114 protein-coding genes, 2 tRNA genes, 2 pseudogenes and 1 riboswitch (2 of these 119 running past the window's edge) are annotated in these 115343 nt (G+C 52.1%); of the genes and pseudogenes, 23 read left to right on the top strand and 95 right to left on the bottom strand.

The window, feature by feature from the left end:
• Nucleotides 1-202, bottom strand: partial view of a zinc-binding dehydrogenase gene (locus AC0YNV_RS02440; protein ID WP_475765526.1) — the start only. It extends 731 nt beyond the left edge of the window; the window shows 202 of its 933 coding nt (coding positions 1-202); its start codon is at nucleotides 200-202; its stop codon lies beyond the left edge, outside the window.
• A 108-nt stretch (nucleotides 203-310) separates the two neighbouring features.
• On the opposite strand from AC0YNV_RS02440, the gene AC0YNV_RS02435 reads away from it, so the two are divergent.
• Together AC0YNV_RS02435 and AC0YNV_RS02430 are read left to right on the top strand one after the other, a co-directional pair.
• Nucleotides 311-673, top strand: a complete 363-nt coding sequence (locus AC0YNV_RS02435) for a MerR family transcriptional regulator (RefSeq protein WP_475765524.1) — start codon at nucleotides 311-313, stop codon at nucleotides 671-673.
• A gap of 90 nt (nucleotides 674-763) precedes the next feature.
• Entirely contained in the window at nucleotides 764-1381 is a 618-nt protein-coding gene (locus AC0YNV_RS02430) for a TVP38/TMEM64 family protein (RefSeq protein ID WP_475765522.1), read from the top strand.
• Nucleotides 1382-1556: 175 nt separating this feature from the next.
• Here AC0YNV_RS02430 and AC0YNV_RS02425 read toward each other — a convergent pair whose 3' ends face one another.
• Nucleotides 1557-2597: a Gfo/Idh/MocA family protein gene (locus tag AC0YNV_RS02425; protein WP_475765520.1), complete on the bottom strand. Its 1041-nt coding sequence runs from the start codon at nucleotides 2595-2597 to the stop codon at nucleotides 1557-1559.
• A gap of 17 nt (nucleotides 2598-2614) precedes the next feature.
• Nucleotides 2615-3466: a sugar phosphate isomerase/epimerase family protein gene (locus AC0YNV_RS02420; protein WP_475767265.1), complete on the bottom strand. Its 852-nt coding sequence runs from the start codon at nucleotides 3464-3466 to the stop codon at nucleotides 2615-2617.
• Between the two features lie 134 nt (nucleotides 3467-3600).
• On the opposite strand from AC0YNV_RS02420, the gene AC0YNV_RS02415 reads away from it, so the two are divergent.
• On the top strand, nucleotides 3601-4503 hold the full coding sequence (locus AC0YNV_RS02415) for a helix-turn-helix transcriptional regulator (RefSeq protein ID WP_475765519.1): 903 nt from the start codon (nucleotides 3601-3603) through the stop codon (nucleotides 4501-4503).
• A 681-nt stretch (nucleotides 4504-5184) separates the two neighbouring features.
• Here the strand turns inward: AC0YNV_RS02415 and AC0YNV_RS02410 are convergent.
• Complete coding sequence (locus tag AC0YNV_RS02410) at nucleotides 5185-7584, bottom strand: glycoside hydrolase family 95 protein (RefSeq protein WP_475765517.1); 2400 nt, start codon at nucleotides 7582-7584, stop codon at nucleotides 5185-5187.
• A gap of 255 nt (nucleotides 7585-7839) precedes the next feature.
• Between AC0YNV_RS02410 and AC0YNV_RS02405 the strand changes: the two genes are divergently transcribed.
• From AC0YNV_RS02405 to AC0YNV_RS02395, 3 genes are all read left to right on the top strand, one after another.
• Entirely contained in the window at nucleotides 7840-9651 is a 1812-nt protein-coding gene (locus AC0YNV_RS02405) for a DEAD/DEAH box helicase (RefSeq protein ID WP_475765515.1), read from the top strand.
• Entirely contained in the window at nucleotides 9648-10598 is a 951-nt protein-coding gene (locus tag AC0YNV_RS02400; protein ID WP_475765513.1) for a YqhG family protein, read from the top strand. Before AC0YNV_RS02405 ends, AC0YNV_RS02400 begins: the two co-directional genes overlap by 4 nt.
• A 169-nt stretch (nucleotides 10599-10767) precedes the next feature.
• Nucleotides 10768-11664 carry a hypothetical protein gene (locus tag AC0YNV_RS02395; RefSeq protein ID WP_475765511.1) on the top strand — a complete coding sequence of 299 codons (897 nt, stop codon included), beginning with the start codon at nucleotides 10768-10770 and terminating at the stop codon, nucleotides 11662-11664.
• 21 nt (nucleotides 11665-11685) lie between these two features.
• Here the strand turns inward: AC0YNV_RS02395 and AC0YNV_RS02390 are convergent, their stop codons facing one another.
• Nucleotides 11686-11874 carry a YqzE family protein gene (locus tag AC0YNV_RS02390; RefSeq protein ID WP_210039538.1) on the bottom strand — a complete coding sequence of 63 codons (189 nt, stop codon included), beginning with the start codon at nucleotides 11872-11874 and terminating at the stop codon, nucleotides 11686-11688.
• 155 nt (nucleotides 11875-12029) lie between these two features.
• Here AC0YNV_RS02390 and AC0YNV_RS02385 point away from each other — a divergent pair, with 155 nt between their 5' ends.
• Entirely contained in the window at nucleotides 12030-12791 is a 762-nt protein-coding gene (locus tag AC0YNV_RS02385; RefSeq protein ID WP_475765509.1) for an N-acetylmuramoyl-L-alanine amidase family protein, read from the top strand.
• Here AC0YNV_RS02385 and AC0YNV_RS02380 read toward each other — a convergent pair.
• From AC0YNV_RS02380 to AC0YNV_RS02370, 3 genes are all read right to left on the bottom strand, one after another.
• Nucleotides 12759-13586 carry a divergent polysaccharide deacetylase family protein gene (locus AC0YNV_RS02380; protein WP_475765507.1) on the bottom strand — a complete coding sequence of 276 codons (828 nt, stop codon included), beginning with the start codon at nucleotides 13584-13586 and terminating at the stop codon, nucleotides 12759-12761. The genes AC0YNV_RS02385 and AC0YNV_RS02380 overlap by 33 nt on opposite strands.
• Nucleotides 13587-13722: 136 nt before the next feature.
• On the bottom strand, nucleotides 13723-15357 hold the full coding sequence (locus AC0YNV_RS02375; RefSeq protein ID WP_475765505.1) for an MDR family MFS transporter: 1635 nt from the start codon (nucleotides 15355-15357) through the stop codon (nucleotides 13723-13725).
• A gap of 28 nt (nucleotides 15358-15385) precedes the next feature.
• Nucleotides 15386-15745 (bottom strand): MarR family winged helix-turn-helix transcriptional regulator, encoded by a 360-nt coding sequence (locus tag AC0YNV_RS02370; protein ID WP_475765504.1) that lies wholly within the window; start codon nucleotides 15743-15745, stop codon nucleotides 15386-15388.
• 339 nt (nucleotides 15746-16084) lie between these two features.
• Between AC0YNV_RS02370 and AC0YNV_RS02365 the strand changes: the two genes are divergently transcribed.
• The 3 genes from AC0YNV_RS02365 to AC0YNV_RS02355 are packed head-to-tail and all read left to right on the top strand — an operon-like array spanning nucleotide 16085 to nucleotide 19854.
• The gene (locus AC0YNV_RS02365; RefSeq protein WP_475767264.1) at nucleotides 16085-17032 is read left to right on the top strand and encodes a permease; all 948 of its coding nucleotides are present in this window, start codon (nucleotides 16085-16087) and stop codon (nucleotides 17030-17032) included.
• Nucleotides 17029-17916, top strand: coding sequence for a TIGR03943 family putative permease subunit (locus AC0YNV_RS02360; protein WP_475765502.1), 888 nt, complete (start codon nucleotides 17029-17031; stop codon nucleotides 17914-17916). Before AC0YNV_RS02365 ends, AC0YNV_RS02360 begins: the two co-directional genes overlap by 4 nt.
• Before the next feature lie 39 nt (nucleotides 17917-17955).
• Nucleotides 17956-19854: an LTA synthase family protein gene (locus tag AC0YNV_RS02355; RefSeq protein WP_475765501.1), complete on the top strand. Its 1899-nt coding sequence runs from the start codon at nucleotides 17956-17958 to the stop codon at nucleotides 19852-19854.
• Between the two features lie 190 nt (nucleotides 19855-20044).
• Here the strand turns inward: AC0YNV_RS02355 and AC0YNV_RS02350 are convergent, their stop codons facing one another.
• The 9 genes from AC0YNV_RS02350 to AC0YNV_RS02310 all read right to left on the bottom strand — a co-directional run bounded on the left by AC0YNV_RS02350 (nucleotide 20045) and on the right by AC0YNV_RS02310 (nucleotide 27013).
• A complete protein-coding gene (locus AC0YNV_RS02350; protein ID WP_475765500.1) occupies nucleotides 20045-20650 on the bottom strand; it encodes a pentapeptide repeat-containing protein in 606 nt (201 codons plus the stop codon).
• Nucleotides 20651-20672: 22 nt separating this feature from the next.
• Nucleotides 20673-21311: a pentapeptide repeat-containing protein gene (locus tag AC0YNV_RS02345; protein ID WP_475765498.1), complete on the bottom strand. Its 639-nt coding sequence runs from the start codon at nucleotides 21309-21311 to the stop codon at nucleotides 20673-20675.
• A 62-nt stretch (nucleotides 21312-21373) separates the two neighbouring features.
• Nucleotides 21374-21793, bottom strand: coding sequence for a MarR family winged helix-turn-helix transcriptional regulator (locus AC0YNV_RS02340; protein ID WP_475765497.1), 420 nt, complete (start codon nucleotides 21791-21793; stop codon nucleotides 21374-21376).
• A gap of 191 nt (nucleotides 21794-21984) precedes the next feature.
• On the bottom strand, nucleotides 21985-22710 hold the full coding sequence (locus AC0YNV_RS02335; RefSeq protein WP_475765495.1) for an N-acetylmuramoyl-L-alanine amidase family protein: 726 nt from the start codon (nucleotides 22708-22710) through the stop codon (nucleotides 21985-21987).
• A 501-nt stretch (nucleotides 22711-23211) separates the two neighbouring features.
• Nucleotides 23212-24360 (bottom strand): serine hydrolase domain-containing protein, encoded by a 1149-nt coding sequence (locus tag AC0YNV_RS02330; RefSeq protein WP_475765493.1) that lies wholly within the window; start codon nucleotides 24358-24360, stop codon nucleotides 23212-23214.
• A gap of 172 nt (nucleotides 24361-24532) precedes the next feature.
• The gene (locus AC0YNV_RS02325) at nucleotides 24533-24970 is read right to left on the bottom strand and encodes an RrF2 family transcriptional regulator (protein WP_475765491.1); all 438 of its coding nucleotides are present in this window, start codon (nucleotides 24968-24970) and stop codon (nucleotides 24533-24535) included.
• Nucleotides 24971-25213: 243 nt separating this feature from the next.
• Nucleotides 25214-25582 carry a DoxX family protein gene (locus AC0YNV_RS02320; RefSeq protein WP_475765490.1) on the bottom strand — a complete coding sequence of 123 codons (369 nt, stop codon included), beginning with the start codon at nucleotides 25580-25582 and terminating at the stop codon, nucleotides 25214-25216.
• Between the two features lie 306 nt (nucleotides 25583-25888).
• Nucleotides 25889-25975 (bottom strand) — tRNA-Leu (locus AC0YNV_RS02315).
• Between the two features lie 81 nt (nucleotides 25976-26056).
• The gene (locus AC0YNV_RS02310) at nucleotides 26057-27013 is read right to left on the bottom strand and encodes a glycosyltransferase family 4 protein (protein WP_475765489.1); all 957 of its coding nucleotides are present in this window, start codon (nucleotides 27011-27013) and stop codon (nucleotides 26057-26059) included.
• A 171-nt stretch (nucleotides 27014-27184) separates the two neighbouring features.
• On the opposite strand from AC0YNV_RS02310, the gene AC0YNV_RS02305 reads away from it, so the two are divergent.
• Nucleotides 27185-27583, top strand: coding sequence for a response regulator (locus AC0YNV_RS02305; RefSeq protein WP_475765487.1), 399 nt, complete (start codon nucleotides 27185-27187; stop codon nucleotides 27581-27583).
• Between the two features lie 133 nt (nucleotides 27584-27716).
• On the opposite strand, the gene AC0YNV_RS02300 is transcribed toward AC0YNV_RS02305, so the two are convergent.
• Nucleotides 27717-31055 (bottom strand): DUF5107 domain-containing protein, encoded by a 3339-nt coding sequence (locus AC0YNV_RS02300; protein WP_475765486.1) that lies wholly within the window; start codon nucleotides 31053-31055, stop codon nucleotides 27717-27719.
• Between the two features lie 171 nt (nucleotides 31056-31226).
• On the opposite strand from AC0YNV_RS02300, the gene AC0YNV_RS02295 reads away from it, so the two are divergent.
• Nucleotides 31227-31892: a GntR family transcriptional regulator gene (locus tag AC0YNV_RS02295; protein ID WP_475765484.1), complete on the top strand. Its 666-nt coding sequence runs from the start codon at nucleotides 31227-31229 to the stop codon at nucleotides 31890-31892.
• A gap of 21 nt (nucleotides 31893-31913) precedes the next feature.
• Nucleotides 31914-33605 carry a dihydroxy-acid dehydratase gene (gene ilvD, locus AC0YNV_RS02290; protein ID WP_475765483.1) on the top strand — a complete coding sequence of 564 codons (1692 nt, stop codon included), beginning with the start codon at nucleotides 31914-31916 and terminating at the stop codon, nucleotides 33603-33605.
• Between the two features lie 97 nt (nucleotides 33606-33702).
• On the opposite strand, the gene AC0YNV_RS02285 is transcribed toward ilvD, so the two are convergent.
• From AC0YNV_RS02285 to AC0YNV_RS02255, 7 genes are all read right to left on the bottom strand, one after another.
• Nucleotides 33703-34809, bottom strand: coding sequence for an ABC transporter permease (locus AC0YNV_RS02285; protein ID WP_475765481.1), 1107 nt, complete (start codon nucleotides 34807-34809; stop codon nucleotides 33703-33705).
• On the bottom strand, nucleotides 34809-36026 hold the full coding sequence (locus AC0YNV_RS02280) for an ABC transporter permease (protein ID WP_475765479.1): 1218 nt from the start codon (nucleotides 36024-36026) through the stop codon (nucleotides 34809-34811). Before AC0YNV_RS02280 ends, AC0YNV_RS02285 begins: the two co-directional genes overlap by 1 nt.
• A 114-nt stretch (nucleotides 36027-36140) precedes the next feature.
• Nucleotides 36141-37073: an ABC transporter ATP-binding protein gene (locus AC0YNV_RS02275; RefSeq protein ID WP_475765478.1), complete on the bottom strand. Its 933-nt coding sequence runs from the start codon at nucleotides 37071-37073 to the stop codon at nucleotides 36141-36143.
• A 159-nt stretch (nucleotides 37074-37232) separates the two neighbouring features.
• Complete coding sequence (locus tag AC0YNV_RS02270) at nucleotides 37233-37868, bottom strand: response regulator (protein ID WP_475765476.1); 636 nt, start codon at nucleotides 37866-37868, stop codon at nucleotides 37233-37235.
• Nucleotides 37865-39007: a sensor histidine kinase gene (locus AC0YNV_RS02265; protein ID WP_475765474.1), complete on the bottom strand. Its 1143-nt coding sequence runs from the start codon at nucleotides 39005-39007 to the stop codon at nucleotides 37865-37867. Before AC0YNV_RS02265 ends, AC0YNV_RS02270 begins: the two co-directional genes overlap by 4 nt.
• Before the next feature lie 34 nt (nucleotides 39008-39041).
• Complete coding sequence (locus tag AC0YNV_RS02260) at nucleotides 39042-39494, bottom strand: DUF1801 domain-containing protein (protein ID WP_475765472.1); 453 nt, start codon at nucleotides 39492-39494, stop codon at nucleotides 39042-39044.
• A gap of 80 nt (nucleotides 39495-39574) precedes the next feature.
• Nucleotides 39575-40267, bottom strand: coding sequence for an O-methyltransferase (locus AC0YNV_RS02255; protein WP_475765470.1), 693 nt, complete (start codon nucleotides 40265-40267; stop codon nucleotides 39575-39577).
• A 118-nt stretch (nucleotides 40268-40385) separates the two neighbouring features.
• On the opposite strand from AC0YNV_RS02255, the gene AC0YNV_RS02250 reads away from it, so the two are divergent.
• Complete coding sequence (locus AC0YNV_RS02250) at nucleotides 40386-41300, top strand: LysR family transcriptional regulator (protein WP_475765468.1); 915 nt, start codon at nucleotides 40386-40388, stop codon at nucleotides 41298-41300.
• Nucleotides 41301-41306: 6 nt separating this feature from the next.
• On the opposite strand, the pseudogene AC0YNV_RS02245 reads toward AC0YNV_RS02250, so the two are convergent.
• The 7 genes and pseudogenes from AC0YNV_RS02245 to AC0YNV_RS02215 form a co-directional block, all read right to left on the bottom strand.
• A pseudogene (locus AC0YNV_RS02245) lies at nucleotides 41307-42229 on the bottom strand (haloalkane dehalogenase).
• A gap of 203 nt (nucleotides 42230-42432) precedes the next feature.
• Nucleotides 42433-42519: transfer RNA gene (locus AC0YNV_RS02240), tRNA-Leu, on the bottom strand.
• Nucleotides 42520-42839: 320 nt separating this feature from the next.
• Nucleotides 42840-43157 (bottom strand): TFIIB-type zinc ribbon-containing protein, encoded by a 318-nt coding sequence (locus tag AC0YNV_RS02235; protein ID WP_475765467.1) that lies wholly within the window; start codon nucleotides 43155-43157, stop codon nucleotides 42840-42842.
• A 115-nt stretch (nucleotides 43158-43272) separates the two neighbouring features.
• A complete protein-coding gene (locus tag AC0YNV_RS02230; RefSeq protein WP_475765465.1) occupies nucleotides 43273-43707 on the bottom strand; it encodes a NucA/NucB deoxyribonuclease domain-containing protein in 435 nt (144 codons plus the stop codon).
• 81 nt (nucleotides 43708-43788) lie between these two features.
• On the bottom strand, nucleotides 43789-44007 hold the full coding sequence (locus AC0YNV_RS02225; RefSeq protein WP_210039566.1) for a hypothetical protein: 219 nt from the start codon (nucleotides 44005-44007) through the stop codon (nucleotides 43789-43791).
• A 104-nt stretch (nucleotides 44008-44111) separates the two neighbouring features.
• On the bottom strand, nucleotides 44112-44432 hold the full coding sequence (locus AC0YNV_RS02220) for a hypothetical protein (RefSeq protein WP_475765462.1): 321 nt from the start codon (nucleotides 44430-44432) through the stop codon (nucleotides 44112-44114).
• A 92-nt stretch (nucleotides 44433-44524) separates the two neighbouring features.
• Entirely contained in the window at nucleotides 44525-45094 is a 570-nt protein-coding gene (locus AC0YNV_RS02215; protein ID WP_475765460.1) for a xanthine phosphoribosyltransferase, read from the bottom strand.
• A 191-nt stretch (nucleotides 45095-45285) separates the two neighbouring features.
• Here AC0YNV_RS02215 and AC0YNV_RS02210 point away from each other — a divergent pair, with 191 nt between their 5' ends.
• Nucleotides 45286-45990: a hypothetical protein gene (locus tag AC0YNV_RS02210; RefSeq protein WP_475765458.1), complete on the top strand. Its 705-nt coding sequence runs from the start codon at nucleotides 45286-45288 to the stop codon at nucleotides 45988-45990.
• Between the two features lie 100 nt (nucleotides 45991-46090).
• The gene (locus AC0YNV_RS02205; RefSeq protein WP_210039570.1) at nucleotides 46091-47131 is read left to right on the top strand and encodes a YkvI family membrane protein; all 1041 of its coding nucleotides are present in this window, start codon (nucleotides 46091-46093) and stop codon (nucleotides 47129-47131) included.
• A 16-nt stretch (nucleotides 47132-47147) separates the two neighbouring features.
• On the opposite strand, the gene AC0YNV_RS02200 is transcribed toward AC0YNV_RS02205, so the two are convergent.
• Genes AC0YNV_RS02200 through AC0YNV_RS02190 form a run of 3 tightly spaced genes read right to left on the bottom strand, consistent with a single transcriptional unit; the run spans nucleotide 47148 to nucleotide 53195 of the window.
• Entirely contained in the window at nucleotides 47148-50687 is a 3540-nt protein-coding gene (locus AC0YNV_RS02200) for an AAA family ATPase (RefSeq protein ID WP_475765456.1), read from the bottom strand.
• Entirely contained in the window at nucleotides 50684-52030 is a 1347-nt protein-coding gene (locus AC0YNV_RS02195; RefSeq protein ID WP_475765454.1) for a metallophosphoesterase family protein, read from the bottom strand. Before AC0YNV_RS02195 ends, AC0YNV_RS02200 begins: the two co-directional genes overlap by 4 nt.
• A gap of 22 nt (nucleotides 52031-52052) precedes the next feature.
• Entirely contained in the window at nucleotides 52053-53195 is a 1143-nt protein-coding gene (locus AC0YNV_RS02190; protein WP_210039573.1) for a glycosyltransferase family 4 protein, read from the bottom strand.
• A gap of 234 nt (nucleotides 53196-53429) precedes the next feature.
• Here AC0YNV_RS02190 and AC0YNV_RS02185 point away from each other — a divergent pair, with 234 nt between their 5' ends.
• Both AC0YNV_RS02185 and AC0YNV_RS02180 read left to right on the top strand, forming a co-directional pair.
• Entirely contained in the window at nucleotides 53430-54632 is a 1203-nt protein-coding gene (locus tag AC0YNV_RS02185; protein WP_475765452.1) for a GGDEF domain-containing protein, read from the top strand.
• A 235-nt stretch (nucleotides 54633-54867) separates the two neighbouring features.
• On the top strand, nucleotides 54868-56127 hold the full coding sequence (locus AC0YNV_RS02180) for a stalk domain-containing protein (protein WP_475765450.1): 1260 nt from the start codon (nucleotides 54868-54870) through the stop codon (nucleotides 56125-56127).
• A gap of 93 nt (nucleotides 56128-56220) precedes the next feature.
• Here the strand turns inward: AC0YNV_RS02180 and AC0YNV_RS02175 are convergent, their stop codons facing one another.
• The 21 genes and pseudogenes from AC0YNV_RS02175 to AC0YNV_RS02075 form a co-directional block, all read right to left on the bottom strand.
• Entirely contained in the window at nucleotides 56221-56784 is a 564-nt protein-coding gene (locus AC0YNV_RS02175) for an FtsW/RodA/SpoVE family cell cycle protein (RefSeq protein ID WP_475765449.1), read from the bottom strand.
• Complete coding sequence (locus AC0YNV_RS02170) at nucleotides 56733-57542, bottom strand: permease prefix domain 1-containing protein (RefSeq protein WP_475765447.1); 810 nt, start codon at nucleotides 57540-57542, stop codon at nucleotides 56733-56735. The genes AC0YNV_RS02175 and AC0YNV_RS02170 overlap by 52 nt, the downstream gene beginning before the upstream one ends.
• The gene (locus tag AC0YNV_RS02165; RefSeq protein WP_475765445.1) at nucleotides 57539-57871 is read right to left on the bottom strand and encodes a PadR family transcriptional regulator; all 333 of its coding nucleotides are present in this window, start codon (nucleotides 57869-57871) and stop codon (nucleotides 57539-57541) included. The genes AC0YNV_RS02170 and AC0YNV_RS02165 overlap by 4 nt, the downstream gene beginning before the upstream one ends.
• Before the next feature lie 129 nt (nucleotides 57872-58000).
• On the bottom strand, nucleotides 58001-58723 hold the full coding sequence (locus AC0YNV_RS02160; RefSeq protein WP_475765444.1) for a metallophosphoesterase family protein: 723 nt from the start codon (nucleotides 58721-58723) through the stop codon (nucleotides 58001-58003).
• Nucleotides 58724-58781: 58 nt separating this feature from the next.
• A complete protein-coding gene (locus AC0YNV_RS02155) occupies nucleotides 58782-59582 on the bottom strand; it encodes a PhzF family phenazine biosynthesis protein (protein WP_475765442.1) in 801 nt (266 codons plus the stop codon).
• Between the two features lie 103 nt (nucleotides 59583-59685).
• Nucleotides 59686-60159, bottom strand: a complete 474-nt coding sequence (locus AC0YNV_RS02150; RefSeq protein ID WP_210039580.1) for a GyrI-like domain-containing protein — start codon at nucleotides 60157-60159, stop codon at nucleotides 59686-59688.
• Between the two features lie 180 nt (nucleotides 60160-60339).
• Nucleotides 60340-60789, bottom strand: coding sequence for a GNAT family N-acetyltransferase (locus AC0YNV_RS02145; RefSeq protein ID WP_475767262.1), 450 nt, complete (start codon nucleotides 60787-60789; stop codon nucleotides 60340-60342).
• Nucleotides 60790-60882: 93 nt separating this feature from the next.
• Nucleotides 60883-61527, bottom strand: a pseudogene (locus tag AC0YNV_RS02140) (HAD family hydrolase); the annotation flags it as partial.
• 17 nt (nucleotides 61528-61544) lie between these two features.
• Nucleotides 61545-61847 (bottom strand): antibiotic biosynthesis monooxygenase family protein, encoded by a 303-nt coding sequence (locus tag AC0YNV_RS02135; protein WP_475765440.1) that lies wholly within the window; start codon nucleotides 61845-61847, stop codon nucleotides 61545-61547.
• Nucleotides 61848-61889: 42 nt separating this feature from the next.
• Nucleotides 61890-62654, bottom strand: coding sequence for a class I SAM-dependent methyltransferase (locus tag AC0YNV_RS02130; protein WP_475765438.1), 765 nt, complete (start codon nucleotides 62652-62654; stop codon nucleotides 61890-61892).
• 25 nt (nucleotides 62655-62679) lie between these two features.
• Complete coding sequence (locus tag AC0YNV_RS02125; protein WP_475765436.1) at nucleotides 62680-62925, bottom strand: DUF2164 domain-containing protein; 246 nt, start codon at nucleotides 62923-62925, stop codon at nucleotides 62680-62682.
• Between the two features lie 56 nt (nucleotides 62926-62981).
• The gene (locus tag AC0YNV_RS02120) at nucleotides 62982-63785 is read right to left on the bottom strand and encodes a GNAT family N-acetyltransferase (protein ID WP_475765435.1); all 804 of its coding nucleotides are present in this window, start codon (nucleotides 63783-63785) and stop codon (nucleotides 62982-62984) included.
• The gene (locus tag AC0YNV_RS02115; RefSeq protein WP_475765433.1) at nucleotides 63739-64329 is read right to left on the bottom strand and encodes an NUDIX domain-containing protein; all 591 of its coding nucleotides are present in this window, start codon (nucleotides 64327-64329) and stop codon (nucleotides 63739-63741) included. The genes AC0YNV_RS02120 and AC0YNV_RS02115 overlap by 47 nt, the downstream gene beginning before the upstream one ends.
• A 12-nt stretch (nucleotides 64330-64341) precedes the next feature.
• Nucleotides 64342-65124 (bottom strand): phosphoribosylformimino-5-aminoimidazole carboxamide ribotide isomerase, encoded by a 783-nt coding sequence (gene hisA, locus AC0YNV_RS02110; protein ID WP_475765431.1) that lies wholly within the window; start codon nucleotides 65122-65124, stop codon nucleotides 64342-64344.
• Between the two features lie 67 nt (nucleotides 65125-65191).
• Nucleotides 65192-66058 carry an HAD family hydrolase gene (locus AC0YNV_RS02105; RefSeq protein ID WP_475765430.1) on the bottom strand — a complete coding sequence of 289 codons (867 nt, stop codon included), beginning with the start codon at nucleotides 66056-66058 and terminating at the stop codon, nucleotides 65192-65194.
• Nucleotides 66031-66759 (bottom strand): HAD family hydrolase, encoded by a 729-nt coding sequence (locus AC0YNV_RS02100; protein ID WP_475765428.1) that lies wholly within the window; start codon nucleotides 66757-66759, stop codon nucleotides 66031-66033. Before AC0YNV_RS02100 ends, AC0YNV_RS02105 begins: the two co-directional genes overlap by 28 nt.
• A complete protein-coding gene (locus AC0YNV_RS02095) occupies nucleotides 66737-66937 on the bottom strand; it encodes a VanZ family protein (RefSeq protein WP_475767260.1) in 201 nt (66 codons plus the stop codon). The genes AC0YNV_RS02100 and AC0YNV_RS02095 overlap by 23 nt, the downstream gene beginning before the upstream one ends.
• A complete protein-coding gene (locus AC0YNV_RS02090; RefSeq protein WP_475767354.1) occupies nucleotides 66849-67184 on the bottom strand; it encodes a hypothetical protein in 336 nt (111 codons plus the stop codon). The genes AC0YNV_RS02095 and AC0YNV_RS02090 overlap by 89 nt, the downstream gene beginning before the upstream one ends.
• Before the next feature lie 158 nt (nucleotides 67185-67342).
• A complete protein-coding gene (locus tag AC0YNV_RS02085) occupies nucleotides 67343-68128 on the bottom strand; it encodes a GNAT family N-acetyltransferase (protein ID WP_475765426.1) in 786 nt (261 codons plus the stop codon).
• Nucleotides 68129-68226: 98 nt separating this feature from the next.
• Nucleotides 68227-70203 carry a dihydroorotate dehydrogenase gene (locus AC0YNV_RS02080; RefSeq protein ID WP_475765424.1) on the bottom strand — a complete coding sequence of 659 codons (1977 nt, stop codon included), beginning with the start codon at nucleotides 70201-70203 and terminating at the stop codon, nucleotides 68227-68229.
• Nucleotides 70204-70298: 95 nt separating this feature from the next.
• Nucleotides 70299-70781, bottom strand: a complete 483-nt coding sequence (locus tag AC0YNV_RS02075; protein ID WP_210039591.1) for a TcaA NTF2-like domain-containing protein — start codon at nucleotides 70779-70781, stop codon at nucleotides 70299-70301.
• Between the two features lie 316 nt (nucleotides 70782-71097).
• On the opposite strand from AC0YNV_RS02075, the gene AC0YNV_RS02070 reads away from it, so the two are divergent.
• Nucleotides 71098-73362 (top strand): stalk domain-containing protein, encoded by a 2265-nt coding sequence (locus tag AC0YNV_RS02070; protein WP_475765422.1) that lies wholly within the window; start codon nucleotides 71098-71100, stop codon nucleotides 73360-73362.
• A 144-nt stretch (nucleotides 73363-73506) separates the two neighbouring features.
• Here the strand turns inward: AC0YNV_RS02070 and AC0YNV_RS02065 are convergent, their stop codons facing one another.
• Entirely contained in the window at nucleotides 73507-74706 is a 1200-nt protein-coding gene (locus tag AC0YNV_RS02065) for a GTP-binding protein (RefSeq protein WP_475765420.1), read from the bottom strand.
• Between the two features lie 161 nt (nucleotides 74707-74867).
• Nucleotides 74868-75125, bottom strand: a complete 258-nt coding sequence (locus tag AC0YNV_RS02060) for an AbrB/MazE/SpoVT family DNA-binding domain-containing protein (RefSeq protein ID WP_210039594.1) — start codon at nucleotides 75123-75125, stop codon at nucleotides 74868-74870.
• Between the two features lie 307 nt (nucleotides 75126-75432).
• Here AC0YNV_RS02060 and AC0YNV_RS02055 point away from each other — a divergent pair, with 307 nt between their 5' ends.
• Nucleotides 75433-75681 carry a type B 50S ribosomal protein L31 gene (locus AC0YNV_RS02055; protein ID WP_210039595.1) on the top strand — a complete coding sequence of 83 codons (249 nt, stop codon included), beginning with the start codon at nucleotides 75433-75435 and terminating at the stop codon, nucleotides 75679-75681.
• 108 nt (nucleotides 75682-75789) lie between these two features.
• Here the strand turns inward: AC0YNV_RS02055 and AC0YNV_RS02050 are convergent, their stop codons facing one another.
• The 9 genes from AC0YNV_RS02050 to AC0YNV_RS02010 all read right to left on the bottom strand — a co-directional run bounded on the left by AC0YNV_RS02050 (nucleotide 75790) and on the right by AC0YNV_RS02010 (nucleotide 84167).
• Entirely contained in the window at nucleotides 75790-76329 is a 540-nt protein-coding gene (locus AC0YNV_RS02050; protein WP_475765417.1) for an NADPH-dependent FMN reductase, read from the bottom strand.
• A 17-nt stretch (nucleotides 76330-76346) separates the two neighbouring features.
• Nucleotides 76347-77915 (bottom strand): nitrilase-related carbon-nitrogen hydrolase, encoded by a 1569-nt coding sequence (locus AC0YNV_RS02045; RefSeq protein ID WP_475765415.1) that lies wholly within the window; start codon nucleotides 77913-77915, stop codon nucleotides 76347-76349.
• Nucleotides 77912-78871 (bottom strand): sll0787 family AIR synthase-like protein, encoded by a 960-nt coding sequence (locus tag AC0YNV_RS02040; protein WP_475765413.1) that lies wholly within the window; start codon nucleotides 78869-78871, stop codon nucleotides 77912-77914. The genes AC0YNV_RS02045 and AC0YNV_RS02040 overlap by 4 nt, the downstream gene beginning before the upstream one ends.
• Nucleotides 78846-80012, bottom strand: a complete 1167-nt coding sequence (locus AC0YNV_RS02035; RefSeq protein WP_475765411.1) for an MSMEG_0565 family glycosyltransferase — start codon at nucleotides 80010-80012, stop codon at nucleotides 78846-78848. Before AC0YNV_RS02035 ends, AC0YNV_RS02040 begins: the two co-directional genes overlap by 26 nt.
• A 32-nt stretch (nucleotides 80013-80044) precedes the next feature.
• Nucleotides 80045-80968, bottom strand: coding sequence for a methylenetetrahydrofolate reductase (locus tag AC0YNV_RS02030; RefSeq protein ID WP_475765409.1), 924 nt, complete (start codon nucleotides 80966-80968; stop codon nucleotides 80045-80047).
• Between the two features lie 41 nt (nucleotides 80969-81009).
• Nucleotides 81010-81522, bottom strand: coding sequence for an MSMEG_0572/Sll0783 family nitrogen starvation response protein (locus tag AC0YNV_RS02025; protein ID WP_210039600.1), 513 nt, complete (start codon nucleotides 81520-81522; stop codon nucleotides 81010-81012).
• A 51-nt stretch (nucleotides 81523-81573) separates the two neighbouring features.
• Nucleotides 81574-82530: an amidohydrolase family protein gene (locus AC0YNV_RS02020; protein ID WP_475765406.1), complete on the bottom strand. Its 957-nt coding sequence runs from the start codon at nucleotides 82528-82530 to the stop codon at nucleotides 81574-81576.
• Nucleotides 82481-82972 carry an MSMEG_0567/Sll0786 family nitrogen starvation N-acetyltransferase gene (locus AC0YNV_RS02015; RefSeq protein WP_475765404.1) on the bottom strand — a complete coding sequence of 164 codons (492 nt, stop codon included), beginning with the start codon at nucleotides 82970-82972 and terminating at the stop codon, nucleotides 82481-82483. Before AC0YNV_RS02015 ends, AC0YNV_RS02020 begins: the two co-directional genes overlap by 50 nt.
• Nucleotides 82973-83036: 64 nt before the next feature.
• A complete protein-coding gene (locus AC0YNV_RS02010) occupies nucleotides 83037-84167 on the bottom strand; it encodes an MSMEG_0568 family radical SAM protein (protein WP_475765402.1) in 1131 nt (376 codons plus the stop codon).
• A gap of 248 nt (nucleotides 84168-84415) precedes the next feature.
• Between AC0YNV_RS02010 and pdxR the strand changes: the two genes are divergently transcribed.
• Nucleotides 84416-85849: a MocR-like pyridoxine biosynthesis transcription factor PdxR gene (gene pdxR / locus AC0YNV_RS02005; RefSeq protein ID WP_475765400.1), complete on the top strand. Its 1434-nt coding sequence runs from the start codon at nucleotides 84416-84418 to the stop codon at nucleotides 85847-85849.
• A gap of 114 nt (nucleotides 85850-85963) precedes the next feature.
• Here the strand turns inward: pdxR and AC0YNV_RS02000 are convergent, their stop codons facing one another.
• From AC0YNV_RS02000 to AC0YNV_RS01865, 28 genes are all read right to left on the bottom strand, one after another.
• Nucleotides 85964-86425 carry an NUDIX hydrolase gene (locus AC0YNV_RS02000; RefSeq protein ID WP_475765398.1) on the bottom strand — a complete coding sequence of 154 codons (462 nt, stop codon included), beginning with the start codon at nucleotides 86423-86425 and terminating at the stop codon, nucleotides 85964-85966.
• Nucleotides 86426-86538: 113 nt separating this feature from the next.
• Nucleotides 86539-86964 carry a GNAT family N-acetyltransferase gene (locus AC0YNV_RS01995; protein ID WP_475765396.1) on the bottom strand — a complete coding sequence of 142 codons (426 nt, stop codon included), beginning with the start codon at nucleotides 86962-86964 and terminating at the stop codon, nucleotides 86539-86541.
• 167 nt (nucleotides 86965-87131) lie between these two features.
• The gene (locus tag AC0YNV_RS01990; RefSeq protein WP_475765394.1) at nucleotides 87132-88928 is read right to left on the bottom strand and encodes an asparaginase domain-containing protein; all 1797 of its coding nucleotides are present in this window, start codon (nucleotides 88926-88928) and stop codon (nucleotides 87132-87134) included.
• 20 nt (nucleotides 88929-88948) lie between these two features.
• Nucleotides 88949-90142 carry an asparaginase gene (locus AC0YNV_RS01985; protein ID WP_475765392.1) on the bottom strand — a complete coding sequence of 398 codons (1194 nt, stop codon included), beginning with the start codon at nucleotides 90140-90142 and terminating at the stop codon, nucleotides 88949-88951.
• Nucleotides 90143-90649: 507 nt separating this feature from the next.
• Nucleotides 90650-91213, bottom strand: a complete 564-nt coding sequence (locus tag AC0YNV_RS01980; RefSeq protein WP_475765391.1) for an NUDIX hydrolase — start codon at nucleotides 91211-91213, stop codon at nucleotides 90650-90652.
• A 147-nt stretch (nucleotides 91214-91360) separates the two neighbouring features.
• On the bottom strand, nucleotides 91361-92377 hold the full coding sequence (locus AC0YNV_RS01975; protein WP_475765389.1) for an ion channel: 1017 nt from the start codon (nucleotides 92375-92377) through the stop codon (nucleotides 91361-91363).
• 111 nt (nucleotides 92378-92488) lie between these two features.
• Complete coding sequence (locus tag AC0YNV_RS01970) at nucleotides 92489-92881, bottom strand: DUF350 domain-containing protein (protein WP_210039663.1); 393 nt, start codon at nucleotides 92879-92881, stop codon at nucleotides 92489-92491.
• The gene (locus AC0YNV_RS01965) at nucleotides 92881-93567 is read right to left on the bottom strand and encodes a signal peptide protein (protein WP_475765387.1); all 687 of its coding nucleotides are present in this window, start codon (nucleotides 93565-93567) and stop codon (nucleotides 92881-92883) included. Before AC0YNV_RS01965 ends, AC0YNV_RS01970 begins: the two co-directional genes overlap by 1 nt.
• Nucleotides 93564-94769, bottom strand: a complete 1206-nt coding sequence (locus AC0YNV_RS01960; RefSeq protein WP_475765386.1) for a glutathionylspermidine synthase family protein — start codon at nucleotides 94767-94769, stop codon at nucleotides 93564-93566. Before AC0YNV_RS01960 ends, AC0YNV_RS01965 begins: the two co-directional genes overlap by 4 nt.
• Nucleotides 94766-95479: a hypothetical protein gene (locus tag AC0YNV_RS01955; protein WP_475765384.1), complete on the bottom strand. Its 714-nt coding sequence runs from the start codon at nucleotides 95477-95479 to the stop codon at nucleotides 94766-94768. Before AC0YNV_RS01955 ends, AC0YNV_RS01960 begins: the two co-directional genes overlap by 4 nt.
• A gap of 28 nt (nucleotides 95480-95507) precedes the next feature.
• Nucleotides 95508-95723: a hypothetical protein gene (locus tag AC0YNV_RS01950; protein WP_210039610.1), complete on the bottom strand. Its 216-nt coding sequence runs from the start codon at nucleotides 95721-95723 to the stop codon at nucleotides 95508-95510.
• Nucleotides 95724-96070: 347 nt separating this feature from the next.
• Nucleotides 96071-96766, bottom strand: coding sequence for a cupin domain-containing protein (locus tag AC0YNV_RS01945; protein WP_475765382.1), 696 nt, complete (start codon nucleotides 96764-96766; stop codon nucleotides 96071-96073).
• Nucleotides 96767-96965: 199 nt separating this feature from the next.
• Nucleotides 96966-97982 carry a Delta(5) desaturase DesA gene (gene desA, locus AC0YNV_RS01940; protein WP_475765380.1) on the bottom strand — a complete coding sequence of 339 codons (1017 nt, stop codon included), beginning with the start codon at nucleotides 97980-97982 and terminating at the stop codon, nucleotides 96966-96968.
• Between the two features lie 304 nt (nucleotides 97983-98286).
• Nucleotides 98287-98925: a thiamine phosphate synthase gene (thiE, locus tag AC0YNV_RS01935; RefSeq protein WP_475767258.1), complete on the bottom strand. Its 639-nt coding sequence runs from the start codon at nucleotides 98923-98925 to the stop codon at nucleotides 98287-98289.
• Between the two features lie 4 nt (nucleotides 98926-98929).
• Nucleotides 98930-99745, bottom strand: coding sequence for a bifunctional hydroxymethylpyrimidine kinase/phosphomethylpyrimidine kinase (gene thiD / locus AC0YNV_RS01930; RefSeq protein ID WP_475765379.1), 816 nt, complete (start codon nucleotides 99743-99745; stop codon nucleotides 98930-98932).
• A gap of 326 nt (nucleotides 99746-100071) precedes the next feature.
• Complete coding sequence (locus AC0YNV_RS01925; protein WP_475765377.1) at nucleotides 100072-100839, bottom strand: SDR family oxidoreductase; 768 nt, start codon at nucleotides 100837-100839, stop codon at nucleotides 100072-100074.
• A gap of 21 nt (nucleotides 100840-100860) precedes the next feature.
• Nucleotides 100861-102366, bottom strand: coding sequence for an acyl-CoA reductase (locus tag AC0YNV_RS01920; RefSeq protein WP_475765374.1), 1506 nt, complete (start codon nucleotides 102364-102366; stop codon nucleotides 100861-100863).
• Nucleotides 102359-103498, bottom strand: a complete 1140-nt coding sequence (locus AC0YNV_RS01915) for a LuxE/PaaK family acyltransferase (protein WP_475765372.1) — start codon at nucleotides 103496-103498, stop codon at nucleotides 102359-102361. The genes AC0YNV_RS01920 and AC0YNV_RS01915 overlap by 8 nt, the downstream gene beginning before the upstream one ends.
• Entirely contained in the window at nucleotides 103495-104850 is a 1356-nt protein-coding gene (locus tag AC0YNV_RS01910) for a uracil-xanthine permease family protein (RefSeq protein ID WP_475765371.1), read from the bottom strand. The genes AC0YNV_RS01915 and AC0YNV_RS01910 overlap by 4 nt, the downstream gene beginning before the upstream one ends.
• Before the next feature lie 115 nt (nucleotides 104851-104965).
• Nucleotides 104966-105982 carry a thiazole biosynthesis adenylyltransferase ThiF gene (locus AC0YNV_RS01905; RefSeq protein WP_475765369.1) on the bottom strand — a complete coding sequence of 339 codons (1017 nt, stop codon included), beginning with the start codon at nucleotides 105980-105982 and terminating at the stop codon, nucleotides 104966-104968.
• Entirely contained in the window at nucleotides 105979-106746 is a 768-nt protein-coding gene (locus AC0YNV_RS01900) for a thiazole synthase (RefSeq protein WP_475765368.1), read from the bottom strand. Before AC0YNV_RS01900 ends, AC0YNV_RS01905 begins: the two co-directional genes overlap by 4 nt.
• Before the next feature lies 1 nt (nucleotide 106747).
• A complete protein-coding gene (thiS, locus tag AC0YNV_RS01895) occupies nucleotides 106748-106951 on the bottom strand; it encodes a sulfur carrier protein ThiS (RefSeq protein ID WP_210039620.1) in 204 nt (67 codons plus the stop codon).
• Nucleotides 106935-108089: a glycine oxidase ThiO gene (gene thiO, locus AC0YNV_RS01890; protein WP_475765366.1), complete on the bottom strand. Its 1155-nt coding sequence runs from the start codon at nucleotides 108087-108089 to the stop codon at nucleotides 106935-106937. The genes thiS and thiO overlap by 17 nt, the downstream gene beginning before the upstream one ends.
• The gene (locus AC0YNV_RS01885; RefSeq protein ID WP_475765365.1) at nucleotides 108073-108708 is read right to left on the bottom strand and encodes a thiamine phosphate synthase; all 636 of its coding nucleotides are present in this window, start codon (nucleotides 108706-108708) and stop codon (nucleotides 108073-108075) included. Before AC0YNV_RS01885 ends, thiO begins: the two co-directional genes overlap by 17 nt.
• A 117-nt stretch (nucleotides 108709-108825) precedes the next feature.
• Nucleotides 108826-108927, bottom strand: a riboswitch (TPP riboswitch).
• Nucleotides 108928-109073: 146 nt separating this feature from the next.
• Nucleotides 109074-110360: a hypothetical protein gene (locus tag AC0YNV_RS01880; protein WP_475765362.1), complete on the bottom strand. Its 1287-nt coding sequence runs from the start codon at nucleotides 110358-110360 to the stop codon at nucleotides 109074-109076.
• Nucleotides 110361-110394: 34 nt separating this feature from the next.
• On the bottom strand, nucleotides 110395-111231 hold the full coding sequence (locus AC0YNV_RS01875; RefSeq protein ID WP_475765360.1) for a carbohydrate ABC transporter permease: 837 nt from the start codon (nucleotides 111229-111231) through the stop codon (nucleotides 110395-110397).
• On the bottom strand, nucleotides 111228-112172 hold the full coding sequence (locus AC0YNV_RS01870; protein ID WP_379113023.1) for a carbohydrate ABC transporter permease: 945 nt from the start codon (nucleotides 112170-112172) through the stop codon (nucleotides 111228-111230). Before AC0YNV_RS01870 ends, AC0YNV_RS01875 begins: the two co-directional genes overlap by 4 nt.
• A 45-nt stretch (nucleotides 112173-112217) precedes the next feature.
• Nucleotides 112218-113540, bottom strand: a complete 1323-nt coding sequence (locus tag AC0YNV_RS01865) for an ABC transporter substrate-binding protein (protein ID WP_475765358.1) — start codon at nucleotides 113538-113540, stop codon at nucleotides 112218-112220.
• A gap of 265 nt (nucleotides 113541-113805) precedes the next feature.
• On the opposite strand from AC0YNV_RS01865, the gene AC0YNV_RS01860 reads away from it, so the two are divergent.
• Both AC0YNV_RS01860 and AC0YNV_RS01855 read left to right on the top strand, forming a co-directional pair.
• A complete protein-coding gene (locus tag AC0YNV_RS01860; protein ID WP_475765357.1) occupies nucleotides 113806-114534 on the top strand; it encodes a response regulator transcription factor in 729 nt (242 codons plus the stop codon).
• Between the two features lie 15 nt (nucleotides 114535-114549).
• On the top strand, nucleotides 114550-115343 hold the start of the coding sequence (locus tag AC0YNV_RS01855) for a histidine kinase (RefSeq protein WP_475765355.1). 1009 nt of this gene lie beyond the right edge of the window; only the first 794 of its 1803 coding nucleotides appear in the window; its start codon is at nucleotides 114550-114552; its stop codon lies off the right edge, out of view.

The raw sequence follows: 115343 nt of genomic DNA, 5'->3' as shown, positions 1-115343 counted from the left end.
GTTCGATTACTCCTGACAGATCCCACCCTGGCCGCCATCCCGCAGACGCTCTCGTTGAGGTGCGGACCTCGCCAAGATTGAGCGATACGGCAGAGACACGAACAAGTGCTTCAGATGAAGCAGGGCAGGGCGACTCCACATTGTCAATCTTGAGACGTCCTTCGATTGCAGGACAAACAACAATGGCTCGAATAGTACTCATTATGCATCTCCTTCTCTTCTTCTTGCATTTTGACATGGTGCTGCTGGACGAGTAGAGTATAAACTATAAAGTATAGTTGAAGGTCAATCCTTTTTTGGGGTGATTCTCATGAGAATTAATAAGTTGGCACAAAAAACAGGCTTAACGGCTCCCGCCATCCGATTTTATGAAAAGGAAGGTCTTCTGGATGCACGCCATGTACAGCGAGGAGAAAATAACTATCGTGAATACTGCCAGGAGGCAGTTGAGCATCTTCAGTTGATCAAAAAGGTTCAGACTGCAGGATTTACGATATCGGAGATAAAAGAAGTGATTCAAGCCGATGAGGCAAATGAGCTATCCCTATCAAGGAAGGTTGAGATTCTCCGTCAAAAAATGCAGGAGATTGAAAGAAAACAAAACGAATTGGAACAAATTCAAACGCATATCTCACGAATGCTGGCGAATAAGCTGGCGTTGATGGAAGCTTAGGAAAAAGCCGATTTGATAAGCTCCACAGATAGATATTGAGTTGTACGAAGATAAGATAAACTCAACGCTTCAACCCATAAGGAGATTGCAATGAAATTATGGCAGACCATACTGATCTATGCGGCCGCAATTATATGCCTGCTGATCTACAGGCAGGAAATAACCGATTGGATGATGTACAGCCGTCCATCTTATCTGACTATGTTTTTGCTCAGCCTGTGCTTTCTGCTGTTCCCCGTGCTGCCCTTCAAGATTATTATCGGCATGCTCGGCTTTATCTACGGACCGCTTATTGGCGCTGCGATCAGTTGGGCTGCGGCTTCCACCGCATCAGTCATTGTTTATCTGGTTGTGCGCATATATTTTCAGAAGAAGGGCAGAGCCTACCTGGCTAAATATAAAAGGCTTGAGAAATGGACGGTTTTGATGGAAAAGAATCCGTTTCTGGTCATCTTCCTGGCCAGAATAATTCCTGTATTTCCGCAAGCCATCGTCAATATCTATCCTGCTTTTCTGTCCATTAATCTCCTCACCTACACGGCCGCTTCCTCTTTAGGCAAAATACCGGCGATGCTGGTATTCTCATACCTCGGAAAAAATATATTCTCCGATCTCTCAAACGCATTCCTGGTCATTGGCATATACAGCGCTTTCCTGCTGCTGGTCTACCTCATATATCGTCTATGGCTGAAAAACAGACTGGTATAGCTTTCAATTGAGAGGATGTTAAAGCGCGGAAAATAGCAAAAAAGGCGTTGGAAGTTCAACGCCTTTTTGGAACACCAAGAACGTATGAATTTACATCTTTGCACTCCTTGTGGTACTAAAACCGAAGAAACCGGCCGCCTCCGATGGACGGTATTCAGCCGGTTTCTTCTTACTATTAAACCTGCGGTGACGGTTCGTTTTTGCTCCTCAGCGTTACCGCCTCTCCCCTGCGGTCGGCAGAGAGGATCTCGGCTTCAATGATTTCAAGCGAACCAAGCGTGCTCGCAGGCTCCGCGGTCGTGATCGGAGTATCGTTCATGACCGATTCCACAAAATAACGAATTTCCCGGTAGTAGCCCATATCCGGAGACAGCTCGGCGATGAAGCCGGGAGCGTCATTGGGATTTACTTTCACCTGATTGTTCTCGAATACGATATTGCCCTTTTCAAAATTAACCCTGTACACCATCGAGAAACCGTAATCCCCCTGCAGGGTCCAATCGCACTGGGCATTGATAACTTTACCGTCCGCATAGCTGTAGTTGGTCGATACGATATCGTAGCCGCTGCCCGGCACCACATTACGGCTCATGGACAATACCTTCTCAGGCTTGCCGAAAATCCAGTGAATGGCATCCGTGTCATGGATATGCATGTCCAGCATCGCGCCGCCGCTTTTCTCTCCAATTCGGAACCAGCCATCCGGTGTCGCGCCGCCGCGGAAGAAGTACCCCCCTGTAGCTGCGCCGAAACGTCCGGAATCCACCGTTTCCTTCAAATATTCATAAGCCGGCCAGAAGCGCAGGCATTGACCAATCATCAATTTCTTGCCGCTTTGCTCCGCTGCTGCAATCATCCGTCTGCCATCGGCGGAATTCAGCGCCATCGGCTTCTCGCAGAGCACATGATAACCGCGGTTCAGCAGATCGCAGGTCAAGTCGGCGTGCAAATAAGTAGGAAGCGTGATACTGACCATATCCAGCTGCTCGCTGCTGAGCATCTCTTCAATGTCCGCATACAGACGGTATTTCGACAAATCGGTGATTTGGGAATCCGTCGCGATATTGCCCTCCACCTTCTGATGTTTCAATTCCTCGATCAGAAGATCGCAAATGGCGACAAGCTCCACCTCCACTCCCTCTGCCTGAAGCCTTACATAGTTCTCCATATGCATGTGGCCCATAAATCCGAAGCCGATCAGTCCAACCTTTAGCATCGTCTCTTCATCCTCCCTTAAGCTCTTGCCGAATCGTTCAAAATCGCATCTATGGAACGGGACGTATTATAGATAATCTGTGTGGAATGATGAGTATACGAAGGAATCATTTCCGCCGTCACATAGTTCGCATAGCCGATTTCCCGAAGGGCCTCGACCACAGCCGGGTAGTTGACGTCGCCAGCCAGCAAATCCACAAAACCGACCAGGCCTCCAGCCTCTCTGCGGTAATCCTTAAAATGCACCTTCTTGATCCGGCTGCCCAAAATCCGCACCCAATGCTCGGGATAACCGGAATAAACCACATTCCCTACATCAAAGTAGGAGCCGACAAAGTCCGAACCCACGGCATCAATAAAGCCCCTCATTTCCAGCGGCGACAGCAAAAACTTGTTCCAGACATTCTCGATACCGATGTGAACGCCTGCGGCTTTGGCATCCGCGGCCAGCAGCTTAATCGCCGCCAGTGCGCGGTCATAAGCGATATCATAAGGTACAACCGGGTATCCGGGGATAAAATCAACGCCAACGCCGCCTGGAATAACGAGAATAGCGTCAACGCCAAAAGCTGCCGCAAGCTCCAGCTGTTTTTTGCAAATGGAGACCGCTTTGTCACGAATCGCCTCGTCGTCGCTGGTCATGGCATAATCCCAATATAAGCCTGTCGCGAGCCCGCTGATTTCAATACCGGCATCCGCAGCCAATTGGCGGATTTCGCCGATCTTGGAGTCCTTAATGTCAAGACCCAGCTCGCCGCCCTCGGTCAAAGCCAGTTCAATGCCGTCAAACCCGGCATCCTTGGCGATCCGGATGCATTCTGCAATGGGCATGCCGTCCGGAAACGACCAAATATTGATTCCTTTTTTCATCATTAAAACCTCCCATAACCTGTATTTGGACAATACCGTTTGCCAACGAAACGTCATTTATGTTAAATAAGTAATAGCTAAAGCTATTTTAACAATAGAACAGCCTGAAATATTTAGCGAAAGGAGATCAATTTTTGGACAATTCCGGTTTCCTATATCCTCTTCGCAAGCAGGTTCCCTTTCGCGACTGGTCACCCAGCGTGCATTATGCCAAATTTCAAAAAATGCCGGAGGGTCCGCTCGATGGCAGGCGGATCTATGACTTTGAGCTGCTTTATGTCCGACAGGGACAAGCTGCCACCTGGATCGGCGGCGAGCGCCACGATATTGCGCCCGGACAATTAATCTTTATCCCGGCGGGTGTTTACCACCGCAATGAGGTGCTTTCTTCCTATGCGCAGTTTATGGGCATTCATTTTGATTTTCAGGATGAGCTGGATATTGTGAGCGAGGTGGATATGGTCGTGAACGAAGCGGCCGTCCAGGAAATCAAGTTCGGAGTGGAAGCCCTTGCCGAGGGCTTCGAGCCGCTTTCGGAGAAGCTCGTCTACACGCCTACCCCATTATGCGTCCAGTTGATGGAGCAGATCGTGCATGAATTTACGATGCGCCCGCCCGCTTATCACTTACTCTGCAAAGCGCTGATGCTGCAGGTATTGGGGCTGCTGCTGCGCGCGCAGAGAACTTACAATCCCGTCAACCTGCCGCTTCAGGGCGACCGGATTCTGGAAATGATGACGGCCATGGAGGCAGACCCGGCTGCTTCATGGTCCAATCCGGTTCTGGCCGAGCAGCTTGCTATGAATCAGGATCATATGATCAAGGTCTTCAAGAAGGTCGCAGGCATGCCCCCGGGGGAATATGTGCAGATGCTCAGGCACAGGGAGGCAAGAAGGCTGCTGCGGGAGACGAATTTGTCGGTAGGAGAGATTGGAGCGCAGGTTGGCTATCCGGATATTCATTATTTCAGCCGCTTATTCCGCAGCAGCGAAGGAATACCCCCGAAGGCTTACCGGAATCTGGCCCGTATTCTGTAGGACGGGGCGGCTTGATGGCAAGGGTACCTCTCTCCAGACCAAATCGGGCTAAGCCCGTTATTGATTCATGCGGCAATATGCTGCCGCCCTGCATCTGAACCACCTTCCTTACAAGGAGAGTGGTTCATTGCATCGCATTGCATTACATTTAACAGAGCATTCGGCTTTATCAATCCACATCCTTATTTGATTTTCCAGTTATTTCCTTCATCTTCCTCCTCTTCTTTTCCTTATGATCCATATAAAACAGAAGCGAAAAAAGCAGCACACCCAGTATAACGATTATCCATCGAACGGTTGGCGGCATCATCAAAAATGAATAAGTCATAATGAAACACCTCCCCTGAATCGTGTATTGATAAACTCAATTTTCGCGGCTGCGAAAGTTGAGTTATAAACGTATAGAATTTTATATGTTCAGCGCTATAAATTTCTATAAGTTTGTTGTCGGAATAACGCGCTTTGCCGCCAAAGGGCGTCGATAGCTGGTTTCTCTTGGATTAATATCCATTATAAAGGTTTTAATTGTAAAAAAAACCTTTATTAAGTTCATTTTTAAAATTTGTCCTTTGAATACAGATTTCGTCCTCCATGGAAGGATTCCATTACAGCCCGGTTTACGTAAAGCAGGCCTTCCCTTTTGAGAGAAGGCCTGCTTTCATCCCAGCCGCTACGCAACCATCAGGAAACAACAGAGCTTTCGACGGCCGTAAGCGTGTACGTTTTACCTGGTTCGGTATCAAATGAAATCAAGCTGCCCGGCATAAGCTCCGCAGCGATTTCTCTGCCATTCTCCGACACAATAACGGACGAGTCTGCATGCACCAGACAACGCCCTCCCTGTCCCGAAGTTATGGCAGCCTCCTTCAAGCGGCCGCTATCCCAAGCGAGATCCACTTCGAAATCTCCCCTTGCCTTGAGCCCTCTTACCCAGCCGCTTTCCCAAACATCCGGAAGAGCCGGCAGCAGGTGAATAAATCCCTTCTGGGATTGCAGCAGCAGCTCCGCTATGCCAGCGGTAACGCCGAAATTGCCATCGATCTGAAATGGCGGATGGGCGTCGAACAAATTGGCATACACCCCTCCATGGTGATAATTCGTATTCTTTTTATCTTCGACCAGACGAAGCAAATTGGAAATCAGGGCAAACGCCCGATTGCCGTCCATGAACCTCGCCCACAAATTCACCTTCCACGCCAGACTCCAGCCGGTTCCATCATCCCCCCGCCGCTCAAGCGAACGCTCCGCTGCGGCGAACCACTCCGGCGTATCTTCTCCAGTGAGCTGACGGCCAGGAAAAACACCGTAAAGATGGGACACATGGCGATGATTCACGTCTTCATCCTCAAAGTCCAGACTCCACTCCTGAAGCTGGCCGTATTGTCCGATCTGCAGAGGCAGCAGCCGCTCGCGCGCTTTGGTCAATTCCTCGCGGAAGGTTTCATCGGCATCCAGTCTCAGAGAAGCCTCAATACAATTGGTGAACAGCTCCCAGATGAGCGCCATATCCATTGTCGACGCCCGGCTGACCCCAGCAAGCGAACCGTCAGGCGCTACAAACTTATGCTCAGGCGAGGTTGACGGGGCTGTAACCAGATTGCCCGATTCATCTTCAATCAACCAATCCAGGTAGAAATGGGCTGCCTCTTTCAGCACCGGAAACGCGCGGCCGTGCAAGAAAGAATCGTCCTGCGTAAAGCTGTAATGCTCCCATAGATGCTGGCACAGCCACGCGGCGCCCATCGGCCACAACGCCCACAACGGATCGCCATGGCCGTAATCCCCAGCCGGCGATGTCAGGCACCAAATATCCGTATTATGATGAGCCGTCCATCCTCTGGCCCCATAATTGACCTTGGCGGTTGAGGCACCATTGACCGATAAATTCTCAATGATCTGCATTAATGGTTCATGGCATTCCGACAGATTGCAGCTCTCCACCAGCCAATAATTCATTTGCGTATTGATGTTGATCGTATAGTTGCTGCTCCAGGGCGGCCTCACCTCCTGATTCCATATCCCCTGCAGGTTGGCAGGCTGGCTGTCCTGACGGGAGCTGGCAATCATCAAATAACGCCCGTAATGAAACAACAGCTCAACCAGCGCCGGATCAGCGGCTCCGAATTCTTCAATTCGCCGGTCGGTCGGCACACTTGCGGCAGCTGAAGAATTTCCCAAATGAATGTCTACACGATCAAAAAGTCTGCGGTAATCATCTACATGGGACTTAAGAAGCTCTTCATATGATTTGATCATGGCAGCGCTTAATTGCTCTTCCGTGATTACAGCCGGATTTCTCCCCTCGACCGAAGGGATCCTGTCAAAGCCCTGAAAGCTTGTTGCGGCGCCAATGAATAGCGTAACGGAGTCCGCATCCGACACATGCAGCCCATCGGCATCGGTATGGAGTGTGCCCCCTGTATTTACTGCGCCCAGACGTCCTGTGAAGCTCATTGCTCTGTTCGACGCGCCATCCCCATACACGATTGGCCGGTCGGTTGGATAATAGCTGGGATCCACATTCTCGGGAGCTGTCCCGTGCAGAACATGCTGCTGATCCTCCTGACTCGTACGGGAGCGCAGCTGGCTTGTCAGACGGGCGCTGAAGCTGATCATACCGGGACGGTCGGCCTGCAAACGCATAATGATCGCCTGATCCGGGTAGGAGGCGAAGGTCTCCCTGGTATAGGTCACCTCTCCAATCTGATAGGTCAAACAAGAAAGCGCTCTCTCTATATCCAGGCTGCGTTCATATGAACCTGCAATATCCCCATGATAGAATTGAAGATGCAAATCGCCAAGCGGAAGGTATGATTGCGTATATGGGCCCAGCATTTCTCTGGACAGTTTGTAAGCGTCCATGAAATTCTCTTCGGCGAGCAAACGTCTGACCTCCGGCAGCACTTCCAGCGCGTGAGGATTATTGAATTCTCTCGGGCTTCCGGACCATAACGTATCCTCATTCAGCTGAATCCGTTCTTGTTCCACCCCGCTGAAGATCATCCCCCCGAGCCGGCCATTTCCTATTGGAAGCGCCTCCACCCAGGAATGAGCCGGCTGCTTGTAATGAAGCTTCTTCATGGTTATTCTCCTTCCTCTCGCTCAATATCATCTAAATCATAGTTCGTTCAGAGTCGGTTTGCAAGAGTAATAACGTCCGCAGATTAAGCTGACTTACGAGACATCATCCGGCTCCGCCGTCCATAGGATTGACGGTGCGGCCCTTGCGCCGGACGCACCTTCTGCCATTATTTCTCCGACCCTCTTATGAATTGCCGGCTTGAAGGTCATACTAAGGACAATCAATCCAATTCCTTCCTCGGAAAGGAGTCCTTCATGGCCCACTCTACAAACCATCCGCAGCAGTCGGAGTCCACTTCCGGTCCTGGTCCTGCAGGCCGCAAACTGCATCCGAATGCTCCGCTTTATTTTGACCGCAGCTGGTTCGATCAGCTTCAGGACAAAGTCGACCGCAACGGTCCATGGGACGACTGGACCATGTATCAGCTGGCTGTCGAAGCCGAGCAGACCAAGCTGATCAGCAGCTTCGACGATCTCCAGTGCATACGCAGCCTGCCCGCGCTTGAGCCGATGCCGCATCAGATCAGCACCGCCCGCAAGGTGCTGCACGAGATGAGCGGCCGTGCCATTCTCGCTGATGAGGTGGGGCTTGGCAAGACAATCGAAGCCGGTCTGATCCTCAAGGAGTATCTTGTTCGGGGGCTCGTCCGCCGCGCGCTTATTCTGGTACCCGCTTCACTCGTTCTCCAGTGGGTGCGCGAGCTGAATCAGAAATTCGGTATCGCCGCAATCGCCCAGAAGAAAGAGCATACCTGGCAGCATGACATTGTCGTGGCCTCCATCGATACGGCGAAAAGAGATCCGCACCGGGATATGCTGCTGAGCCAGGATTACGATCTGCTCATTATAGACGAAGCCCATAAGCTCAAGAACAAAAAGACAACCAACTACCAGTTCGTCAATCTGCTCCGTAAAAAGTATTGCCTGCTTCTGACCGCAACGCCCGTACAAAACAACCTGGACGAGCTGTATAACCTGATTACGCTGCTCAAGCCCGGACAGCTTGGCGGTCAAAGCGAATTCGCCAGCAATTTTGTCGTGGACAAGCGTATTCCCAAGAATGAGGGCCAATTGCAGGAAACGCTGTCTACGGTTATGATCCGCAATCGCCGCGGCGACGGCGGAATCAACTTTACGAGACGGATCGTCAAAAATATCCCGCTTTCGCTCTCTAATGAAGAGCAGGCGCTTTATGATGCCGTGACGAGATTCGTAAAAGAACGCTATGAGGAAAGCGATGGCGATCTGAGCAGCATGCTTTCGCTGGTCACGCTCCAGCGCGAGGTGTGCAGCAGCCGCGACGCCGTCTTCCTTACCTTGGTGAATATGTTCAAGAAGACGCCCGAGGATTCGCCTAAACGGGCCAAGATTTGGGAGCTGGTCGAAGTCATCCGCGGCATTCAGGCCAACACCAAGGCGGAGAAAACGTTGGAGCTCGTACGCGCCATGGATGACAAGGTGATTGTCTTCACGGAGTACCGCGCAACGCAGGAATACCTGCTGCAGTATTTCCGTTCGCAAAATATTACCGCCGTACCGTATCGCGGAGGCATGAATCGGGGTAAGAAAGATTGGATGATGGATTTATTCCGCGGCCGCGCCCAGGTGCTGATTGCAACCGAGGCAGGGGGCGAAGGGATCAACCTCCAATTCTGCCACAACATGATCAACTTTGATCTGCCCTGGAATCCGATGCGGGTTGAGCAGCGGATCGGCCGGGTCCACAGGCTGGGTCAAACCAGCGACGTGAACATTTTCAACTTGTGTACGCTGGGAACGATCGAGGAGCATATTGTGTCCCTGCTGCATGAGAAAATCAATCTCTTCGAGCTGGTAATCGGCGAGCTGGATCATATTCTGGAACGTTTCGACAAGAAAGAAACGCTCGAACAGAAGCTGGCGCGCGTCATGCTGGAGTCCGGGAACTCCGCGGAGCTGCGCAAACAGATCGACGATCTGGGCAACTCCCTGAACCGGATCCGCAGCGAAGTAGAATCCGAATCGTCCCAAGGACTTGAAGCCATTGATGCCATGCTGGATGCAGTAGGCCAGGAGGTGAGACCTTGAATGAGCGTCAGGTCCATAAATTTGTCCAGCGTTATCTGGAAGCAACAAATTGTCATGTAATGGAGAAATCGCCTGCGCATTACCTGGTCAAGCTTTCGCCCAAAGCGGACCGGGAGCTCATGAACCGGACCTATTATTGGGGGTTCATCGACCGAACCGGCGCTGAGCCCGAAACAATGTCGCTGCTGCTTGTTACCGACAAGCAGAAATATGACGAGGCTGCCGCGCAGGAGAAAGTCCGCACCGAGAAAGCTGCCGCTCCATCCGAAGCGGATCAGGCGGCGGAAGCCGCGCTCAGCCGCACGCGCGGCTTCCTTCACGGCACCTTGAATACGGCGGCGAGAGTGCCGCGCGAGGATTTGCATTACGGCTCTCACAAGCTGAAGCAGCTGTTCGATTCCGCCCGGCATAACGGCAGCTACGTCTGTCTGTTCCAGGAGCCCGAGAAGCGCAGCGCCCACCCTCTCCAATCCACGGCTTATACCGCGTGGCTTGGAGTGAATTTGAAAGTGGAATTCGCCTGCGATATGAAACGGGAGGAAATTCACTCCTTTGGCGTTTCGCTGGCAACCGGACAATGCGTGGAACGCTTTTACGACCGGATTACGCAGCATCGGATGACACCCAAGCTGCCGCCCAATATACACACCGCCAAAAACGCATTAACGCTTAACAAAGCGGCGACCATCGCGGAGCAAACGCTGGAGCGGAAGCTGAAGACCTACGATTACGCCTGGGCGGCTGCAGCTGCGGCAAGGCTCGATGAAGAGCTTGTCACTCTCCATCACTATTATGAGCCTCTGCTTGCTTCCATTGACGAGGAGCAGCGGACGCTCATTACCGAGCAGTTTCAGCGGAGGCAGGATGAAATCCGCTGGCAGTACGAGCCGCGGGTGAGTGTATCCGCCATAAACTGCGGAATCTTCTATCTGGAAGGAATCGGCTGACACCGGAAACGACAGGAAACCGGAGGATCCTTGGTTTCTTCGCAGCAATACGGCAAAAAAAGAACGGAGCTTGTCCGCTTCGGCGCGACAGGTTCCAACACCCTTTTCAGACAGGCTTGATTACAATGACGTTATGACCCAAACCCATGAAAGAAGCAGGTGATAGCTCATGCACAAACGAACTCCGTTATTCGCCGCCATTATTTTGCTCATGGTCAGCAGCCATGTTTCGGCAGCGGCCGCAGCGGAAGCGAATGCTTCTTTATCTCTTGAGAATCCATCACAGCTGCAGACGCAGGTACGAACATGGATGGATATTTTGTCTGAGCAGCAGCAATTTCATACCTGGAAAAACGCTGAATCTGCCATTGTTCCGCTTGGTCCGGGCACACATGGCTATCTTGTCACGATCATCCTGGACCGTCAGCCCATCGGCTACATGATTGTCAATGCCACTGAGCAGGGCGGATATGCCCTCGGTGAATACGGTGTCGGGCGCCACCCAATTTTTGATCCCAATACGCTGTACCTTTCATTGGTACGGCAAGGACTTATTGAATCTTATGCCGAAGCAACAAAAAAGCCGCTCCGGCTGGAACGTATATACGTCCATCCATTGCTGGCGGTTTGGAAATGGGATGCCCCTGATGGACAAGCCTATTATCTGGATGCCTGGACCGGCGGGGCGCTTCCGGTCAATGATGCCATGTGGCAGAAGCAGCTGTCAGTCAAGCCACTGGACCTTGCTGCGGACGAAGAGGCAAGCACACTTACAAGCCTGTCCGGGTCCCGTTTAAACAGCGCATTCGATCCCTATGAAACCATGCCGTGGTTGACAAAATCTCCGCTCATGATTGAACAGCCAGGCTCATTGCTCAAGCTTCTGGATGATCAGGCGAAATTACGATATACAGCCGAGCTGTTCGATCAGACTATTCTCCATGTCTGGCCTGCCGTCGGGTACCACGCATGGAATAACCAAAACGTTTACGTAGCTTTCGATCAGCAGGGCACGCGTTATGTCCCGCTGGAAATGCTGGTTGGCAATGGCCTTTTCTATCAATAATGGCGGATTGAAGACTGATTTTTATCTTCCGCTTCGGCTGCGCCACCAGAGCGCGACGCCGAGAGGCGCAATTCCAAACCATTTCGTCAGCCAAGGCTCGCGTGAAGCTTTGGCTGTTTGGCGTGATTGTTTGCGTTCATCCTTGGATGTTTCCACGTATTGAACAAACTGCTCGGTCACATATTTGACCCACTCATCGCTATCTGCCATCTTCTTCGCCTCCTTCCTTCTACGTTTACGCCTTCACCGCATGTTCATTCATTACCTTTAGTCTCCCCTTCAATTGTTTCGCTCAAACATGAATGAGTTTCCTTCATCTGTGCCAGTCTAAGGAGAGTGAACCTGATAGTGGAGGAATGACTAAGATGCTCCAACGACCGCGTTATCTGACAAAGATCTATTTCAAAAAATGGCTGTTCCGGACAACTGCGATCTGCCTGGCCAGCTTCTGCTGCCTCGGTTTTCAACAAGAAGCTTCGGCGGATACCAGCTATGGACCTGAAGTGCGTAAATCTGGCGTTATACCTGAATACCACAGAGCTCTGCCGACAACCGACGTCATTATTGATGTAGGCCATGGAGGCATAGATGGCGGTGCCCATTATGAAGACTTGCTCGAGAAGGACATCAACCTTGCTGTAGCCAAGAAGCTCTATGTGCTGCTGCGGGGCTATGGCATCCGTACCGTCCTTAACCGGGATGGCGATTACGCCTTAAGCGATGACAACCGCTGGCATTCGAGCCGCTCCCGGCATAAGCGCGATTTGTCCCAGCGCAGCCAATTGTCCGGCGAGATTCACAGCCGGCTTATGGTGAGCCTGCATGTCAACTGGACCAGGAATCCAAAACGCTATGGTCCTCTCGTGCTCCATCAGGACCAAGGGGAAAGCGCACTGCTGGCCTTCTGCATCCAAGATTCCCTGAACCGCCAGCAGAACACCAACAGATTACCCGTGATCGGCAAACCCTTCTATCTGCTCAATGTTGTCAAACAACCGGCCGTCATTGTCGAAATGGGCTTTATCAGCCACGCCGGAGACCGCCGGATGCTGACAGATCCCCGCCGGCAGCAGGAAATTGCCGACGCGATCGCATCAGGGGTGCGGAATTATGTCCTTCTCCGATGAGGGGGTGAGCATCTCGGAAAGCCGGACGAAGTTCATGCTTTGCTGCAGCCTCGGGATGGTAACCTTGAGTACTGCGGCTGTTTTCTTGCCCGGAACACCGACATGCCCGATAGCAACGCCCGTCGCATGAGAATCCATATGCTTGTGCAGGATGCCCAGCTGCTTGGCGATATGACTTTCCGTATAAACATCATCGAGAAAAACATCATTCGAGAGCAGCGGCACACCCAGCTCCGCAGCGATCTTGGGAATTACGGTCTTGTAGGTGGTGCGGCTGTCCAGGAAGAACATCCCGTGTTCCTTCACTACTGTCAGGACGATGCGCATGATATGCTCGTCCGCCGTTACCTTCGATCCCATATGATTGTTCATGCCGATGGCATACGGAACATCCTTGATGGCCGCTTCCGTCCGATGGCGCACCTCCTTGTCGCTTAAGGCCGAGGTAATGGCTCCGGGACCAAGCCATTCCCGTTTGCCGCTGTTCGGTTCCATCGGCATATGCACCAGCACATCATGGCCGCGTTTATGCGCCATTTCCGCGTCATGCCTGGTCATGTGCATGAAAGGCATGACAGCGACGGTGAAATGAACAGGCAAATTCAACATTTCCTTCGTTCCATCCGATCCATTGCCAAAGTCGTCAATGACGATGGCAACCTGCCTGTCCTCAGGGCTTCCAGCGTCTTGGATTATTGCCCCTTCAAGCCCATCGGCAGCCGTATGGTAACTCATCTGTACGCTGATCAGCAGCAACAGGATCAGCGCCATCCGTTTTATCCGGTTGTTCATCATTTAGAACCGCCTGCTTTCCTTTCGAGTTACACTCATTGTTTGTGTGCGAAGGGCAAAATATGTGCGGATGACGGACGTAAACACAAAAAAACAACCCTTCCATAACTGGGAAGGGTTGTTTTTCCAGACATTTCCTTTAGTGCATCATGGGTGCCGCTTCTTTTCTTTCTTTGCGGGATTTCTTATCCGGCTGCGACAGCTTGATTTTGCCGATCATCAGACTCATCACAACGCCTAATATGATAAAAGCAAGACCGACCCAAAACACATGCTGCAGCGAACTGATCAGCGTGTGCTTCAATATAGGCGATACCTTCTCGACAAAAGACGCCGGCAGCGCTTTGAGAATATCCGGACTCAGCAGCATGGAATAGACGCTTTGCGGATCGCTGTGAATGCCGTCAATCATCTTGGCGGCAGTACCCGTCTGGTCATCCATGCCGGTGAGCACCGGCTGCAGATCCTTCGTCAGAAGCTTGCCGGACTGGCTGTTCATCACGGCGCCAAGCACCGTCATACCAAAGGTCCCCCCGATGGAGCGGAAAAATTGGCTGGAGGAGGTTACGACGCCCAGCTCCGATTTAGGGAAGCTTTCCTGCAAAGCCAGCGTCAGAAGCGGCATTACGAATCCCATGCCGAAGCCCATCACCATCATAATGCCCGATGCGCTGAGCTTGGTTGTATTAATATCCATGGTCGTAAGCAGCATGAATCCTACCGCCATAATAATCATACCAAGGATCATCTGTATTTTGATCCCGATCTTGTATACAATTTGCCCTGCAATAATGCTGGTAATAATCATGGTGATCATGAGCGGCGTCATGACCGTGCCGGATGCGGAAGCGCTGATCCCGACAATACCCTGCATAAACAATGGAACGAACATGATCGCGCCGAACATGCCGACGGACATCAAGAAACCGATCGCGTTGATTGTGCTGAATACCCGGTTTTTGAACAGCTTGAGCGGAAGAATCGGTTCCTGGGCTTTTGCTTCAATCATAAGGAAGGCGGCGATAGCCACAGCAGCCAGAGCGAACAATCCAATGATCTGCCACGAAGCCCAAGGGTAATCCACACCGCCGAATGTCAGGGCCAGCAGCAGGCTGACAACACCGACAATCATGGTAAGCATGCCCGGTATATCAAAAACAACCTTGCCTTCTGTTTTGTGCTTCGGAAGTGCCAGAGCGATCAGAACGACGGCAAGAAGTCCTACGGGAAGATTGATATAGAACACCCAGCGCCAGTTCAGCGAATCGACGATCCAGCCCCCGACCTGAGGTCCAATGACGGACGATAATCCGAATACGGCTCCGAAAGCTCCCATCCACTTGGCGCGTTCCTTGCCGGTGAAGATGTCTCCGATAATGATCATGGCCATCGGCATAATAATACCGCCGCCGATTCCCTGCATCGCGCGGAAAATAATGAGCCAGGTCATATCCTGCGCGGTTCCGCACAAAGCAGATGCCCCGATAAAAATGACAAGGCCAGTCACATAGACGACCCGTCTTCCGATCAAATCCGCCAGTTTGCCTGCTATCGGAACGACAACAGTGGAGGTCAGCATATAAGCTGTCGTCAGCCATGCCATGAGCCCAAGTCCACCAAGATCCCCAACAATCCGCGGCATCGCAGTACCGACAATGGTCTGATCCAATGCCGCAAACAGCATGGCAATCATCAAACCGAGAATTAATAATCCTTTCCCCTTTCGGACTGTGTCCGTGGGAGTTTCGCTCTTTACAGCGCCAGTTGTTTCCATTCTTGCTCCTCCTTTTAACCTTGTCAAACTAGTCCTTGATGATCTTCTCAAGCGTAACAAGCATATTCTCTATCTCATCCACACTCAGCTTGCTGAAATATTGCCCGATCAGTTCATTATTCTGCTCTTCAAGCAGCTTGCTCGCAGCCCGGCCGACATCTGTGATCTGCAGCAAAACAACGCGGCGGTCGTTATGGTCAGGAAGACGAACGACAAAATCCAGAAGCACCAGTCTGTCGATCATCACGGAGATCGCGCTCGGCTTGACGCCCATCTGTTCAGCCAATGCGGTTACTTTAAGCGGTCCGTTATCCCGGATTATAAATAAAATTATAGACTGGGGTATGGTCATTTCCGATTTGTAGTTGTTTGCAAATTCATGCGCCATTTTCCTTCTGAGTGTTTGAAGCACACCCCTGAAACGCTCAGCGTGCGCATTCATATTGGTTTCTATAAGTTTTGAACCCCCCGTCAATTTACTTAGGTCATGTAATATTTAAACAATGAAAACTTTAGATAACTTAAGTAATATTAAATCCGAAGCCCAATAAAGTCAACCGGGAATTAAAAAAATAATTTCCAGATGGCCTTTATTTGCTTTAGCTGACGCTTTGCCTGCTTTTACTCTCATTTCTTGCAATTCTTTTATCCCTATGTTTAAATTACTAACAGTTATTTTTACTATTATATTGAGATAAAGAGACGAGCTTTTGCAGACTCAACAAATATTGTAAGAAAGGAAGCCTGGCGGGAGGTACTTGTGAAAACATTTTTGCAGCTGAACACCATATTCCTCAGCATGATTATGGAAGCAATACCGTTCGTGCTGGTGGGAGTCATCGTCTCCGGACTTATTCAGAGCTTTCTGACGGAAAAATGGATCGCCCGCATCATGCCGCGGAACCGTTTCTTCTCCACGCTGCTTGGCTGCGGCATCGGGATTTTTTTCCCGGCCTGCGAATGTGGAATCGTGCCGATTACAAGGCGCCTCCTGGGCAAGGGCGTGCCGCTTAATGCCGGCATCGCTTTTATGCTGACCGGGCCGATTATTAACCCCATTGTGCTGTTCGCCACCTATATCGCATTCGGCAACGACTGGCGGATGGCCGCGATTCGCGCAGGTGCAGCGATTGTGGTCGCTTTCACGGTTTCGATCGCCATTTCGTTCCTGTTTCGCGAGCTGCCGTTCCGCGGCGGCGTTCCGGCAAGCTCACTCGTGGCTGCCGCGATCGAACAGCCTGCTGCAGCTGCAGCCCGGCCGCCGCTGCATCTGAAGCTGCTCGACGTGATGCAGCATGCGGTCGAGGAATTTTTCTCGGTCGGCAAGTTCCTCGTGCTGGGCGCTTTTATCGCGGCCTCCATGCAGACTTTTATTCCGACCTCGTCTCTTATTCATCTTGGCAGCAATCCGGTTACATCGATTCTTGTCATGATTGTGCTCGCGTTCGTTATGTCGCTGTGCTCCGAGGCGGATGCCTTCATCGCATCCTCGTTCCGCAGTACATTCTCGATCGGATCAATTTCAGCGTTCCTCGTCTTCGGACCTATGATCGATATTAAAAATACGATGATGCTGCTGGGCGTATTTAATGGGAGATTCGTCGCAGCGCTGATCGGTCTTGTGACGGCCAGCACGCTGCTGACCTCCCTCTTGGTCGGGAGGTTGTTCGGATGACGCGGCTGTATGTTTTGGCAGGCTTCGCCCTGATGTTTCTGCAGCTTCACCTGAATGGGAACCTGAACAAATATATCAATATGAAATATGCCTACCTGTCGGTCAGCGCGATCGTTCTGCTCGCGGTCTTGTTTATCTTCGAGTTCTTGCGGTTAAACCGGCAGGAGCGGGCGGAAAAGCGCGCAAAAGCCCATGAGAACAGCCATACCAGCCATGAAGGACATTCCCATTCGCATCATGACGATCACGCCCATTCTCACGGCGAATCCTCCAGGCTGAAGCGTACGCTCGGCTATATCGTGCTGATCTTCCCGATTTTGACCGGTCTTTTGCTTCCGGTTCAGACTCTTGATTCAAGCTTCGTCAAGGCCAAAGGCTTCTCATTCCCGAGTCTCAATGTTTCGGCGGAAAATCCGGGTTATCATCAGTTTCTAAAGCCGGATACGAGTGTGTTCTATGGTAAAGCCGGCTACGAGAAGGTTTCGCAGGCGGAGTTGTCCAATTTCGCCAATCAACGTAAAATTATCCTGACCGACCAAAATTATTTGACCGGTTTGGAGGCAATCTATAACTATCCGATAAGCTTTTCGGGAAAATCGATCGGTTTTGACGGGTTCGTGTATAAAGGCGAGCAGGTGGACGACAACCATTATTTCGTGTTCCGCTTCGGCTTCATCCATTGTGTTGCGGACTCCGGCGTCTTCGGCATGCTTGTCGAGTTTCCGAAGGGAACCGTTTTGAAGGACGATGAATGGGTTCATGTGTCCGGCACGCTGACATCGGAGCTGTACCAGCCTTTCAAGCAGACCGTTCCGGTGCTCAGGACCTTGTCCTGGAACGATATAGCGGCGCCATCCGATCCTTACGTTTATCGTACTTTTTAACGCCTATAATAAGCTTTGCCAAAGAGGAGAGGATTGGTTTTGGTTAATCGTTTTCGATGGGGCGTCCTTCTGCAAAAGCCCTTTATTTTCTTTTCCATCCTGATGATTTTGAAAATGCTGCTCGTCTGGAGCGTCGTATTCAAAGAAACCGGCGGCAGCTTCGGCATGACGCTGCTGACCGGCATTCCGTCGATCTGGTTTATATTTTGCCTGATCGAGAGCTTCGCTTACCGGAAGAAGCTGGGTACCTATTTGGCTGTCGATCTCGTCCTGACCATCGTTTATTTTGCGGTGATCATGTATTACAAATATTTTGGCGTCATTGTCACCTACCACGAGCTTCGCCAGGTAAATCAGGTATCGGAGGTCAACAGCAGCGTCATCTCCCTGATGGACCCTTATTATCTGTTTATCTTCACGGATATTATAGTCCTGTTCATTCTGATGCTGACCAACCGGCGTTTTCGCGCCTGGGGACGGGGATTGTCCGTACGGGAGAGCCGCAGCTGGTTTGCAGCCGGCCAGGTGCTCGCTCTTGCCGCATGCGTATTGTCCGTCCTTCCTTACCATGGCGGCATGAATGAGTTCCAGCAGGCTCAGAGCATGGGGATCATCAACTATGAAGCCTATGCGGCCTTTGCCCCCTCCAAGGACCTGAAGATCGAACCACAGTCGGTGACCCCCGCTATGGTTGCGCAGGTGAAGGGCGCCGCGGAGCCGGAGCAGCCGGCATACTGGAATTCCGCCAAAGGGAAAAATGTGATTATTGTTCAGCTGGAGGCTTTCCAGAACTTTCTGGTCGATCTGAAGATAGACGGGAAGGAAATTACGCCCAACATGAACGCTCTCGTCCACGACCATTTTTATTTCCCGCATTTTTTCCAGCAGGTCGGTCAGGGCAATACGGCCGATGCCGAATTTGTGGTCAACACCTCTCTCTATGTTCCGCCGAACGGCGCGGCCTCTGAGATCTATGCTGACCGGGCGCTGCCAAGCATGCCCAAGCTGCTTGGAGCAAACGGCTATCAAACGGCTACGTTCCATACAAACAGCGTCATATTCTGGAACCGGGATCAGCTGTACAAGGCGCTTGGCTGGGGCAAGTATTATGACGACAAGTTTTTCGGCAAAAGCGATCTGGTCTCGTTCGGCGCCTCCGACGAAGTGCTTTACGCCAAAACTGCCGAAGAGCTGGCTCGCTTCCAGGAGAGCGGCAAGCCCTTTTACGCCCAAATCATCTCGATGTCCGGTCACCATCCATTCCGCATCCCGGCCGCCAAATTCAAGATGGAGCTGCCGAAGCGCTACAAGGGAACTCTGGTCGGCGATTATATCCAGTCGCAAAATTATGCGGACTACGCACTCGGTCAATTCATTGACGAGCTGAAGAAGAACGGCGTCTGGGACAACAGCGTTATCGTGCTGTACGGCGACCACCAGGGGCTGCCGATCTATTCCCTCAACAATAAGGAAAAAAAGCTGATGAAGGAAATCTACAGCCGCGACTACAGTCTTCCGGATATGATGAACATTCCGCTCGTCATCTCCGTGCCCAATGAACAGCCGCAGATCTTCCAGCAGGTCGGAGGACAGTCGGATATCTATCCTACAGTGGCGAATCTCATCGGCGTCCCGCTTAAGGATCAGGTGATTTTTGGGCGGGATATACTGAACCAGACCACCAATGTGCTTCCGGAGCGTTATTACCTACCCTCAGGCTCCTTCATTACGGCCAAAGGCGCATTTGTCCCGGGCTCCGGTTACGGGGACGGCATCACTTACCCGCTGGAAGGCGGCAAGGTCGCCAAGCCGCTGGATGCCAAGAGCGAATACGACAAGGCTCACAGGCTCATCAGCATGTCCGATGAGTTCGTCTCTTCCCTGCCTGCTGTCAGCGAGAGCGGGGACAAGACGGCTCCAGGTCAGGAAAGCAAATAAGCTGGAGATAACGAAAAGTTTCACGCCGCCAAACAGGAAGAAGCTCACTTTGCCACCCTTGGCGGCAGAGTAAGTTTCTTCCCTCGCAGAGTGCGTTGGGAATTCTAGTTCAAAGCAGCGGGCTCCTGATTGGAGGAGCCCACTGCTTTTTTGATCCGTATGCATTTTACGCAATGCTATCTGACAAGCCTCAATCAACCTTGGCGCCAAACGAGCGCAAGAAACCAACGGCCTGCGCGGTGTCCATCCTGGCCCCTTTCACATCCAGCGACTTCCAGTTGACCCCGTCCATGATGGCGCCGCGCAAATCGGTCCCGTTCAGCTTCGTTTGCGCCAAATTCGCCCGGGTCAGGTCGCTGTTCCGCAAATCCGCCTTCTCCAGATTGGCGCCGAAGAGATCAGCCTCAAGAAAGCGGATTTCCCGCAGATCCTGTTTATTCAGCTTCGTATACCTCAGATTCGTATAAGACCAATCGCCCCGGAGCAGCGTAATGCCATCCATTTGAGCCTTTGAAAAGTCCGAGCCCGTCATTTTGCAATTGTTGAATTTGGAAACAAACAAATTGGCATCGACAAAATTGCAATTCAAAAAAGCCGATTCCGTATGGATCGAAGCATTCAGCATCGCACCGTGAAAATTGCATTCAATAAACCGGCAGCCGGTGCTCGTCATTTCCTCCATGGAAGCATTCGTGAATGTGCAGCGTTCAAATGTACAGCGCAGCAGCTCGCCGTCCCGCAGATCGCGATCGCTGAAATCCACTGCTTCGTAGTGTTGATCCGTATATTGATACATTTTCTGCCCCCATCATCATTGGCTATTTAATGACCAGGCCCAGAAGGCCCGCGAATGTCGAAGCCTGCCCCGCCGAAATGATGCAGCCCCTCAAGTCATCGATTTCCACCATCAATTCATCGAAATCGCAGTCGCTCAGATCGATCCCCTTGAGCTTGACCCCCGACAGGATTGCCTGATCGATTTTGCAGCGGATGAACCCGGTTTTGTTCAGAGAAGACTGATAATAGTCAGCGCTGACCAAAGAACATTCCTCAAATTCAACCTGCTTGAAATTCGCGAACCGAAACAAGGCGTAATCACTCAGGCAGCTGAGAAAGGAAACATGCTGCATCCTGCTCTTTGTAAAGTCCGTACCCATCAATTTGCAGTTTCTGAACTCTGTTCTGTGCAGGAAGATGCCGGCGAAATCGACATTCGACAGATCGCACTTCTCAAAAATAACGTCCGTCAGTTCAGCATCAGGCAATGACGACTCTGCAATGGTCACATTCCTGAACACTATTTTTTCAAATGAAACCCGGGCCGCTTCCTGGCTATGTATGGTGATATCTTCAATGCATCCGTGACTGAATTCATCTTTGGTCATCAGCGCATGCATCCGGTCGGAGATATCTGGCAGGTCTGACGGGATTTTGGGCTGCTCCAGCTTGCTCTTCATACTGTGCATACACCTCCGCAGTTAAAATAGTTGATTCATCAGCCGCTTGTCCATAACCTGGATTAGTGCACATTCTCCCGAATCTTGGCAAGCAGTCTGCGCAGCTCCTGCATCTCATGATCTGCTATTCCTTTGACTGCAAGACCCGAAATATGGTCCACAACAGGGAATATGTCCTCAGCAAGCCGCATCCCTGTCTCCGTTAAAGAGACGATAAAATACCGGCGGTCATTCTCCCGGACCATCCTGCGGATAATCCGCTTTTGTTCCAGACTTATGATCATCCTCGTTATACTTGATTTATCCTTGTTTAACCTGCCGGCAATCTCATTCTGGGAAAGCTTGTCCCTTTCCTTCAGAAGGATCAGGATCAACGCCTGCTCGGGCGTAATCCCGTAAGGAGCCAGATCTTTCTTGACACGAAAGGCAATTTCCAAATTGACATCATGAATCAATTTCACAACATTATCAGGCAGAACCATCTTAGCTGATCACCTCCTGCCTACAAGAAGCCCATTAGTTGATATGATAACTATTATAAGGCAGCAATGCAGCACTTACAAGAAGAAACCGCTATCTCCGCTCTCCCGCGGCAAAGCCAAGTGAAACCTGTACATACTGTAACTTATAAGAAAAAGACCCCCGGCTGCCATTAGCCAGAAGGTCGCCTGCATCACGGAGCCTGTCCGCCAAAATAATCCTTGAGTCCGTCTATAATCCCTTGGGCGATATGGGCTTGTCCGTCATGATCCAGCAGCAGAGCTTCATCGCTTGCGTTGGACAAGTACCCGACTTCAGTCAGGATGGCCGGAACCTCGTTAAGCCGAAGAACCTGCAGATCATTATAGCGCACGCCCCGGTCCTTAAAGCCGTTGGCCGCGAGAATATGCTCATGGATGACATCAGCAAGCTGTATGCTGCTATCGGAATAATAATAGGTTTCCGTTCCGCTGACTTCCGGGTCATCATAGGTGTTCCCATGAATCGATATAAAGGCATCCACCTCCAAGTCATTCGAAAATTTCGCCCTGTCATCCAATGAGACGAATGTATCGTCGCTGCGGGTCAGATAAGGATCAAACATCGGGTCCTGCTTCAGCTGATCATATACCTCCTGCGCAAGGGCAAGCGTATAGGCTTTCTCCTCTAATCCGCTGATTGTGGGAGCTCCAGGATCATGCCCGCCATGGCCTGGATCAATGACAATTTTATACTTCCCCATTTGCTTGTCGTCAACTGAAGATGTGGCGGACGGTGATTCGGGACCTGCGAGCATCCCTACGACCTTGGATGAATTATGATTGATTTCATAGATTGCAAATGTGCAGAACAGCAGGAATAATATGAAGATAGTAACGATTCTGCGTCCTGTGCGAGCCGGCCTCATCGGTTTTTGCATGTCAGCCACCTCATTCATGCAAATAGAGCGAAGCTCTATGATGGATCAGATTTGCTATTGCTGCCACGCCGGGGTCGGACACTATCATGAATCCTGTCAGAAATAATCCGGTTTTTATCATGCTGTCTTCCTCTCCTTGTTCCTTGTCTCTTCGCTGTCACCTGCTCTCTTAGTTATAAAAGATGGATATAGACAAATCTTCTGAAAATTGTAAACAAAGTGTATCGACTTGTATCTATTTAAAATCGTATAAGCAAACATACTTCTTGATCTGGTAGAAGAGCAGGCAGCCTGACATGCGCATCAGTTCCCCCGGAGCTGTATAGAACACTCTGAACCATCCGGGAAAAATAAAAAAACCAGTCCTATCACGGATTGGACGTGATAGACTGGTTTTTGGATCTTGCTGTTCTATTACCATATAGTATCTATTGCGTGGAGTGTTGAAGCCACACAGAAACAGCACTTGTCAAAGTGTCGCACTGTCGGCTATATTTCCTGCTACAGCGCTCCGTATATAACGGCCCGCAGCCTTGGATGAAAATAAGGCTCGCGGCTTGGCAGCATTTGCTGCATATAAACGACGGACAATTCCTCGTGCGGATCAATCAGCGTCCATGAGCCAGCCAGACCTGCCCAGCCGAACTCACCGATCGTGCCGTTGTTTCCGCCCGCCGCCGGATCCATCAACACGCGGACTCCAAGGCCGTAACCGTATCCGTTCATATGCGCCCAGCTGAAATCCTTGAGCTGCTGCTGACTCAAATGGTTGGTCCGCATCAGCTGAATCGTCTTCGGACTGAGAAGCCGCACGCCATCCAATTCCCCGCCCCTCGCCAGGGCCTGCGCAAACCGGCTGTAGTCGCCGGCTGTCGACAGAAGGCCGCCCCCGCCGCTTTCGTATCTGCATCCTGGCTGAAAAGGGGTATCCATCCTGTCGTTGACGGTCAGCTTGCCGTCTTCTGCACTGTCATACATCACACATAACCGGTCCCGCTTGTCGTCTGGGATTCTGAACGAGGTGTCGTTCATCCCGAGCGGTCCGAAAATTTCCTGCTTCAGAAACTCTTCGAAGGTTTGGCCGGACAGCACCTCGATCAAAGCGGCCAGGACGTCATGGCTTGTGCCGTATTTCCAATGCGTGCCGGGATCAAAAGCAAGAGGGATGGCCGCAAGCTGCTTGGACAGCTCCCGCATATTCATCGTGGCGGCGGCGTTCTCCATCATAACGCGGGTCTGCCGTTCGGTTTCCGTCCCGATCCCCCCATATGTAAGACCGGACGACATGGTGAACAGATCCTTGACGCGAATCGGGTTCGCCGCGGGAGATACCGTCATATCGCCAAATTCGTTGTAGCGGTACACCATCGGATTTTTGAACTCGGGCAGATACTCCTCAAGCGGATCGTTCAACAGATAGTGTCCTCTCTCGTAAAGCATGAGCGCCGCGGTGCAGGTAATCACTTTGGTCATCGAATAAATTCGGTAAATGGTATCCGTGCTGATTTCCTTCTTCTTCTCCAGATCCGCATAACCGAAGCTGTCCTGGTATAATACTTCCCCGCGGCGGACAACGGTTAATGCGCAGCCGGCCGGTCCTTTCTCCACAAAGCTCTTAAGCATCGGAGTCAATCGTTGTATCCGGTTCATTAATGCATCCCCTTTCTGAAAACGTTTACCATCATAGTAGCACATGGTTTTGGCAGGTGTAAATTAAGACGGGGCCCCCTTCCCAAAAAAAAAATTTGGGTCCTCGTGAATGAGTGGCCCCAAACGTGCTTCTTGTTGATCTTGCCGGACTTATTATTTGGTGCGATATACCCTAAACGTTGAAGAAGTCGACCCTGGACATGACATGATCAATGGTGAATTGATGAAGATACTGAATGGTGTTCTGTTCCGCATTGTGGAGAATTTTTTCCAGCTCCAGATCCAGAAACTCCCCGGCCTCCCCGCAATCCGCTTCTTGAGCGGGCTCTTTTCCTCCCGTGTTGACTGCATCATATATATCTCCGAGCGTAAGCGCGGCAGTATCTTTTTTGAGAATATATCCTCCCTCACGACCACCCTTCGATTCCACGATTCCGGCGCTGGCCAAGGCTTGAAGAACTCTTCGCAGGAAAGTGGCATGGGAATCCACCTGGCTGGCAATCATGGCACTTGATAAAATGCCCCTGCTTTGGGCCAGCCAGACAACGGCATGAATGGCGATTTTGAAATGCGGCGGCCCGAAATCGATTCGTTTATTCGCTGTGCTCATTACCGCTCACTCCCTTCTTCATTACAGCATGTCAGAGTTTCAATATGTGTGTAATATAGGCACATTATATGTTTTTTACCCGTCTGTGGCAAATTCTATTCAACCTGTTTCCTCTGGTGCATCTATTAGAAAAAGAGAGCCAGTCGTGATTGGCTCTCTTTGATTTGATTTCTATAGTGTCGCCTGTACACATCTGCCTGTTGAAGCTGACGACTGATAATTTGGATGCCCGAACAGCCGTCATTAACCCGGGAAATTCGCAAGCTCCGAGCTTTGCAGCAGAGTAACCGCAACGGATAGAATCAGCAGTACGATTACGGGCAATAACGCGGTTACCGGATCCTTGACCCGGATATGGGCGGCGGCAGCGCCCAGCATGATAAATCCAAGCCAGATGCCTGCCCATGCCGACCAGCTCGGCTCCCAGAAGCCGATGACCAGCGCGATCACCGCTATATACTGGGTCAGACCGGTAAAGACCCGAAACCATTGCGGCAGCTTCAAATGCGCAAAACTATCCACCTGCATTTTGGTGCCAAAAACCTTCATCGAACCCGCCATCAGAAACATCAGACCTAATAGGATTTCAATAATCATGGCTAAAACGTCCACATCGATCTCTCCCCGCATGTTCTTTTTAACACAATGTTCATGACCATGGCTGTAATCATAAAGCATAATACATCAACACTCATCTCTCCTTGTCAGCCTTCAGCAATACTCAAGTTTAAATGCAACTGATGTAGGCACATTATAGAACGAAAGCTTAATGAATGCAATACTGAATTAAAATATGAGATAGTCTCCAAATGTATGCCTTTCATGAAGTGGAGCAAAACGCCTAGAGCAGTAACCCATGAAGCTGTTGCTGAACAAACAAAAAAACCCTTCCTTTGAGAAGAGTTAGTTTAAAGGGTATGGTGCGGTCGAGAGGACTCGAACCTCCACGGCATTGCTACCACTGGAACCTGAATCCAGCGCGTCTGCCAATTCCGCCACGACCGCATATTAGCGAGAAAATCATTTTCGCTCAATATTCAATACTATACCGTTTATCTATGAGAATGTCAACATTATTTTCCTTAATTATTGAATCAGCAACAATATGATGGAGAATAAGCCGGTACAAATATTGATTAAATACAGGAAGGATACCACCTGAACCGGTTTCATGCCTGTTTTTAACAATACATAATGCGCCTGGGAAGCGTCTGCCTTGTAGAAGGGAACGCCCTTCATCATCCTCCAGATCACAACACGGACATTGTCCAGGATCGGAACGCTGAGCGCAAGAATCGGAATGAACAAGGACAGGACTGTCGCCTGCTTGAAGGCTCCGTCAAGCGCAATAACGGCAAGGATGAAGCCAAGAAAAGTAGCCCCTGCATCGCCCATGAACACTTTTGCCGGCGGACGGTTGTATCTCAGATAACCCAGGGATGCGCCCACAAGAATCGTAGCCATCATCGCCGACTCGCCCTGTCCCATTACAAGCGCGACTACCAGAAGCGTTGTTCCCGATATAGCGGATAATCCGCTGGCCAAGCCGTCAATCCCATCTGTAAAGTTAATTACCGTTGTTACGCCAAAAATCCATAAGACGGTGAAGAGGAACTGGAACAACTCGGGAAGTACGTAATAGCTTCCTGTGAAGGGATTCTCAAAACCGCTGAATACAATCCCCGAGCTGTAGACCAGAATGGCAGCACCCATTTGAACCACAAATTTTGGCAGCGAGGCAAATTCCTTGGCATGCGTCTTGTACCAGTCGTCGACAAGGCCGATGATCAGAATGATCAGGCCGCCTCCGAGAATAGCCCCGGTCTTGATCCAATTATCGTGAACAAATATCAGATATAAAATGACAAAGGCAGCGTAAATCGCAATGCCTGCGGTCAGCGGAATCGGTTCCCGGTGAATTTTGCGTTCGTTGTTGGTTTGGGGCTTGTCCACAAATCCGATCCTGAGTGCCAGCTTGCGAAGCGGCGGTATAAGTGCGATAACAATAGCAATAGCAAACACAAAAGCGATAATATAATTCATATCATTCTCCTTATCGATCATGATAACCTATCTGAAATTATAATCATCCCTCCGCTTAAATGCAATCCTGACACAGGAGCTTGCGCTGTTCACGCTTTTTAGCCAGCGGTCCGTTCAGTTTTTGTTCAGACTGCCCTGATATGATCGGCTTAAGACAAGGAGGCGATGACCATGAATGGAATCAAAGTAATGGTAGTCGACGATACCGCATTTATGCGCATGATGATGCGCGGCCTTCTGGAGAGTCTGGGTCTTGAGGTCGTAGCGGAAGCCGGCAACGGCATTGAAGCTGTTAATCTCTATAAAAGAGTAAGACCCCAGCTTGTGACCATGGATATTACGATGCCCGAAATGGACGGAGTCAGCGCCCTCAAAAATATCAAGCAGGTCGATCCGGCAGCTAAAATTATTATGTGCTCTGCGATGGGACAGCGGGAAATGGTCCTTGAGGCCATTCGAAGCGGCGCATGCGATTTTGTCGTCAAACCGGTGCAAAAGGAACGATTGTCCGAGGCGATATCCAATCATTTCCAGACCTTCGCAAATTCAGCCGGGGGTGGCCATATTTAGTGAATCTCCAATGAAAAAGCGGCTGAACAGATTACTTTCTGCTCAACCGCTTTTTATGTTACTCTCCAGCCCACCTTGAATCTTATGGTGAAGATACGGCTTTCTTGCCTTTCTCCCCTGCCATTATTCTCGTTTACTCCGCGGTTTGCAAATGAATGATTGCCCCTTGATGATTGGGTTCAAGGCGGAGCACTTCCTCCAATTGAGCCTGCGATTCAGCCAGGCGGCCAAGCCCCAGATGACCGAGGCCGATCATATAGCGGCAGTGGATTTCATTGCGTCTGTTCAGATCATCATCGAACACCAGAAAATCGGGAAGCGAAACAGCAAAATAATCGAGCTTAACCTTGTCAAACAGATGGGTTTCCCCATAATCAATCAGTTTATTGAAGCGGGAAGCCGCTTCCTTATCCCCTTGCAGCCTGAACCAGGCAAGCCCCTGATAGAAAATCGTATCCGGCGGCTGATCATTATAGAACATCGCTCCCGCAGGCTCATCAATACCCTGCGAGGCAAGCCGGAATGCCTTCTTTGCTTCTTCATTGCGTCCATCCGCTTCCAGCGAACATCCCAGGTAAAAGTAAATATTGTTCTCCTGTGCCCCGGCCAGCTTCCCCTCGCCCAGATTATCCGGATACACGAGCGCGCGCAGCAGCACTTTCTCCGCTTCCTGGTATGCCTGTTCAGCAAGAAGCTTCTTGCCCAGCTCCACATGCGCCAGCACATACTGACCGGTAACCTTGCCTTCCCCTCCTTCCCATGGATGGAATTTACGGGAATTCAACAGGCCGATTGCTTCCTCATGCCTGCGTACCGTGTTATGCAGAGTGACATACTCTACAAATAAATCATCGCGCATTCTCACCTGATCCGGATGGCTGCTCAAATGATCAAGTCGCTGCTGCGCATCGATGCCGAGCTTTTTGTACAGCTGGTCGAGCTCGTACAGCACCCGCGCGTCGCTCTGGTCTGCGGCATAAGCGAGCTCCAGATAAGTCCGGGCTTTCCCGGGATCGTTCTGTTTGTTGAAATAGGCCAGCGCCAGATTGCGGTGGGACGTTGGAAACGATGAATCCAGCTCTGTTGAGGCTTCCCAATGCCGGATGGCCTCCTGATGCCTTTTCTTATCATATAATAAGTTGCCCAGATAATAATGAGCCCGTGCATCGCCAGGGTTTTGCCCCAAAGCATATTCCAGCACCTGCATATCGAGCAGGCTGTTAGGGAAACAGTATGCTGAAGAGGCTGCCTGCCCCGCCCGTAACTGTTTCGCGGAATCGTCCTGTCTTCCAAGCTTCCCATATAAATACCCCAATGTGTAATGCAGCATTGGATATACATCCCTGGCTTGATCCGGCAGGGCTCCACGCAATACGTCAGCGGCTTCCTCGTACAGCCCGCATCCCGCATAGTCAGCGGCCAACTGCAAATAATTATGCGCATCGCCGCGCAGCAAATACCTGAAATTGTCCAGGGCGGCAGCCGCTTCTTCATGCAGGCCGCTTGCATCGAGGTTTAAATATTTTTCATAATTTGCGCCGAAGTCTGCAACATCGAGGTTCAATGTTTCCACTGCCGCGCTTACAGCCGGTTCATACCTGCCAAGCTTCCGCAGCAGCGCTGCTTTCAGATGGCGCGCCTTATAATTCCGCGTATTGCGGATAAGCGAGCGTTCTGTCAGCTCCAGCGCTTCCTCATAGGACTGCCTGGCGCTGGCGATTTGAGCGAGCGTAAAATATCCGCTGTCCTGCCACGCGGCGGACCATACCGATTTGTACAGCGCTTCGAAGGCTTCTTCGTGACGTTCCTGCAGCTTGAGCGAAACGCCCAGCTGGTAATAGGCCTCGCTGTCGTACGGATTGGTATTGCGCGCTGTCAAGGTCTTGATTGCGCGCCGGAAATGCGTCTCCGCCTCTGTAAACAGGCCTCTGCGCAGCAGAAGCGTGCCATAGGCAACATTGATGCGGATATCGCCGGCACTGCGCTTCAATCCTTCCAGATAATACTCCTCCGGCTCGAATGTCGCATGGCGGTACTGCTCCAGATGAAGACCGGCCAGCTGCAGCTCTTCTATCGTAAGCAGCTCCTGCGGTGCAGGCATCGGCTGTGCGGCCTCAGGCATTTTCTCGATTGCCGGTTTTTTGGGCTGATAGCCGACCAGCGTACGTCCTGCCGCATCGCGTACAGTAAGCATGAGGTCGTGGGCCTGATCGTCTTCATGAAGCTGCATCGTCTGCGTGAACGATTCAAGCGGCGACAGGCTCACGCTCTGCAGCAGATAACGGCTGCGGGCGCTGGACAGTTCTACCGTGGCATTTTCGAACCGGGACGTCGCATAGACCTGGATCCGGATGCTGCGGTCCGCGGAATCCACCTCCAGGTTGACTGCGGCATCCCTCGAAGCATTTTTCACGACGCCAATCTGCTTGTAAGGCATGAAATATTGGGTGAAGGATTTCTCCTCATAAGGCTGAAGCCAGGTGAAGTCGGGCTGGTTATCGGTGTAGACTCCCGTCATAAGCTCAATGTAAGGACCATCCTCGTCTGTCAGATTGCGGTCCCACGCCTGGCCGAATTCCCCATTGCCCCATGTCCACTGTTTTTTGCCCGGTGAAATATGATGGTTGGCGACATGCAGCAGACCCGCCTGAACCGCGTGATCGTAACCGCCGACAAAATTATAGTCGGAGTGATATGCCATGTACGAGGTAGGAACCGGAATGTTGGCATACCGGGAAATATCGACCCCGGCAGAATAATCCATTTTGTAATAGGTTCCAGTTGCTATGGGAAAACGCGATACATCTCGCTTGCCATGATCGAATACGGCATGGACGTCCGGTGGGAATACCGATTGGGTGTGATCATTGACCGCTACCGCCGGATTGGCCCACCACAGGAAAGTTTGCGGCTCCGGTGTGCGATTGTACAGCTGCGCATTGATCTCAAGATAAGCCGCTCCCGCATGGAGCGTGAATCCGGCAGTCATCTTGGTGCCGTACATCCGGTCAATCTCGCTGACCCAAACCGTTGCGCTGCCGTCCTCATTTTCGCCAAACGTACATTCCACCGCTCCGTACGTGTTGGGCCGGTGATGCTGCGGCCAGTTAAATTCAATCCCGCCCGAAATCCACGGCCCCGCCAGGCCGACCAAGGCAGGCTTGATGACCCGGTTATAATAAACAAAATCATAGTTATTCGTCTTATCTACTGCACGGTAGATTCGTCCGCCGATTTCCGGCATGATTTCAATCCGCAGAAACTCATTCTCCAGAATAACCATCCGGTAAGCCTGCAGTTCCTTGTCATCATTTATTTTATCAATTACCGGATGGGGATAGACCTTCCCCGAACTGCCCTGATAAACCCGTTTCTCCAGAAACATCGGGTTTTTATCCGGCTTGCCGACCCCGTAAGTGGGGATTTCGACTATTTCCTCACGGACTGTTGCTTGTGGAATCTTCTTGTCCATTGCCTCGTGCCCCTTTCCTGATATGCTTTAACTTTACAAGGGAGCAAGGGAGAGAACAATTGACCATTGACGGTTTATGATGGACAATATTCGGCTCCATCCCGATTTTACTTGCAATCAATATATGTATGCGATATATTGCATATAACATTATGAACAAGGATGATGCAAATGCCCATACCTGCGAATTTTCCCTCTCCCATTCGAATGTCCGCCAAAGAAAGAGCCTTCTCGCAAATCCAGCGATGGATCATTGACGGGACCCTTGGACCAGGCGAGAAATTAATCGACGCCGAGCTGGCAGAATCTCTGGCTGTCAGCAGAACGCCGATCAGGGAAGCTTTTCAGCTGCTGGAAGTCCAGGGACTGGTTTCCATGCATCCCGGCAAAGAAACCAGAGTTACCCGTATCGAGAAGGACGATATTCTCAAAATGTATCCGACTCTTGCCTCGCTGCATGCGCTCGCTGCCGAATATTCGTCAAGACTCCTATTGCCGCAGCAGATTGAGCTGCTGAAGGAGCTTAACGGACAGTTCGCCCATGCCATCGGGATCGGCCAGCCATACCAGGCGATGGAGCTTGACGAACAATTCCATAATCTGATCGTTGAGGCTTCGGACAACGCCTACATCGCTTCCTTCAGCGCATCGCTCCAGATTCACATCAGAAGGTTCAAATATGTCTTTTTGAAGCAGCCGGTCGCCGCGACCTTAACCTCGGTGGAAGAGCATGCCTCCATCATTGCAGCCTTGGAGAAGCAGGATCCGGACAAGGCTTCCGCAATGATGAAACAAAACCTGATCAGACCGATGCATGAGCTGTATGCGTTAATCTGACGACGAGAGGAATGAACAAGAATGACAGACAAAAAAGATTTGAGAATTCGCAGCAAAGTCATCAGCGAGGGCGTGAACCGCGTCCCTAACCGCGCCATGCTCCGGGCAGTCGGATTTCAGGATGCGGATTTCAAGAAGCCCATGATCGGCGTGGCAAGCACCTGGAGCGAGGTCACTCCGTGCAATATCCATATTAATGATTTGGCCGTCCAGGCCAAAAAGGGAATTCAGGAGCATGGCGGCGCCCCCCTGATATTCAATACCATTACCGTTTCGGACGGGATTTCAATGGGACATGAAGGCATGCTGTATTCGCTGCCCAGCCGTGAGGCGATAGCGGACTCCATTGAAATCGTAACGAACGCGGAACGGTTTGACGGCCTGGTTGCCGTAGGCGGGTGCGATAAAAACACCCCTGCTTGCCTCATGGCCATCGGACGCATGAATTTGCCGGCTGTCTATGTGTATGGAGGAACGATCCAGCCTGGGAAGCTGGATGGCAAAGATATCGATATTGTCAGCGCCTTCGAAGCAGTCGGCCAATATCATGACGGAAGAATGACCGATGAAGAACTGCATAAGGTCGAATGCAATGCCTGTCCCGGAGCCGGCGCCTGCGGCGGTATGTATACGGCCAACACCATGGCCTCAGCCGCCGAAGCGATGGGAATGAGTCTGCCCGGCTCTTCTTCCACCCCCGCTGTCTCCGCCAATAAAGCGGTGGAATGCGAGGAAGCGGGACGAAGCGTGCTCGAGCTCCTGGAGAAGGGGATTTATCCCAGGGATATCATGACCAAGAAGGCATTCGAGAATGCGATCACCGTTGTCATGGCTCTTGGCGGCTCAACCAACGCGTTCCTCCATCTGATTGCCATTGCCCATTCGGTGCAGGTTGATCTGACCTATGACGATTTCGAGCGCATACGAATCAAAGTACCTCATCTTGCGGATTTGAAGCCGAGCGGCAAATATGTCATGCAGGACCTTAATGATATCGGCGGTGTTCCCGGCGTGATGAAGCTTCTTCTCGACCAAGGCTTTCTTCATGGGGACTGCATGACCGTTACAGGCAGGACGTTGGCTGAGAACCTGGCGGAGGCCGCGCCTTTGCAGGAGAATCAGGATATTATCCGTCCGTTCGATAACCCTCTGAAGCAAAGCGGCCCCTTGGTCGTGCTGCGTGGAAATTTGGCGCCTGAGGGAGCCATTGCCAAGATGTCCGGGATGAAAAAGCTGCGTTTTACCGGCCCTGCCCGTGTATACGACAGCGAGGACGCGGCAACAGCCGCGATTTTGAACAATGAAATCCATAAAGGGGATGTGCTGGTCATCCGTTACTGCGGCCCCAAGGGCGGACCGGGTATGCCCGAGATGCTGTCCGTTACGGCTCTGATTGTCGGAAAAGGTCTTGGCGGTGAAGTTGCCCTGATCACCGACGGAAGATTTTCAGGCGGATCGCATGGCTTCGTCGTGGGACATGTTGCGCCGGAAGCGCAGACAGGCGGCCCCATCGCCCTGCTGCAGGAGGGGGATACCGTGACTATCGACAGTGAAACACAGGACATTTCATTCCAGGTTACCCCGGAGGAGCTGGAGAAACGGACCCGGGAATGGACTCCGCTGCCGCTGAAATTTACGACAGGCGTGCTTGCCAAATACGCGCGGCTGGTATCATCGGCATCCAAAGGCGCGGTCACGGATTTATTCGAATAGCTCATTCCATATTGCCAAAAGATCCTCAACCGCATCGGTTTTGAGGATCTTTTTTTGCATCGTGCAGTTATTATGGCTCACACGGTCATCACAACGATTATGCCTTTTGGCGTTCCATTAAATTAATTCCCACTCCGAGGCATACCACGCCTATCAACAACAGCTTGGCGGCAGGCATCAGCACATCGGACCATCCATCCTCATAAATTGCCACTCCCGTTAATGCCTGCAGTGCATGGGTCAGCGGGAAAATCTGCGCCAAGCCAAGAATGATTGGATTCGTGAGCGTGCCGGGCGGGACATATACTCCGCCGAGCATGGGCATAATCGGGACGATGGCCGGCAGCACCGAGTTGAATTGCTCCGGTGTTCTCAGCACGCCTGCAAGCAGCATGGCAAACGCCACCATTGCAAAGGTATACAAGGCCCCGAGAATGAGCAGCATGCCGAATTGCTCGCCAAGCTGATAGCCGAATCCATAACGGAAGACGAGAAAGACTATTGCAATTTGCGCGAATCCGACCAGAGAGCTGTATAGCAGATGTCCCAGATACATTTCCGTTTTGCGTACTGGCGACAGAATGACCCGGTTCCATATGCCGGAGGCTTTTTCAGATGTCAGCGCACTGACCTTGAATCCGATGGTAAAAATGACCAGGAACAGGGTGAACCCGAATAAATAATGTACGCTCATATCATACTTGGCGATAGCTTGCCCGTTCAATGATTGTGTCCGCAGGGTAAGAGCCGGCTGCTGGAGATCATGATCTGCTGCCTCCCGGAATCCGCTTGCGTCCTTTGCTTGTTCTGCGGCGGCACGCAGCTTCAGCTCCTTCTCGAAGACCGCGTGTACTTGTCTTTCCACGATTTCAACATTAGGACCGTCAACCGCCGCAATCATCCGGTAATCCTCAGCCATGAGCTTGACTGCGACATCCGCCCTGCCTTCGCGGACGTCCAGCCGGGCCTGTTTTTCGTCCCGGAGCTTGAACTGATAAGCCTCGCTTTGATTTAACCGGTCTATCCATGACTCGGCTTCCGCTTTAGTGAGCCCTTGATCGCCGAAGACATCGATCTTCATTTTATTGGAGCCCATCAAGCTGCTGGATAGAAGAGTAGCCCCAATGCTGATCGCAAGAAAAACGAGAACCAGAACCGGGGACCGCCTGTCTTTCATCCATTGCGCCAAAAATACCGGAAACATCAGATCCGCCCCCTTCTCGGAAACAGCAAGCATCCCAATACGATCAGCATTATCGAGAAAACCGCCATTTTCAGAAATGGCGTCGTCAGAACAGTAAACGAATCCTGCCCGATCCACTGGATGAAGACGGATAAGGAAACGCCGTTAGGCGTCCATTCTCCAACCTGTTTAAGCCAATCGGGCAGAATGTATTTGGGAATAAAGCTCCCTCCGATCGTCCCCAGTATTCCGATGATGAGGGAAAACAATCCGCTCGCCGCCGAGTCTTTCATCCGAAACGTCATAGAGGTGAACAATGCGGAGAAAGCTGCCACGCTCAGGGAGGTCGCTATCGTAATCAATGCCATACCCAACCAAAATTGAAGCGAGCGTCCCGGGAACAAATTGAAAATAAAGTGGGACAGAAGAATAAGGAGCGATAATTGCAGCAGTGACATACAGAAGGTCGATCCAACTTTCCCGGCCAGATATTGGAAAGGGTGACTGCCTGCCAGCAGGATTCGCTGAAACACATGCTCCCTCTTCTCGGTTATCGCTTTCACAGCGGTTGTAATGGAGATAAACAGGGCAAACACGATACTGATTGCGATGGCATAATATTGAAATGAAGTGAGCGGCTTTACACCGGCTATCGTCTCCAGTCCGCCAGCCGGAGATACCGCTTCTGTCAGGTCTGGCGCTGCTGTACGCGTATCCAGCGTATGATCGATCGCCGATTGCAGATTCAATGATTGCATAAATTCGTTGATCAGATCCTGCAGCACGTCAATCCGCATCGATGAACGGTGATCTGCCGTTAGCGTGAGAGCGGCGCCGCCCCCTTCATTCAGCAGCATCTTGTTCAGTGCCGCAAGAGTGAAGCCTTCGGGAATGGTAATTATCGCTTCTATATCTTTATGCTGCAGCTGGTTACGGGCGGTCTCGCTGTCCATCACATTGGTTGTGATGAAGGATTGTTCCTTTATCCTTTGCATCAGCAGTGAGGCCGGCAGTATTTGTTCTGGCTGATTCTCAAGCGACGATGTGAATTTCCCAGCCAAAGATAGTGATGCGGATGAACTCTGGAATTGTTCCAGAGCAGCCGCTTCGTTGTCTTCATTGACGATGGCCACGGTCATTTGCAGCGGAACATCCGATTTTTCCACCCAGGATGACGTGGTGAATCCCAGAATGACAATAATAACGAGAGATGTCAGGATTGAGATGATCATTTCCATGCGGTCTCTCCACAAAACCAGGAAATCCTTTCTAATAAATGGTCCCAACCAGGTCCCCTCCCTCACGTTTTGCAGCAGCAAAACTTTCTATCGCACGTTTATTCTTCCGAGAAGCTAATCCCTTAATTTACGGCCGGTCAGATGCAGGAATACATCCTCCAGACTTGGCGTGTGTACGTGGATGTTTACAATCTGCACATGCTGCCGCTCAGCCTCTTTGACCACCTCGGAGAGAATGCCGCTTTGTTTCATGACAATCAGCTTCAGCCCTTTTTCCGTTTCTTCGGCCATTCTGACCGGCTTCAATACTTGAAGCTCCCGGGCAAGCTCCGGGCTCGGCTCGTTAAGCTCGATAAGCAGAGTATCTTCCCCGGATAAAATGCGCCGCAATTCCTCCTGGGTGCCCGAAGCAATAATCCGGCCGTGATCCATGATGTATACGCGGCTGCATAATTGTTCGACCTCTTCCATGTAATGGCTCGTATACAGAACGGTTGTGCCCTTCTCCCTGTTCAGCAGTCGGACGGTGTCCAGAATATGATTGCGGGACTGCGGATCAATTCCGACAGTCGGCTCATCCATAATCACAATCTGCGGATCATGCAGCAGGGCAGCGGCAATGTTGATACGACGTTTCATACCGCCCGAGAACGTTCTGATCAATTCCTTCTGCCGCTCACGAAGACCGACCATCTCCAGCACTTCTTGAATTTTCAGTTCCAGTCCGCTGCCTCTCAGCTTATAAATGCGGCCGAAAAATTTCAGATTCTCATAGGCCGACAGCTCTTCGTACAAGGCGATTTCCTGCGGCACCACACCCAGCACCCTGCGGATATCCTGCGGATGCTTCACGACACTTTTCCCGTTCAGCCTCACGTCTCCGCCCGTTGGTCTCAGAAGTGATGAAATCATCGAGATGGTCGTCGATTTCCCCGCTCCGTTTGGTCCGAGCAGACCGACCGATTCGCCTTGATCCAAATACAAGCTGACTTCGTCAACAGCGGTTTTCCCTTTGAAAACCTTGCGCAGCTCCACCGTTTCCAGCATGTTGCTTGCCCCCTTTCGAGTTATGGCGATCCTTCATCCCGTTTAAAACACTCCATTATTATCCCGATGGCATACTTAAAGTTTATATACAAAAAGACAGTGCTCCCACTGCCTTCGGTCATTTCAAGTTTGGCAAACCATGACTTGCGTCACTTTTTTTCAAACGATACCGTGCCGGATCGCATAGATGGCCAGCTGCGTCCGATCGCGCAGGTCCAGCTTATCCATGACCTGACTGAGGTGATTCTTGACTGTACCGACGGATAGCCCCAGCTCGCCTGCAATTTCCTGGTTGCTCCTTCCGACTCCTACCTGGCGGATGATCGCCAGCTCACGCGGTGTAATGGATGCATCGACCTGCTGCTTTTCTCCGGTTCCCCTGAGCAGCTGCGGAATGATCTTGGCCGCCACGTCGTCCTGCAGGGCAAGCCCGCCAGCCAGACAGCTTCTGATGGAGCGGATGAGCGCTTCCGGCTCGGCATCCTTGAGCATATATCCGTTTGCCCCAAGCTTCAGCGCCTCCAGCGCATACTGTTCATCGTTGAATGTGGTGAGCATGAGCACCTTGCACTGGGGCCAGCGTGTCCGGATTATTCGCGCCGCCTCCAGACCGTTCATCTCCGGCATGCGAATATCCAGAACGATAATGTCGAAGACCTGGGACTCGCACAGCTTCACGGCATCCTTCCCGCTGCCGGCCTCACCGGTGACACGCATTTCGCTGTCGGTTTCGATCATCATTTTGAGTCCTTGGCGTACCATTGCCTGATCCTCGGCGAGCAGAATTCTGATCATGCCTCCACCTCACCCTTTTTCACCATCGATAATGTCCCCCGCACGATAAACCGGTCTTCGTAGGCAAGGACATCCAGCTGCCCTCCGGCAGACTCGATTCTCTCCCGCATGGAGCGGAGTCCGAAGCCTTCCCGGAATGGCTTATTTTCTTTGCGTGTATTGATAATTTCAAATCTGAATACGCCTCCGCCAGGCGCTTCAAACAATATATCGGCATCGCGGGCATTGCTGTGCCTCATCATGTTCGTCAGAGCCTCCTGCACAGCGCGGTAGACGGCAATGGACTGGGTATTGCTCAAGGGCGCAGAAAGAGCGCCATGCTTCACAGAAAAATTAACCCGGATGAAGCTCTCCGCTTCCAGCTTGCGGATCAAGCTCAGAATGGCGGCCAACCCGCCTGCCTCATGCTGCTTCAAGGCTTTGACCGCATTTCGCGTCTCATCGAGACTTTCCTTGGCCAGAACCTTAAGCGCCTGCATGCGGCCCGCCGCTGCAGGGTCTGCCTCCATGCGGAATACCTCCAGCTGCATTAACAGCGCCGTCAATTTATGCCCGACAGAATCATGAATATCCCGTCCAACCTGTACCCGCTCCTCCTGACGCGCCGCTTGCTCGTCTGAGACGATACGCCGTTTCATTTTACGATATTCGCTCAGCAGCGCTTCATTCCGGGCAGTCATTTCCTCTTCATTCTTCCAGATTCCGCGAAAGACCATAAAGGCTGCTCCATGCAATAAGCCATACAAGCCAATAAACAGCGGTGAAAGGGTGGAATATCCCCAGTAACCTGGTGAAATCGCCCCAATCAACAGAATAACACTAATTACCGATGCGTGAGGGGCAGGCAGCCGGTAAACCGCCTCCCCTGCGATCAGCGAGAAAACAAGCAGCGGATAAGGATTGGGGAATCCTCCGCTTTCCGGCCAAAGAGCAGTGACAGCCATTATGGCAGCAGCGCTTAAAATTACCGTCAGCGCAATTGGTTTCTGCCGGAAGAGAGGAGTTATGAAATACAAGGCGAAGAACAGTGCGCTCATAAGGATACGCCAAGGCATTTGCACGGGGCTCATTGAAAAAGAAGCAAAATTGCAAATCCAGGCAATCGCCAGAAACGAAAACCAAACCCAATATGAGCGCATGCTACACCCCCTGCCCTAAACCATCGTCCCATTATCATTTCCGCGGGCTCGTCACTTCCAGCCATTTCATTACAAGCTCCACCAGCTTTTCTTTCTTGGCTTCCACATCATTCATATCAGTAAACCTCACGAGCGCCCTGTCACTGACAGCCCAGTCCAATAATCCTGTAGCATCCTCAAACAAAGGCTTCTGCGCACTGCCATCTTTGGCCTTCGCCCCGAGATGAAAAACAAGCCGGAAAAATCCCTTTCCGTGAAGATTAAACGTCATTCTATCCTCTTTCCCATAACAGAAGCTCGGCGCATTCCACTTTATATGTTCGCTGATTTGCTTATCCGCACTTAAAATGATCGTTCGTACTGCCTCTATTTCCTTCTTCAGGGGATGCTCGAGTTTGTTCTTATATTCATTGACCTGCTGATGGCCAGGCAATGCCTTTGCATCCTTCCCGCTGGTTCCCGGTTGGATCTTGTTGGTTGTCTCCATTTCTCCCCCCGTTAAATGGTCGAGCCGCAGCTCTACATTCTATGCGAATGAGATTCTCTATAGCAATATTAGCATATATTTTAACCCGCGGTTTCTTCCGAATTGCGATTCACAATCCCTATTGCGAACCCGTCATAGCCTTTGCTTCCCACTGTCTGAATGGCAGTAGCCGTAATTCCCGGTTCTTCAGCCAGCAGATCATAGAATTCCCTTACTCCTATGACGCGCGGATCGCTGCTATTTTCATTTATGACTTCTCCATCACGGACGACGTTATCACCAATAATGACCGTTCCCTTGCGTGAAAAATGAAGCGCCCACTTCAGATAGGCCGGGTTGCTCGGCTTATCGGCATCGATAAATATAAGATCGAATGGCGCTGCCTGCTCTTTCTCCAACAGGGCCAATTGCTCCAGGGCGTCCCCTGCACGAAGCTCCACAATATCATCCAACCCGGCAAGCGAGATGTTGGTCCGAGCTGTTTCGGCGTGGTGAGGGTCTAATTCTATCGTGACCAGTTGTCCGCCTGCCGGCAGCGCTCTTGCCAGCCAGATGGTACTGTAGCCGCCCAATGTGCCGATTTCCAGAATCCGTTTTGCGCCTTGCATTTGAGCCCAAATGTTCAATAACTTTCCCTGGTTTGGCGTTACGTCAATCGCCGGCAGCCCAGCCTCATGATTGGTGGCCAACACCTTTTCCAGAACGGGATCATGCGGAATAAGACGCTCAGTAATATACCGGTCTACTTGGGTCCACGTGTTCGTTTGATTCATCGTTATCACTCCTTTTTATTTTTCAACTCCATTGTAATTGAAGTATAATCATAGATATAATATATCTTTTTAGATATTTTATAATTTAAATATATGAATTGAGATAAGGAGTGCCGCTATGAATCTTCACGCCTTGCGTTTATTTCATCTTATAGCTGCGACCGGAAGTGTGACTCGTGCCTCGGAATTACTGAACATAAGCCAGCCGGCCATTACCGCCCAGGTTAAAAAATTCGAAAAAGAATTGGATCTCACCCTGCTTAAACCGCATGGCCGGGGAATTGCTTTAACCGATGCGGGAGAAAAGCTTGCTCTGCTCGCCAAGAGACTTTTTGCGGTTGAACAGCAGATCGAACAGTTCTCCCAGGATTACCGTACAGGCGCCAAAGGTCACATCCGGTTGGCTGCGACGTATTTGCCTGCCCATTTTCTGATCCCGGCCTGGATTGCCAAGTTCAAACAGCAGTATGAAGAAGTGGAAATGACGATTACGACAACCAACTCCAGCGATGCCCTGAAGCAGCTTTTGAATGTGGAGGCGGATTTGGCGATTTATGGAGGTTTGCCGGAAGAATATCCAGATACGGTTCAGACCGAGGAATTGTTTCAGGACGAATTATGGTTCGTCGTGGCGCCGAATCACCGTTTTGCGAATCAGCATGTTTCTTTACTGGAGATGATGAAGGAGCCGTTTGTTATGCGCGAGGAGGGAAGCTCCACACGCGAGAGATTATTTGCCTTATGCCGGACATACATCTCATCGGCTCCGCGGATAGCATTGCAGTTCAATGGATTGCATGAGTCAATCACAGCGGTTATTGCCGGATACGGCGCGAATTTCGTTTCTTCATTGGTCGTCCGCGATTATGTGGCGCGCGGGGAGTTATGCCGCGTGTATGTAGAAGGAATCCACCTAGTAAACAGCATTGCCATCTGTACCCGCAAAAACGAACCCTTATCCGCTGCCGCATCCAATCTCATTCAGATGATCCGCCGGAATCCTTATACCAAAGCTTATTCTGATCTTATCTAAATCACCTTACAGCACCCGATGGGAAACCTCGCTCATCTGACGAAACCACCTCAGAAGCTCTTGTCCGATCGCATGCGGGTTCTCCTCCAGCAGATGATGGAAGCCCGTGCCGATATGGAATAACGACAAGTTCCGCAGATTAGAGAGGCACCAGTTCAATTGAGGCTCGCGTACGGTGCAGCCGGGCGTTGCATAGAACAAAATTTTCGGAATGTCACTGCCTGTAAACCACACGTTGCACTCCTCCACGGCTTGTACAACATCGCTTGGCTCGTCTTCAACGGGAATCTGATTCGGGAACACCCACATCGGCTTCCGCTCATCCGGATTTCGGAACGGTTCCCGATACTGCGCATGTTCTTCCGGCGTTAGCGTCCGGTTGATGATAATATGAGGCATGCCTTCAATAAATACACTGTTATCCCGCATGAACGCCCACCCCTCCTCAGGATCGCGCAGCTTCTGAAACAGCTCTCTGGATTCCGGCGGGGAGAAATCCGACCAGGACGCATTCGGATACAAGGCTTGCGGCTCGATCATCGCTACGGCTTTCACATTATCCGGATGGTTGGCCGCCACCTGCAAACCAATTGCCATTCCCCAATCATGACCCACCAGGACGATATCCTTCAATCCGAGCTTTTCGATGAAGCGGCTTATATAATCACATGCTCCAGAAAGGTGTAGCCGATATCCGGCTTGTCGGATCGGCCCATTCCGATCAGATCGACCGCAATGCATCTAGCGGATTGCTGCATATAAGGGATCACATTCCGGAACGTGTAACCCCAAGTGGGATTGCCGTGGAGAAAAACAACAGGTATCCCGGTCCCCTGATCGATATAATGCAGCTGATGACCATTCACATCAAGATAACGGGATTCGAACGGAAAATCTTCTCCAACAGGCAGCGTTTCAAGATTGGACATTTGTGATGCAGCTCCTTTATGCTTGAGTTCTGCTGTTATCTTAACATCCTTGCCCGAAGGCTCATTGTAAAAATGCGACACGATCGAATCGCAAAAAGAAGTATTTCCCCGCTCCGCTGTCAGGGAATACTTCTTTAAATGGTTCTTCGGTTTCTATTACATATAAAAAAACTCTTCATCAAGAAGAGTTTGGCTTGAGGGTTTGGTGCGGTCGAGAGGACTCGAACCTCCACGGCATTGCTACCACTGGAACCTGAATCCAGCGCGTCTGCCAATTCCGCCACGACCGCATAAGTTGGTATTTCTTGTGGCATATCTCTTAACCACGAGATTTATCTTATCATCCGTACAATCCGAAGTCAATCATCCGGGATAAAGTTCCACAATTCGAAATACTCAATAATTAATAGCTTTTACGCTGTTCATTCCTCCCCTCTAAAAAGCAAAAAACTCCAGCCAACTTGCCAGAGTCTTATTATCGTCATGTTACTTAAACAGTATATATAGTTATAATTCACAAAGGATCATGCAGCGGGTTCATTTCCAGGCTTTTAAAAAAGCAGGCCCCCTCAAAACCAGGAAGCCTGCTATTGAATTCCTGTCATTTGACTCATTCAAACAAGTCGCCGAACACGTCCATCATGTTTTTCTTCTTTTTATACGGTCTGCCATTCTTGTCGTAGCCTCTTGAACCGTAAGCATCGTTCGAGTGATCATCCTGCCTGTAGCCGCGGCTGTCTTGATTATCATAGGAGACCTGACGTTCCAAACGGTCATATTCGCTGCGGACTTCACGAATTCCATTCGTCAGCTTGTCCAGCTCACCCCGGTCAAGCCAAACGCCTTTGCATTCGGGACAGACATCGATGACCACGCCGTTCTTCTCCACCTCACGCATACGCGCATCATCACATACGGGACATTTCATTATGAATATCCTCCATTCAATTCATGTCGTTGCTCGGTCTTTTCTACGTTTGAATGGGGCTGAGGTTTCATGTTTTGTCCTGCGCAGCGTAAAGAAGATGGATCCAGCAAGCGTTCTATTCCATAATGAACATCACCGTTGCCCCGTCCGGATAGTCCTCCAGCTGATTGCTGACCCAAGCGCCCGCTCCCCGGTTATCCGATGGGGTTATGTAAGCAATATCGGCATTCTCGCCGCCTTCCGCACACATGGCCATCGGCCACTCGTCGCGGTCAAAACCTTTTTTCGTATCAATGCCCTTCAGAGAGGCTTTTCTATTCTCATCCGCTCCATCCCTGTCAATGGTGCAGACCGGCGACTTCCCCGCTTCAATAGCCTCTTTGATATGCCTGGCTGTCTTCGGAAAACGGTCGGTAGGAAAATGAATGGAATAATCCGCTTCTCCGTATACCGGCGCTTCCGTCTGTTCCTTCAGAAAATCCAGACGGGGAATAATAAATAGGACGATAACTGCTAATAATAGGGCGAATATGCTGCTCTTCCGTTTCAAAGTCTGAACTTCCTCCTGGTTGTGGTCAATGATGCTTACTGCCAAGGAAAAACAGCAATCCTGCCGGGTTCCATTTTGGCTTTAGACTTCCCAATTGCTGCTCCGGGGCTCAGATGCCGGCTCGATGATATAATTCCGCTTCACCTTCACGATCCGTCTGTTCGGCCGGCGGATTGCTACAACTTCATCGTCCCAGGCCACTACAATTCCGATCACGTCATTGTCTTCTATGCCGTCACGGACTACACGAATCCGTGTGCCTTCCACCCGATATGCATCCAGTTGTTCCTCTGATATCACGGTTTTCGTTTGCCCCCTAACCCTCTCATCATGTATCCCTATATGTAAAAGACCCCAATGCCCAAGTTTGCTCATTGAGGTCTCTTACTCAATCTATGCTGTTATCAAGTCACCGTTTCGTTCGAATCAATGGTTTCATACCATTCATCAAGTACGCGCGACGACATGACACGACTTGAAATATAATCAGCCTGCTTGGCTGTGAATTGTGTTTTCCAATCCATCTCAAGCTCTTCGGACAATTTGACAATGGTTAATAACTCGGACCAGGCAACATAGCGTTTGTACCAAAAAAATTGTGGATGCTCGATCATATAAGGATACAAGTCATCGAATTCCGTATGCTTGCAATCGAGTGCACGCTCAAAGTGATTCTTGGCGTCGGACAATTTGGTTTCTAAAAAATCTGCAGAAAGATTCCCCATGCTCTTGTGCCTCCCCTCGGTCAATAAGAACATTATAAGGCAAAACGGCTGAATCGAAAAGGTACTGATTGTGGAATATTTCGTTCATGAAGCTACAGGAACTGAATATGCCCGCCTTCCAAGGAGGCAATCTGGACAAGCGATTCCACACGAATCCCTTGCTCCCGTATGGTTCGCGCCCCGGCCTGAAAGGATTTCTCAACTACGATTCCAAGACCGGCCAGCTTCGCGCCGGAGCGTTCAATTATTTTTATGAGTCCGCGGGCTGCATCGCCATTGGCTATGATATCGTCTATGAACAGGACCGTATCGCTCCCGGTCAGAAATTGGCGGGATACCATAATATCCGTTACAATTCCTTTCGTAAATGAGGGCACCCGCTCCGTCAGCGCATCCGGATCGGCGATCAGCGTCTTCTTGCGCCTTGCAAAAAGCAGTGGAACACCCAATGACAGGGCGGTTGTAAATCCAACCGGTATGCCGGAAGATTCAACCGTAATCACTTTCGTAATCGAATGCTCCGCATAACGTCTGGCAAATTCATTGCCCATCGCCATCGTCAGCTGAGGGTCAACCTGATGATTCAGCAGTGCATCGAGCTTTAACACATCATTGTTGATGACGGAAGCCTCGCGTAAAATCCGTTCTTTTAACAGTTCCATCGCTTTCCCTCCACCAAACACCTTTTTACGTCTAAAGTACCATATGCAAGGCCAACTCCGCAAGCTGGACAAGCAGGAAGGATTCAAATTCCACAAGCTTTAATGCAACTTTTTGCCAGGTTTTTACGTCTAATAGTTGTTGGATGCTTTAAGGCCACTAGAGCATCAAAATGCAGGAGGTGTACGTACAATTGAACAACCCGAGATCCCGCAAGGCTGCGCGCGGGGCGGCTGTCGCTTTGCTCTCCATTGTCATTGCCGGATGCCAGATGCAGTCCGGCAATCCGTCCTCCGCCGGCGACAACGCCGCCCAGCCTCAGGGACAAGCTGACGGAAACTCTTCAGAACGCACGAACAGTCCGCAGCAATCCTTCAATAAGGACAAGAACAATGGAGATAGCCCTGTTGTTCCTGCTTCCGGTGATGACGCGAAATCCGAAGCGGATGCCACAACCGAATCAACCGCTTTAAAGAATACGGCCAAAGAAGGAAAGGCCGAGTTGAAATGGGATCCAAAGGCACCCAAGCTGCGCCAGATCTCCATCGCCGATTCCCAGGCTTCCCTGGACAAATTGCTCGGCAAGCCTTCCGAGAGCTACAGCCTGGATGATGGCGGCGATGAACTGACAGTCCACGAATATAAAGGCTACTCCATCGGCTTCGACGCGAGCAAAAAAGTAAAATTCATCGAAGTGTTCGAGAGCGATGCCGTCACCGATCTCAACGGATTGCGCGTCGGAGACAGTGAAAAAACAGCCCTGACGCTGCTTGGCAAGCCGGAAACACACACCTCAAGCGTTATCGCCTACAAAGCATCTGGCGCCCTCTTGAAGCTTGATCTGGACCCCGAAAACAACCAAATCATTTCCATTAAGCTCTTTGCCGATTCCGAGTAAAACCCGAACAAGACGATTTTCATGCCGGGACTTGTCATGCCTGTCCTTCTTCTCACATATCTTGTAGATAAGTGCGAACGAGAGGCAGGTCGGAACCGTCATGAAACAATTTGGAAAAGTCTTGCAGATTGCTTTCACGTATATGGGCACCATAGTTGGTGCCGGCTTCGCGACCGGACAGGAAATATTGCAGTTCTTCACACGTTTCGGCTACTGGGGCGCAGCCACTATTCTCCTGGCAACCGCCATGTTCATCTGGCTTGGAGCTAAAATGATGCTGATTGCAAGCGACATATCCGCCAAGTCATACGAGGATGTCAACAAGAAGCTGTTTGGCCCGCGTTTCGGGCGTTGGGTCAGCCATTTTATGCTCATTGTACTTCTTGGAGTCAATGCCGTTATGCTAGCCGGCGCGGGGACAATCTTCACAGAAAACTGGAATGTTTCCTATCAGACCGGACTGCTTGTGACGCTTATTGGCTGTTTTTTTCTTGTCCGCAAAGGAATGAGCGCCATACTGACTATCAATTCGATTGTCGTGCCGTTGATGCTTGTTTTTACGCTGATTATCGTTGTAGACACGCTGAATACTCCTGGCTCAAGCCGCTGGATGCTGCTGACCAGCGATTATTCTCCCTTTGCCGTGTGGGCCTCGCCCCTGCTGTACGCGGCATTCAATTTGTCCATGTCCCAGGCTGTGCTTGTCCCTCTCGGAGCGCAGGTGCGGGACCGCAAGACTATCATCGCCGGTGCATGGATAGGCGGAATCGGGATCGGCTTCATGCTGATCGCCGGGCATATGGCCTTATCCCTCTACATGCCCGGTATTCAGCAGTATGCCATTCCGATGGGCGGGATCGCCCGCGAGCTTGGACATGGCATGCAGTGGATCTATATCGGCCTGATTTTTGCCGAGATCTTCACCACATTGGTCGCAGATATCTATGGACTGACGCTTCAGCTTAAAGAACGGATGAAGATGTCGCATACCCGGATCACCTTAATCGTACTCGTAATCTGTTATGCTGCCAGTCAAATCGGGTTCGGACCGCTGCTGTCCACGCTTTACCCGATATTCGGCCTTGTCAGTCTCGGATGGCTCGCACTTCTGATCAAGCAGTCTGCTCCCCTAGGCAAATAAACCCCCTGTGCATCGTTTAGGATAAGTGGACAAGCCTGGCACTGGAAAGCCGCTCCATCAGCTTGTCCCGAATATGATCATGACAGGTAAGCAGCACAAGCTGTCTGCGGCTGGACAGCTCTCCAATGATATCTATGGCGGCCTCCAGCCGGGAGCCGTCAAAATTGACGAATAAATCATCCAGGATCATCGGCAATTCCGTCGTCATCGCCGCTTCATCCGCAAGAGCAAACCGCATGGACAGATACAACTGCTCAGCCGTCCCCCGGCTGAGAAAGATGCTGTCGACGAACTGACCGTCCGGCGTCTCAAGCCGAATCGTCTGTTCCCCCTCCGGCACGGAAATCCGGGTGTATTTCCCCTTCGACATCTTTGCCATATAGCGCGAGGCTTCCTTCAGAACGGCGGGCTGCCGCTGCTCCTCCATCAGCCGTTTTGTTCTTCGTATCATGGTCATGCTCAATGCCGCTACCGCATACCTGTCCATCAACTGCTTCAGCGCCGCTGAAGTCTCTTGCCGCTGCGCCAGAAGACGCGTACGGCTGCCGGCCTGCATCAATTGCTCCATCGTCTGGCGCTGGCGTCCGCTTGTTTCCAGCAGCTCGCTTCTCAGCCGCTCTCCGCTTGCCAAGGCCGATTCCGCTTCCAGCTTCATCGCTTCCAGCCGGGCGGCATCGACAAATTGAAACCACTGCTCCAGACGTTCTCTCTGGGCAGAGGTTACTCCCGCATCCAGCTCTGCCGCAAGCTTGTACAGCTCCGGCTCAATTTCCTGCAGTCGCTCGGATTTCTTGACCGCTTCCAGAAAATCGCGTTCATTGTCCGCGGAAACTGCCGCAAACCACGTCTCCCGCTCATCATCCAGCTTGTTATGTGCTTCCACAAGTGAGGTCTCTGCGGTGCGGAGCCTCGCAATTTCCGTTGTTAATTCGTTCAGTCGCGCACGCGCTGCCGTTTGCTTCCCCGCTTCGCTGTGCATCAGCTTCAAGGCAAATCCAGGTTCCGCAGACGCGGTCCCTCTGACATCCGGAAATTTTGAGCCAAGCGTCCTGACCGCCGCCTCGAAGTCCGCAAGCTGCGTATCCATATCGGCAGCTTTAGCTTTCAGGCGGTCGCGTGCCTGAAGCCGAAGCGCCGCCTGCTCAGCCAGGTCGGCGGTTTCTATCGCCGCCTCCGGGGATAATGTAAGCGGCAGCGCCTGCGCGGCAAGCCAGCTATGCCAATTGGCGGCCGCGGCTTGCTCCTGTTCGGCGGCCTGCGCTTGCTGGAGCCGCTGCTCTGTTTCCTGAGCCGCAAGCGAAGCGAGGCGGCGCTGCAGCTCTCTTCTGCGCTGGGCGCTGTGCTGGCCCGCGCGCAGCTGATCCAGGCGGGCATCTATCGCCGCCCTGAGCTGCTCCAGCAGCGCTGAAGGACTGACAGGCTGGGGGTGGTGCATCCCGCCGCCGCTTGCCGCCCGGCTGACCGCTGCGCCGGCAGCCGCGGCTTCCTGGATGTAAGCCCGCGATGCGGTGTGCTGCTTGTCAGCGCCTGTGGGAGCCGCAGCGGCGGGGCTGTATGCTTCGCTGCCCGGAGGAGCGAAGCTTCGCCCGGTGGCAGCTTCACGGTCTGCCAGCAGCGCGGCGAGCAGTGCCTCCGGCTCGCTGACGAGCACGCGCAGCGCGGCCGCAACGCGGCGCTCCGCCGCGGCAAGCGGGGCCAGCGCCGCCGCGGCCGCGGAAGGCGCGGGGCCTGCCGCGGCGCGATGCGGCCCGCCGCGGCGAGCGCGGGCCGGCGCTGCGCCGGCGCGCGGCGCAGCCTGCCGCGCTTCGCGCAGGCGCAGCAGCGCCAGCGCCGCGATAGCCAGCGCGGCGCTGGCGGCGGCGGCCGCGGCCGTGGGCCATCCGGCCGCGAGCAGCGCAGCCGCGGCCGCAGCCAGCGCGCCGGCCGCGGCCCAGAGCGCCGCGCCGCCGCGGTGCCCGGCGGCGCTGGCGCCGGAAGCCCCCTGCTGCGCTTGCTCAGCGCGCAGCTGCTCAAGCTCAAGCTCCCGCCACGCGTCCTCGAACGTCCGCGCAGCATGGCGCAGCCCCTCCGGCGTTGCCGGCAGCAGCTCAGCGCCGCCAAAGTCCGCCATGCGGACAGCAGCCGCTGCCTCTTCACGGCTGCCCAAGCTTCCGTCGCTCCCATGCAGCTGCCCGCGCTGCTGGCTGCCTGTTCCGGCTGGAGACCCGCCCCGCCGGAACAGTTCCCTTCCCCCAGCCGTCTCTTCAATCTCGGCCAGCTGCGCCTCCACCTCCTGCGTCTGCTCGCGGGTTGAACGCAGCTCCGCCTCCGCCAGATGGCTGGCTCTCGCCGCGTCCGTCATCGCGGCTCTTGCCGCCCTCACCGTTTCACGGTCGGCGACAGTGAAATGGAAGAGGCGCAGCTGATGCTCTGTCCAGTCCGGAGCAATCCGTGACAACAATCGGGACAGCGCTTCGGAATGCTCTCGCAGCTCTGCCTCCAATGCCTTGCGTTCGAGACGAACCGCATTCATCCGTTCCACTGACATCAATAGAGCTTCGATCTCATCAACAGCCTCAATCAGCTTCACATCATAGATCAGGGACCTTGATTCCCGTTCATGTCCGTCGGCCTTCAGTTTAATGCCGCGAAGCTCAGCAGCCGTGCGGTCATGTTCAACCGTCCACAGCTCCCATCTTCTTCTCATATCCGAAGGCAGCCTTCCGGCCGTATTCAGATCCTCAAGCTCGCGCACAAGCGCCATGCGCCCGATCCACAGCGGTCTTGTTTCATGGGCTCGAGCCAGCAGCGCCGCCTGCTCCCGCATTGCGGGCAGGCGGCTTTCCAATTCCTGAAGCTGCTGCTGTGTCTGTACGAGTTCATCCGCCAGATCATTATAGGAGCTGATCTCGTCTTCCAGACGCCGCAGCTGCGTTTCCGTATCGTCCAATTCCTTGATCAGCCGGTTCATCTGCTGATTGCTCCCGCGCGGACGGAATAGTCCATCCAATTGGGCGTTCAACTGCTTCTCTGTCCTGGCAATCGCCTGCCCTCCGCCCCAGCCTGCGTGATACAGCTGCTTGCCCAGCTCATCGCCTTCCAGCATGCCTACGGCCTGCAGCTCCGTCAGCGTAATAGCGAATAATTGACGATATACTCTCTCATTGACTCCACCGAGAAACAGCTGCTCCCAAGCGCCTTGGAGGAGCAGCTCCGGCAGGTCTGGCGCCGCGGGCACGTCCGTGTCATTCTGCTGCCCCTCTGCCAGCTGGCCTTCATAGGGACGGACAGACAGCTTCCCCCCTGCCGTCTTGGCAAGCCGTTCCAATACATAGGCTCGCCCGAGCGAATCCCGGAATAGCAGCCTGCCGCCATGACGGCCTCCAGCGGATGGCTCCTGCCGTTCGGAGGGATTGGCCCTCGTTGCAAAGCCGTACAGCATCGAGCGGATAAACCCCAGCATCGTGCTTTTTCCCGCTTCATTCGGCCCGTAAATGACCGTTACCGGCGCATCGAAGCTGCAGCGAAAATCGCTCAGCTTGCCGAAGCCTTCCACATGCAGACCTATCCATTTCACTTCACAGCTCCTCCTTCGCTTGTCTCCATCGCAGAGGATGAAGGAACCGCTTCATGCTCCTCCGTCAGTAAACCGGCTGCCAGCTCTTTCGCCTGCTGCAGCCAGGAAAGCGAATGCCCTTCCATGCGTTCCCTTACCAGCTTACGCATCCGGGCATTGGCAAGCAGCGGCGCAAGCGCTTCCTCCAACAGCTCCAGGCGGCCCGCTACGTCAGCTTCAATCTCTAACACGCCGCGCAGAAGTTCACCGGTAAAGCTGTCCTCACCTGCAGCAGCCTCCAGATCCAGAACGATCCCTGTCGCCAGATCAAAGCCGGCGACCCAGCACCACGGCTGTTCGCCGGTTTGCCAGCCAGCCGATCCGCTCTCCATCCGCTGGCGCAATCCGTCCAGCAGCTCTGCTGCAAAGACAGGATCCGTCAGCTTACTGTGCATGGCCCCCCTGCCTGTAAGGCGCAGCCTGACGACCAGCGGCCGGTCGCCGCTTCCGGTCAGACCGGCGAGAAGCGTCCGCTCCAGCAGATCCAGCAAAGCCTGCTCATGTTCTACCTCCTCGATGGACGCCTCCATGTGTTCCCATCGGACGGTATCCAGAGCCACGAAGGTGAGCTCCGCTTCCCTGGAGGGCTTTACATCGACGATATAACATCCTTTGGCGCCTGTTTCTCTGGAATGACGCCCTTGTGTATTTCCCGGATAGACTATATGGGGATATGTATGCAGAACGGCACGGGTATGTATATGTCCGAGAGCCCAGTAATCGAAACCGGCTGAAGCAATCTCAGTGAGCGAACAGGGCGCATATGGATCATAGGCCGGGTTGCCGTCCACATTCCCATGGAGGAGCGCGATATGGTAGGGGCCCTCCGGATCCGGACGATAGCCGCGGGCAATGTTGTCTGTCACCGCTCGCGCTCCATACGACATGCCGTACACATATGCGGCAAGCTCGCCGTCCTTTCGGTAGGCTGGCGAGTGTTCCACTTGCTTCGAACCGAAAATGGTCATGGATTCCGGCCATTGCAAGTTAGCCCTGCCGCCGCCCAGATGATCGTGATTGCCGTGAATGACAAACAGCTGCACACCATGGGTGTGCAGCCGCTGCCATTGTTTTTGCAGTGCCAGCTGCGCGCGCAAGGAACGGTCTGCCGAGTCAAACAAATCACCGGCGATCACCATAAAATCCACATCTGCCGTTATTGCCGTTTCCACCAGCTTCTCCACTGCCTTGAAGGTTGAGTCCACAAGTGTTTCACGCACATGATGAGGCGCGTCCGGGAGACCCTGGAAGGGACTGTCCACATGCAAATCGGCAGCATGAATAAAACGGAACGGGACGCTCATTCGTAAACTCCTCCTGCCGGTATTAAGATTTCACTTCCGGTTCCGGATTAATCTCCAGGTAAACTTCCTTCAATTGAGCGATGACGCGCTGCAGCGAATATACCTTCTTCGCTTTATTCCAGGCTGCCCGGGCCAGGTTGTAGCGGAAGCTGGGATCACTGATGACTTTCTCAAGCGCCTCGCAGAGGGCCTCCGGGTCCTCCGAAGGAACGAGCAGGCCATTGACGCCATCATCGATTTGCTCTGCGATGCCGCCTACATTCGTTCCGATCAAAGCCAGCCAGCAGAGCGCGGCTTCCGCGAACACCGATCCGAACGCCTCGGCGCGCGACGGAAGTACGAACACGTCAAAGAACGGCATGAATTCCTCCGGATGAAGCATATAGCCATAAAAAATAATATCGTCATACAAATCCAGCTGCAGGGCAAGCTGCTCCAGCTCCGTCCGTATAGGGCCATCGCCAATGATATGCAGGACAAACGCATGCCCCTTTGCCTTTAGTCCTGCACAGGCATGAAGCAGAATATCCAGACCTTTGGCAGGCACAAGCCGGCAGACAGTAATCAGCTGTACAACCTCGTTCTCATGGGAGATCGGCCGGAAGCGCTTCTCATCGAAGCCATTCGGTATGACCTTGATCGCATCGGGATTTTTGATATAGGGGCTTATATAGCTTCTGAAGGATTCGGAGACTGTCAGAATCCGGTCAACCTTGGCTTCCAGCTCACCGTAGATGGATGTCAGAAATTGATGCTCCTGTCCGCCCTCCCGGATCCTGCCGTTCAATATGAGCTCCCGCTCATAGCTGGAATGAATCGTCATCATAAGCGGCATTTCCGGATACAGCTTCTTCATCGCAAGCGCCGCTATGGGGTGATGCGCGTGAATCAGGTCGTATGATTTATTAATCCGCATTCGCGTCCACCACAAGTAGTCGCGATAGGTCTGAATATATTTATCAACAATCGGGTTGCCTTCGTACTGTCGTATATCGAACGTATCGAAGCTGACAGCGTCCTGCCCCTTGCTTCTGACCCTCTTGGGAATAGAGAACAGCTCCATCTGCCAACCCATCTTATTAAACCGCTCTTGGATATACGGAACCATTGAGGACACACCACCGGGCTGATCCGGCGGAAAAAACAAAGCTTGTAATATGTTCATTCTTGTCCTCCTCAAATGTATTCTGTTAAGAAAACATATCATCGCAAGCATAAAAATGATGGTTTCCGTCAAGAAAACATTTCTTCATACGGTCGTCCTCGACACTTTTCGACTGAACAAAATCATGATATACTAGAACATATGTTTCTGTAAAGTTTATTCCACCCGGCAAGTTTCAACCATACATAAGAAGTTTAATCGGGTATAACTTCAACCTCGCTAGGTGGGTATCATATGACGATTTTGCAGTGGATTGCCGGTCCGACCGGTCAAACCTTCGCTTCCGCTTGTGTTTTGACCATACTGGTCTTGACGCTCTTTATGTCGATTCGCCTGTACAAAAGCTACCGCCGGAACAAAACCCACCGGTTGCTGATTGTTGTTCTTTCTATTGTTATTCTACAGCAAGCAGCGCTTGTCAGTCTCGCTTTTCCCGGGTTATCCCAGTCGCCTTATTTGAACTTGTCCTATTCCGTTACAAGCCTGCTCTCCTTTATTATTATAAACTTTGTTTTCATGAAATTGTATACACAGCCTTCAACACGTCTTAAAGGAATGCCATTTCTTCTTATGGTTATCGGCCTGGTCGGGATTACGGCGCTTCAGATCGCATTGGACCCGAATATTCTCACTCATCCGGTAGGCGCTGAAGGCTTGTCCGCACTCGCTCTGGATTTCTATGGCCTCGTCATCAACTTTATCATACTGCTGAATTTGCGCGGCATCGATCAACGCTTCAGCTACTCTGCCAGTCTGATTGTTTATTTCATTTATCAGCTCTCGGATCTCGCAGACAGCTATGTTTTTCACGGAAGCGAGCCGATGCTTGTGATTCTTTCCCACCTGCTTCCTATTGTCTATTATGCCCTGTTGTTTCTGCTTTTGTTTGACTGGGTGCTGGAGAGGCTGCTGATGACCTTTCAATCCTCCATTACAGACGGCCTGACCAGCTTGTATAATCGCAGGCATTTCAATAAGAAAGCAGAGCAGATGCTGCGCGAGGCAAGACGGATCGCCATTATTTTCTGTGACATAGACAACTTCAAGAAGCTGAATGACACGGAAGGCCATCATCGTGCCGACGGCGTACTCAAACAGGTTGCTGATATTATAAAAGAAGAAACCGCCGGTATCGGAGCGGCCGGGCGATACGGGGGCGAGGAGCTGCTGGGACTGGTAGCCGCTGCTGGCGTCAAGCCTGAGAAAGTGGCGGAAACCATTCGAAGCCGCGTTGAGAAAGAAAGCATCGTGACGATCAGCATAGGTGTGAGCTGCTCCCGCGACGGCGTTTCTGCCGAGGAAGTCGTGAAGCAGGCGGATGAAGCCATGTACGTGTCGAAGACGTCCGGCAAGAATAAAGTGACTCTCCATGCCTCGATGAAACGCTCGCGGAGCCGCTCTGCCGGAGAAGATTCCCAGCAAAACATCCACGTTTGAATTATCTCTGCTTCAGCAATCCTACTCTCGCGAAACAAACCGAAGCCTCTGCTTCGGTTTGTTTCGTCGATCCGGTAATCAACGGTCTGCATAGGCTGCTGTGGAGCGCTTGTACCGCGATCGATCGGATTTAACAATTCTTTAGGTGCTGTTTTGGGCCATCTTCTTTGTTCTGTGAAAACGACCTGCTATACTTAATAGATTAATAGATTTGGACAGGAGACGAATATTCAAGATGAGAAAATCCAAAAAGATAGCCCTTATATTCTGCTCTTCCTTCATGCTTATCTCCGGCTACGGATTGGCTCCCAAGGCACAGGCCGCTTCTGACGCGCCCGCACCTCTTTCCATAATGCTGGACAGCTATCCGCTGCCGTTCCCTGCTGATCCTGTCGTCATCCAAGGCACAACGATGGTTCCTTTCCGGGCAATTGCCGAAGCCATGCAGATCTCGGTTCAATGGACGGCGAAAACCCAACAGATAGAGGCAACCAAGTCCATTGCGGGAGCAAGCAAAACCGTGATTCTCCGCGTCAGCAGCAAGAACGCGACAGTTAATGGGAACTCGCTTCCTCTGGCGGTTGCTCCGCTTGTTAGCAATGGATCGGTGCTTGTTCCGCTCAGCTTCTTCAGCAGCCAGTTTGGCGCTTCCGTAGGCTGGGATGCCAAGAGCAGGACCGTATCGATTGTTTCCCCCAAGGAAGACCTGTATACCATGGGCTTTTATGCTATTTCCTCGTTCGATGAGCGGAGATTTATCAGTAAATTCGATTCCGTCTCGTTTGGCTGGGCACGAATTGATGAACAAGGCCAATTAACGCTGCAGGGAAAAGATTATTACTGGCCCCAGGGTGCAGGCGACACGACGCCGGAATCCATTATTACGGGAGCATCCCAGGCCGGAACCTCCCCTGAACTTATGGTGGTGGCAACCGATGTCAAGGGAGAACTGACCAGACTTCTTGGAGATCCTCAGCTGCGCAGCAAGGCAATCGATAATATCGTTGCGCTGGCTGCGGACAAGCAGTTCGATGGCATTACATTGGACTTTGAAGGTCTTGGATTGACAGGGGAGGCCAGTACGGTCCAGCAATCATTCACCGAATTTGTCCGTCTCCTGAATGAACAAGCCCAAAATCGGGATCTAAAGCTCACCCTTGCCCTTCATCCGCTTAATGGCTCCTACAAAGGCTATGATTACAAGAAATTGGCCGCATATGCCGATCAATTCGTCATAATGGCTTACGATTATTCCTATGAGAAAGGACCTGAGCCGCTGAAGCGTGTGGATGAAGCAATTCATCTGGCACTGAATCAGGTGCCCAAAGACAAGATCCTCCTGGGCATCTCCATGGGCAGTGAGAATGCCGGCACTATTAACGGCAAAATCGGTTTGGCCAAACGTTACGATCTGAAGGGGGTTGCCCTCTGGCGGATCGGGATCATAGGTGATGCCGTCATTCAGAAGGTGGAACAAACAATCGCTTTAAAGTGAATAAATCTCAAGCCGTCTATTTGGGCTTGAACAAGGAAATGAGACTGCATGCGGCGGAAGCGCCCGCAAGCAGTCTCATTTTTTGGTTTCTGCCTACTGCCTGTTCCAGACTTGTTGGCTGCTTATCATGTTCTTTCGCTTGTATACCGTGAGAATCAAACCGACAGCGCCAAAATGAAGCAGCAGCAGCGTATTGCCGTAACTCAGAAACGGCAGCAGAACCTGGATATTCGGAGTTAGTCCCATTGCCATCAGCATGGGCAGCACAAATTCAATACCTATGACGATCAGCAGCAGCCCCACTAAACGCTGGCCATATTCATCCCGAATGGAATGAGCAAGCGCTGCTATCTTCACAATAAATAACACAGCAACCGCTGCAATGATGAGACCACCTGCCCAGCCGAAGCTATATATCAAATACGAGAACACCATATTGCTGTGTTGATAAGGCAGATGCGTGTTAGGGGCTGCAAAGCCGTGCCCCCACCAGCCAGCGGCGTTAATAGCCTGCAGGGACTGATAGGTCATATATCCCGCCCCAAACTTGTCATCGGACAGGAATGACGTCATCCTGGAGAGAAAATAACGGGAATACATCTGATTCAGCATACCAATAGATACAGCAGTAATAACATAAGCTCCAATAATAACCACAAATTGGTATGACGAACGGCGATACAACCAGAAAAATCCGAAGGCTGCGCCAGATACAAGATTCCTGCGGATAAGCTGTTTCCTTTCATATACATCACGGTAGGAATGCCGAGCAGGTAGATGCTTCGCAGGAAGGTCTCCCGCACGGTCCAATATTTTGGCAGTTTCATTCCCGCAAGCGAGATGACCAGCATAAAGGTGCAGATGGTCACCACATCAATGCTTTTTCCATAAAAGTTTAAATAGGGCATACCGTTAATCGGTCGGCCTGCAGCAATGCCTGCCGCCAACACCGTCAGCGTCACCGGAAATAAAACGAGCGAAAACCGGTTCAGCCTGCGGTAATCGAAAAACCATAACGCGGCGAGTCCAATTGAGCCAAGCCCTGTAAATACCAGCTTTTTCTCTACATAACGGCCTTCATTCATATAGGAATTATCTACAGCTTGAACCGCGCAGATCGCAATTATGCCCATTCCCGCTATAAGAGCCAGAAGGCAAATCAATCCCCAATCCAGCTTTGGCCTGTGAATATGGTGCAGCTTGTCCCCAATTGACGCCGCAGAGCCCATTGCCTGAATGGCCTGCTCAACTGCCTGTGCTTCCTCTTGTCCTTGAAGTAACAATTCCTCCGCCCGATCAGCGATATGTACGATTAATTCTTCTTTAATCTCCTCATGCAGATCAACCGCCTTCACCTGCTGACAAACCGCTTGCAGAAATTTCTGCACCTGTGGATAGGATTCAATAGACCTCATGCTCCCCCCTCCCCAATCATGCGATCCAGAGCGGTACGAAATACGACCCATTCCTGTTTCTTGTCCTGCAGCTGCCTACCGCCCTTATCGGTTATACGGTAATATTTCCTCTTGCGGCCATCATGCTCGCTCCAATAAGCCTCTACCCAGCTCTCCGATTCGAGTGAATGCAGAATGGGATAAAGCGTACCCTCCTTAAGACTGAAGATGCCCCCCGACTGCTGCTCCATCTCCTTAATCATTTCATAGCCATACATGGCTCTGCGATTCAGCATCGTCAGTATCATGATGACCGTGCTTCCCTTTAATAATTCCTTGTTGATCTTCATGGATTTTATCTCCTTCCATACCTAGTAAATCTATGTATAAATTTACTAGGTATTATACAGAAATATACAGGAAGAAACAACTGATCTCCGGCGCATAATTTCTCTATTTAACAAAAAGAGAGCCTTCACCTAGGAGTGAAAGCCCACTTTGTACGTCCGGTAATGTCCACTTGCGTCTATTTCCAGGGCGTTAAGCTGCTGCCCGAAAGCACATCCGCCGTCAATGCCGATCTTCCCCTCGCCAAACCATACGTCCGGGCTTCCATGAATATCTTCCGCTTGGGTATGACCGAAAATAACCGTCTTGCCGACAACGGTCGGCTTGCTCAGAAAGGGTTCCTTGATGTACATAAATTCACGCTGCGGCTGCTTCTTCCAATCCGGGTACTCCGGGTTCAGCCCTGCATGAACATAAATATGATGGCGGTCCTCCGCATAGTAGGGGAGACTGTTCAGAAAAGTGATATGATACTCATAATGTTTGCTTATTGCAGCAATCATTTCGTGCACGGTCTGAGTCGTCACTTCCTGGTCACTCAGATCTGTTTGAAGATAGCTTTTCACAGTCGCCCTGCCCCCATGGGACAGAAATTTCCTGATCACAGCCTCATCCTTGAATCTCATCAGATCGACAAGCCTCTGATCATGATTGCCTTTGAGCACAACCGCTCCGTGCACATCGTGCAAATAAATGAGATGCTCGACCACTTCCCTGCTGTTAGGTCCACGATCCACATAATCGCCGAGAATTAATAATTGATCCCTTTCTTTATCGTAATCCACCTTCTCCAACAAGCTTAACCATGCTTCATAGCAGCCGTGGATATCGCTAATAACCAGTTTTCGCTTCATGATGGGATTGCCGCCTTTCAGGAAAATGGATCAACTCTTAAAGATAATCACTCATTACCTAAGACAAGCTTCCTCTCAGCACAGTGATGGCCTGACCTGTTATAAATACGCGGTCTTCCGCATTCCGAAGATGCAGATATCCGCCACGATCCGAAGCCTGATAACCGCGAAGCTCCGTTTTGCGTAGCCTTTGCTGCCAGTAAGGAGCAAGCGCACAGTGGGCGGAGCCTGTAACGGGATCCTCATTCACACCCTGGGCCGGGTAAAAGGCACGGGATACAAAATCATATTCCTCACGCGAAGCCTCCGATGAGCGGCTTGTTACGATGACTCCGCGCGCGTCCACTCTGGCGATCAGGGCAAAATCAGGACGAAGCGTCCTTACGGTTTCCTCGCTGTCCACTTCAACCAAATAATCCATCCGGTTGCGGCCCACATAACGGGGAATCAGGCCCAAAGCCTGTATAAGCTCGTCGGGAGCTGCCGCTTGAACAGCGGGCTCCGCAGGGAAATTCATCATAATCCCTTGCCCGGAGCGCACTGCAGTCAGCAATCCGCTGCGGGTATGAAAGCGTGCTTGCTCAGCCTCGCCCAAATGACCGATTTCCCACAGATGGTGGGCGCTTGCCAGTGTTGCGTGACCGCATAAGTCCACCTCTGCCTGAGGGGTAAACCATCTGAGGGAGTAGCTGCCGTCTGCTAGAGGATGCAAAAAGGCGGTCTCCGCAAGATTCATTTCTGCCGCAATTTGCTGCATCAGCACCTCTTCCAGCTCCGCTTCCACCAAACATACCGCAGCCGGATTGCCTTTAAACATTATATTGGTGAAGGCATCAATAATATGAATGGGAATGGACATGGGTACCTCCTAAATAAAAATGGGCTAGTGCGATCCGGGAACATATTCATTCCCTAAAATCACAGCACCCACTTAAGTTTGATCTATACGAAACCTGTCACGTTTATTCAAAAACTCCCAGTCCACCCTGATCTTCTATGGGAACGAGCAGGTCGACCGCTTCTTCTTCCAGATGCTCATCAATATAAAATATTTCGATGGATACGGCATTATCCCGCTTCTTCAGCTGCTGCTCATTCATCCAGGCGGATAACTGTTCGTAGCCTTCGCCAATGCGCTTGTTCGTGCATGTCACCATGGCGTACGTATGCTCCGGAATAATAAACTGCACCATTCCATCCGGGACCGTTTCCATATGCGCGGTTTCGAAACTCGCCCAATAAGTGGCGAACACTTCGTTGCCGAAATAAGGACTGTACAGCGCGGTGGATCTAACCTCTCCGTTTAATTCGTGCTTTCTCGAGAGAAACTCGCTCTGCAAAAGAATGGCTTCATCCGGAAATGTCGAATACGGTCCGCAGTAACTGATTCCAACCAGATTTAACGCTGGTTTTGTAACCACTGTACAATTATCCATCGCGAATAACCTCCCGCATAAATTGGTGAAGAGACTACGCTCGCTGACAGGCGCCTTCAATGAAAATATATCTTTTTCAGTGTAACATGTTCATGCTCCAATGGGATATATATTATTTTACCACCATACTTATGGAAAGAAAAACCTCCTGATCCCTGTTGGATCGGAGGTTTAGTTTGTCTATTCGCTATACAAACTTTTCAACAGATGAATATCTTCAGGCTCCAGCATGAACAATTCGTCATCGATATGTTCTGTTGGCGCGCTTCCGAGACTTTGGTAGAAGGACACGGCGGATTCCGTCTCGGTAGAGGAGATATACAGATAGCGGGCACCCTGCGCTCGTGCCTGCTCTTCCATCAGCCGCATGAATCGTGAGGCGATTCCCCTCCGTCGGTGGCTGCGGCTGACATACATCAGATCCACTTGCAGTTGATCCCGCCGCTCGCCCCTTCGTTTATGCCCAAGTACGGCGAAGCCGACAAGCTGCTCTCCGTCAAAGGCGCCCCATGCCGTTCCACCATGCCGCATTTCGCTCAGTATCCTGTTCTGCAGGTCCTTCAGCTGCTCCTCATCCCACCCGGGACATTCATGAGCGGCTGGCTGATGAATCAAAACGCCTTGTTCCATCCTGTAAATCCGCTCAATCCATTCAGAACGGTCAACCTGATGAATCAACTTAATTTCATCGGGCCGGAGAATCAGAATAGCTATCGGCTCGCATAAGGCTGTTACCACATTCACTGTGGGCGCAAAATACGAAGCGCCTGCATTCATCATTTCCATCTCAGTGCCATACCCGTAACCGACTCCGATTCCGGCAATGCCGTTATTAACGGCGCCGATTATATCATGCTCGCGGTCTCCGACCATGATCGTCCGGGACGGATCAATGCCATACTGCTGGATGATAGAAGCGATCAGCTCGGTTTTGTCAGAGCGTGTTCCATCCAGCTCACTGCCGCAGATTTGTTCGAAGTATCGGTCCAGACCAAAGTGCTCCAGAATCTGCCGGGCGAAAACAATTGGTTTCGAGGTAGCGACAAACAGTCTCTTCCCCTGATTGGATAAATTTGACAAAAGCTCGGGGATGCCGGGCAACAGCTTATTCTCAAACATGCCCTGGCGGGTAAAATATTCCCGGTAATAGGCAATAGCCCGGTTCGTATCATCCGCAGAAAACCCGTATTCCTCCCGGAACGTTACCGCAAGCGGCGGACCGATGAAGGGAATCAGCGCATCCAGATCATCAGCGGGAATACCGAATCTGGATAATGCATATTGGACGGACTTGGTAATCCCTTCCTTGGGATCCGTAAGGGTGCCGTCGAGATCAAACAGCCAGTTTTCACAGGTCCGGAATTTCACAGCAAGCCGCAGCCCCTCTATAGAAGATCAAGTTTCTCGTAATGCTCGACCACTGGAAACGGCTCATAATAATGATGCAGCAGCTGCTTCCATTCCAGATATTGGGGAGAAGTGCGAAAGCCTGTCACATGATCCTCCAGCGTTTCCCACCAAACCAGCAGCAGGTATTGATTCTCCCGGTTCCCGTCAACACACCGCTGCAGCTCATGGTTGATATAGCCAGACATGGAGACAATTATCGCCGAAGCCTGCTTGAAGCTTGAGAGGAAAGTATGATTCAGTTCTAGTTTCACATGCAAAACGGCTGTTTCCAGTATCATGCCGGCATCCCTCTCTTTCTGTGGCGCGGATCGCTCTTCGTATTAAACGGCTCCGTAAAAAACCTCTGTCTTGTATTTAAAAGCAACCTTGCCATCCTTCTGATAATCATTAAATAGCTGCTGAAGCTGCGCTTTGAAGGATGCATGGTCGGGATGACCCGGCAAAGGCGTGTATGATGAAGAAGCCGTCCGCCCCTCCAGCTCTTCCATATTGAAAAGCTGTTGATACGCAAAAAGCTCAAGATTATATTGGCCGTCCCGGAAAAAGGAGGCATATTGCTCGGGTCCCAACCGGGTATGCTTGACTTTGTCATAATCGCTGGCATAACGCATCAGCAGCTCATCGTAAGCGGCGGCAAAGTCATCGCGGTCCGTCCGGCGCCTGTTCCAGATCAGCGCCGCGATCCCGCCGGGCTTCATAATCCGCGCAAATTCCAACTTTGCCTGACCGATGTCGAACCAATGGAAAGCTTGGGCGGACACGGCGGATTCGACGGATTGATCCGGCAGGGTGGTATGCTCCGCCGAGCCTTTGACCGCAATAAATCGTTCACCAAGCGGACTGTCCGCCAAAAGCTCCAAGGATGCTTGTCTCATCTCGTCATTTGGTTCTATTCCATAAACAGTGCTGCCTCTCTCCAGCAGAAGACGCGAGAAAATCCCGGTTCCTGAACCAATATCCGCTATTTTCCCATCCTGCGGGAAGCCTGCTTTCGTATACAGAAAGTCCAGCGCCTCGCTTGGGTAACTGGGCCGATATTTCACATAAGCATCCACCCGATTGGAAAAACGTGTTTTACTGTCCATTCCTCATCAACCCTCTCTCACTCATTTACCTGGTTCTTCGCTCCAGGGCATACAATTCCTCTTCAATGGAAGAGCTTTTCTCCATAACGACTTTTCGTGCATCCTCTATAGCTCGATTATACACATAGGGAGCAATCTCGCGCAGCATAAAATCGATAATCTGCTCCGCTCCGATGCTTCCCAGCTCTTCTGACCTCTCTTCCGCATAGAAATTCACCAGTTGCTCGATGATCTGCTCTTTCTCTTCGCGCGGCAGCTTAATTGGAATCATCGTCCCGATCTCCTTTCTTGCAGCTGTTACCTGCCTGTTCTTCCACATCCATTCGTCTACAACCGGGTCATAGCGACCCTTGTATAAGCAAGCTTCATGCCCAGGCGCTCCATGTTCCGGTGGCTGGGAGAAAGATACGCCGCCTGACCAACCGCCAAACGGCAGCTGCTGCGCGCAGCTTCCCTGAGGCGCTGCTTCAACAAGGCCAGCTGCAGCCCGCGGGACCGGCATTCAGGCAAAGTAGCCGCGAAGGTGAACGAGGCAACGTCATCCTCCATATGCATAACACCGGCGGCAGCAGGCTGCTCGTCCACAAATCCAAGAAAGAAACGCCAGCCTGGCCGCTGATCCAGCACTAGATTGTTTGCCGCGATGGCCGGAATGCCGTCCTCCCCGAGACCGAACCCCAGACAATGGATGCGGGCATAAATATCAAATTCATCGCTCGTGAGGGCTCTTATCCGGATATTTGGGTCCTCGGTGAAATCCGGGAGCTGCGGCTTCATATAAAAGGAAGCATGAAATCCGCTCGCGGCAAAGCCGAGCTCACCAAGCCGGCGCATCAACGCAGTCGTGGTCTTGGCTGGAACAATCTCGATTTGCGGCGTGCGGCCCTGCTCTTCATAGAAATCCAGGATTTCAGGAAGCAGCGGCAGTTCTTCCTCTCCCATTCCTTTGACGCTGTTGAATGCCGGCCATGGCATCGTCCGGCTGCAGAATGCGGCTGCCCGGCCAAACCGGCGGATCCGGATCCCCTCCGGGTTGCCATCACGCTGCCGGATCGCGGTCATCCGGTCGATCATATAGCGGATTTCAGAGCCTTCGATTTGATCCGCAAGCTCTCTTGTCAAGATCGACAAATAAGTATCCTCCTTTGGAGGTCTGGAAGATAGGGTGAAAAAGACCACTACGCTTCTGGCTATTATGCACATAACAGTCAAGCTGATGATCTTCGATCAATTCGATGGATCGCCGATGAGCCGCATAGTGAATGATTTGCTCTTTAATATTCGGAAAAAGCATAATGGAAGCCAGCTCCGAGAGCGGAACCCAACGCACAGCGGATTGATCGGGGTCCGGAATCTCCGGCAAACCCGGAACGGAGCCCGGCTTCAGCTTGCATTCAAAAATTAAATTCAGCGAATGCGGCGTATCAGCCGGGTATTCGCCGGATTGCTTGTGAGGCGCGCACTCATAAACAAATGCAAGCGGACCTACGTCCGCTTCCGCCTTCGTCTCTTCCATCAGCTCGCGGAGCACCCCGTCGATTACCGTCTCTCCCGGCTCCGCGCCGCCTCCGGGCAAATTATAATGAATGCCGTCCTCATCTTCATATTCCACCAGCAGGACGGCATCATTTTTAATAATAAGGGCAGTTGGACGAACGCGAATATGATAAGACATGACATCCCCCTGTTAATTGATTTCAATCGAACCGCTATCCAGCCGCTCACAGAAGGCGATCACTTCGGAATACGGAAGATTGCCGCCAAAAATGTCGAGCGCGCTGCCGATGGTGATATCCAGACGCCCCGCCGTCAGGCGGTGAAAGAGCGCCAGATCCTCGAACGATCTCGCCCCGCCGGCATAGGTTGTGGGCAGGGTTACCCATTTCGCCAGCTGTTCCACCAGACTCTCCAGGATCCCTGTTCGTTTGCCCTCCACATCGACGGCATGAACGAGAAATTCACTGCAGCAGCCGGCAAGCTCGTTAAGATTGATCTCATTAACTTCAAAATCACTGAACGTTCTCCATTGGTTGGTAACGACGAACCACCTATCTCCCTGCTGCTTGCAGCTAAGATCGATAACCAGCCTTTCCTTGCCGACCTCAGCGACAAGACTGTCCAGACGGTTCTTGTCCAGCTTGCCATCCGGAAATATGTAGGAGGTGACGATAACCTGCGAGGCTCCGGCTTCCAGATACCGCAGCGCATTATCCGTTGTAATGCCGCCGCCGATCTGCAGTCCGCCGGGGTAAGCACGAAGCGCTTCAAGCGCGGCTTGTTCATTCCCCCCGCCCAGCATAATGACATGACCGCCCGTAAGTCCGTCACGTCTGAACATCTGGGCATAATAAGCCGAGTCATGATCCGAGACGAAATTTTCAACAACCTGCTGCTGGTCTGTTCCCAGAGTTTCGCCCACAATCTGCTTTACTTTACCGCTGTGCAAATCAATGCAAGGCCTGAATTTCATGAAAAATCCCTCTTCCTTCTGGCATTCTATCCTACCATTGTAGCAGATATCGGTACGCTGATCGAAGCTATGGGCGGATCATATGCTGGAGGGAATTCAAATAGACCGCCACTCCATGCTCCTTATTGGATAAAATCATGCCCGTTGCGGCCGCTTTAACCAGCTCATGGGCGTTAGCGACTGCATATTTCTCATCCGCCGCTTTGAACATGGGAAGATCATTCAAATTATCGCCAAAGCACACAAGGCGCTCCGCCTTCAAACGGCGTTTTACGAACTCTACGGCTTCACGCTTGTTCGCGCGGCTGTTGGCGATTTCCAGCCAATGATAGCCTGGCGCGTAGATATCCGGCCCATAATGGCATATTAATTCGGGATGTTGATGAAAAGCCAAATAGGCCGGGTCCAGCTGCTCCTGCGTGCCAACTGCAATGACATTGACAATCGACTCATTCAGCGCGTCCCGGTAATGATCCACGAGCCTGAATCTGGAATCTCCCGTGCTCAGACGGTCGGAAATATACCGGTCCTCGCTCGGATTAAATATACCCTTGTAATAAACATGCGAGCTGCCCGCGCTGTCCATCGTATAAACCAGCGGGTGAAGCCCATCGGACTCGCAAGAGGCTATGATCTGCGCAGCAGTCTCCGCTCCAAGCAGATTGGATTGTATCAGCCTGCCGCCTGCCGGATCGTAAATGAATACGCCATTGAAGAATATCATCGGTAAATGGAAATGAATGCCCTGCAGCAGCCTGGCGGCCGAATCCTGCGACCTGGCGGTGGCAAAGGTGATCCACATCCCTTGACTGATCAGCTGATTGAGAATATCTCTGGTCTCATCGCTTATTTGCTGGTGTTCGTTCAGCAGCGTTCCGTCGAGATCCGACACGTACAAGGTAGCGCTCATGTCAGCGGCACCCGCTTTATCCATTGATTCTGGACATCCATCTGAATGAGCTCGGACAAGCTGTGAATCATATAAGCCGGCATGAATGATTCATCGAGCCGCTTCGCCAGTGGATTGTAATAGCAGAAGTCAATCCCCGCTCCGGCAGCGCCGTGGTAATCATCCTGCAGGGAATCGCCGACGAACAGCACCTCTGTGTGATCCACGCCAAGCGTCCGTACCGCCGTATCAAAAATTTCCCTCTGCGGCTTGTAATAGCCGACTTCATCGGAAATAAACAGATGGTCAAAATAGTGATCCAGCGCACCTGTCTTCAAGCGTCCCCGCTGTGCTTCACCGATTCCATTGGAGATAATCCCCATCCGGTAGCGGCCGTGAAGCTTGCCCAGCAGCTCATTCGCACCCTCCATAGGATGGCAAGAGGCGCAGAACAACTCCCAATACGTCTTGGCAAGTGTCGAGGATATGCGATAGTCATGTCCCAATTGCTCCAATGTGTCGCGGAACGAATGATACAGGACATCCCCAATAGTCAAATTGCGCTGCACCCGTTCGATCCAGTAGGTCCAGTTAATGGGGGCAAATACGTTCCGGAAGCTGTCCCATTCAAAATTCGCAATCTCCGGCAGACGATGATGCTCTACCGCTTTTTGCATCGCATCCCGTTCGCTGAAATCATAGTCCAGCAATGTATTGTCCAGATCAAAAAGAATCGCTTTGTACATTTCTTTTGCGCCTCCTCTGTCCATTCAAGCCGCCAAATCTGTAAATAAAAAAACCAACCATGCCACCCAGCGTATTAAGCAGGACGTCGTCAACATCGAAGGTTCCGCGACGCAGGGTCAGCTGCAAAGATTCCAGGATTACAAGTCCCATTACAGTGACCATTAACAAGGGGAGCAGCCGGCATCGGAATATATAGGGCAGGGTAATGCCAAACGGCACAAAAACCGCCACATTGATTGACAAGCCAGTTCCGGACATTAAACTTGTCGGCGTATTCCATATACATTTTGATCGTTTTCAACGGAACAAGATTATAATGATAACCGCCCGACAGATGCTGGGAACGGCCAAAACCGATAAACATCCAGTAAATCAGCAGAATCGTATAAAGCAGCGTGATTAATGCAACAAGCGGTTTCATCATGTAAGAATCGACTCCTATCGGACAAACCAGCATAGCCTGCAGTTGTAAAATATGAAAGATATATGTGATTAACTATCAATAAAGTCGCTTAATGTCATGTTCTGGCTCGTAATTATCACGATTAATTCCTGCGATCAGCAGCTGCCGCACTATTTAGATCAATCCCCGCCGGAGTCTGCCGGTGCTCTTCGTTTGACTCTGTACCAGTACGTATAAATGTCCTCAAAGCCAAATTTATCGTATAACCGGTTCGCCGGCGCATTGCTCTGAACAACCTGCAAATAACAGGCGGCGACGCCTTGTGCTCCGCCCCATTGAAGCAGCCGGGCAACAAGCTCCATCCCCAAGCCCCTGTTTCTGTAATCCGGATGCACCGCGATATCATACAGCCCCATATATCCCCGCTCTGCAACGGCGAGTCCGCATGCGGCAGGCCGGCCTTGAACGGACAACTCGAGAAAGCCCTGCCGGAGCTTGCTGTTTTCAATCAGACTACGGGTGGTCTGCACAGCTGCTGCGGAAAGCGAACTAACGTGCGCCAGCGTTTGCAGCCAGCGATCCGTCACTGTTTCCTCAATCCGGATATCAGTCAGTGCCGGTGATGGGCCGGGCTCGGGGAGCTTTTTCAAATCAAGCAGCCTGACACTGGAGGGTTCCACCTTCTCATAGCCATCCTGCTCCAACAGCGAATCAAGAATGTCCGGCTGCGCAAAAGGCGTGATTTTGAAGATCACATCCAGTCCGGCTGATGTATAGAAATGCTCCACATCCCGGATTCGCTTCCAGGCTGCCGCAAGCGAATCACCGTCACAGGAATAGATCGGACTGACGGAGTTGGAGCGTTTTGTATATCCATCCGCTGTGCGCAGGAGCCAACCGTCCATCACCAAGGTTTGCAGCGCCGGCCAGCCGTTGAGGGCAAGCTCTTCTATTTTTCTGTACATATATTCGAACCTCCCATTCAGGTGTATTTCGAATAAATATACAATCATATGCAATTTTATTCAATAGATAAGCTATTGCAACGAGATAATATCCAGTTTCAATCGGCTTCTCCAACTGCAATTCGGCGGCTTCCTGCAGAAGGAGACGCAGATTTCACCATATAGGGATAAAGCCAGATCAGGCCCAGGACATAAAGCAGCAGCGCCACAATGGCCGGCGAGAGATGCAGCAGATCTGTATAGCCAATTTGCAAATGCACGCTGAAGCCGGCAATAAAGGCGGGCAGACCCGCTGCAAGAAATGTCCACCACAGCCAGCGCTGCCCTTGGCCGATCCCCCACAATGCCGCAGCCAGCAGCGCGATGGCATCGGACACCAGCGCCCCTCCGAATCCGGCGCGGTCATGAGCGATCAATGGAAGCAGGTTGCCGTTCGCGCTGCTAAGCGAAGCGGAACTTGTCATCAGGAACTCCAGATCTTCGGGAACGAATACATGGGTTACACCGATTACTGATATCGTAATACCGCCGATTGCCAGTGCAAACCCGAGCGTTACCATCATCAGCTGTCCCCGCTGGGCCATACGCCAGACCCGGTCATTGCGGACATTCGTTGGTTTGCGTGAAGGCCACTCGATCCGGTCGCGCATGGAGAACAGGAACATGGGCAGGAGAATTACAGCCGCAGCCGCGTGAAGCGGATCGAAGAAACCGTAGCCCAGGAACAGCAGGAAGCTGCTGAAGCCGACAATTCCGGAGGTCAGGAGCGCTGTCCGCGCCCAGTGAAGCCTGCTGCGGAGACCATGCCAGCCCAGCTGGCCATAAAGGATGCCGATCGATATCATCGTCCCGGCCAAGGTCACGCGGTCATGCGACATAAACGGCAGCAGCCGGTTGTTTATCGACTCCATTGTAGCCGGAGTGATGCATAGAAAAACCGTATCATAAGGAAGAACAACGGTAGTCGCCGCGATGATCCAGGCGATGATTCCGCTGATGATCATTCCCAGACCGAGCAGACACATCCAGCCCCAGCCGGACCAGAAGGAAGGAGCTGCCTCTGCTTCTTCCGCTGTGACAATGCGGTGAAGCAGCGCTTCATTAATACGTTTGGGAAGGCCCGGCCCGGAATAGACAAGACCGCTGTGAAGCTGCACCAAATCCGCTCCGGCATCTACACAATCAAGCGCATCCTGCGGCTCGTGAATGCCGCCGTCAGCTATAAGCGTAAGACTGTCTGGGAGCTCACGCTTCAACAGATTCAGCTTGTCTATGGTGGGCGCCTTGGCGCTTGCTCCAATTTCATAGCCTTGGGCTGTACGCAGCCCGTCACCAAGGACGATCCCCTCGCTTAACAGCCTATGTTCACCGAGCAGACGAACCAGCGCGGTCAGCTTCCCATCCGGAAGCGCGAGCGGAATATATATAAATAGAGGCTTGCCCGGCACAAGTGACCGGGCGGAACGCATGATCTCAAGCGTGCAACTCCCGGCTTCCCCATTCTCCGGCTGCAGCCTGCTCTCATCAAGGAAATCAAGGTAAAACCCCGCAGCATAAGGCGCCAGTCTGCCCATGAGCTGCCTGAATTCCGTCAGCACTTGGTCTCTTGAGGAGCCAGGCATCGCACAGATGCGAAAAAAAACAGGCAGCTTATGACCCTGTTTTCGCTTCATTCTGGCGGCTATTGCCTCCAGTCCGTCATTCTCCAGTTTATCGGGATAGACCAATGCTTCACGTGCGGTTTCTCTGCTGATGGCTTCCTTATACAGAATTGGCTGTACAGTAACAGGTCCAATTTCAATGAAGCCCAGTCCAAACTGGGCCAAAGCGCCATGGGCGGTTCCATGGGGGTCAGTTCCCCCGCTGAGCCCAACGGGATATGTAAAATCAATAGCATTCAGCCGCTGCCTGAGAAGCGGTGAAACTTCCATATGTCCCAGCATCCGGATAATAAGTGATCCGCCAGGTATTGCGCTCAGCCCTCCCATTGCACGAAGCGTAACGGCACGCGAGACGCGTGCCGGAAGCTTGAACAAGAGGGGACGAAAGAGGGATTGATAGGACCAGTCCGGCATAAGGTTGAGCTCCTTTTCCAGCAAGGGGGCTTCTTCGCAGTTCATGTATGGGCTGTGCTTCCGCAGTCGAAGCGGGGGTATGAATATTCCCTTGTTCAGCGCGTCCATCTTTCAATACTGTAGACCTTGGCTTCGCCCTTGGCGGCATTTTCCTTCACTGTATATACCCATTCGTATTCGAACACTTCCGGAGCCCTGTCAGGATGATACAGCTCCGTATTCTCAACCACATAAAACTTGTATACGCCATTCGTTCCCTGAATGCTTCGAATTTCATAGCGGATCAGCTTTTCTTTGACCTGCTTGTCATTCAGGTGGGCGACAAGCTTCTTCTGGTCCTGATACAGCGGTCCTTCCTCATCAAGCAGACCTTCTACAAGAGAAAATTTATTCTTGTTTATCGCTTCTATAATAGATTGCTCGTAGGCAATCATCACTTCATGCGCATAATAGCCGGCAGGCTTTCCCGGCCCCCCGCTATCGACATTCACAGAACCGGCACCAGTCTTTCCGTCGTCGCAGGCTGACATGAGAAGGAGGCATAAGGTTAATAAACAGAAGATTACAATTCTGTACATCCTTGGGATTCTCCAGTCTTCTTTTTAATTAGCTCATTACTATTATAAAGCTTAAATGATGGATTAAGCCATTAAAATAAGCTTAAAATATTAATTTTAGATTAGCGAAGGCAGCGATTGCGAATTGTAAAATATCACCTCCATTTTCCCTCATAAACCGCCAAAAACCTGACAGGTCCGTCCTGTGCCTATGCGGATTTTTCCAAAAAAAAGCCGCGGACCGCAAAAAAAATTTGAAACCCGGAAACATTAATCAGACCCTCTACGTCTGAGACTCGAAGAGATAAAGACAAATAAATCTGGAGGGTGAGTAAAGTTGAAAAAATTATTGGTTACATTGGCAGCAAGCTTGCTGTTGTTCTCAGTGGTACTGCAGACGCAAGTACAGGCCGCGGCTCCAACAACAACCATTTATATTAATGGTGTGAAGCTGGTAACGGATCAGGCGCCGATAACAGTCGGAAGCCGCATTCTTCTTCCGTTAAGGGCTATTTTCGAAGTATTGGATTCAACAGTGGACTGGAATGCGAAAGCAAAGACAGTCACCGCAACCAAGGATGACACGACCATCGTTCTGAAATTGGGCTCCAAAACAGCGACCATCAACAATGAAGCCGTGACGCTGGATGTTGCCGCCCAATCGATCAATGGCAGAACCATGATTCCGGTCCGGTTTGTCAGTGAAGCCATGGGCGCAGAAGTGGATTGGAACGCCGGGTCAAAGAGCGTATTCATCAAAACTTCAGGTGAAGTAAGTCCGGTTCCGAATGTGTATGCACAGGTTGTCGGACATAAAGGAAACGGCAGTGATCTGGTCGTCAGCTTTATCAAATCGCCAAACGAATCGACGATCGATCATTATCGCATTCTGATCGTAAGGGCAGCTAACGTGCCAAGCTTTCACCTGGCGGCGGCACAAGCCGTAACGTCCAAAAATTATACAACCGCATTGACCCAAAGCGGAGATCAAACCATCTCATTGTCTGCGCAAACCCGGGATGTAAATGGAGAATTGATCCGGGCTGATCAATCCTATGCAGCCTTTATATTGGCGGTAGGCAAAGCAAATGGCCAAAACGCGCTGTCGCAGCCTTCCTCGAAGGTTACGATAACTGTAAACGCGGTTGCGCCGGCCGTAACGAATGTAAAAACAAATGACATTAATGATTATGGCGACGGACGCGATCTGCAATTCAGCTTTACAAAAGCGTCCGACGAATCGAAGATCAGCGCCTATCGCGTGCTTGTTGTCAAAACGGCAAATGCCGGCACTTTCAATCTGGCGAAAGCCAATGCCACAGCAAGCTCCAACTATACGTTGGTCAACAAGACAGGCAGCAGCATTACCCAGACTCTTGCTTCCGGTACACGCGATGTGGACGGAGCAGCCATAGTAAGCGGTATGAGCTATCAGGTATTTGTCCTGTCGGTAGCAAGCAACAACAATTCCGGCAATAATACGTTATCAGAAGGCTCTGCTCCAATCGTGTTGTCTACTAATACAGGCAATGCTGCAGCAAGCAATGTAGTTGCATTCGATGTCAGCGATTATAATGACGCACGCGACCTGAGGGTTAACTTTAATAAAGCAAGCGATGAAAGCAGGGTCAGCCAGTACCGTATTTTCGTGGTAAAAGCCGCTTATGCGGACAGCTTTACTCTTACGACAGCAAATGCTCTTCCAAGCTCTTTCTATACCGTTGCGAATAAAACCGGCAATAATATTTCGCAAGCCCTGGCATCCAGTGCCAAAGATACCAGCGGGGAGAAAATCAAGAACGGCGTAAGCTACCGCGTATTCGTTGTTTCGGTTGGCGCCAACCGTTTATCGGTTCCGTCCCCTAATGTTGTTTTAACGAACAGCTCAAGCTTGCTTGCAGCAACCGATGTTAAAGCAAGCGACAGCAGCGATTATAATGACGCACGCGACATGCTGGTTACTTTCAATAAAGCCTATGATGAAACTAACATCGCCCATTACCGCGTGCTGATCGTCAAAGCAGCCAATGCAGGCAGCTTTACACTGGGCAAAGCGAATGAAGTTGCAAGCTCCAACTATACGGCCCTTAACAAAACCGGCGGCAATCTCAGCTTGAATCTCGCAGCCGGTTCCCGGGACGTGGATGGTACAAAAATTTCAGACGGCGTCAGCTACCGCGTATTTATTCTCTCTGTCGGCGGCGGCAGTTATAATGGAAACAATGCCTTGTCCGCTCCATCCGGAGAGGTTGTATTGACAGACTCCATCTCTGCCGCAACCAATGTATCGGCGAAGATAACAGACAGCGGCAGAATTGACATCAATTTTGACAAGCCGCATAACCAAACCGGGATTTCGTATTATGCCGTGATGATCGTGCCCGCCGGTGTTCCGTTTGATGTGAAGGCGGCAAACAATGCCGCATATTTTATACAGGTTAACGGAGGCACCGGAACAACGACCAATGACAATGACAAGGATATTACAGGCGCGCCCCTGACCAGAGGCAGCTCGTATAAAGTCTATGTCCTCTCGGTTGCGGCCAACGGAAATACGTCTTCCAACGCCCTGTCCGATCCTTCCGGCACAGTAACGCTATAAACGACTCCAAGGGCAGTCTGTAAAACATTCTCCCAAACAATCCCTTATTTAAAGGATTGTTTGGTAATAGCCCGGCTTGACAAAAACAGCCCCGGAAACCACTATTGACGTGGATTCCGGGGCTTTTTCGAATGTCAGGGAATTCTATTGAAAGCGGGGCAGCGGATCCTTCAGCGTACGCCAATTCGCGGCCATTTCTTCATCGTCAAGCAGAGCTTTGTCCAGTGAACGGGCGATTTCCTCGCGGTTCATTTCGATTCCGATAAAGACAAGCTTGGTCACCCGGTCTCCCCATTCCTCGTCCCAATCGGGCGATTTGGGATATTCGCTGCCGAAGTAGGCCATACGTTCCTCCTCGGATAAGGCCGATACCCACAGTCCGGCAGGTGACAGCTGCCTGGAAACACCGGCCTGGCTGAAGGAAATTGCCATGTTGTTGCGGGTGGCCAGCCACATCAATCCTTTGGAGCGGACCACGGAAGCAGGCCATGCACTTAGCCACTGGGCCAGACGTTCGGGATGAAAAGGTCTTTTGCGGGTATACACGAAAGAAGCAATGCCATACTCCTCCGTTTCCGGTGTATGCGCTTCTTTTTGCAGCTCACGTATCCACCCTGCCGATTGGCTCGCTTCCTCAAAGTCAAACAGATGGGTGTTTAAAATTTCCTTCGGATCCACCTTGCCATGGCTGCTGCGGATGATTTTGGCGCGCGGCTGCAGTCCACGCAGGGCAGTTTCCAGCTTTTGCAGCTCTTCCCCGGAGACCATATCGCATTTATTCAACACCAGCACATCACAGAACTCGACTTGATCAATAAGCAGGTGCACGACACCTCTCGTGTCCTCCTCTCCCGCTTCCTGTCCGCGGTCCAGCAGACTCTCAGACGTATTGTAATCCTTCCAGAAATGACAGGCGTCAACCACAGTTACCATGCAGTCAAGCCGCGTAAGCTTGGACAGGTCAACATGATTATCCTCATCGATGTAGGTGAAGGTTTGGGCTACCGGGAGAGGCTCCCCGACCCCTGTCGACTCAATCAGAATATAATCATACCGATTCTCCCGGGCAAGCCGCTCCACCTCCAGCAGCAAATCATCGCGGAGCGTGCAGCAGATACAGCCGTTCGACATTTCAACCAGCTTCTCATCCGTACGGCTAAGACCTCCGCCATCCCTTACCAAATCCGCGTCGATATTAACCTCGCTCAAATCGTTGACGATTACGGCCACCTTCATGCCTTCGCGGTTATTCAGCACATGATTCAAAATCGTTGTTTTCCCCGCACCCAAATAACCGCTTAATACGGTTACCGGAATCTTTTTATCCAAAAGCTCAATACTCACCAGTCACGACCTCTTTCTTTAATCGTAATAATTACTATTTAAAATCAGAATAACGCTTCCTCCATCGCAAAGTCAACTCGAAATCTGATCCGGCACAAAAAACTCCAAAGATGAGAGGACCTCTTCAGAGCCGTGATCGTTATCTTATTATTGTATAATAGCTATGCCCTGTTAAAGACATCAATGAGCTCGCCCAAAACATCCTTGCTGACCATCTTGCCTCTAAAAAATACCAAATTATCCCCATTTCCGGTAAATATGCAGGTTGGCTCATATTTTCTCAGAATGATTCTTCCTTCATCCACAAAAATCTCCATCGCGTCTTTTTCCTCGATCCCAAGCGTACGGCGCAATTCAATTGGCAGCACAATTCGTCCCAGCTCATCCACTTTCCGGACAATTCCGGTTGCTTTCAACATGTTAACAACTCACCCTTCAACAAGTGTGATGCAATAATTATCGCATTCTTATCATCCAAATTTCGTAATTATTACATTTTGAGTTAATTGTAACCTTTACGATATTCGGTGTCAATTTTTTTCGACATTATACGAGAAATTCAATTTTGTTTTCGACAAATAAATAATCCTCGATTTGGAATACTAATATTAATTCATGCACAGTCAACCTCGCCTTAGTTTGACATACCGGATACATATCTTTATTATAGGAAGAAGAAAAATCCGTAAAAATTACAAAAAATATCGAATAGATGGGATGATTCAAATGAAACCAGGCATACACCCTTCGTACCAGCGTGTTATTTTCTTTGATACGAGCAGCGGATTTAAATTTTTGAGCGGTTCAACCAAAAGCTCCAATGAACAAATGGAATGGGAAGACGGCAATTCTTATCCGGTTCTGCGGATCGATACCAGCTCTGCTTCACATCCTTTCTTTACCGGCAAGCTTCGCAACACGGAAGTTGGCGGACGGGTTGATCGCTTTAATCAACGTTTCAAAGCCAAACAATAAGCAGCAAGCAAAAAGCAGCGGCCGCCGAAAGATTCGGAAGTCCGCTGCTTTTGTTATTCCCTGTGCATGTTGAAATCCAATGCACTGCACGCTGTACTTTCAATCGCATTAACCGGCTCGCAGCGCTCTGGACATCCGAACGATCTGTGACGCCAGCGCTTCAATCCGCTCCAGTATGCCGGCATCGACAATCTCGTTCCGTTCATTGAAATGCTCACGATGTGCATATACGTAATCCGGCGCTGTAAACGCTCTGAAATAGCCGGCAATGGGCTTCAGCTGATTTTCGATCACAAGAAAATGCTGATACGTTCCGCCTGTACCGATAAACCCGATAATCTTGCTGCGGAAAGCGGTTATGGGAAGAAGATCGAATAAGTTTTTGAGAGCGCCGGACATAGAAGCCTGAAATATCGGAGTTCCAATCACAAAACAATCGGCAGCGAGCACAAGTTCAACCACCCGGCGCGTATCATCGTTATAATCGGCGAAATTGCGCCCATCACAAAATTCAATCGAACAGGTTTTTAAGTCCAGCAGTTCCGTCTTAAGCTCAGGATCCAATATTGACGCCTGATCAACCACGCTCTTAACAACGGATAATGTCTTACCGCCTATTAACGTTCCGGAAATCCCGAGCAGCTTCATTCGCATCTACCTTTCCATCAGACTTGCACCAAACGATCGTACAGATGTGTCTTCAAACGCCTCATAAAGGAGCGGCTGCGAGCGGCGTCCAGCATTTCCGGATGAAAGGTCTGGCCAAAGTATTCCTCTCCAGTGTCTCCCTCCTGATGGACCTGGCGGTGCAGGAACAATAAGCTTTCCTTCGAACCCAAGGGAGCCGCCGCCGCAATGATCGCATCGTTCTCGAACGCCCAAATGCGGCGCATCCAGGTTGCTCCAGCCTCGGATCCGTCACTGCTGACCACAATGATGTCTGCGCCTTGCTTGGCGAGCACGCGATACGATTCCGGGTAGCAGGCATCTTCTCCTGCCAGAATGCCAACCCTGCCGATTGGCAGCTCGAAGGTACGGAATAGATGAGGATTAAGCCGGTTTCCATGAACAGAACCGGCTTGACCGACGATACCGTCCTGACCGATCAAATAAACGATCCTCTGGTCTCTTCGCGTATCCTTCTCAGCCAAAGCTGCGACGATAAACCCAGATACATCCGCCGCCAATTTCTGCAGCTGTTGTATAATTTCTTCCCCAAGCGCTATTCCCGTACCGATTTCCAGCTCCGGAAGCACATAAACACGGTTTGCTGCCGCTTCTTGCGGCGGTTCGAGCGTCTTAAACGCTGTTGTCAACCGTTCCGGGAGCGGACTGTTATCCGGCTTGCAAGGAACGAGGATGATCTCAAAGAATGCCGGGGCTGGCAAATTTCGGGTTTCCCCTTCTTTCCACAGGTAGGGGTGAAGAAGCAGCTCCTGATAGGCATGCGGCCGTCTCGAATTCAAGATATGACGGCGTTTCTTTGCTTCTAAGATGACTGTTCCGAAAATAATTCCTTCGCCGGCGATCAGCATGTCCTGAACATCTCCATCCGGTCCGATAATTCCGCTGCCGCCGGTAAATTGCGCCCCTCTCTCCCGGTCGGACCGGTTAGCCGCCACCCAGTACAAGGCATTTTCTTTGGCTCTCAGGCACCAGGTCCTGCTAGGCGGGTTGTTCCCTCCGCCTACCCAGTTCGTCGGGAACGCAATGATATCCGCTTCTTTTAGCGCCGCGATCCGCGTTGGTTCGAAATACATCGCATCCATGCAAATCAGCAGCGCAATTTTCCCGATCGGAGTCTCGAACACCGGAATTTCTTCCTTGCCCTCACGTGCCCATCTCGGATCGGCAGCAAATAAATGCGTTTTACGGTATGAGCCGATGATGCCTTCCGGTCCAATCAACACGGCACTGTTATAATAAGCTCCGCTTGACGGGTCAATTTCCGCCAATCCGGCGGCAACATAGCAATTGTATTGGCTCGCCACGGCGTACAGCCTGTCTGTCGTCGGTCCGGGTATCGTTTCCACGAACGGCCTGATTTCCTCCCTGCTGTCCCACACGTAGCCGCTTGACGCCATTTCCGGGAATACAACCAGCCGGGCGCCTTGCTCGGCAGCTGTTCTCAGGTAATCGGCCATACGCGACCGGTTAAGCATTACATTGCCATGTTCGGGATTAAATTGTACGGCAGCGACGATAATTTCCTGCTCATGATTGTTAATATTCACTCCCGACCGCTCCCAACCAGTGCTTCCTTGCTCCAATCAATCAGCACCGCTTCTTCTTCATCCTTGCGGACGCGGATAAGGGAATCCGCTGTAAGCTCCCCGACGATACTCGCCGTAATGCCCTGGGCAGCGAACATGGAGATGATCTCACCACACTGCTTCGGATCCGCGGCGAGGATGAAGCCATAGCCGGGAAACATGCGCAGCCACCATTCCCATTCCACCGATTCCGGCTTCGGAATGTGGTCAAGCCTGACGGTTGCTCCGCAGCCTGCATTCTCCGCGAGCATAGCGATGGTACCCAGCACGCCTGCATTGCTGATATCCCTCGCGGCCGAGGCCGCTCCCATCTCCGCGATCCTGGGCATTAGCTCCAGCCTGGTACGAAGGGATTCCGGCTCGCGGAAGCTGGTGCAATCCCATTGGGCGTAATGCTTCACCGGCCGCCCATCCAGGTCGATCGCCGCGATCAGCGATTGCCCAGGCTTCCCTTGCGTCCCGCGCAGAAGATGCGTCGCCTTGCCCAATACGGCGGTTCCGACCCCTTCCGCCTCACCGGGGAGAAAATGGCCTCCGACCATCGGAACATCAAGCTTCCGGCAGCCTTCGGCCATCCCTTCGGCAATCTGGGCGGCTGCTTCATGAGTGGGAGCGCTGAGCAGATTAACCATGGCTGTAGGTCTTCCGCCCATCGCATAAATATCGCTGACGCTGACCAGCACCGCGCAGTAGCCGGCCCAATACGGTTCGGTCCGCACCAGCTCTGGCATAATACCGTCGCAGGACATCAGCAGATAGCCATCCGGTACAGGCAGCACGGCCGCATCATCCCCAATGGGATCCAGCATGCTTGCCCGATCCCAGGGAAACGTCTGGAGGAGCGGCTTAATGTCTTTTTTTCGACTGATGCCGGATGATTTCACCAGTTCTTCAATCAGCAGCGCCAGCTCGCCCATTCTGCACCATCCTCTCGTATAAAGCCAGATGTTGGTCTGCCGCAGACTCCCAGCGGTAGGCCTTTGCGGCTTCCTTCCCATTCCGGCTCAATTTATGGCTTAATCCGCTATCCTTCACGATGCGGGTCATGCTTGCGGCAATGGAGCCTTCATCTTCCGGATCGGCAAGAAGCGCATGTTCTTCATGGATGAGAAACTCCTGGAACACCTCTATCGTGGAGGCAACCACCGGCGTTCCGGCAGCCATCGCTTCCATAATCGCAAGCCCCCATCCCTCCTTCAAGGACGGCTGCACGAAGCAATCGGCCAATTGGTAATAGTCCTGAATCGTGTCCGTATCCGGAGAACCGGCAATGCGAACATCATCCCGGACAGCTTTGTCCAGGCTGTTCAATTCCCGATGAAAGTCATCCAGATAATAGCGGTAATCGAACAGCGTTGTTCCACCAGCAATGACCAGGACCGCATCCGGTATGGAGCGCTTTACCTCGGCGAAGGCGCGCAGCGTCCGAATCGTGTTTTTGCGGGGTTCGATACCGCCCAGCGTGAAGTAGACCGTTTTGTCAGCCAAGCCATATTTTTTCTTCAATTCCCTTTTATCGTCGCAGGGTTTGAAGAAACGATGGTCCACGCCGTTGTGGATGACGGTTGAGTTGCGACCGATATCGTCGCTCAGACGTTTCCTCCAGTAATCGCTGACCGTGATTAAGGCTTCAGGGCGGATAACTGATTTCTGCTGGCAATCCACCAGAGCGGGCGTCGTAAAATCGTCCAGGTGATGAACGGTCCGGATGAAGAAGGGGACTCTCCTCTTCTCCTTCAACCGGCTGAGACTGTTTGCGCTGATGCAATCCTGCACATGATGAATATCGAACTGCTCAAGCGGTTCTGCTTCCAGGCCTGCCGTATAGGTCTCGATGTACCGGATAACCCGGGACTCGAACGTCTCGCCGGCCCTTGCAGAGAACGGTATAATTCTCTCTTCCGCTTCTATCGGCCGATAAAATCCGCTTGTGCCGCCAAGACCCAGAGCGAAAACCTTGACCTGGCACCCGCGCCGGTTCATGGCTTCCGCCAGAGCCAGCGTGTGCACGACACCGCCGCGCGGTTTGGTATTATACGTATAGAGAGCAATTTTCATCGGCGGCCTCCTTTTCTTCAGGAAGCATAGCGTTATACGCCCGCATCCATCAGATGAGCCGCATTCAGCCCAGCCAATCGAACGACTTTGTTCACGCTGTCTTCCGCCCCTCCGATGGGACGGATATGAATGCCCTTGATTCCTTCAATTTCCCGCAGCTTTCCGATCAGCTCAGCGGCGATCGCAAGCCCTTCCTCCTTGGACTCGGTCTCCGAAAGACGAGCCTTGAACGAGTCGGGAATAACGATGCCGGGAATACGCAGGGCCGTATCGATATGCGCCGCATCCCGCAGAGGCAGAATACTGGCCATAATGGTGATGCGTTTATGAAGATCGCGGCGCCTTGCCTCCTCCATCCATTCTCCGATCAGGTCCATATCGAACACCAGCTGGGTACGCACGAAGTTCGTACCCCCGTCCGCCTTGGCCTCCAGGCGGTCAATCAGCTCCTTTATTGGCTTACCCGCGATATTTTCCACCGTACCGATCGTAAATACCGGTTTCTCCTCCATGAGCGTGCCGTCGAAGAGTCTGCCTTCATCGACAAATTTACGCACATAGCTAACCAGCTCCATCGTCTGAAGATCATATACCTCCTTGGCATCAGGCTCTGTCCCGACCTTCGCGGGGTAGCCTCCAAGGATCGCAATATTCTTTACACCGATGGCTGCAAGACCCAGCAGATCGCTTTGTATAGCCATCCGGTTCCGGTCGCGCAGGTTAATCTGGACAATCGGTTCAACCCCGACCTGACGCACGAAGTATGCGCCGACTACGGGTGACAAACGGGCGATTGCCAGGAGATTGTCGCTGAGGTCGACCGCATCGACGGCACCGCGGTACCGGATCGCCTGCTCGACGAGGGGCTGCGGATTCCAGCTGCGGGGCGGGATCAATTCAGCCGTAACGATAAAATGCTCCGGCGCGAGCTTTCCTTTTTCCAATAATAATGTCATATCGTACCTTCCCTTTCTTCATGCTGCGCGGCATGGAGCTGTTAAATTTGGAATGTGCTCAGGATGAAGGCGCCGGCGCGGGAATATTCGATCAGGCAATCCTGAAGGTCGAGCGGATGGCATGGGATGGAGCCTTCAATCAGGTCTTCCTCGCGATGGCCGTGCAGACCAAGGCCAAAGCGGCATACGTATACTTTTCCGCCCTCCTTGATGAAGGTGGCCAGACTGTCGTTATGGTTCATTTGTCCTGCAAAAGCGGAGCTGCCGACTGCCGGGAAGCCGCGGGTGGCTATCGCATTCATCGCCCCGGTGCCGTAGAAATAAATCGCCGTCTCGAAGCCTTTGCGCTGCGCGCGGATCGCCTGAAGAATGGCAACGTAGGACAATGAGGATTCATGCGCGATACCGTGGACGAGAGACAGGAACTTGTCGCCCTCATTCGCCTTGTAATCCGGGAACACCTTCGTTTCTCCGTAAAGCCTGGAGCCGGCAGGCAGAGTCGGGTGGGGAATCTCATTCATCGATTTCAGTTCAAGTTCTGTAAAATTAGCCATGATACATCATCCTCCAAAAGATATTTTTATATGGAAAAGAGCGTAAAGCTCTTATGCCAGCTTGCTGAAATACTGCTGCTCGGCGTTGCCCCAGAAGATTCTTTCCTTAATTTCGTCCGATACCCTGGCGCCCTGGATTTTCCAGAATTCACTTTCAAAATCGCTCCAAGGCTCATCACAGCCGAACATAACCCGGTCCAGACCGATTCCTGTCCGATCCAGCTCCTGCAGCAGCTTGCGGACCGCAAATCCGATGGCCCAGCTGGTATCAAGATAGACGCGGTAATGCCCTTCGATCAGATCCTTCCACTGCGACAAAAGCCGGATATGACCGCTTACTCCGCCGCCCATATGAACCAGATGTATCTTCAGCTCCTTGCCCCAGCGTTTGATGATTTTGAAAAATCCCGTAATATCGGAGCTTTCACCTGGGCTGGTGTGAAAATGAATCGGGATATCCCGCTCGATCGCTGCCTGGAAAATGGCTTCATGCTGCCGGAGTGTCGGCTCATCCCATTTATCCGGATCCGATGTGCCTCCGAGCAAATAACTCATCTTCATGGCGATGATTCCCGGCTGATCAAGCATTTGCAGGGCCGAATCGGTCAGCCCGCGATTTCTCGGGAGGCCGGATACCCACAATGCTCCAGCCACCCTGCCGCCTTCCTGCCCGGCCAGCTTCACGACCAGTTCATTATGGCTGAACGGCTGCTCCTGCACGGGTATGCCATAGTTCGGGATAATCAGCGTCTTCTCAATTCCCCGGCATTTCATAAAATGGTCCAATTCTTCCCTGGTTTCCGGGCCCGGATCAGCCGGCGAAACCGGCACCTCCGATTCATAGAAGGGCCATGGGTCCAAACAGCCGACGTGATTGTGCACGCTGTATACTCTTCTTCCAATCGCCATCGTAAGCGGCTTCGCCTCTTGAATCAGAGGCTCGCCCATCCCCTGGCCTTCAGCTGCCGGCAGTTTGCCGGCGCTTGCGTGATTGTGCATCATGCACATCTAAATCCGCCTCCATTCGTTGATGTGGATGGTCCCGGATTGAGTAGAGAGCCCCGGCCTTGCGCCATCCCAGCTTCTCAAACAGCTTCACATTCTGCTCCTGCACCTGGGCCAAAAACCGCTGGACACCACGCCGTCTCATCTCTTCGACCGCAGCCTCGATAAGATAAACCCCGATGCCTCTCAGGCGATAGGCTTCATGGACGGCCAGTCTCCCTCCCCACCAGACTCCCTCCTCCTGTCTGTCGGGATAGCAGCGGACAGTCCCCATCAGGACAGACCCGCTGCCCCAGGCGTTCAGATAGATGGAGGAGGAATCTTCGTCATCCTCATCGGTTTGCTCAAACATGCCCTGCTCGTCTACAAAAACCCGGCGCCGCAGCAGCAATGCCGCTTCCATTTCCTCGCCGCTGGCAGCCAGCCTCACATCGCAATTTCTCATGGACTCCTCCTCTTTAGACCACCAGACTATTTCCGCCTGCTCTGCCAGTTAATCACCTTGGTTTCTAGACCGGCAGCTTTTCAAAGGATGGCAGAGCGGAGCAGGCGCCGCACTTGGCGCAGCCTGCCATGCTGCTTGCGGAAGTCAGCTCGGCCTCGGCTAGCAGACCGGCAACTTTGCGGTACATCTGCTCCATATACACCGATGACGGCGGTTCCGCGTGCTCAAGCAGCGTGCCGCGCAGAGGGCGAAGCGGCACGACAAAGGGGTACACGCCCATAGCTGCAGCTCTCGCACAGCCGGCAAGCGTAAGCTCTGGGTCCTCCCCCATCCCCAGGATGACATATGTGGTGACCTGGTTCTTGCCGAATACCGCAACCGCTTTTTCAAATGCGCTGAAGTAGGTCTCCAGCTTTATGGCAGATTTGGAGGGCATCATCTCACGCCGGACCCGCTCATCGAACGATTCGACATGAAGTCCGATCGTGTTTGCGCCGGCATCCTTCAGAACCTGATACAGCCCATCGTCATCAGGCGGCTCGCACTGCACCTGTATGGGAAGATTGCTGATCTTACGGATGGCTCTCACGCAATCAGCCAGGTGAAGCGCCCCCCTGTCCGTTTCATTCGGGGTGCCGGTCGTCAAGGTAATCTGAGTGATTCCGTCCAATCGTTCGGCTGCCTGGACGACCTCTGCGAGCTGCTCTGGTCTTTTTTTGGCAATGGTGGCGCCCCCCTCCAGCGAATGACCGATGGCGCAGAACTTGCACCGGTCATTCGGACTCCACCGGATACAGCTCTGGATGACCGTACTGGCCAGCACATCCGAGCTGTGGCGCACCGCAATTTTGTTATACGCAATGCCGTCTTTCGTTGTCAGATCATAAAACTTCGGACGGCTGACGGGATCGAGATACATTAACGTTTTGCCTTCAAACTGCAGGGCGTATCCATCATCCCCCTCCACCAGCGTATAAGGCGAGCTTTCCGCCGGTCCATTAAAGGCGGGCAGCATAACCGTCGTGCTTCCCATGCGAAAGGCTACATCATCCGATGGCCCCGCTCCTCCCCGGCGGCCGGCTTCTATCCTGCTTTCTGTTCGAATGCCCTTATTCTGAAGATCGACCAGCCGCCAGGCATTCTCGGAAGAGGGAAATCCGCCGCCGTCCCCTGCCCGTTCCAAGGAATCCTTCATATTCATCCACCTTTCCTGCTGTTGGTCCTCTGTATGAATAATTGTTCATGTCACTTTATATAACAAATAATAGAGGAAATTTTGCGTGTGTACCTCATCCACTGGAGTGTTAATTTGCTCATCCAGCTTATTATGTCAGGTCTGAGACGTATTTCTATGCTATCATGGTCCATATATGGTACTTTTGTTCACATAAACTCAGATGGTGACCAAACCGTCATGTTAAAGTCGGAAGGGAGCAAAGGGGCATGGAGTGGAAACCTGCAAAGTCGTCCGGCATAGCCGTTTATAAGCAAATCGCGAATGATATCGAGCACCGGATTATAAGCGGCGAGTTTCCATCTGGAAGCTGGCTGCCTTCCGAACGGCTGCTCGCCGCCCGGCTTAATGTCAACCGAAGCACCGTCATTTCCGCCTATGACGAGCTTCACGCGGCAGGGCTTGTCAAACGGGTGAAAGGCACCGGGACTCTTGTCAGTACGGAGTTATGGAATGATGCGGATAAGCGCCTTCCAGATTGGGAGAGTTACGTCAAGGGCGGATTCTTTCAGCTGAACAATCCGATCAACCGGCAAATCTATCAGCTCGTCCACTCCGGGGACGATATTGTGAATTTTGCTGTCGGGGAGCTGAGCCCCGATCTGCTTCCGGTTTCCTTCATGCAGCATATACAACATACAATGGAGATCAGTCAGTATTTGGGGTATGAGCATATACAAGGAAATCTCAAGCTTCGCGATGCCATCTGCGCGCATCTGAAAGCTTACCGCAGCATTGATTCGGCATCCTCTTCGCTCCTGATTACATCGGGGGCCCAACAAGCCCTGCACCTGATTATCCAAAGTCTGCTGAATCCGGGGGATGCCGTTATCATTGAGGATCCTTCTTATGCCTTTTCTTTGCCAATCTTCCATTCTGCGGGACTGCGGACTTTCCCCCTGCCGACATTCGAGGATGGTATTGATCCGGACGAAATCCTTGCTCTTCACAAGAAACACAGGATCAAAATGATTTTTCTCAATCCGAACTTCCAAAATCCGACCGGCACCCTGATTAGCATGGAAAAAAGGCGGAAGGTGCTTGATATTTCAACCAAATACGGAATACCCATCGTGGAGGATGACCCATACAGCCTGACCGAATATGAAGGCCGCAGCGTGCAAACCTTGAAATCCATGGATAAAGACGGAACTGTCATCTATATCAGCTCCTTGTCCAAAATCATCGCCTCAGGCCTGCGGATCGGCTGGATTCTGGGGCCGCGGTCGATCGTCAACCGAATGGCCGACGCCAAACAGCAGATTGATTATGGACATCCCAACTACCCGCAGTGGATTGCCGCCCAGCTGCTCTCTTCCGAGCAATTTGATGCACATATCCGGAAGCTCCGGCATGGGCTTAGGAACAAACGCGATAGGATCATCCGCTCATTGGACAAATATTTTAAGGGCAGCGCCGATTATTTCGTGCCCGAAGGAGGGATCCATCTTTGGTGCAAGCTCGCCATCGAAGGAACTGAACATCAATTGTTCAAGGAGGCGGTCAAGCAGGGGGTTGTATTTGCGCCGGGCACCACGCTTGGCTCTTCTACACGTCATATCCGTCTGACCTTCAGCCGCGCGGACGATAATGAGATTGAGGAAGGAATACGGAGACTGGCAGAGGCAGCTTCAAGATTATAATAAAAAAAAGCCCTGATTCCAGGACTTAAGGATAATCAATATTGGGCCAGCACGAGAACGAATGCCAGATTCGCATAGGAAGAGCTGTTCGGGCGAAGAAGGCTCTAAGCCGGCCTATGCCCAGCCTGACTTGATATATCCCGCTTTTCTAAGAGTCATCTCAGCATACGGATTAATCCCGTCAATGCGCCGGTCAATCGAAAAATAGCGCAGCTCCAATCCCTCGTCGTCCTGAATGGACGGAGTGCCTGTGACATCCAAAGCTTCATAAACGGCCATAACGTTATAAATTTCATCGCCATGAGGGTATTTATAATACATGTCTTTGCCGGACAACAAGGTTATAAAGCGAAAAGAGCCCGCCCTTAATCCGGCTTCTTCATATAATTCGCGTGCCGCCGCTTCCTCCAGAGATTCGCCAAGCTCCAGCGCCCCGCCAAGGGTTCCCCAGTCCAGACTGTCGGTTCTTTTCTGCAGCAGCAGTTGGCCTTGCTCATTAAATACCAGCACGCAGGCACCTGCCATAATCAAAGGCTGTGTGCCGACATATTTTCTCAAATCCGATATATATCCCAAGAGACCGTACTCCTTCTTCTTTAATTAACTATGAATCCCAGAATTTAATCCATAATCCGAGTCCTTTGCCCGCGTATACGAGGTCAATCAAGTCAGCCAACGAATCCTTTCCGTTACTTTTTGGCCCTTAGTATATCAGGCACTCTTCTCATAAATCTCTCGCTGTCCCTCACAAAATCATACTGCTCATATAATTCATGCGCATCCTTTGTTCCCAGTAACCCATTTAAATTTTTCAAACGGTCGGACGCCGTGATATGTTCAATCAATTTCTTGCCCAGTCCCAGTCCACGGAAGCTCTCATCAATATATACATCGCATAACCAGTACATCGTCGCATTATCTGTCACCACACGCGCAAAGCCAACCTGGCGCTTCTCTTTATAGATCCCGTAGCACAGCGAATTATGGATAGATTGTTCAATAACTGATTCCGACCGCTTATTGGCCCAATAGCTTCTCGCCAGAAAGCCCTTGATTACTGCCAAATCAAGCAGTTCCTTATCCTCGCTGATCAGATATTCATTCTCCACAAGCATCCCTCACCTTCCCATTTACGCTCCCCTTTGGAGAGCAGCAATCCGTTATTCCAGGAATGGAATTCACTCCCTATTGTAATATATCATAAAAGAAGACCATGCCCCTTTGCGGAAAAATCCGCGAGAGGCATGGTCTTTCAATCTATCGGTTCGGTATGAATCCGGCTTTAGGAGGCAGCCGGAAGCTTGACGAGTATGGCCACTGCTTCCGATCTGGTTGCCGTATCGTTCGGAGCGAACATGCCGCCGCTGCGGCCTCCGATGATGGCGTTGTCCTTGGCCGCTTTTACCGCGCCTTTGGCCCATGCCGGGATTTTGGCGTCATCCGCGAATCCCGTTGCTGTGCCGGCACTCGTGTCCAGCTTCATCGCTTTCGCAATCATAACAGCCATCTCGGAGCGTGTAATTGTCGCGTCCGGCTTGAATGTACCGTCGGAATAGCCGCTGACGATCCCGGCTTTTACCGCTTGAGCAACAGCATCTGCTGCCCAACCCTTGATCTTGGCGTTATCTTTGAAAGCAAGCTCCGCTCCTGTTCCTTGAGGTTTCAGGGCGTTGATCAGCATAACCGCAAATTCAGCACGGGTCAGCTTCTGATTCGGCTTGAACGTGCCGTCGCTGTAGCCGCTGACGATGCCCTCAGCAACTGCCTCCTCAATGGAAGCCATTGCCCAATGCCCGGCAATATCCTTTAATGCAACAGGCACTGGCGGAGCAACCGGCGGTGTAGCTGGAGGCATATCCACTGGATCTGCTGTACCCTCGACATCCGCCGTGCTGATATCCTGCCTGCCATATGTGGCGAACCAGCTTTTAATCGTTTGGAAATCCTTGGAGAAAGCCAGTGACACGAGCAGCATCATCCGGGCATGCTGGGCATTCAGATTATCCCCGGCAATAATGCCTTCGCTATCCGAAGGATACATGGTTCCCGAACCCGTTCTCGTCGTTGTGACGAAAATAACACCCTGTTTGATGGCCTCGGTGCGTGCAGCGCTCATTTTCGGCGAGATTCCGCCTGCACCTGTACCGGCGGTAACAATCCCCTTCGCACCGTCAGCTACCATTCCCTTGATACCCCCGCCGTCGGCATCCTGGTAAGCGAATGCGACCTCGACCATCGGCAGATCCGTCTTCTGGATCATGCTTAGGTCAAAAGGCGTCTTCCAGTCTGGCTTGCCTGCTTTCAAAGCTCTATCATTCAGACGGTAGATGGAAATATTGTCTTGATCGATATAGCCCAGCGAGCCGAGTATCGGCGTCTTGAACGTATCGAGACGCTGCGCGTTTGTTTTCGTTACTTCCCGGGCAGCTTGAATCATATCGTTAAGCATAATCACTGTGCCGTACCATTTGGTCTTGCCGCTTCCCGCCAGTTTAATGGCGTTGTACAGATTGGCCGGAGCATCGGTGCCAATAACGTCCCAAGGACGCATTGCACCCGTTACGACCACCGGCTTCTCGCTTTGAACGGTCAGATCGAGGAAATAAGCGATATCCTCCATCGTATCCGTACCGGATGTGACGACAACGCCGTCATAGGTTTTCAGCGCCTGATCAACAGTCAGCGACAGATCGTACAGATCGCCGATCGCATAGCTGCCTGAACCTTTATTGCCGAATTGATACGTGGATACATCGGCAATTTTATCTTTTCTGGGCAGTTGGGCCACCATATCTTCAATTTTGTAGGTGCCCGACTTGTAGTTTTGCAAATTGGTAGGATCTCCGTCGTTGGCCTGCCCGGAAATCGTACCGCCCGTCCCGATAACAAGGACGTTTGGCATTGCAGAAGTTTTGGACGCATCGCTGAGAGCAGGAAGCGGAGGCAATGCGGCCGGTTCGTCTGCGGCAGAGGCTGTAGAAACCAGGCCTCCAGCCGGAATCGACAAGCTGAGAAGGAGAAGTGCAAGAAACGGAAGAAGCAGTCTTTTTCCAAATAAGCCGCTAGACATTGATATCATGTAGCCTTACCTCCTGTGTGTTATGCTTTCGGCGCATCAACAACAACATTTTGCGTGCCGTATGTGGCAAACCATTTTTTAATCGTCGGCTGATCCTTGGAGAAGCCCATCGAAAGCAGCAGCAGCATACGGGCATGCGTCGCGTTCAGGCTATCGCCGGCGATAATGCCGTCGCTATCGGAAGGATACATCGTTCCCGAGCCTGTTCTTGTCGTCGTAACGAAAAGGATACCTTTTTTGATCGCTTCGCTGCGCGCTGCGCTCATTTTCGGCGAAATTCCGCCTGCGCCTGTACCGGCTGTAACGATGCCCTTCGCTCCGTCGGCAATAAAACCATTAATTGCGCCTGCGCCGGCATCCTGATAAGCGTAAGCAATTTCAACTTGCGGCAGATCCGTTTTGCTGATTTTGGTCAGGTCAAACGGTGTTTTCCACTCTGGTTTGCCCGCTTTGCTTACTCTGCCCGGTGCGCGATAGATGGAGATGTTGTCTTGATCGATATAGCCCAGCGCTCCAAGAACCGGTGATTGGAATGTGTCCAGGCGCTGCGCGTTGGTTTTCGTTACATCGCGGGCTGCTTGTACAATGTCATTAAGCATAAGCACTGTACCGAACCATTTGGTTTTGCCGCTAGCCGCAAGCTTAATGGCGTTGTACAGATTGGCAGGAGCATCTGTGCCGATAACATCCCATGGACGCATTGCGCCGGTAATGACAACCGGCTTCTCGCTTTGGACAGTCAGATCGAGGAAATAAGCAATATCCTCCATCGTATCCGTACCGGACGTAACAACGACGCCGTCGTAAGTCTTCAGCGCTTGGTCAACCGTTAGCGACAAATCGTACAGATCGCTGATCGCGTAGCTGCCTGATCCTTTGTTGCCGAATTGGTACGTGGACACATCGGCGATTTTTTCCTTTTTCGGCAGTTGGGCCACCATATCTTCGATTTTATATGTTCCGGATTTATAGGATTGCAAATTAGTAGGATCTCCATCGTTTGCTTGTCCCGAAATGGTACCGCCCGTTCCGATAACAAGAACATTCGATTTCGTTGAAGCATCTTTTACTTTTACATCAGGAATGGGGAAGGTAGTCCCGGCCGCTGGAGCATCCGCTGCAAAGGCACCTACTGCCGTCACGCTTAGCAAAGCCATTACTACGAAAGGGACGAGGAACAATCTGGCCAATCTTTTTCTGCTGATTAAAGTCACTTAAACTACCTCCTAATGTAATATATGAATTTCCGCAAGCTCATTATACGACCATGTTATATTATATTACAAGATAAATTTATAGAATTAAAGAATTGACGCAAGAATGGAAGTTTTTAATAATAGTTGTGTTAATTTTTATAACATTAAATGACGCAATTTCTAAGCAGCTTATAGATGCTTAGTTTCATTATTTGGTTGCTTTTGTCTTTTATTTTCCCAAAACTTGTCATGTACTCCTAGCACTTTGATATGAATCTTCCTTTTAGTCATTCAACAAGTGGAAAGTTATCTAAAATTATGGATGTGAAAAAAAGATACGTAAGGACACACACGCAAACACTGTGTATGCTTAAGTATCTTTTGTCTAATCTGTAATCACTATTATCTGCTAACCGGCACTCTTTCAAGAAGGAACTCACTCAGCTTGTTATCTGACCACTCATACATCTCCAGCAGCTCCTGATAAGGATCGCTTGACATCTTCAGATATGCCGCCATTTTGTCTCATTCCGGAGCATCCGATCGGATCAGATGCGCCAGCTTGTACAGCTCCGCGATATCATGACGATCAGAGGCCTCCAATCTTCGCACAGCTTCTTCAATTTCCACAACATCTACGACGGCAATCTGCTCGGCATCCGGTGGATTAAGCGGCTTTCCGACGAGCTCAACCTCCCCATATCCAACCAGCCTGATGAAATGGGGATGGGGAATATGGGCTCTGAAAGGGTTCTCTGCGAATGACCGGCATTTGAAATGACCGAATATTTCATAATTCAGCAGATTGGCCCCCAGCTCCTCCTGCACTTCCCGCCGCAGGGCTTCCCGGTAGTGTTCATTCGGCTCCAACGTCCCGCCAGGCAGCTCCCATCTGCCGTTATCCAACTGGATCATGACATATCGATTTCCGACGGTAGGGATAATGCTGATATTGCTAATCAACGATTCATCGGTCGGTGATTCTACGGTAAACCGGGACTTCACGATGTCCCAATCGATCCATCCGGATAAGGTTGGCAGACCGCTGAGGTATGCTCGCCTCCGGTTCGTGCCGGGGATGTTCTCCACTGGATGATTCCACTCATTTGCTTCTATGCGTATCGCCCGCCCTCTCTTACAAAATAAGGGTGCCTTCTTTGGCCAATGAATTGTCTATTTCTGCATCGCTGCACCATCCCTTTTGCTTAACTTGGCCAGTTCGTCTGTCCTTACGTCTTATTTCCCGGTGATAGCCTGGTAGGTAGCAGAGTCAGCGATAATATAAAGCCGCGCCCCGGCGGGAATCGGCGTGTTCAGCTTGCGGTTGACGCCCAGATCGCCGCGATCCGAAATCAACGTCGCTCCCCGGCTCAACAGATCCTGAAAAGCATCCCCGTATGTCCGCCAACCTGCTTCTACAGGAACCTCATAGATATCGTCGCCATGCTGACGGCTGAGCAGTTGGCTGAAGATTTCCGAATTCCCCTCCTGAAGCGCAGCCCGGACGGCGAGTCTGGATATAGCGTCATGGGAGAGAACGAACTCGTTTACATTGATATAGCGGAAATTCAGAATGTTTTTCTCCTGGACGATCTCCACCGTCGTATGGACATGCGGAGCAGTCCTTTCAATGCTCGAGGTAATCAACAGCGACTTTCCGTCAGCCAGCGCCGCCTCGTCAATCCGCGAATCCGCAAACACAATTGCTGACCGCGCCTTCTGCAGCATAGCCCGTTCCAGCACTTCATCGGATGCGGGATCGCCGCTGATGAAATGGACATTGCTGCGGTTCAGCAGCGGATGCTTGTCGGTCTCGTCGACGATAACAATTTCCGCACCCGGCAGGTAGGTCATAATTTCCTCTACAGCGTAGTGCGCCTTTTTGCTCCAGTTGATAATGATGATATGATCCTTGCCCTGAAAGTTCAATTGACCGGCCTCCCTCTGCCGTTGAATGCCTGCCACGGAATCGATGACTTTGCCGATCAACAAGCTCAACAGGCCGATTCCGAAAATATACAGAAAGATCGTAAACACCTTGCCCAGTACCGTCTTCGCAAAATAATCGCCGTAGCCAACCGTAGCCATCGTCGTCAGTACCCAATACAGGGAATTAAACCATGAGGTGAATGTTGCCGGTTCCAGCAAGTAAGCGATGGAGGCGCTGATCAGAATGAAAATGATAACAGTCAGGATAATCGACGTATTTTTGAAACGCATGGTTTTGTTAAGCACTCTAAGAAAGAAATACATGCTGATCCTCATCCTCTTCCGCTCAGATCGGCGAATGCCGCATAAAAAAAAGAGATTGCCCTGCCGGAATGGGAACGGACAGAGCATCATGCAAGCTATATAGGATCTTGGCTATACGATCAGGCTGCTTACGGCGAAGCTCGTACCCAGGAATACGAAGCACAGCAGAATGCCGATGGCAGTGTTGCCCTTCTGCAGATGCTCGGATACTTTCAGCCCCGGTGTGACCAGCTCGAAAATCCAATAGGCGGCGATCAGGCAGACATAGCCCACCGCAAACCAGATCATCATAAACCAAATGGACGTATTGGTATAGGCGGCAACGCCCAGAATAATTGCCGTTGCCAGAAACTTTCCGCCCAGCGCGAGCCCTACCGCCATATTCCCCTTGCGCAGCTCATCCATGTCGCGGAATGGAGTCATCCAGCTGAAGATCAGCATGCCGAGCGTCTGCAGCAGGATAATGACAGCAACACTTACCACAATATTGATCACAATGGTCATCATGCCCACCCCCTGAATTTTGCATAGACCATATCATAGTCGCTGTAATCATGGACTTCTTCCACCATGATCATTACTTTTGTCACACTCTTGAGCGCCTTGTACCGATCATCGTCGATCGGCTGCTTGAGCTGGTTGCCCGATGGCAGCGTCAGGACCGCAAAGTTCCGCGTCTTGCCCTGATACTCCGTCTTGTATACCCCGACCAGCGGGACATTCGTCTTCAGCGAAATCTTCAAATTGTCGAGATCCGCCTTCGCCTTGGTCTGATCCGGATAGGATTTGAGTGTATTCCAGGCAGACAGCTTGACTTCATTGCTGCCGGTTTCGTTGGTCACCATATCCGCGCTCATGAACTGCAGCGTCCAGATTTTGGCGCCCGTTGCGTAGTTCCCGTCATTGGGCAAAAGTGTATTGTCAGGCAGAACGGTCATGTCGCTGCCGATCAAATCGCCGACCGTACCTTCAACAATCCGGTAATCCCACGGAATCCGCTGCGCGTCTCCGCCGGAAGCCGCAGCTGTATCGGAGGTGGTATGAAATACGGACGGTTGATCGGTCGAGCACGAGCTGAGGAGCAGACTGGCGAAGACAGCCAGCATCAGGATGCCGATCAGCTTCACGCGGCCGCGGTGGCGAATCACTCCGCGCTCTGCTGCTGAATCGCTTGCTCTTTTTTCTATCATTCTCTTTCTTTCACTCCCAACGCGATAAAATGGCTCGTATTTCCGGTAATCGGCCCTCCGGCTCTGCCGAGCAGCCCGCAGGGGGCGCCATTAAGCATAAACATGCCTGTCAGCAGATGAAATTCCCCTGCCGCCGTCTCGATGCGGGCAAGCTCTGCTCTTTTCTGGTATACCACAGGAAACAATTCGCTTGTATCATAACCGTGTTCATCTGCAAGCTCCAGCTCGCCCTGCGTGTCGAACAGCCTGACCGAGCCGCCCTCGCGGCCAAACATTGATTTGGATACAAAACTGCCTTCGAAGACTGGCTTGTTGTAGGTCGGGAGCATATACAGTCTGATCGCTTCCCGTTCCTCTTCATCAAACAACAGACCCAATTCGTACAGCCCCCATGCGGCGGCCTGCAGCCCCTTGGACTGGAGAATAATGCTGTGCGGGGAATTGAACAGCGTAAGGCTGCCGCTCTCAATCGCATAGGCAAGAGCGTCTCCGCCCTCATCGACAGCCATCCACTCTTTCGGGTACAAGGCGAACAACCGGTTGATCGGGGCTCCTTCCCCATCCTTCAATACCCCGTCGTCCACCCACAATTCCAGACAATCCGTACAGCGGACATCCAGTCCGCTATGCCGCACAAGCGCTTCGATGGTCCCGGAATCCTCAATATGGGCGCCATAGCCCACACATGCGGCAGCCTCCGGCTGCTCCTCCGCCCAGGCAGCGGCAACCAGCTGCGCCATGCCTGCATTAGGAGATTCGAGCCCGGCAAGCTTGAACAGCCAGGGCGTCGCTATCGCAGCTTCCACATAACCTGTCGGCGTGTCTGCATTGAGCTCCAGCAGCTTGATCGTTCCATCGTGGGAGATGGCAAAGTCGAACCTGGCATACCGGCTGATCCTGCCTTCGGGAGGAAGCGGCAGCTGATCGATTGCATCCCATAATATCTCGGGGATGCCAAGCAGTACATAAAGCTCGCGTTTGCCTGCCAGATAACGCGCTGTCTTGTCGAGAACGAGCCACAGCATTGCGGATGCGTGCGCAAGCTCGCTGTATAGAGCCTCCGGCATGACAATCAGCTGGTCGATCCAGTAGGCCTCATCCTCCAGATCCGCCCAGGCGAAGCCGATTTCCTTCAGCTGGGCAACCCGGGCGGCGCGGTCGGAATGCGGCTGACCCAGCACCTCGAATATCGAAGAGGTCAACCGCCGAACCCTCCGGACGAACCGGAGCTTTTGCTCGATGAGGAACTGAAGCCGCTGCTCGACTTGCTGCTGGACGAGCTTGAGCTTCCGGAGCTGGATGAGCTCAGCACGCTTGACTTGCCGCCGATTCCGCCGGGTTTGGAGGATGTGCTGCGGCGGGTAACCGAACCGGTCGTATTGGTCGTCTTGGGTCGGATGGTGGAGCCGACCACCGGCTTGTTCTGGAAGGTATCGCTCGTATAAGTCTTGGACTTATACGGCTTGGTCGTTCCGGCGTAATAGGTCGTATGCGAGGAAGACCATCCGGAAGCCGAATAAGAAGAGCCTCTATTAAAGAGCAAATGATAGAGAATCAGATCATCCCAGCCAAAGCCGGATGTCGCCCCGTTATTAATGATGACCGTATCAGGCGAGTTGCCGCCCAGCGTTCCCATGCTATCAGTTCCCGCAACAGCGCCGGCTCCCTCATCCAGCAGCGGGATGTTCCAATCGACCGCCGGGTCGAAATATTGCTTCACTTCATCTGTCGACCACTCTACCAGCTTGGGCTGCCCGCTGCCTGTATCATCGGCCGCAAAAGCAGCAGAGCCGAAAGCCGCATTAGCCAGCAGCGCGATCCCAAGCGAGGTCGACAATATTCGAAGCGGCTTGCCGTCTTTGGTAAAAAGCTTGAATTTGACCGGTTCATCCGGTTTCTCTTCCCACTTCAACTGCTGTTCCCCCTGTCGCTGATATTTCTTATATGTTCTGCATCGGAACGACCAATATCTCCAGTTTTCCGTTATCCAGATTCAATCTGCCTTCCAGCGTCTCGTACTCGCGGCCGCTCACCGTTATATAATTAATATGCTCCAGCGAGGCGATCATGCTCGTCGACCATGTCCGTTCGTCGATCTGGCGCAAGCTGCCTTCGGGTTCTTTCTCATATAAGATGACTGCAATTCCGTTGTCCACATCTGTACACCCTTTCACTATGGAGTGTCTGCCATATTTTACAGTAACTGAATCCGGAAAGACTTGTCAATCCAAGAATTGTCATAATTTGTTGAAAAACAGAGCATGCATCCTATATCCATTTTTCTACTCATCCATATACAAAAAGAGCGGAATCCTCATTCTTGTTTATACCCGGATTCCATAATAACACTCCTGATTCCTATGGTATATACTGGATTTCCTGCCTTTGTTATCGGTATGCCGCTTTCTGAGATGTACACCTGGACATCGAATACAGAAATTTTTACAAAAAAAAAAGAACCTGAGATGTTCAAAGACTCCCGAGGCTCTTGTATGATTAATATTTAAAAGGAATTTCCCCCATTGCCGATGACAGGCCGCGGCTGCGGATAGTAGCTTGGAAGTCCTTGATGGACAAATCCCTGGCCCTGGTTATTATAGGACTGCTGCTGGACCGGTTGATAGGAATAATTCTGTGACTCGGCTTGTTCCCGGGATTGATTCTTATTGCAATTGGCAGGGGGGCCGATGACGACTGTTTCTGTGATAGGCGCCAGTGTAGCCTTTACTGCAGCTTCATCGAGACAATAAGTGTGCGCGAATACATTCGCAGGCGTCAACCGCAGGAGATCGGAGCCCGGAATGAATTCCGGAATCGGCGCATCGAATATAGCCAGCAGATGGGTGTCGTCGACGGTAGCAACCTCGTAATGCCACCATCCCTGCGGCACATTCGCCACCTGTCCGGGCTGTATCGGAAAATTGCGCAGCTCCTTGGTGAACGGGTTGATCAAGGATACAACGGCAGCGCCAGAAATGCAGTATACCAGCTCCGAAGCGTTTTGATGAGTATGCGGCTCTATGACATTCCCCGTACTCAAATAGATATCAAGCAAAGAGGTATTTCCGAGTGTGTTCAACTGCTGGATGGATAATGCGTTGATTAAATTCCGCGAATCCTTTGTGAAGAAATTATTCTTGCTTACATCATAAGAAAACTGTGCGGTAGGTGAAGCATAGTCCATATACGAAATCGCCAATATAAGCCCTTCCCTTCATGATCGTTCTAGACATTTGCCTTATTGGATAGGGTATGTGAATGCCTAGAACCGGGTGCGCCCATTATTCGTTACTTCCCCTCCTTTTCAATCCCATTACGTTGCGCTCAACCTCCAGTTATGCCGGCCAGCCTCACTGGCGCTGCGCCCATACTCGTCGTTTATTAAATGTGATTCCCGCTTACCGGTATTGTTGATCGGCAGAACCGCTCCTTGCAGCCTCCTTGAAATTGACGAATTTAACATTCTTCTCATCCCAGAGCCGGTAACGAAATGCCTGCAGGCTGGCAGCAATATTGATCGTCGTGGCCTTTTGAAGCGCCGGTGTGTGATCATGCGCGGCTTCCAAATAATAGTTGGGCACTTTGGGACTGAGATGGTGGACATGGTGAAAGCCAATGTTTCCTGTAAGCCATTGCAGCCACCCGGGAAGCTTGTAATAGGAGCTCCCCTCCACAGCCGCGCTCACGAAGCTCCATTCCGGCTCCTTGACGAAGTAGGTATCCTCGAACTGGTGCTGTACATAGAAGAGCCAAACGCCCGCAGCCCCTGATATGAAAAATATCGGTCCATGTATCAGCAGAAACGGCTGCCATCCAATCGTGAAGCACAGCAGGAGCGGAATCCCGATGACGGCCGCATTAGTGAGATAGGTGTTAAGGCGTTCTTTCAGCTTGGCTTTCTTCTTGTTAAACCGGTTGGCAATTATGAAAATATAGAACGGACCCAGGCCGAACATGACTAACGGATTGCGGTACAGACGATAAGCGAGCTTTGTCAGAGCTGGACTGGCCCTATATTCGTCAACCGTCAGAATCCACACATCACCCGTCCCCCGTTTGCTCAAATTGCCGCTGGTTGCGTGGTGTATGGCATGCTCGTGCTTCCACTTATGATAGGGGAAGAAGGTCAGAATTCCCGTCAGCGTTCCGAGGATCTCATTGGCCAACCGGCTTTTAAAGAACGAATAATGGCAGCAGTCATGAAACAGGATAAACGTCCGGATCAGAAATCCCGAAGCTGCAATACTCAACCCGAGTGTAAGCCAATAGGAAACGCTGAGGCTGGCATAGGCGAGATACCATAGCAGAAAAAAAGGAATGACCGTGTTGCAAATTTGCCATATGCTGGACCTAAGATTTGATTTTTCAAATGGAGCCACGTCTTTCTTCAACTGCAGCTTAACCTGTGCGCTCATAGCAATCCTCCTGATTATACTTCGATTATTGATGATTGAACAATTCAGTCAAAATTTAAAACACAAAGGTCCCTTTTATTTGCCTTTTCCTGAGTCGCTGTATCTGTGATTACATCCCCAACCGCTTACGTCTTCTATGGCTAGCTCTACTATAACGAAATCCATGAACGCGACAAACTGTCTGCAGAACGAAAATCACTCATCCGCTGGGCGGATCATTTCCCACGACTTATGGTTGTTTACATATTCCTGAACGCGAAGAAAACCGGACAGTATTGTCCGGTTTTCAGTACACTTCTATTCATTACACAGCTGTCATCGCAAGCAGCAGGCGGGCAGTCTCTTCCACGTTCGCTGCCTGGCTGACCGCCGAGATTACGGCAATTCCATCTGCACCCGCCTGCAAAACCGGGACCGCATTCGCTATGCCGATACCGCCAATGCCAACAAGCGGAGCGGTTATTCCGGCATCCCTGATCCGGCGAATCATCTGCGGCCCCTGAACCTCCCTGGCGTCGAGCTTCGTGCTTGTAGGATACATCGGTCCCACGCCGAGATAATCGGCTCCCTGCTCCAATGCAATCCGTGCTTCCTCCACATTATGCGCGGATACCCCAAGCAGCTTGCTTCCCAGCCTGCTGCGGATCCAGGGCACCTCTCCGTCTTCCTGACCGATATGGAGGCCGTCCGCATCCAGACTGAGGGCAAGCTCGACGTCATCATTAACGATGAAAGGAATGCCGCTCCCCCGGCAAATCAGCCGCAGCTGACGGGCCAGCTCCAATTTGGCCAGGCCCGTCAGACAGCCGGTTCCTTTCTCCCGGAGCTGGAATATTGTGACTCCGCCTCTGATCGCCGCCTGCAGCACTTCAACCGGATTTCCTCCCGTATTAACGCTCCCCATTACCAGATACAGCCGAAGCTGCGGGCGGATATCCGTCATCCCGTTATTCAAGAACAGCCCCTCTTTCCTGCCGGTAAGCCCAATGATTCGTCGGGCCGTTACCGCTGCCCAAGTCCAGTGAATGGGCAATAGCCGCCTGGATGAAGGCTTTGGCGGTACGCACCGCTTCGCGTACCGGATTACCCTTGGCCAGCTCCGCGGCTATGGCAGCCGAGAAGGTACAGCCCGTACCATGAGTATGCCGGGTCGCAATCCGCTCTCCGGTAAATTCCTCGCAGTATTCCCCGTCCGAGAACAAATCCACCGTGTGCAGCGCATCCTCCTCATGCCCGCCTTTGATCACCGCATAGCTCGCACCCATAAGACAGATCGCTCTTGCGGCTTTCTTCTTGTCTTCTTTACTGCTGATCCGGATGCCGGTGAGCGCCTCAGCCTCCGGGATATTCGGCGTTACCACCCTTGCCAGCGGAATCAGGTGGCTGATCATGGTCTCGATTGCTTCCGCCTGCAGCAGAGGGGAACCGCCCTTCGCCACCATTACGGGATCAACCACCAGCTGCAACCATTCGTAATGCTTCACTTTATCGGCAACCGCCCTGATCAGCTCTGCGCTGAACAGCATGCCGGTCTTGAGCGCATCCGGCCTCAAGTCCGCTCCGATTGAATCCAGCTGCCGCGCAACAGCCAGGGCGTCCAGCGGAAAAACCCCTTGAACACCAAGCGTGTTCTGCGCGGTAACGGCCGTGATTGCCGACATGCCGTAAACGCCAAGCTCCTGAAAGGTTTTGATATCAGCCTGTATGCCGGCCCCTCCACCGCTGTCCGAGCCGGCAATCGTTAATACTTTGCGAATCGTCATTGTCCACTCCTCCTCTTCGGCGCCGGTCTAGAAGTCCGGTGAAAACTGCGCATGCGGAAACGTCTTCCGATACCCGCAAGTGCTGCAAGCGAGTTAGCCGCTTGTCACTTGTCGTGGAGCTGTGGTACCCCTGATTTTTTTGATTTTGGATAGCTTTGGCGCAAACCCATCCACGGTATGGATGTGGATGGGTTTGTACCCTATTTGTTAAATTCGGGGTACAAAGGTCGCAAGTGGATGCTTACGAAGCAGCTTTCTAGCGTAAGCTTTCATCTTACGCTTCTCGAGACTATTTCCGCCTGCTCCGCCTGTTATTCACCATACTTCTAGACCATAACCAATCCGCCATCGACTCTCAGACATTGTCCGGTTATGAATGAGCCCCAATCGGACGCCAGCATCAAGACGCCTCCGGCAATATCCTTCGGCACAGCCAGCCGCCCAAGCGGGGTCAGCCGAATAATCGCCTCGCGCACATCCTCCGGTGTCTCGCGGCTGGAGTCGGCTCCTTGCGTCAGGCCGGCCGCCACGCAGTTGACGTTGATGCCGAATGCCCCAAGCTCCGCAGCCAGATTCCGGCTGTACCCGAGCAGGGCGGCCTTCGCCGTCGTATAATCGTGGTAAGGCACAACGGGGAAATCAATCAGGTTCGTCACGATATTAATGATCCGCCCTTCACCCTGCTGCTTCATTATCGGGATCACGGCCTTGCAAATATGAAAAGCACCGCCCAGACTGCCGTCCAATTGACGCTGATAATCCGCCCAGTCAAGGCTCCATGCGGTTTGGCGCGTCTTCGGATTGAAGGAATACTGGCTGAGCGCATTATTCACCACGATATCAATGCCTCCGAAGCCATCCGCAATGGCTGCTACCATCCGCTGCACTTCATCCCCATTCGTCACATCCGCCTGCATCGCTGCCCCATCGCCGCCGCTCTCCCTGATTCTGGACACGACCTCTTCCGCCAGCTTCCCGCTGTGCAAATAATTGACGACCACAACTGCGCCCAAAGCTCCGAAAGCCAGAGCGACCGCTGCGCCAATGCCGCGGCTGGCTCCGGTTACGAGGACGACTTTATTACGGAAATCCATATCGATCCCCTCCTCTGCTGCTTATTCCATATCGGGATCATACAGCTCCGCTCCCTGCTCTGCGCTCCACTCCATATCTGTCCATCGCAGCAGTTCCAGCAGATTGTACCGGCCGTCATGATGCCAGCCGGCAGGCGTGCGCGTCATTTGGCCCAAGGCGCAAATCCGGTTGATCCCTGCTGCACCAAGGCGCTCCGCAAGACGCTGAAGCCGGGCCGGCCCCACTGCTATCCCCACAGTTTGGGAGTATCGACGGTGAAGCGGCATGGCCGGTATCGTTTCTTCGAGGGACAGACAGTCAATAACATGAACCGTCCGGTTCAAGGGAGAAGCCTGCAGCTCTCCGTAGGGATGATAGATCACCGTCCATTCCGTGCCTCGCTTGCTGCCGTAAACGGCGGTTCCCGCTCCATTCAAGGCTGCCAGCTCGTACTGGTTCCGAAGCGCATGGATAGCCTGCGCTTCTTCCCTGGTGACAGCCGCCCGCGGCTTCCTGAGCTGAAAGCGCTGAAGCTCGGCTGCGAGCAGCTGGGCAAACTGCTGTGGCGGCACCGAACCGCCCGACTCCACAAACACCGAGTGGGGAGACAGGCAGCTTTGCTGATCATAGGTGCTTACGTCCTGAGCGAGCCGGCGCACCGTATCCTGATAACGGTCGGGGGTCAACGCCTCCCTTCCCACCATGGCAAAGCTGATTTTATGTCCGTAGCTGACCAGCCTTTTATACTCCGGCAGCCTGCTGCGGATTTGCCGGACCGCTTCATCCGAGCCATAGGCGACCACGACCTCCGCGGCCTCCATTGCCGGAGCCTCCAGGTCAAGGCTGCCGCCCTTCCAGGGAAGAACAGCAATGGAATCGGCCAGCTTCGGGTCGATTTGCCGCAGCGACTCGGTGAACAGAACAGCCATGACAGGTTCGGACGAGGCGGTCTTGGAGAGGGTGGCAGATTTGACCAACAGCCCCATGACCAGACTCCAGACCGGCAGACCCGGAACATTGCCCGAGCCTACCTGATAGATGAGCTCCGGTCCATAGGCTCTGCTCATCCCGCCGGTTCTGCGGGGCCGGAATTCATCCAGCACGGCGCTCGAGTCCAATTCCTCCTCCAGGAAACGGAGCAGCTCTTTCCTGCGGAACAAGCGCATGAATCGTTTGAGCTCCAGCCTGATCATATCCCGGTCATAGCCGGTCATAGCCGGAAGCCAGCTCTCCGCCTTCCTCCGCAGCTCATAATCCGGATTCGTCCACAGCTGCACGGCGGCATCGATAACATCCACAATCTCGCCGGTTCGCAGACCAGCCAGGTAAGCGACGCGATTCATTCTCACCTTCGCGGCAATTTCTTCTATTTTGGACCGGCTCAGAATTGGAAATGACAGAATGACGGTTCCCTCGGATGTCTCAAGCCGCCGCTCCGTGAAGCCGTCAAAGATAATTCCGCGGGGCACGGCATAAGCCGGATAGACAGGGGGCTCTGCTGCTGATTCCCGACTCGCCCACCCCGCGGCCCTTTCTTCCCTATCCATTCCACGCCGCCTGCTTCAATTGATCGACAGCGATCGAGCAGCCGCGCGCCTCCGAGCCCTGAAGGCGGCCCTCCAGCATCAATCCCCTGTCAGTCATATAACCAGTATCCTCGGTCAGTATAGCCAGACTCGAATTCCAGTTTGCCAGATCGAAATGGGCAAGAACACCGGATTCACCCTGGCTGACCGGTTCCAGCGTATCGGGATCAAGCACCAGCGTTCTCATCCATGCCGGTCCCGATTTCACATACATGGACTGCGCATCCGAAACACTCGAGCTCACCGTCCGGTCATAGAGCTGGGAACTCAGCTCCGTCATCCCGTACATATTCACGAACCGGCTGCGGTCCAGACAGAACGCAGCTGTAAAAGCCTGATGCAGCTCCTCCACCGTCACTTCCCGCGCCTGCCCTTTCAAGCCGCCGGTATCGAACACGATACTGCCTGCGGGCAATGTGAACTGAAGCGAGCGAGCCTGGCAATAATCAAGAAAATGAACATAGGAAAAGGTGGTTCCCAGGATCAGAACCGGCTCCACGCGGCCCTGAACAGCCTGCATTGCCGAAGCCAGCCCCTCCATATCCAGCCCCGATCCGGCATGATAGAAGTTACGGCTGTCCTCACTCCCATACAGCTCTACAGCCCGGCTGACATAACGGGACAACGAGGAATTCGGATTCAGATCGCTGCCCGGCGAGATAACCCAAATCGTCATTCTCCGGGTATCCGGCAGCACGAAGTCGGCAAACGACAAAGCCATCGACTTGTCCCACACCTGAAGGGTCGGGTGGTAATTGCGCCCCTTCTTGTCCGCATTCGTCGTTCCGCTGGTCATGAATACCGCTTCCGCCTTTTCCGGCGGCTCGCAGGACAATGTCAATTCCTTGAAGCCCTGAATCGGCAGCGGCGGAATTTCTCTCCATTCCCGGACGTTGAGCGGTGATTTCCGGCGCGCCTGGCAGTACTTCCGGTAAGGGATATTATATTGAAACTGGTACTGAAAAAGCTGCAGCGCCAGCTTATTATAGGCTTCCTCCAGTGCAGGTTCGCCGCTCTCGGCAGCCGATCGGTCGCCGAACCGCTCCATAAAAGCCAGAATTTCCTGTACGATGCCTGCGGATTCATTTCTCATGAGCTCAGCTCCCTTGGCTTGGGCCTGAATATCCGGAACCAGCCGGGTATGTTGACAAGCAGCAGCTGCAGAACAATGGCGGACAATGCGCCAACCATGATCGTGTTGGACAGGAACTTGCCGGCAAAGCCTGCGGCGCCCTCAAAAATAGGAGGCAGTGAAATTGCCAGCAGGATGGAGAGGCCGGCAATCGTGAAATTCGCTTCCGTCTTGGCCATGCGGCCCAGGATGCCGACACCGGAATAGATCAGCGAAGCGGCGGCCGGCAGGAATAAGCCTCCCACGACGGCGCCAGGCGTCACGACCAGAATCGCCCCGGCTTTAGGCACAAAACCGAGAATCAGGAAGATCACGCCCGCAGCCGTAACCGCATGCCGTGAACCGATTCCCGTAAGGCGCAGCAGCCCGACATTTTGCGCATAAGCGGTTGTCGGGAACCCGCCAATCAGCGTGGATACCACCGAGCCTGCCGCTTCTCCGGAGAATCCGTACCGGATCCGCTTGGCGGTCAGCGGTACGCGCACCATATCCGAGGCGGCGTGATAGACGCCCATCGCTTCGATGACTGCAACCACATACGCGAAGAAGAAGGTTGCGAAGGTTGGCAGGTCCAGGGTGAGAGAGCCGTAAGGGAGAAAATGCGGCAGTCCGAACCAGCTTTTTTCCGCAACAGAGGAGAAGTCGATCTGGCCCCATCCGAACGCGATCAGATCGCCAACCAGCAGCGCGATCAGGAAAGCGAAGGAACGCAGGACCCCTTTTGCAAATACAGACAGCAAAATAACGACAAGCGCCGTTGCAATCGACATGGTCAGCACCGGAGTGGTCGCGAAGGTGTCCGTGCCAGGCGACCCGCCCAGAAATTCGGAGAGCGTAAAGCCTGAGAGCGCAATCCCGACAACCAGAATCACGGAGCCGGAAACCACCGGAGAGAAGATCGATTTCAACCGGCCCAGCACGCCTGTAACGGCCAATGCAAAGACGATAAGTCCGCTCAAAATAATGCCGCCGCCCGCCGCCGCCAGTCCGTTATCCTTGCCTGCGGAAATCATCAGGGAATCGAAGGCGGCCGATGGCCCCTGTACAACCGGAAGCTTCACCAGGCGTGTCGCCTGGACCAGCGTGACCAGCCCTGCCGCGATGAATATCGCGTTGACCATATTGGCGGCAAGAGCCATCGGCAGACCAATCAATGCGGCCACAAATACGGGATCCAGCCACACATTGGATACAAATACATGCTGCAAGCCATAAAGAATATTTTTATGCGCCGGAAGCTTCTCTTCCACTCCGACACTCAGATAGACCGGCTCCTGATCGGGCAAGTCCTGCGCGCGTTCTCGTTCCTGCATGCTCATAATTCTCCCTTTCCTGCATTAACCTTGGAATGACACTTGAAGCTTGCTTCCCGAACCAGATGGGATTCGTCTGAAGGGCTGACGATAACTTGTTCATCGCCTTCTCAGGCTATCCAAGATAGCGGTGGTAAAGTCCTTTGGCTTCGGCCTCATCGCTGGTGCCGTGCACCAGCGCCCTTCCATCCTGGAAGATCACGAGCCGGTGAGGAGCAATATGCAGCGTGACCATATATCCGTTGAACTCCACGCGCCCCTGCTGCGCCAGCTTGGCCGCTTCCGCTTCCAGGTCGCGTTTCACGGGAGCGGGCGGACGAATCTGAACGGTATCTCTTCCGCATAACACCGCTGTTCTCGTATGGTTCGATGCCGACAGGAACGGGTAGGTCGGCCTGCTCCCGCAGGAGAGGCAGTGCTCCTTCTTCAGCTTCTCCACCGCGATGGAGGAATGCTGGTTGTTCCACAGATCGAAGGAAGTCAGCTTGCCGCGAAGCGCCTCGCGCCCGCCTGTGAGCAGCTTGAGCGCCTCCGCCGTCTGATAGGCGACTACCATTTGCACCGCAGGGCTGATAATGCCTGCCGTGTCGCAGGTCGCTCCTCCAAGCGGGACGGTTTCGAGCAGACAGTTCAAGCACGGCGTTTCGCCCGGAAGGATCGTGTAGGTGATGCCGTAGCTGCCCACACAAGCCCCGTAAATCCAGGGGATACGGTGCTTCTGGGAAATATCATTGATAAGCAGCCGCGTGTCGAAATTGTCCGTGGCATCGATAATGACATCCACTCCCCGGACCAGCTGCTCAATGTCGCGGGTCGTCACATCCATGATCAACGCCTCGATCTCAACCTCCGAATTAATCGACTGGAGCCGCTCCTTCGCGGCAATCGCTTTGGGCATCCGCCGCTTCGCGTCGTCTTCGCTGAATAATTGCTGACGCTGGAGATTGCTCCACTCCACATAATCGCGGTCCACAACCGTCAGCTTCCCGACACCCGCGCGCACGAGCGCTTCGGCGTTGCCCGTGCCCAGCGCTCCTGCTCCAATGAGCAGAACATGCTTGCTTCCAAGCTTCTCCTGCCCGGCCGTGCCAATGGGAGGAAACAGCTCCTGCCTGGAATAGCGCCCGTTCAATTGGAGCTCCAGCCTTCCATCGGGCTGCTGGCCGACGCATACCGTTTCTTCGGAATTCTTCCCGCCTCGAAGCCCAGCCTTCCCGCCTCAATGGAAAGCTTCATCGCCAAAGCCATCTTGACAGGGTCCTTGGCGCCGGAGACCGCCGTGTTCAACAGCACGCCATCAGCGCCCATCTCCATCGCAATCGCCGCATCCGACGGTGTACCAATTCCCGCATCCACGATGACAGGAACGGTCGCCTGTTCAATAATGAAGCTGAGATTCAGCGGATTGATAATCCCAAGCCCTGTGCCGATCGGCGATGCGCCCGGCATGATGGCATGCACACCCAAATCCTGCAGGCGTCTGGCCAGCAGAACATCATCTGACGTATAAGGCAGAACGGTGAACCCTTCGGCAAGCAGCATCTCGGACGCCTTCAGCGTCTCGATAGGATCGGGCAGCAGTGTCTTGAAGTCGCCAATCACCTCGACCTTGATCATATCGCAAAGCCCGGAAGCTTTGGCCAATCTGGCAATACGCACCGCTTCCTCCGCGGTCTTGGCCCCTGCCGTGTTCGGCAGCAGCGTGTAGCGGCTCACATCCAGCATCTCCAGAAAATTAGGCTGGCCCGCCTCAAAAATATTCATCCTTCTCACGGCGAACGTCAGAATCTGCGATTCCGAAGCCTCGACGGCCTGCTTCTGGATTTCAAAATCCGGGAACTTCCCTGTGCCGAGCAGCAGCCGGGAATGAAATTCATGCGCTCCAATCTTCAACATATCAGCCACCTCCTACAAAATGGACAATCTCAATACGGTCTCCGTCCGACAGACGGGTATCCTGGTGAGCGGACTTTTCCAGAATGCTCTGGTTCCACTCTACAATTACTACCTTCTCCTCCAAACCGAAATGACGGAGCAGGTCGTGCACGGATGCTAAAGTACCGGGCACTTCAACGTTCTCGCCATTAATGTGCAAATTCATCCTGGTTCAGCGCTCCTTTCATGTCCATCTGCCGGTCCAATCGAAAAGCGTCGAGATAATCGGCCTCTGCCGCTTTTCCCTCCGCCCAATCAGCGGCCAATTGCCCGGTAATGGGACTAAGCAGTATGCCATTGCGATAGTGGCCGGCCGCTACGTACAAGCCCCGCAGTTCCCTATGCTCACCCAGGAAAGGCAAACCGTCCGCAGTCTGCGGCCGCAGCCCAGACCAGGCCTTCTCCCATTCCGCATGCACAATATCCGGAACCAGCAGCTTGGCGGCTTCGAGGAGTTTGCCAATCCCCCCCAGGGTGACTTTACGGTCATAGGAATGCTCTCTCATTGTGGCTCCGACAATAAGCCGTCCGCCCTTCTTGGGAACAAGATAACAATCATGGCTGAAGATTGTCGCCTGCACCAGCGGTGCATGGGTAAGCACCGAGAAGCATTCTCCCTGAACAGGGAAAACAGGGCTTGAAAGTCCAGCCTGCTCCATAAGCGGTCCGCTCCAGGTGCCGGAGGCAATGACGACTCGGCTGCCGTACAAGGTTGTGTCCCGGGTCCGGACGCCGCATACAGAGCCCTGCTCCAGCACAAGCGATTGAACCTCCGCATATTCCCGGATGTCCGCTCCCAACGCCGCGGCCGCCTTGGCAAAAGCAAGGGAAAGCTCCGGGGCCAGCACATGCCCGTCCTCTTCAACAAGCATGGCGCCCAGAATATCCGGGGCAAGCGCCGGTTCGAGCTTGCGAACCTCATGACCGGTCAACCAGCTTGCCTGTTGCCCCGCTTTGCGCTGAAATACGATCGCATGCTGAAGCTCGTTCATCTGCGCGACGGTTGTGGCGATGCGAAGCAGCCCCTTGCGCTCCAGACCGATATCAATTCCGCTGAGCTCTCGAAGCTGGGCGGCAAGTGATGGGAAGAGCGAGCGGCTGCGGAGGGCCAGCTCGAATAATGGCCCCGCTTCGTTGATTTCCGCCTGTGCGGCAAGCATGCCGGCAGCGGCATTGGAGGCCTGCCCGGCAAGCCGGTCACGCTCCAGCAGCACAACCTTCATGCCTCTTGCCGCCATATGGTAAGCGATCGAGCTTCCGATCACCCCTCCGCCCACAATGATCGCATCAAACATTTTCGTCATCTGATTCGTCTCCTCGTCTGTTCAAAGCTTCGGCATACTGCAAGGCGGCTCCCATAGGATCCGCCGCCTGCATAATGCCCGACAGCACCGCTACACCCGCTGCTCCTGCTGCCCGGACCTGCTGCACGCGCTCCGGATTAATTCCGCCAATGGCGATTACGGGTATATCTGCGCTCCGGACCATATGCGCCAGAGCGCCGATCCCTCTCGGCTCCTGCCCCGGCTTGGAAGCCGTTGCGAATATATGACCATAAATCAGGAAATCCGCTCCCTGCTGCCCGGCCACGACAGACTCCTCTATTCCATGCACGGAGCAGCCCAGACGAAGTCCGGGAAAAGCCATTCTGGCTTCCCGAACGCCCAGACTGCGGTAAGATAGCTGAGCGCCCTGCAGCCGGGCGGCCCATGCTACATCGATCCGGTCATTAATCATTATTTTCCCGGCCGGAACGCCTTCGGCGAGCAGAGCTTGCACCCCTTGCCACAGCTCGGAAGCATTCCTCGCCGGTTCCCGCAGATGAAAGGAAGTCACGTACGGATGAATCTTCCCGGCAGTCCTCGCATAGGCTTCCAGATCCTGCCGGCCATCCGAAATTATATGTAATTCCAGTGCCGTCAAACGTTCACCGCCCTCCCAGACTACGGTATGGATAAAAACACAAAAAAGACCGCCTTCCAGATAAGAAGGCGGCCCTGTTCAACTAGGCAATAGCATACTTATTCATATGCCGATAGACCAATCGTGAGACCACTTCCCTACGCTGGTATTACCCAGATCAGGTGCAAAGGGTTTGAATTCATCTTCAATCTCAGCCATTCGGCTCCCCTAGTGATACATCCTATGCAATTGGCTTTATACTATCACGAATGCTAGAAAAAGCAAATAAAAATCTGTTGGAAGGCTGCAAATATGCGGATCCAACCTTATGCGGCCAGGAAGAAGCCGCATCTGAAAGGGCAAGCGTTGCGGACATTATTATCCTCTCAATACCCGCCGGCATACGGGCTTTTCGGCTCTGCTCCCTGATGGTCGAACTTCGCCATATAGGCCCCTCTCTTCTCGACTGTTTCTGCTGAGGAAGTCATCGCCTGCTTCAGATCCCCTTTATGCACATCATTCACGATCCATCGCTGTCCGAAACCGGCATGCACCACTTCGTCGGCCCAGTCGAAGTCCTGGAAGGTCGTCATGAGCGGATCCCGGGCAATGTCGCGGCAAAATTCCCATTCCTCGCGCTTGCCAGGCGGATATTTCATCGCCGCTTTCTCAATGGCAATCGTCAGATGCGTATAGGCCTCGTCCGGCTCGAACAGCTGCAGCGTCATGTCCAGCCAGCCCGTCCAGTTCGGCTTGTCGTAAATATCATAGCCCTTGACGCGCAGAGCCGCTTCGCCGAACCAGGAATGTCTGACCTCATCCCAGGCATGCCTGGCGGTATCGAGGTAGAACTCCCAGGGCTTGCCTTCGGATTGAAAGTGGACGCAGGCTACCGCTTCCGCCGGAGACATCTCGAAGAAGCGCGTAAACATCATCATTTCGAATCGGCCCGCCTCGGAGTCCTCGAACTGAAATTCCTTGAATTTGCTCACTGCGCTGCGGAACCGGTCGTCGCGCGTGCTGGAAGCAGGCAGCTCGAATGGCTGGGCGGCAACCGCAAGCTCGGGATCGGGCTCCTCCTTGGCGAGATCCCCGTTAATCCCTCCGGCTGCAGCCAGCAAATTACGAAGGTATCCGACCCAGCGGTCGGCATCGGCCACCGCTTTCTCAGTGGACTCGGCCGTGAAATGCCGCACGGCCTCATTCCCCCACTCCAGCTGCTCCTCCCGGTCCATCAATTGATGCTTCAATAAATGAATCGTCGGCTCATCGACAATGGGCTGGGCGCTTGCCATATATGCCCGCGCAGAGCGGATTTGATCCGGTTTCACCACCTCGAACAACGCTCTCATCAGCTGCAGCGTATCCGCGGATTTCAGCACCTCGTCCATCAGCAGCTCCAGATTCGGGTCCGGCGACTTGTCGAAGGCCGACGAGCTCATTCGGAGCTGCTTGCAGCGGCTGCGCAGCTGATCGCAATGCGAGGCATCCTGCCACATCAGGCGGGAGAGCGCCCCCTTCACCTCATATTCGGGACGCGCCACCATATGCCCGGCCTCAAGCTTCATCAATCGGCGGTCCACATAGCCGATTCGATGCAATTTGTGGGATGATTCCGCTACCGACATGCCTACTTTGCCATAATCCTTGATTCCCATAAATGGATGCAGCATATAAATATTCCTCCCCGCAAATAAAAGTACTCTATTAACCCTTCAATCCGGTAGTAGAAATTCCTTCTACAAAATGCTTTTGCGCCAGGAAAAAGATAATCATGCAGGGCAGCATCGTCAGTAATGACATCGCCATGATCTGATTCCATTGAATATCATAGGTGGCATCGATAGACATCCTCAGCGCCAGTTGAAGCGTAAATTTGCTGACGCTGTTCACATAGATCAGCGTGTTGAAAAATTCATTCCACAGCCAGATGAATTGAATAATACTGACGGAGAACAGCGCAGGCTTGCACAGCGGCATCAGGATCCGGGTCAGAATCGTAAAGGAATTGCAGCCGTCTATTTTCGCCGATTCATCCAGCTCGCTCGGCAGACCGCGAATAAATTGAACCATCATAAAGATGAAGAACGGATATCCACCGAGGAAAGCCGGAACGATAAATGGCAAATAGCTGTCCAGCCATCCGAAATTCCGGAACAGCAGGTAACGCGGAATGATCAGCACCGCATGGGGCAGCATCAATGTTGCTATCATGACTGCCAGCAGCACCTTCTTCAGCGGAAATTGAAACCTTGTGAATCCGTATGCGACAAGAACGCTTGAGACGACCGTACCGATGACAGTGGGAACGACCAGCAGAAAGGAATTGGCGTAGAACGTTCCGAACGTAAATTGACCGGAGCCCTTCCAGCCTTCCACAAAACCGTCCCAGATCACCCGCTTCGGAATTAATCCGATTGAAGTATAAATCTCTGCATTGGGCCGGAAGGAAGCCGCCGCCATCCAGAGCAGCGGGTAGATCATAATAAAGCCGAATACGATCAATACCAGGTAAGCGCCGATTTTGGACAGATTCTTCATCATTTGCCACCATCTTCGTAGTACACCCATTTGGATGAGGATTTAAAAATAACCAGTGTAAAAATCATTATAATGACGAACAGCACCCAGGATTGTGCCGACGCGTAGCCCATTTTAAAATACTTGAACCCGTTCTCATAAATAAGCAGCCCGTACAGGTAGGTGGAATTCAGCGGTCCGCCGCTTGTAATCACCATCGCCGCGGTAAACTCCTGGAAAGCGTTCACCATCTGCATGATGAGGTTAAAGAAAATAATTGGCGTAATGAGCGGAAACGTGATGCTGACGAACATCCGGGACCGGGATGCCCCGTCGATCCGCCCCGCTTCATATAGCTCACCGGGCACCTGCTTCAGCGCCGCGAGGAACAGGACCATGGACGATCCGAACTGCCACACTGTCAGCGCGCTGATCGTATACAGGGCAATATCCGGACTTCCCAGCCAATCGATCGGAGCGATGCTCAGTTTCCCCGTCATCTGATTGACCAGCCCTTCCCTGGAGAAAAGATATCTCCAGAGCAGAGCTACCGCAGCGCTGCCTCCCATAATGGACGGCAGATAATAAATGGTGCGGAAGAAATTGATCCCCTTCAGCTTTCTGTTCAGAAGAATGGCAATCAAGAGAGCGAAAGCAAGCTTCAAGGGGACCGCGATGACGGCATAGATAAAGGTAACCTTCAACGATTGCAGAAACAGCTTGTCGCGGGTAAACATCTCGATGTAATTTTGAAGACCGACGAAATTGGGACTCTTGAACATATTCAGATCCGTAAACGAATACAGCAGGGATGAGATAAACGGATATAATTCGAAAATAGCAAACCCGAGCAGCCATGGACCGATATAGAGAAAGCCCATATACTTCCATCTGCGGTTCCTGCTTTTTTTGGGTGACTTGAGCTTCGCATTCGCTGCAGCGGCATTGGATACTGATTCACTCACAAGCTCTGTTCCCTCCTTTGCCCGTTCATGGATGAGTCCAGTGAATTATTGATGACTTTTGATTTCCTCCAGCTTGGCAGTCAGTTCCTTGATAATCTCATCGGCCGCTTCTTCCGGTGTGCTCTTGTGATAACCAAGCTTCTGCATGACGTCGGTGGCAATTTTGATCAGCTCGGCATTGTTGGTAATTCCGTTCTCCGGCTCGCCGCTTGTTTTCAGTGCCAGCTCCGTCGCATCCACGATAACCGAATCAAGCTTGTCCGCGCCTTCCAGCGCATCCAGAGCGGCTGAGCTTGCCGGTACGCCTCGTACATCTCCGAGAATAACGGCCGCATCTTTATCATTGAGCAGCCAATTCATCAATTTGGCCGCTTCCTCTTGATGCTTGGAGCTCTTCGCAATGGAGAGCAGCTGTGATGGACGATTGACCACCGCCGTCGTCAGCGCGCCTTTCATTATAATTTCAGGCAGTGCCCCCACTTCGAAATCGACCCCATCCTGCAGTGAGGGAATGGTTGAAGGCCAGTTCTTCGTCATGCCGAACTCTCCCTTGAACCATTTCGGATGCTTGTCCAGATTGTCCTGATAAGGGGCGGATTCCGCAAAAGGCTGAACAACACCGGCGTCAAGATATTTCTCCAAATATCCCAGCGCCTCGACGGCTAGCGGTTTATCGAAGCCCAGCGTATAATCGTCCTGAATGAACTGCTTGCCTGTTTTCTGCCTGACATAGGATTTGAACATGGCCAGGAAGGTGTTCGGCCCGGCATTCAGCAGCACATCCGCACCGCCGCTCTCATCGTGGACTCTCTTGCCGATTTCGAGCAGATTGTCCCAATCGAATTGTGTGTCTTCCGGTATGTTGTATTTTTGAAAAAAGCTTTTGTTGTAGGAAATGATCATTCCGGTCGACCCCGTCGGAAGTCCCTGCAGCTGATTGTTCAGAACCGAATAATCCTGCAGAAATTTCTCGTCGAAGGTGGACAGGTCGATAATATCCTTGAATGTATTCAAATCTGCGAACATGTCATCCTGAGTGGAAAAATCGTAAATCCAGGGCTGATCCACCTGAATGAGGTCAGGGGCGGTCCCGCCGGCCAGCTGTGTTTTCAGCTTCTGCTCATAGCCCTCGTATCCGCTGTATTCAGCCTCGACTTTGACATTCGGATTCAGCTCCATATACTTGTCCAGTGCGGCCAGTGTCTGCTCATGCCGGGCATCGCTGCCCCACCACAGGAAGCGAAGCGTCACCTTCTCCTGCTCGCCTCCCCCATTACCGGTTGACGAACCGGAATTGCCGCACCCGGCAAGCGCAAACGAACCAAGCAGAAAGACGCCGAGCAGTAAAGCCATCCCTTTTTTCATCATATTGCTTACAACCCCTTTTCTTTTTTTTGATTGATCAGCAGCATATACGTTTTCTTAGTGACACTTTATCAATTCATGGCGCGATTTGGTATGCACCGGACTCGCGTTTATACCCCTTTGTTTTAGAAGCTTTGGGAATCGTTCCCCATAAAGGGGCGTTATTTTAAGAAAAGGGATGCCAGCTATAGATAATCCGCAAAGCATTCTCCCTCCCATGCTATAATCAGATTAAAACGCTTGCATAATACGATAGGGAGACCCGACCATGTATCAATTGCTTATCGTGGACGATGAATATGAAATCCGGCATGGCATCAGCAGCTATTTTCCATGGGACGAGCTGGGATTCCACGTCGCGGGTGAAGCGGAGAATGGACTGGAAGCGCTCAACTTTATCCGCGGCCATGCGGTGGATGTTATATTATGCGACATTAAGATGCCGGTCAAATCCGGACTTGAGCTGGCGAAGGATCTGAAAGCGATAGGCGATCCGACCCGGATCGTATTTTTGACCGGACACAAGGAATTCGAGCTCATCAAGGAGGCGCTGGTTTACGGTGCCAGAGATTATATCGTAAAGCCGACCAAATACCAGGAGCTGGCCCAGGTGTTCCAGAAATTAAAAATCGAGCTTGATCAGGAGCGGCAATCCGAACCTGTTCATGAGGATGACCAGGACAGCGATATCATGATCCGAAAAATGAAAGACTATGTGAAGGAGCATTTTCAGACCGTTCAATTAAAAGACATCTCCCGGATTGTCCATATGAATCTGTATTATATCAGCACCTATTTCAAAAAGAAGACCGGACAGTCCTTCAGCGATTATGTTCTTTCCGTGAAGATGGAGAAGGCTGCACAGTATTTGTCGGACCCGCAGTACAAGACGTATGAGGTGAGCGAGTTGGTGGGCTACGGCAATCCCAAGAACTTCTCCAAAGCGTTCAAGGCCTTCTACGGAAGAAATCCGAGACAATTTCGAAGCGGCCAGTAAGAGAGGAAACCTACGATGTGGAAGCAGAAATATATGTTCAAAAATCTTCTTTTCTTTCTGGTGCCTTTAATGGTGCCTATTCTTATTTTTGGCGCTTTTTCGATACTGATCACCCAGCATTTCATCAAAAATGACGTAAACCAGAAAAACTGGAATCTGCTGGCGCAAACGAGAGACTCTTTGGAGCTGATCCTCAATGAGATGGATACGCTGTCATTAAGCTATCAGGCCAATCACAACATCTCCGTGCGCCTTAAATCGATCCTGAACGCAGCCCGTCTGGAGTACGAACAGGTGCTGCAGCTGGAATTATTCATCAATTTCCTGAGCTCTCCGGCTAATGCGCGCCCTTATATCGATTCGATTTATGTCTATTACGACAATCCCGCCGGACGGGTACTCACCTCGACCGAGGGGCTTGCCACGATCGGCAATTTCTACGATACCGACTGGTTCCGCTCCTATCAGGCGGGAAATAGCGACGATACTTGGATCGAAGAACGCAATATCGACCGCTTCGGCCTCGGGAAGAACAGGATCGTCACCATTTACCGCAAGCTGTATACACCAGGCTCGAAGCAGGCGACCGGTATTCTGGTATTGAATATATCACCGGCCTATATCGACAGCCTGCTGCAGGATCTGGCTCCTTCCAAGGAGCAAACGCTGCTCATTGCCGATCAGCAGGACCGGATTCTATTTCAAAGCAACCGGACACCGGATTTATCTGCGACCGATCTGCAGCAGATAAGCGCTTCCCCAGCGGACCAGCTGCCGCTTCGGACAAGCACTCAAAGCTACGCGGTATC

This window comes from Paenibacillus sp. JT31N11 (assembly GCF_056269285.1).
The sequence above is the reverse complement of the archived record's forward strand: the minus strand, read 5'-3'. Positions and strand labels throughout refer to the sequence as shown.

Bases quoted from the DNA above. Each gene is read 5' to 3' on its own strand.
- AC0YNV_RS02435 (WP_475765524.1), top strand. From the start codon at position 311: ATGAGAATTAATAAGTTGGCACAAAAAACAGGCTTAACGGCTCCCGCC.
- AC0YNV_RS02430 (WP_475765522.1), top strand. From the start codon at position 764: ATGAAATTATGGCAGACCATACTGATCTATGCGGCCGCAATTATATGC.
- AC0YNV_RS02425 (WP_475765520.1), bottom strand. From the start codon at position 2,597: ATGCTAAAGGTTGGACTGATCGGCTTCGGATTTATGGGCCACATGCAT.
- AC0YNV_RS02420 (WP_475767265.1), bottom strand. From the start codon at position 3,466: ATGAAAAAAGGAATCAATATTTGGTCGTTTCCGGACGGCATGCCCATT.
- AC0YNV_RS02410 (WP_475765517.1), bottom strand. From the start codon at position 7,584: ATGAAGAAGCTTCATTACAAGCAGCCGGCTCATTCCTGGGTGGAGGCG.
- AC0YNV_RS02405 (WP_475765515.1), top strand. From the start codon at position 7,840: ATGGCCCACTCTACAAACCATCCGCAGCAGTCGGAGTCCACTTCCGGT.
- AC0YNV_RS02395 (WP_475765511.1), top strand. From the start codon at position 10,768: ATGCACAAACGAACTCCGTTATTCGCCGCCATTATTTTGCTCATGGTC.
- AC0YNV_RS02390 (WP_210039538.1), bottom strand. From the start codon at position 11,874: ATGGCAGATAGCGATGAGTGGGTCAAATATGTGACCGAGCAGTTTGTT.
- AC0YNV_RS02385 (WP_475765509.1), top strand. From the start codon at position 12,030: ATGCTCCAACGACCGCGTTATCTGACAAAGATCTATTTCAAAAAATGG.
- AC0YNV_RS02380 (WP_475765507.1), bottom strand. From the start codon at position 13,586: ATGATGAACAACCGGATAAAACGGATGGCGCTGATCCTGTTGCTGCTG.
- AC0YNV_RS02375 (WP_475765505.1), bottom strand. From the start codon at position 15,357: ATGGAAACAACTGGCGCTGTAAAGAGCGAAACTCCCACGGACACAGTC.
- AC0YNV_RS02370 (WP_475765504.1), bottom strand. From the start codon at position 15,745: ATGGCGCATGAATTTGCAAACAACTACAAATCGGAAATGACCATACCC.
- AC0YNV_RS02360 (WP_475765502.1), top strand. From the start codon at position 17,029: ATGACGCGGCTGTATGTTTTGGCAGGCTTCGCCCTGATGTTTCTGCAG.
- AC0YNV_RS02350 (WP_475765500.1), bottom strand. From the start codon at position 20,650: ATGTATCAATATACGGATCAACACTACGAAGCAGTGGATTTCAGCGAT.
- AC0YNV_RS02345 (WP_475765498.1), bottom strand. From the start codon at position 21,311: ATGAAGAGCAAGCTGGAGCAGCCCAAAATCCCGTCAGACCTGCCAGAT.
- AC0YNV_RS02340 (WP_475765497.1), bottom strand. From the start codon at position 21,793: ATGGTTCTGCCTGATAATGTTGTGAAATTGATTCATGATGTCAATTTG.
- AC0YNV_RS02335 (WP_475765495.1), bottom strand. From the start codon at position 22,710: ATGCAAAAACCGATGAGGCCGGCTCGCACAGGACGCAGAATCGTTACT.
- AC0YNV_RS02330 (WP_475765493.1), bottom strand. From the start codon at position 24,360: ATGAACCGGATACAACGATTGACTCCGATGCTTAAGAGCTTTGTGGAG.
- AC0YNV_RS02325 (WP_475765491.1), bottom strand. From the start codon at position 24,970: ATGAGCACAGCGAATAAACGAATCGATTTCGGGCCGCCGCATTTCAAA.
- AC0YNV_RS02310 (WP_475765489.1), bottom strand. From the start codon at position 27,013: ATGAATTATATTATCGCTTTTGTGTTTGCTATTGCTATTGTTATCGCA.
- AC0YNV_RS02305 (WP_475765487.1), top strand. From the start codon at position 27,185: ATGAATGGAATCAAAGTAATGGTAGTCGACGATACCGCATTTATGCGC.
- AC0YNV_RS02300 (WP_475765486.1), bottom strand. From the start codon at position 31,055: ATGGACAAGAAGATTCCACAAGCAACAGTCCGTGAGGAAATAGTCGAA.
- AC0YNV_RS02295 (WP_475765484.1), top strand. From the start codon at position 31,227: ATGCCCATACCTGCGAATTTTCCCTCTCCCATTCGAATGTCCGCCAAA.
- ilvD (WP_475765483.1), top strand. From the start codon at position 31,914: ATGACAGACAAAAAAGATTTGAGAATTCGCAGCAAAGTCATCAGCGAG.
- AC0YNV_RS02285 (WP_475765481.1), bottom strand. From the start codon at position 34,809: ATGTTTCCGGTATTTTTGGCGCAATGGATGAAAGACAGGCGGTCCCCG.
- AC0YNV_RS02280 (WP_475765479.1), bottom strand. From the start codon at position 36,026: ATGGAAATGATCATCTCAATCCTGACATCTCTCGTTATTATTGTCATT.
- AC0YNV_RS02275 (WP_475765478.1), bottom strand. From the start codon at position 37,073: ATGCTGGAAACGGTGGAGCTGCGCAAGGTTTTCAAAGGGAAAACCGCT.
- AC0YNV_RS02270 (WP_475765476.1), bottom strand. From the start codon at position 37,868: ATGATCAGAATTCTGCTCGCCGAGGATCAGGCAATGGTACGCCAAGGA.
- AC0YNV_RS02265 (WP_475765474.1), bottom strand. From the start codon at position 39,007: ATGCGCTCATATTGGGTTTGGTTTTCGTTTCTGGCGATTGCCTGGATT.
- AC0YNV_RS02260 (WP_475765472.1), bottom strand. From the start codon at position 39,494: ATGGAGACAACCAACAAGATCCAACCGGGAACCAGCGGGAAGGATGCA.
- AC0YNV_RS02255 (WP_475765470.1), bottom strand. From the start codon at position 40,267: ATGAATCAAACGAACACGTGGACCCAAGTAGACCGGTATATTACTGAG.
- AC0YNV_RS02250 (WP_475765468.1), top strand. From the start codon at position 40,386: ATGAATCTTCACGCCTTGCGTTTATTTCATCTTATAGCTGCGACCGGA.
- AC0YNV_RS02235 (WP_475765467.1), bottom strand. From the start codon at position 43,157: ATGAAATGTCCCGTATGTGATGATGCGCGTATGCGTGAGGTGGAGAAG.
- AC0YNV_RS02220 (WP_475765462.1), bottom strand. From the start codon at position 44,432: ATGGGGAATCTTTCTGCAGATTTTTTAGAAACCAAATTGTCCGACGCC.
- AC0YNV_RS02215 (WP_475765460.1), bottom strand. From the start codon at position 45,094: ATGGAACTGTTAAAAGAACGGATTTTACGCGAGGCTTCCGTCATCAAC.
- AC0YNV_RS02205 (WP_210039570.1), top strand. From the start codon at position 46,091: ATGAAACAATTTGGAAAAGTCTTGCAGATTGCTTTCACGTATATGGGC.
- AC0YNV_RS02195 (WP_475765454.1), bottom strand. From the start codon at position 52,030: ATGAGCGTCCCGTTCCGTTTTATTCATGCTGCCGATTTGCATGTGGAC.
- AC0YNV_RS02190 (WP_210039573.1), bottom strand. From the start codon at position 53,195: ATGAACATATTACAAGCTTTGTTTTTTCCGCCGGATCAGCCCGGTGGT.
- AC0YNV_RS02185 (WP_475765452.1), top strand. From the start codon at position 53,430: ATGACGATTTTGCAGTGGATTGCCGGTCCGACCGGTCAAACCTTCGCT.
- AC0YNV_RS02180 (WP_475765450.1), top strand. From the start codon at position 54,868: ATGAGAAAATCCAAAAAGATAGCCCTTATATTCTGCTCTTCCTTCATG.
- AC0YNV_RS02170 (WP_475765447.1), bottom strand. From the start codon at position 57,542: ATGAGGTCTATTGAATCCTATCCACAGGTGCAGAAATTTCTGCAAGCG.
- AC0YNV_RS02165 (WP_475765445.1), bottom strand. From the start codon at position 57,871: ATGAAGATCAACAAGGAATTATTAAAGGGAAGCACGGTCATCATGATA.
- AC0YNV_RS02160 (WP_475765444.1), bottom strand. From the start codon at position 58,723: ATGAAGCGAAAACTGGTTATTAGCGATATCCACGGCTGCTATGAAGCA.
- AC0YNV_RS02155 (WP_475765442.1), bottom strand. From the start codon at position 59,582: ATGTCCATTCCCATTCATATTATTGATGCCTTCACCAATATAATGTTT.
- AC0YNV_RS02150 (WP_210039580.1), bottom strand. From the start codon at position 60,159: ATGGATAATTGTACAGTGGTTACAAAACCAGCGTTAAATCTGGTTGGA.
- AC0YNV_RS02145 (WP_475767262.1), bottom strand. From the start codon at position 60,789: ATGGAACAAGGCGTTTTGATTCATCAGCCAGCCGCTCATGAATGTCCC.
- AC0YNV_RS02135 (WP_475765440.1), bottom strand. From the start codon at position 61,847: ATGATACTGGAAACAGCCGTTTTGCATGTGAAACTAGAACTGAATCAT.
- AC0YNV_RS02130 (WP_475765438.1), bottom strand. From the start codon at position 62,654: ATGGACAGTAAAACACGTTTTTCCAATCGGGTGGATGCTTATGTGAAA.
- AC0YNV_RS02125 (WP_475765436.1), bottom strand. From the start codon at position 62,925: ATGATTCCAATTAAGCTGCCGCGCGAAGAGAAAGAGCAGATCATCGAG.
- AC0YNV_RS02115 (WP_475765433.1), bottom strand. From the start codon at position 64,329: ATGTCTTATCATATTCGCGTTCGTCCAACTGCCCTTATTATTAAAAAT.
- hisA (WP_475765431.1), bottom strand. From the start codon at position 65,124: ATGAAATTCAGGCCTTGCATTGATTTGCACAGCGGTAAAGTAAAGCAG.
- AC0YNV_RS02105 (WP_475765430.1), bottom strand. From the start codon at position 66,058: ATGGATAAAGCGGGTGCCGCTGACATGAGCGCTACCTTGTACGTGTCG.
- AC0YNV_RS02100 (WP_475765428.1), bottom strand. From the start codon at position 66,759: ATGTACAAAGCGATTCTTTTTGATCTGGACAATACATTGCTGGACTAT.
- AC0YNV_RS02090 (WP_475767354.1), bottom strand. From the start codon at position 67,184: ATGATGAAACCGCTTGTTGCATTAATCACGCTGCTTTATACGATTCTG.
- AC0YNV_RS02085 (WP_475765426.1), bottom strand. From the start codon at position 68,128: ATGTACAGAAAAATAGAAGAGCTTGCCCTCAACGGCTGGCCGGCGCTG.
- AC0YNV_RS02080 (WP_475765424.1), bottom strand. From the start codon at position 70,203: ATGCCGGACTGGTCCTATCAATCCCTCTTTCGTCCCCTCTTGTTCAAG.
- AC0YNV_RS02075 (WP_210039591.1), bottom strand. From the start codon at position 70,781: ATGTACAGAATTGTAATCTTCTGTTTATTAACCTTATGCCTCCTTCTC.
- AC0YNV_RS02060 (WP_210039594.1), bottom strand. From the start codon at position 75,125: ATGTTGAAAGCAACCGGAATTGTCCGGAAAGTGGATGAGCTGGGACGA.
- AC0YNV_RS02055 (WP_210039595.1), top strand. From the start codon at position 75,433: ATGAAACCAGGCATACACCCTTCGTACCAGCGTGTTATTTTCTTTGAT.
- AC0YNV_RS02050 (WP_475765417.1), bottom strand. From the start codon at position 76,329: ATGAAGCTGCTCGGGATTTCCGGAACGTTAATAGGCGGTAAGACATTA.
- AC0YNV_RS02040 (WP_475765413.1), bottom strand. From the start codon at position 78,871: ATGGGCGAGCTGGCGCTGCTGATTGAAGAACTGGTGAAATCATCCGGC.
- AC0YNV_RS02035 (WP_475765411.1), bottom strand. From the start codon at position 80,012: ATGAAAATTGCTCTCTATACGTATAATACCAAACCGCGCGGCGGTGTC.
- AC0YNV_RS02030 (WP_475765409.1), bottom strand. From the start codon at position 80,968: ATGACATTATTATTGGAAAAAGGAAAGCTCGCGCCGGAGCATTTTATC.
- AC0YNV_RS02025 (WP_210039600.1), bottom strand. From the start codon at position 81,522: ATGGCTAATTTTACAGAACTTGAACTGAAATCGATGAATGAGATTCCC.
- AC0YNV_RS02020 (WP_475765406.1), bottom strand. From the start codon at position 82,530: ATGTGCATGATGCACAATCACGCAAGCGCCGGCAAACTGCCGGCAGCT.
- AC0YNV_RS02015 (WP_475765404.1), bottom strand. From the start codon at position 82,972: ATGAGAAATTGCGATGTGAGGCTGGCTGCCAGCGGCGAGGAAATGGAA.
- AC0YNV_RS02010 (WP_475765402.1), bottom strand. From the start codon at position 84,167: ATGAAGGATTCCTTGGAACGGGCAGGGGACGGCGGCGGATTTCCCTCT.
- pdxR (WP_475765400.1), top strand. From the start codon at position 84,416: ATGGAGTGGAAACCTGCAAAGTCGTCCGGCATAGCCGTTTATAAGCAA.
- AC0YNV_RS01995 (WP_475765396.1), bottom strand. From the start codon at position 86,964: ATGCTTGTGGAGAATGAATATCTGATCAGCGAGGATAAGGAACTGCTT.
- AC0YNV_RS01990 (WP_475765394.1), bottom strand. From the start codon at position 88,928: ATGATATCAATGTCTAGCGGCTTATTTGGAAAAAGACTGCTTCTTCCG.
- AC0YNV_RS01975 (WP_475765389.1), bottom strand. From the start codon at position 92,377: ATGTATTTCTTTCTTAGAGTGCTTAACAAAACCATGCGTTTCAAAAAT.
- AC0YNV_RS01970 (WP_210039663.1), bottom strand. From the start codon at position 92,881: ATGACCATTGTGATCAATATTGTGGTAAGTGTTGCTGTCATTATCCTG.
- AC0YNV_RS01965 (WP_475765387.1), bottom strand. From the start codon at position 93,567: ATGATAGAAAAAAGAGCAAGCGATTCAGCAGCAGAGCGCGGAGTGATT.
- desA (WP_475765380.1), bottom strand. From the start codon at position 97,982: ATGAGCGCACAGGTTAAGCTGCAGTTGAAGAAAGACGTGGCTCCATTT.
- thiE (WP_475767258.1), bottom strand. From the start codon at position 98,925: ATGACGGATATCCGCCCGCAGCTTCGGCTGTATCTGGTAATGGGGAGC.
- thiD (WP_475765379.1), bottom strand. From the start codon at position 99,745: ATGACGATTCGCAAAGTATTAACGATTGCCGGCTCGGACAGCGGTGGA.
- AC0YNV_RS01925 (WP_475765377.1), bottom strand. From the start codon at position 100,839: ATGGATTTCCGTAATAAAGTCGTCCTCGTAACCGGAGCCAGCCGCGGC.
- AC0YNV_RS01920 (WP_475765374.1), bottom strand. From the start codon at position 102,366: ATGGATAGGGAAGAAAGGGCCGCGGGGTGGGCGAGTCGGGAATCAGCA.
- AC0YNV_RS01915 (WP_475765372.1), bottom strand. From the start codon at position 103,498: ATGAGAAATGAATCCGCAGGCATCGTACAGGAAATTCTGGCTTTTATG.
- AC0YNV_RS01910 (WP_475765371.1), bottom strand. From the start codon at position 104,850: ATGCAGGAACGAGAACGCGCGCAGGACTTGCCCGATCAGGAGCCGGTC.
- AC0YNV_RS01900 (WP_475765368.1), bottom strand. From the start codon at position 106,746: ATGTTGAAGATTGGAGCGCATGAATTTCATTCCCGGCTGCTGCTCGGC.
- thiS (WP_210039620.1), bottom strand. From the start codon at position 106,951: ATGAATTTGCACATTAATGGCGAGAACGTTGAAGTGCCCGGTACTTTA.
- thiO (WP_475765366.1), bottom strand. From the start codon at position 108,089: ATGACGAAAATGTTTGATGCGATCATTGTGGGCGGAGGGGTGATCGGA.
- AC0YNV_RS01880 (WP_475765362.1), bottom strand. From the start codon at position 110,360: ATGCTGCATCCATTTATGGGAATCAAGGATTATGGCAAAGTAGGCATG.
- AC0YNV_RS01875 (WP_475765360.1), bottom strand. From the start codon at position 111,231: ATGATGAAGAATCTGTCCAAAATCGGCGCTTACCTGGTATTGATCGTA.
- AC0YNV_RS01865 (WP_475765358.1), bottom strand. From the start codon at position 113,540: ATGATGAAAAAAGGGATGGCTTTACTGCTCGGCGTCTTTCTGCTTGGT.
- AC0YNV_RS01860 (WP_475765357.1), top strand. From the start codon at position 113,806: ATGTATCAATTGCTTATCGTGGACGATGAATATGAAATCCGGCATGGC.